Here is a 115,343-nt window from a genome sequence, read left to right on the forward strand (position 1 = left end):
AGGAAGACATTAATTTACTAACAGAGCATTTTATCCATAAGGTAAATATGAAGCTTAAAAAAAACATTATTGGTATAGATAAAGACTGTATTGAATTCTTCCATAGCTACCATTGGCCTGGCAATATCCGTGAGCTTGAAAATATAATTGAAAGGGCTATAAACCTTTGTGATGGTCCAATGATTACAACAAAGGACTTGCCATTCTACATTACTAATATTTCTAGCAAGGAAGAGGGACTTATAAATTTAAGAAATGGTGACCTTTTACCTTTAGAGGAATATGAAAAAGAGTTGATAACAATTGCCATGAAGAAATATAAAAGCTACAACAAGGCTGGGAAAGCACTTGGTCTAACACATAGAACTGTTGCACTGAAATGTGAGAAGTATAATATTGAAGTAGAAGGTAAGAAGTAAAGACGGAATTTTTGCCTAAAGCAAAAATTCCGTCTTTTTTACTATTACCTATTACTTATTATCTATTTTTATCTTTCAATTGGCTTCTTTAAAGCTACTAATAATAGTGCAGAAACTACTGTTCCAACTACCATAGCTATTAGATATGGTAATAAGTTTCCTACTACATTAGGTATAAATAGTACCCATAGTCCACCGTGTGGAACTGCAAGAGTTGCTCCAAATAACATGGATAGTGCACCAGTTACTGCTGAACCAGCCATTATGGATGGTATTACTCTAAGTGGGTCTGCTGCTGCAAATGGTATTGCACCTTCAGTTATAAAGGATAATCCAAGTGCCCAAGCTGCTTTTCCTGCTTCTACTTCTGACTCTGTAAATTTATTCTTAGCCATAACTGTTGCAAGAGCTATTCCAAGAGGTGGAACCATACCAGCTGCCATAACTGCTGCCATTATTGCTGATGGTTGACCAGCTGCTATAGTTGCTGTACCAAATGCATAAGCTGCTTTATTTACTGGACCACCCATATCAAATGCCATCATAAGACCTAATACTATACCAAGTAATACTGCGCTGCTGCCTTGTAGTCCACCTAGCCAAGCTGCCATAGCATCATTAATAGCTTTTACTGGTCCGCCTAAAATAAGTGTCATAACTAATCCCATAACTAAAGTTGAAAGTACAGGAAGAACTAGAACTGGCATTAAACCTTCCATTGTCTTTGGAAGCTTAATATATTTCTTTAATAAAAGTGCTACATATCCACCAAGAATACCTGCTATAAGTGCTCCTAAGAATCCAGCTCCTAAATTGCTTGCAAGTGCTCCACCTACGAAACCTGGTACTAAACCTGGTCTATCAGCTATTGAGTAAGCTATATAACCAGCAAGTACTGGAAGCATTAACCCAAAGGCTGCTTTACCTGTTGTAAAAATTGTTTCAGCAATGGTTCCTGGAGTTTTATATACATAAATTCCGCCAAATGCAAAACCTAATGCTATAAGTATACCACCAGCTACAACGAAAGGTATCATAAAGGATACACCTGTCATAAAGTGTTTGTATATACCTTTTCTTGATTCTTTTTCTTCTGCCTTAATTTTGCTAACTTCTTCAGTCAATTTAGCCTTAGGCTTTTCAGCTGCTAGTGCTCTAGTTATAAGTCCTTTAGCATCTTTAATGGCATCCTTTACAGGAACCTCAATAAGTGGCATTCCTGCAAATCTACTCTTGTCAACATTAGTGTCAGCTGCAATAATAACCGCATCAGCATTTTTTAAATCCGCATCTGTAATAACATTTTCTGCTCCTACAGAACCCTGAGTTTCAACCTTTATGTCGTGCCCTAATTCCTTAGCTGCCATTTGTAGTGCTTCTGCCGCCATATAGGTATGTGCTATACCAGTTGGGCAAGATGTAACTGCTAATAACTTCATATATAATTCCCCCTCCAAATTATTTAAAATTTATTCGAATACTTTTATAAAATCTTCAAAGCTTTGTGCCTTGAATAACTGTTCCCTTATTTCAGCATGCATAAGCTTTCTTGATATTTCACTTAATGCTCTTAAATGAAGGTCACTTGACTCTTCAGGTACTGCTATTAAAAAGAATAAATGCGCTGGCATATCATCCATGGATTCGTAGTCAATTCCCTTATCGCTTCTTCCAAATACTATAGAAGCTTCTTTTACTGCTGAACTCTTGCCGTGAGGAATAGCTATTCCCATACCTATGCCTGTAGAAAACTCTTCTTCTCTTTTAAAAACTGCTTCTTTAAAAACCTCCTTATCAAGAACTTTTCCGTCCTTTACTAGAATGTCTATAAGTTCAGAGATCACTTCATCCTTAGTAGTTGATACTAGATTGAAACAAACTCTTTCTTTTGAAAACATGTCCTTAGTATTCATAGAAATTTCTCCTTTCACTCGAAACACTGTGTAGCTTAACCATGCTCGCTACCTCTCGCAAGTTACCCGTAAAAGGTCATTTAGACCTTTTACCTCCTTCTTGTTAACGGTCAATTAGGCCATTAACCTCCTTAATATGAACTTCAATTAACTCTAAAAGTGAGTTTACCTGTTCTAATGTACAGGCCTCTGTTCCTTCAATAGATACTGAAGCTGCACCACAAGCATTTGCAAATTTTAAAGTATCACCTTGGTGGAATTCTTTTATTATGCTATATACTAGTGCTGCTACCATGGAATCACCTGCACCTACTGTGCTTTTAACAGGCACCTTTAGCCCTTGACAGCTATATACAGCATCCTTGGTCACTAATAATGCCCCTTTGTCACCAAGCGAAATTAATACCTTTTCAATTCCTTGCTTAACTAATATCCTGCCTGCCTTAATTACCTCATATTCAGATTTATATCTCTCGCCCATAAGCTTTTCTAGTTCATGAATATTTGGCTTTATAACATTAGGCTTTTGTGCTATTCCTTCCTCAAGTAGAGGCCCTTCTGCATCAAGAATTGTAATTGCACCTTTTTCTTTTGCAATTTTTATAAGTGTTCCATAGATGTCTTTAGGAACCCCTGGACCTACTCCACCTGAGAGTACAACTATATCTCCTGCCTTGCACAGTTCCTTGAATGTTCCAATAAAGCTATCAAGCTCCTCTTTTGATACTTCAGGTCCTGCTTCATTTATATCTGTATATATCCTGTTTAGGTGGTCTACTATCTTAGTGTTAGTTCTTGTAGCCCCTTTGATGGATACAAAATCGGTTTTTATATTTCTATTTTTTAATTCTTCAAGGAAGTAGCTTTCCCATAGACCGCCTAAAAAACCTGTACATATTGAATCCACATCAAAGTTTCTTAAAACCTTAGAAACATTTATTCCCTTACCGCCTATATCATGTCTTACCTTAGAGGATCTATTTACTTTTCCTAGTGAAAAATTATCTATGCATAATGTCTTATCCATAGCAGGGTTTAGTGTTACAGTTATTACCATTTTGTCCTCCTTACTGTATTAAGAGATATTTTTGTTTAGGTAGTTCAAAACTTCCGTTAACAATTTATTATTTCTACGCCTACATCTTCATAAGACTTAACAATATTATTATCTAAATCACTGCTAGTAATTATTCCTGTAACTGCTCTTATTGGACAAATAACTGAAAAATTAACTTGATTAAACTTTCTGCTATCTGCAACTATATATACTTTGTTAGCCACATTCATCATAGCCTTCTTTGTCTGTGCTTCTACAAAATTTGGAGTTGTAACACCTTCTTCAATAGAAATACCATTAGCTCCTATGAAAGCTTTGTCAACTCTAAAATTCTTAAGTGACATTTCAGTAATATGTCCAACCATAGCTCTTGTAGTAAGTCTTAAGGTTCCACCTGTAACTATTAGCTCTATGTTTTCCTTTGTAGATAATTCTGCAGCGATATCTATAGAATTTGTTATAACTATTAATTTTTTATTGCCTAAATTTCTAGCAATCTCTAGTGTGGTAGTACCAGAGTCAAGAATTATTGTTTCTCCATCTTCAATCATATTTATAGCTGTTTTCGCTATTTTAAGCTTTTCCTCATGTTTTTCATCACTTTTCTCGTTAAAGGTTGGTTCGAAGCTTGTCTTTTCAGCTCCTACTGCACCACCATGAGTTCTTGTTAAAAGCCCCCTCTGTTCCATGTCTTGAAGATCTCTTCTAATGGTAGATTCTGAAACTTCAAATATATTTGCAAGTTCATTAACTTTTATACTGCTTTGATTTTTTAGCAGTTCTGCTATTTTAGATTGTCTTTCTTCTGCAAACATGCGTAATCACTCTCGCTTCTGTTTGTTTTTGATTATTTATGATTGTTTATGCTTATTGTAAACCATTTCTCACACTAAGTCAATACGGTTTATGAAATATTTTGCGCATTTTTGCAAATATTATGCTCACTTCTTTATAAATGAGCACTTTCGCTCATATTCATGCAAATTTCTTTAAAAATCAAAAAAACAAAAATGAGCAAACATGCTGGTAATCATGCTTACTCATTTATTTTAACTATTTTTACTGAGTACTATTTATTATTTAAGCAAATCATTAAATTCTTTACTTCCTCGTACATTATTAAAATCTTCTTCACCCTTTGCAGCATCCTTAACATCTTGTGCTGCTTTTGCATCTGCAGCTGCAGCAACCTCAATAGCCTTCTTTAGATTCTCTACAGTATTTTTTACATCACCTTTTCTGCCATAGATGCTAGCCTTTCCATAATAACTCCATACATAATTTTCTACTTCAAGCGCCTTGTCATATGCTGCCAAAGCCTCATCGTACTTTCCGTATAGTTCTAATGCTAAGGCTCTATTAAATCTAGCATAGCCATAGTCTGGTTTTAATTCCAATGCCTTATCTATAGACTTCATTCCTTCTGCATAGTTAGCAGCCCCTGCATAGCATAGAGCTATTCCTTTTATATTGTATGCTTTATAAAATTTTTCATCTTCTTTTATAATTTCATCAGCCACTTTTATTGAATCCCAATAGTTTTTACTGCTGAATTTTTTATAAGCCTCTTGATACTCGTCCTCTAATTTCTTCTGCTTATCCTTCTCCGCCTGCTCTGCAGCCTTCTTTTGATCTTCCCCAGCTTTTTTAATTTGAGCATCAGTAATTTCTTTTGCCTTTGCCTTTTCTGATTCTTCAGCTGTAACCTTTGTGTTATTACTTCTATTTCCTACAGCTTCCTTATATGCTATTGCAAAAACTATCACACATAAAATAAAAAAAATAATGATTTTTACCTTTACTGATAACTTTTTTAACATATGGCCCTCCTGCTATTCTCTACCGCGCACAATGATTATTAATCATTACGTCCCCTGTATTCCTTCCCCTTATTCCTTACAAACGATTAAATATATTATACTACAAAGAAATTTCATTGAATACTATTTTGTAATCATAAGAGAATCTAAAATATTTTCATGCAATCGGTTGCACAATTAAATATTTTGTTGTATAATTCTAGATAGAGTTAATAATAACATTGAATTTTTATTGAATATAAGGAGGATATTATGAATAACAAGAATCTCCCTAGAGTAGCATATTTTTGTATGGAATACGGATTAGATTCAGATTTTAAAACCTATGCAGGAGGACTTGGAATCCTTGCTGGTGATCACCTAAAAGGTGCTAAGGACTTAGAACTTCCCCTAGTAGGGATAGGTCTTAAATGGAAGCAAGGCTATACTGATCAAATAATAGGAAAAGACGGAAAGCCATATGATACTTATCACAACTATACTTACGATTTCTTAGAGGATACTGGTGTTAAGGTTTCAGTTAAAATAAGAAATGTTGATGTTATATGCAAGGTATGGAAAACTCAAAAGTTTGGAAACAATCCACTATATCTATTAGACACTGACCTTCCAGAAAACAGTGATGCATGGATTACAGGACAGCTTTATGGATGGTTTGGTGAAGAAAGAATAGCTCAGGAAATAGTACTAGGTATTGGAGGAGTTAAAGCACTTAGGGCACTTGAAATACCTGTAGATGTTTACCACTTCAATGAAGGTCACGCAGATTTAGCTGCACTTGAGCTTATAAGAGAAAAAATGTGCAGTGGCATGAACTTTGAAGATGCATGGAATGCTACAAGAGAAGAAGTTGTATTTACAACTCACACTCCAATAGTTCAAGGTAATGAATCTCACCCAATAGATAGATTAGATTATATGGGAGCTTTTAATGGTCTTACTAGAGAACAAATGATAAGACTTGGTGGAGATCCATTCAACATGACTGTTGCAGGCTTAAGATTATCAAGAAAAGCAAATGCTGTTGCTCAGCTTCATGCTGAAACTGCAAACAAGATGTGGATAGATGTAGCTGGAAGATCAGAAATTATAGGCATAACTAATGCTATTCATAAGAAAACTTGGGTAGATGAAAGAATAACTAAAGCATATGAAGAAAATGGTGATTTATTAGCTGCTCATCAGAAAGTTAAGGAAGACTTAGTATCTTTTGTAAAAGATAGAACTGGCATTCAATTAGATGCTGACAAACTTCTTATTGGCTTCTCAAGAAGAGCCGCTCCATATAAGAGAAGCGATTTAATATTCAGCAGACCTGAAATAATCGATCCTCTTCTAAATGAAGGAAAGCTACAAATAATTTTCTCGGGAAAGGCGCATCCACTAGACGATACTGGAAAAGCTATAGTTGCAAACCTTGTAGCTATGATGAAGAAATATCCAAATAGTGTAGTTTTCCTTGAGAATTATGATATGACTATAGGAAGAATGCTTACAAGAGGTTCTGATATTTGGCTTAACAACCCAATAAGACCACTAGAAGCTTCAGGAACTTCAGGAATGAAAGCTGCTATGAATGGTGTTCTTAACTGCTCAATTCTTGATGGATGGTGGCCAGAAGCTTGTATTGATGGAGTTAATGGCTGGCAGTTTGGTGATGGAAAAGAGCCTTCAGATGTAGAAGATATCAATAAGCATGACAGTGAAGCATTATATGATACACTATTAAACAGAGTAATTCCAACTTATTATGAAAATAAGACTAAATGGGAAGAAATGATGAGAGAAAGTATAAAAACTACTAAAGATTACTTCTCTACAGATAGAATGCTTACTGAATACTTCGAAAAAATGTATATAAAATAACTGTCCTTTCCTTAGTTAGCTTGAATCATTTATTACTCAAGCTAACTAAGTACATATATTTCATACTAATTTCCCAAAGAAAAAACCTTGGCTAATAACCAAGGTTTTTTCGCGTGCCACGGGGTGCCACTGGACGTGACCTCTGGCACTATGTGCCAAGCGAAACGTCCCCGTGGCACACAAACTCCTGATATTTATTATTTATATATTCAATCACTTCCTCAATGCTATGTTTTCTGGATCTTACACAGCATTGCGCAATGTCATTACATAAATAGCACTTTCTCATAGCATAGCCAAGTTCCCCTCTGCTTATGCCATTTCCTTCACTATCGTATACGTCTATATCCACAAGTCTGCCCAAAGGATGTTTTTCCTCTATTTTTATTGATGTCTCTTTTATATGAGTTGGTGTATCCTTAATAGCAGCAATATAAATTGGGCCTTCAGCTGTAAATATTAGCTGACTGTATATAATATTATTTGCAAAAGAAACACTTATTTCATCTTTTATATAATTTGCTATTCCTCTAGTAACATTATTGTCTCTATCAAGTCCTGGGTAGTTTACCCTTACTACTAAGATTGGCAAGCCAAATCTGGCAGAGATATAATTTTGGATTTCTACTCGCTTTTCTCTGGCCAATAGTATTTGCTCTGCATTTACTTTTATCATATCTAATGAGGAGAATTGCTGTGTTTTATTTTCTCCACAATTTCCCTCCCCATATCTGTTTTTAGAAATTCATAAGTTACCTCAGGAACTATTTCCTTAAGCTCTTCAATATTGCCGCTTTTAATAAGATTTCTAACTCTAGAGGCGCTTATTTCCTCTCCTTTGTAACTTTTTCTTTCAATAAGCTCAAGCTCTACCCCATATTGTTTTAATGTTTCATCTAAAGTTTCATTATAGGCATTTGTTACTTTGCAATAAGGCTCTGTACCAACATACCTTCTTTTTATATTAAGACTTTTGCAAAAGTATTTTCCAAATATAGCAGCATCCAGCTCAGTATAAGCCTTAAGCTTCTTGCTTTCCTCTCTTAAAAAATAAGAAGGAAAGGTTGCAGAAGATATAATGTATTCTCCACCTGGTATCACTGTAACATTCTTAAGATGAGAAACTCCCTTTTTTACAATTTCATACCTTGCTTTGAATGGAAATAAGGATCTGTCTTCCTCAACCATAAATATCAATACATGCTTTTCCTTTGCAGCAGCTTCTTCTATAAGATATTTATGCCCCAAAGTAAATGGATTGCAATTCATAACTATAGCTGCTTTTTCTTCATCCAAAAGCTTATACTTTTCTTTCATATTCTTAAGATATCTGTTTATATCCGTCATGCCGCTCTCAAGAAGCGCTACATCCTTAGCTGCATGGATGAGTTTAAAATTTAATGAAGAAAATATTTCTACTTTATCTGGCTTTGTAAATATAAAGCAATGATAAATTCCCTGTTCAAAGAGTATATCTACTAGTGCGGAAATAAGAGTGGCTGTTACTCCTTCTCCTCTCCATTCATCACTTACTGCAAAACATTTTAAAACATTTCTAGCCTTTGAGCAGGTAGCTTTTATTACATTATTTTCTCTCATAACTAATGTGTAATCCACATCTTTATCTAGTATTAAATCATAACCTCTTAAGAAGTCATCAACTTCTTTTCTTTCGGTTTCACTGTTTAAATTAACTTTTTCAACTTGAATACCAAACATAGACTTCCTCCTCTTAACTAGGAGCACGGAATAACCTATCGGTGCGCATTCCATCCACTGGTTACCCGAAAAAGGTCAATTAGACCTTTTATCTCCTTATGAATATAGGGCAACCCGTGATGATTTCTACCAGCAGGCTACCCCGATTAATTCAGATTTAATACTATTTTACTTTATTTTTTTAACTACGTCTATAATGGTTCCATCTCTATATTCAACAACGGCTACTATTTTATCATCAAGTTCAATAGGCTTTGGTACTCCAGTCATTTTTTCAGCCATGGTCTTAAGCTCATTAATAGTCATTACAGGAAGATTTGTAGCTTTTAGCTTTTCAATAAGGTCTTCTCTCTTTGGATTTACAGCTATTCCTCTTTCTGTTACTATTACATCTATGCTTTCTCCAGGAGTTGTAACTGTTGTAACGCTATCCTTTATTATTGGAAGTCTTGCTTTCATTAAGTTTGTTACAACTATAGCAAGCTTTGAGCCTGCAGCAGTGTCACTGTGTCCGCCTGAACCACCCATAATAACTCCGCTGGAGCTTGTAGTTACATTTACATTAAAGTTTACATCAATTTCAGTAGCTCCAAGTATCATTACATCAAGATTATTAACTACAGCACCCTTATTGTGTGGATTCCCGTACATAGATGCAGACATTGGCTGATGCTTAGGATTATCTCTATAGGATTCTACTGCTTTTAAGTCAAAGCATTGCACATCAAATATATTTCTAAAAAGCCCTTCTTCAAGCATTTCAACTATATAAGCTGTAGTTCCTCCAGCTGCAAAGCTTCCAACTACACCTTCATTTTTCATTATTTCCTTTAATTCAGCTGCCACAGCAAGAGCTGTTCCACCTGCTCCTGTTTGGAAGGACATGCCATCCTTAACCAGGCCGGATGCTTTTATAACTTCAGATGTCATTTTAGCTATCTTAAGTCCTACAGGATCTTTTGTTATCTTTGTAGTTCCAGATACTATTCCATTTGGATCACCTATTGATTCAACTACTAGAACATAGTCAACATATATTTGAGTTATTTCAATAGGACATGCTGGATATGGTACAAGATTATCTGTAATTGCTATTACTTTGTCTGCATATTCAGCATCTGGTACTGCATAACCTAGTGCACCGCAGGCTGATTTTCCCTGTACACCATTTATGTTTCCATAAGTATCAGCTGTCGGAGCTCCAATAAATGCTATATCTATATGTAACTCTCCGCTTTCTATTGCTCTTGGTCTTCCTCCATGGGTCTGCATTACAGCAACCTTTTTAAGTTCTCCTCTTGAAACTGCTTCTGCAACAGGTCCTGACATATAATTTGCATATATTCCTGTTACTACTCCATTTTTAATATGATCTACCATTGGAGCATGCACAGGGAATATTGAGCTTGCTGCAACAGTAATGTCTTTAATTCCTCTTTTAGCAATAGCATCTAGTACCATGTTTATTACATAATCACCATTTCTCAAATGATGGTGGAAGGAGATTGTCATTCCATCTTTTATTCCTGCTTTATCAAGTGCTTCATCTATAGAATTAAGTACCTTATTTTCTCCTGGTGAAACAGTACTTACCTTAACTCCCTTTTTCTCTTTAATTCCCATATTCGAAAAGGCTCCCTTAAAAGGAACAACCTCTCCAAAGCCCTCTATATACTCAGGAAGTTCTCTGCCTAGTATATTTTTCATTGCAATCCCTCGCTTTTCTAATTCCTTATTTTTTCGTGCCATGGTGTTGGTACAGGAACCGTCCTTGCACCCCCTGTGTGCCACGCGAAACGTCCCTGTGGCACACTATCTTATTAATCCAAGTAGCTTTGCTAATTCAACAGTTGTAATTGCTCTATTTATGATTGGTGCATCTACCATTTTCCCATCTAAGGAGAATACACCCTTTCCTTCTTTCTTTGCTTCTTCCATAGCATCTAATACTCTAAGCGCATGCTTTATTTCAGGTTCGGTTGGAGCAAATACTGAATGTATTGTATCAATTTGTCTTGGATTTATTGAAGACTTTCCTGTCATTCCAAGGCTCTTAGCCCTAGCTGTATCAGCCTTTAATCCCTCATAGTCATTTGTATCTGTAAATGGAGTGTCTATTGCATCAACCCTTAGCGCCTTACATGCAGTAGCAACCTTATTTCTTGCATAGAAAATTTCCTGACCTTCCTTAGTTCTCTTTATACCTAAGTCTGCAGTTAAATCTTCTCCTCCTAAAAGGATACCAACTACTCTTTTAGAAGCCTTTATAATATTATATACATTTTCTAATCCGTATGCAGTTTCTACTAGTGGTATTATTTTAATGGAGCCTGCTTCAAAGCCTTCTTCTTTTTCTATAGCATTTAGCATTTCATCAACTATTTTTATCTCTTCTTCGTCAGCCTTTGGTACCATTAATGTATCAGGTTTTACTCTTGAAATAACATTAACGTCCTCTTTTCCAAACTCGGTATCTAGAGGATTAACTCTTACTACTACCTCTACATTTGAATAGTCCACATTCTTTATAGCTTCTCTTACAAGTACTCTTGCGCTGTCCTTTTCTGTAAGGCTAACAGCATCTTCTAAGTCAAGTATTATAGAATCCGCTCCAAGTATAGCTGCATTTTGAAGCATACCTGGATTGTTTCCTGGCATAAAAAGCATTGTTCTTCTCAATTTTTTCATGGTTTACTTCACCTCAATCTATAAAGCTTATAAACAATCCACAATTACAGCTTTTTTGTGCACATGCTGCACACTAATAAAACTCAAGCTGTGAATTATTTAATTATTTTTTATATTAAAGAGCTCTTTTTATAGCAGTTTCTACTCTAGCTCCTATGGTATAATCTAAAGCACCTTTATCTTGCGCCTTAATTACTATATCTTCAATACCCATTTCCCTAACTTTATCATTTATAACTTTTTCAATTTGGTCTCCAAATTGTTTCATAACTATGCTTTCAAGCTGAAGCTCTATTCCACTGTTTTCGTTTGGCATAACCATAACTAGTATGTCGTTGGATTCTAATGTACCAGCTTTAGCAACCTTAGTTATTTTCATAAACACATCCTCCTTATTAACAGCATTCAAGCAGCCTGAAAAATTTTCAGGCTGCCGACTATTATTTTTATTTATTTAAACTATCTAAATATTCTCTTTGACCTATTTCATAAAGATTGTTTCCTTCACTGTCTATTACAACAACTACAGGAAGGTCCTTTACTTCAAGCTTTCTAATTGCTTCTGCACCTAAATCTTCATATGCAACTAAATCAGCCTTTTGTACTGATTTTCCTATTAGTGCCGCAGCACCACCAATAGCAGCAAAATAAATTGCCTTATTCTTTACTATAGAATCAACAACTTCTTTTGATCTAAGTCCTTTTCCTATCATGCCCCTTAAACCAATATCAAGAAGTCTAGGTGAATAAGCATCCATTCTATAGCTTGTAGTTGGTCCTGCTGAACCTATAGCCATGCCTGGTTTTGCAGGTGTTGGTCCAACAAAATATATTATTGAATCTTTAACATCTATAGGAAGTTCTTCTCCCTTATCTAAAAGCTCAACTAATCTCTTATGAGCTGCATCTCTTGCAGTGTAAATTGTTCCTGTAATAAGTACAGTGTCTCCAGCCTTTAAATCTTTAACCTTATCCTCAGTTAATGGAGTAGTTATTTTCTTTTCCATAATTACAGCCTCCTTGTATTCCTCTTTCTATATTTCAGCTTCAGCATGTCTTGTAGCATGGCAGCTTATATTTACCGCTACTGGAAGACCTGCTATATGTGTAGGATAGCTTTCTATATTAACAGAAAGTGCTGTTGTTCTTCCTCCGAAGCCTTGAGGTCCGATTCCTAGACTGTTTATCTTTTCTAATAGTTCCTTTTCAAGCTCTGCATACATTGGGTTAGAATTATGTTTATCCACTGGTCTTAATAAGGACTTTTTAGCTAAGAAAGTTGCTTTTTCAAAAGTACCGCCAACGCCAACTCCAACTATTATTGGTGGACATGGATTTGGTCCTGCTTCTTTTACAGTTTGAAGTATAAATTCCTTAACACCCTCTACTCCATCTGAAGGTTTAAGCATTTTAAGCTTACTCATATTTTCTGATCCAAAGCCCTTAGGAGCTACAGTTATTTTAACCTTATCACCAGGAACTATATTATAATGAATAACAGCTGGTGTATTATCTTTTGTATTAACTCTATCAAGAGGATCTTTAACTACAGATTTTCTTAAATAACCTTCTGTATAACCTCTTCTAACTCCTTCATTAATAGCATCTTCAATGTTTCCGTTAGTTAAATGTACATCCTGACCTAGCTCTACAAACACTACTGTAAAACCTGTATCCTGGCACATAGGCATATTTTCTCTTTTTGCTATTCCTGCATTTTCAAGAATCTTTCCTATGATGTCCTTTCCTATTGCCCAGCTTTCACTTTCATAAGCTGCTTCAAGGCTCTTTTTTATATCCTCAGAAAGATAGTAATTTGCTTCTATACAAAGTCTTGCAACTTCTTTAGTAATTTCTTGAACATTTATTTCTCTCATTGTGTATCCCTCCTGTATTTCTTAAAAATTTTTGAAATTAATATAGCAAAAGGCAGTTTATATAAACCGCCTTCCACCACATTTATTAGAAGAAACTTTGAGTTAAAGTTTAGAAACTTACCTTATTTATTCTTTCTTCTATTTACTAATGCTACTACTCTATTCATTTCATTGTTAACTATCATATATCCTTCATCAACACCCATACCTGGCTTAGCAAGACATTGGTCTGCTCCACAAGCTACAGCTATATTTGTTGTAACTTCTGCAGATCTGTTTGTTTCGTTACAAGTTCCTCCGCAGTATGCTCCAACACCCATCTTCTTGCAGTATAGGATTGATTCTATTATATTGTTTACTCCACCAAGGTCTGGAGTCTTTATTTGAAGCATGTGTCCTGATTTATTATCAGCAAAGAATTTAACATCTTCGTAAGTGTTGCACCATTCATCAGCAACTAGCTCAACATTTATTCCTCTGTTATCAAGCTCAGCTGTTAAGTCTCTAAGTGCTTCCATTTGTCTTTCTCTGTGTTCAACATCCATTGGTCCTTCGATTCTTAGGTGGAATGGCTTAGCTGCATCTTCAAGAGTCTTAAGGTAATCAGCCATTGCCTTTATATCATTGTTGAATGCAACTCCGATTGTTCCATATACGTCAATGTGGAATACTGGATTATACTCTTCACTAGTTCTTAGCTTTAACACTCTATCTCTTAACCACTGAACATAAGCAAGAAGTTTTTCTCCCTTAGAGCCTAGTTTATCTTCTACATGGTTAATTAATGCGTGTGGCATTACATCAGCATTCTTAATTATCATCTTGTCAGCATTGTCATATCTATCATCACCTGATTGAGTGAATATTGGAATCCTCTTTATATCTACTCCAGTATTGTACTCATCTCTTACTACTTCTGCCATAGTAACTTTTTTAGCTTTTGCTACTGCATCAAGTATTGCTTGAGTTATTCCATATCTAATAGCTGTATGAAGTCTCTTTCCATTAATAGTCATGTGATCAAATTCTTCAGCTAATTCTTTGAAGCTAGTAAGTTCTCTTCCTATTAGCTTTGGAGCTATTTCTTCTTCTATAACTGGTATGAAGTCTCCTGCTAGGAAAAGTGGGTCTCTTCCGCCTGCTCCTGAATATTGAACTGCTGCGCAATCTCCAAAAGCTACTTGACCATCTTCAAGTATAAGCATAACAGATATGGATTCTCCAGCTACTCTTACAGCCTTAAAACCTTCTGTTACTGGCTCTCCAACATAAGTAAAGCCATCATGCTTAGCTCCTTTTTTAATTGCTCTTTGATCGTCAAAGTAGAAACCTGTTCTTCCACCTGAACATACAACATCAACTATTTTCATAATACTCAATCCTTCTTTCGATTATTTATTTCTCTGGTCTTCCTATTAATACACCCTTACCAACGGCAAAGATATCATCAATTGACATTTGGAAGCTTACACTTCTTCCTTCAAATCTAGCTCTTTCTTCTAGCTTTCTCATATTGTAATCTTTTAATTCTTTTGTGAAAGGAATGTTTCCAAGTGCTAGGTATCTTACAGCACCATTGTTATCTCTTGCTGGGAACATTTTACCTGCATTGTATTTGCTTGGTGCAAATGGTATATCTATAACACCTGCTGCAAAAGCTTTAACAGTTCCTACAGCTAGGTCTCCATTACCTAATTCATAAACCTTATCAAGCATGCACTTTGTTTCTGCTTTTATAACAGCTATTTCTGTTTCTAATTCCTTTGACATTGGAAGTCTTTGTCCTTGAAGAAGGTTTAATGTCATCTTTGTAGCCTTTATACCTTGAGCATTAGCTTCTTTTGTTGGTATACCTATAGCTTCGTGAGGAGTTTTTACTATAACCTTTGTAGCTCCTGCTAGTGCTGCAGTTGCCGCTCCTGTTGATATAACTCCAAATGCCTTAGCTTCATCTTGTGGGAATCCTCCCATCCATTGATGGAATACTGTAGTAAGGAATACATTATAGCCTCTGCTCTTTAAATATTCATTACATTGCTCTTCAAGTGCTCTTATAGCAGCTACGTCTTGAATTATGTTACCACATTGTCCATAACCTACTGTTATATTCTTAACTCCTTGTTCAGCAGCTAGTAGTGATTCTATTATAGCAACTGCATTTGAAGTACTTGGAGGTACTAAAGTTCCAGTTAATGGACCAAATGGTTCTCTATTTATTGAAATACCTTGCTCTTCATAAAAACCAACAAGTCTATCACAATATTGCCAATCTAATAAAGTCTTTTCAATACTTACGCTTTTTGCATAAGGAATGTTGTAGGAAATTCCTCCTCCTTCATTAGAAGTCCATCCGGAAGCATGAATTATTTCAGATAATAGTCTAGCGTCTGGTGTACCATGTCTTGCCTGAAGTGGAAGTTCAACTGCTTCAAAGACTCTTTTACAACCTGCTACACCGTGATTTACTCCTGGGAATCCATTTAATAATGAACGTCCTGCTGATATACTTTCTTTTATACCAACTTCACATTCATCGTATCTATTTTGTCTTGTATAACTATCTATTGTAGAAGGAAGTAAATCTGCTCCTCCCACATCTTGAAGAAATGTTAATAATTCTATATGTTCATCAATTAGAGCAACTCCTGCTCTTGGTTGTGCTAAAGTTATTCCTGCTTCTTTAGCTTTTTTAAGCTTTAATGGAAAGCTCTTATGTTCTGGAACTTTCTTTAAATAATCTATAGCTTTATCTAGATCTACATCTTTCCCTGTTGGCCATTGTCTTAAAACTTGCTCCCTAGTATTGAAAAACTCATCATTGGTCCATTTTTTATTTTTTAAATCCACTTTTTGACCCTCCTGTATTCCTTATATAATTAACTCAATTTTACTAAATATCTTTTCATAATTCTTACTGCCATATCTGGAAGCTCTTCTGCTAGAAGTCCCATTGCAGATAGAATATACGTTTTATCTAAAAGATATTCTGGATGCTGCGGCTTTAAGTAGGTTGGATTATTCATATCGAAGGTTCCAGCCTTCAGTATTTCCTTTGGATTTTTACTGTGAACTAAAACTCCGCCAGTTCCTATTAAATACTTTAGCTCCATTAAATCCTTACCAGTTTGAGTATAAACGTTTCCCATTGGGGTATACACTGTTTCTACAATTCCTACATGTCTCTCCATAGCCATATCAGTGGCAACCTTAGCCATAGCTTCATCGAACTTTATTTCCTCTTCAGTTTGAGGCACCATTCTAATATTTTCAGATCTATATTTACAATTTTCTTCTACATTAAAGCTTTTATCTTGAAGGTATTTTTGAACTTTTCTAGTTCCAGCAGCTTCCCAAAGTGAAAGCGCTGAATATCTCATTCCTAAATCTCCTTCAACGGTTCTCTTGGCAAATGGTTCTTCAAGTCCTCTTAAGTCAACTCCTACTTTTGTAGGTTCACCGTCAGCTAGAGAGTGAATATCAGTGGTAGCTCCACCAATATCTACAACTACTAAATCTCCAATGCCTTCTTCTTTATCACTGCCTTCACTTAGCACCCTTGCAGCTTTAAGCACTGCAGCAGGTGTAGGCATCAATATTCCACTTATGAAGCTTTCAGCACTCTTCATGCCTTTTGCTTCAACAATTTTATTCATGAATATTTTTCTAATTTCTTCTCTTGCAGGTTCTACATTTAGATGATTTAATCTTGGCATTACATTTTCAGTTACTCTATAGTACATACCAGCTTCATCAAATATCCTTATGATTTCATCTTCTGCAACCTTATTACCTGCAACTACTATAGGAAGTTTTACTCCTGCTCTTGCAAGCATGTTAGCATTGTGAATTATGCAATCTTTATTGCCTCCATCTGTACCACCAGCAAGAAGTATTATATCTAAATTTGAATTTTTAATTTCTTCGATTTCTTTTAAGGTAAGTTCAAAGCTATATACTTTAAGTACCCTAGCACCTGCTCCTAATGCTGCTCTCTTTGCTGCTTCAGCAGTAAGTTCCGGTACAAGTCCTACAGCTATCATTTTTAGTCCACCAGCTGCTGATGAACAAGCAAGCTTATTTACAAACTCAACATCCTTACCATTAAGCTGTTCCAATAATTTCTCATAGGCTTTATTAAAACCTACCATAATATCACTATCTACAGTTGTAATATCCTTTGCAGTAGCAAGTATTTCTTCATTTTCAATATCAACTGCAGTAAGTTTAGTATAGGTACTGCCAAAGTCTATAAGCAAATATGCTTTCACATCTATCACTCCTAGCATATCCTATATATTTGGTATATTAGGATTACTGTCCTATATCTTCTCTTAAATCTCTTATAGCAATTTCAGTTGATGTTCCTGGTCCATATACTCTGTCAAAACCCATTTCTATAAATCTCTTATGAACATCTTCCCAATTTTGCTTTCCAACAACGATGTTTCCACCTACATATAGTTTGATTCCCTTTAATCCTGCTTCATCACATTTTTCTCTTAGACCTCTGCAGTCGATTTCGCCATGGCCATAAAGTGAAGATACTAATATTGCATCAGCACTAGTTTCAACCGCTGCATTTATAAAGTCTTCTTGTGGTGATAAAACTCCAATATTTACCACATTGTAGCCAGCTTCAGTTAATGCATAATCAAGTATTTTGTTTCCAACAGCGTGGCAATCTGCTCCAATTACTCCAAGGACTATAGTTTTCATTATTTACCCTCCTTCGTACCAACTTTTAATTGATACGTTATACATTTCATTTATTTTATACATTAAAATTATATTTTAATTCAACTAATCTGGATTTTAACACTTTTACTGAACCTTCATCCAAGCTATATAAGAATCTTATAATCTGCTTATTTTCGGTATTCAAATGTGCTACATCATTATATCTTCCTGGAGATACTATAAGTACTTCCGCGTCATCAACAATTCTCTGCATTTCAGCTTTGTCTTTAGTATTTGAATACTCAATATCAATATTTCCAAGTCCAGCCTCTTCAAGTGCAGCTCTAATTCTAAATTTGAATTCTTCTGATATACATAAGAAACCAAATTTTGTTCCTTCAGGATATCTTGCAATTTTAACTATTGGTTCTAAATCTGGATTTATTGCAACTCCTAGTATTTCTTTATTAAAACCTTCAGTTAATTCGGTAACTTCATTTACATGATTAAAAGTAGCTATTATAACTTGAGACTTTTCTATTATTTCCTTTGTATCCTTGTCCATAGTTTGTAAATCCGATACTGTTAAAGGAATAACGTTCATATTCGTACTTTGACTAAGCTGATTACTAAACATTTTAGCTTGCTCAGAGTTGCATTCTACATATACTGCTACCATTTTTCTCATCAATTCTTTTTTCTCATTTACTCTGTCCATAACAACTTCTAAAAATTCATCTGTTGTCATGCCAGTTTCTATAGCTTCCTCGAGGCCCAAGTCAACAAACTTTACTATTTTTTCTTTTATGTTTTGTGCCTTCCACGGCTTTGCCTCTTCTGCTACAAAGGTGCCTCTTCCTTGATAGGATTTTAACACTCCTTCTTGCTCCAATTCCTTGTAAGCTGTACTTACGGTGTTTCTACTTACCTTTAGCTTCTCAGACAAATCTCTTTCGGTAGGCATTTTTGATCCAACTTTAAGGGAGCCATTTCTAATAGAGTCCATAATTTGCTTTTTTACCTGAATATATAATGGCACTCTACTTACTTTATCTAATATAATATCCATTTATCTCCCCCCAAAAGTATATTGGACTAATGGACTAATCCATTTGTCATTTATATAATACCATATTGGCACCATACCTTCAATAGATTTATGTGAAAAATGCAGAAAAAGTTGCAAATTTATTATTTTATCCTTCAAAATGAATTTTATACACCTTGCGACATATTCCCCGGGCAATATGTCGCAAGGTGAACTATTATTTCCTTTCCCAAGGTAATAAGTATTTTTTCATAACTTTAAATGTGCTATTATCTCCATCATTTCTATAATCATCACCATATTCATCAAAATACTGCTTTATAGAACGTGCTAGTGAATCTGCAAGTTTCTGCTGGTATTCATTTTTTGCAAGTTTCTCTGCTTCCTGGGGATTTGAAAGAAAGCCACATTCCACTAATATACCTGGTCTTTTTGGCTCACATCTTAGTATTCTATAGTCATCTCTAGCTGGTTTTTCTATTCTATTATTATTATCTGATAGGTCCATTTTCAAATTTTCTTGGACCATATGAGCCAATTTTTTACTATATGCATTATCCGTATACCATACTTGTGCTCCATAGTATTTGCTTTCTGGAAACATATTTTGATGTATGCTTATGAACAAATCACAATTAGTATCTTTCTTTAACTTGCATCTGTTTGCTAAATCTTCTTTCTTTTTGTTTTTAGCTGTGTCTGAATATAAGCCTTTATCACAATCTCTTGTCATAATTACTTCACAGCCCATTTCCTTAAGTTTTTCTCTAAGTTTTAGGCTTATTTCTAGATTAACTTCCTTCTCTACAATGCCGCTTTTAGAACTCCCTCCTCCATCTCTACCACCATGACCAGGGTCTATCAATATAATTTTTTTTGCTGCTTTTTTGGTATCTTCTCTATCTAATTCATTACCATAAGCAGTATTAAACAAGATAGCCGCCATAACAACTATTGCAATAAATATTTTAAAATTATAATTTTTAAATTTAATGCACTTATTTTTTCTTTGCCTCAATATTATCACTCCTTACAAATAGTCATTATTTAGTCTGTTCTTTTATCGAAAAAATAAATTATTTAAATTATGGAAAAAACTTTTGAAAAATAAAAATGAAGAGAGGAAATTTTTCCTCTCTTCAAGTCCCATTGTATCTCTATATAGAATTTTATTCATCAATAAATATGGTATCCACTGACACAGTTTTCTCCTTAATTGTATATAGGAGATAAGCACCGCATGCAGCCATACTAAATCTTATACTAGCGATCCACCACCATCTACAATTACAAACTGACCTTGTACATAACTAGAGGCATCACTTGAAAAATACAGTACAGTACCATTTAGTTCGCCCCTACTTCCTGGACGTCCTGCTGGATTCATGGCATTATATGCATTAAGGAACTGTTCAGATTTGAATAGTGTTCCAGCTGTCATTTCGCTTTCAAAAAGTGCAGGTCCGATTGCATTAACAGTAATACCATATCTTGCATAGGAGCAGGCCATTCCTTTTGTTAAGCCAAGAACTGCTGATTTAGAAGCATTGTAGGAATGTCTAATAAACATATCATTTTTGTCTGCGATTACTGCATTAACTGAAGCAATATTTACAATTTTGCCATAGCTTCTTTCTTTCATGTGTGGAATTACATATTTGCAGGCAAAGAAGATTCCTTTTACGTTGGTATCAAAGGACTTATCCCATTCTTCTTCAGTCATGTTGTCTACGCCACCGCGTACTGCTACACCTGCATTATTTAGCAAAATGTCAATATGCCCAAATGTATCAATAACTTTCTGCATTGCTTCCTTTACACTTTCTTCTTTAGTTACATCACAACCTACAGCAATAACTTTATGGCCAGTTTTTTCAATCTCAGCTTTTACTTCGTTTAATTTTTCAACACGTCTTGCAAGTAGCGCAACGTCTGCACCTGCCTTTGCATATGCAAGAGCAGCATCTGCTCCAAGGCCTGAACTAGCTCCAGTTACTACAGCAACTTTTCCTGTTAAGTCAAACATATTCTCCATTCTTATACACCCTTTCTTTATATATTAGATGAGAGATACCTCCCATAGATAATACGTTTAAATTCTGCCTGTTTCCATAAATGCTGTACGGTCATAACGTGCTGTAAGCAAATATGGAATTACCTCCTCAGCTTCTACTTTTTCTATATAGCTTAGTTTATGAACTAGCAGACTATTTTTAGAATAAGCGCCTCCTATAATTGTATTGATTGGCAGCTCAGCCCATGGATCATCTACACTTGATTTTAAATTCAATGACACAAATCCTGGTTCCCATGATTTATAGTTATATTCACACTGATTAGCAAGCAATGCCCCACTTTTAAAATGGGATACACCAGTTTCATCTGGCTCACGATGAAAGTGGAAATAAAAGCCTCCTCCAAACACCTGCTTTCCTGGTGCTGGAGACTGATAAAGTGCAGCAGTTAAGGGACTGTTATATTCCCCTAATTTCATGGTTGCTTCAACAAGCTGTGTGCCCCTTCTAGTTACTCCTGCAGTTACAGTATCCCCATTTCTTCTAATTACAAACTCTGCTCCAAGCTTTTTAGGAATACTTCCATTATCACGTCCACATTGTACTGCCATTTCAGCTCCTGGTCCTCCAAGTACAAGACCTACAGGATATAAGCCTAGTGTTTTACCATAAGTTGCGTATATACCTAGAATAGCTTCATAGTAATCATCTGAAAAGGATGGATTATTAACATGGCAGATAGACAAAGTAACTACCGGCATAGAAAATGGTTTTAGTGGTGGAGGAAGTATCCGTGCAATTGCTTCAGGATCAGTAAGGTAACTTATATATAACCCTTCTTGATTATCCATTAAAGAAACCTTACCGAAGTTTGAAATCTCATCTTTGGAAATTCTAAAGCTTGGTTCTTTGTATTTTTCTATAAATAGTTCACGTGCAGCTTCATATCCTGTGCGAACTGCTGGAGCTATAGTTCCCTCTTTTATTGCATCTCCTATTAATCTTACATCCATTCCCTTTGCTTTTAGTTCAGAGAGTAAAGATTGATCTGGTCTATTTCCAAGAGAAAGTACTACTGTATCCACGGATACATTTACTTCCTGGTGATTTTCTAGCTTTTCAAGTATAATACCATCTTCTTTAATTTCTTTTAATGAATGTCCTAGCAAATAGTTTGCGCCATACTTAGCTAAACGTCCACAGACATCAGCTACATTTGTATGGTTTGCATTTGGGGCTACTTCATTTAACATATCAACGATTATAACTTTATTTTGTTCTGTACATAGATATTCTGCTGTTTCAAGACCAGTAAGCCCGGCACCAACCACAGCTACATTTTTTCCCTTAAGTGCAGCTTTACCTGAAAGTACAGCTTCTACGGTATATACATTATTACCATGAACTCCTGGTATTCTTCCTGGGATTATTGATGAAGCACCTGTGGCAAGAATTACAGCATCAGGATTATAGGACATAATCATATCTACAGTAGCCTCAGTATTTAGCTTCACATCTACTCCAAGTCGTTGAAATTCTTCATTATAGTAGTCTGCAACCCACTGCATACGCTCTTTTAATGGCGGTTTCTTTCCAATATTCACAGTTCCACCTAATTCACTTTGGCGATCAATAAGGGTTACCTTTACTCCACGAAGAGCAAGAGTCTGTGCCGCACACATTCCACCCGGGCCACCACCAACTACTACTGCAGTATGTCCCTTAGTATCGTGAACAAGATTACCATACTTACGTTCTCTAGCAAGTCTTGGATTTAATGCACATTCTAGTGGCAACCCAGCAGCATTATATTCATTCAAACTTTCAAAACAGCGCAAACAATTTATACATTTACGTAGTTCCTTTTCTCTTCCTTCTTGGACTTTTCTTCCCCACTCTTCATCTGCAAGCCATGAACGCCCCATTGATACGAAGTCTTCTACGCCTTCTTCCAAGAATTTTTCAGCAACTGCAGGCTCTCTTATTACAGATACCCCAATTACAGGAATCTTTACATGGCTTTTTACTGCTAGAATCAGATCGTGTCTCCATCCTTGAGGAAATGAAATTGGCTCTACACAGGTTGTTCCAGTTTCATATAACCCGCAGCTTACATCAATAAAATCAATACCCAATTTTTCAAGATACATAGCAATTTTTACGCCATCTTGAATATGAATGTAGTCTTCAGTTACACCTGTTTTGTCAAGGAATTCTTCAACACTAAGTCTCACGCCAATTGGAAAATCCGGGCCACATTTTCTGCGAATTCCTTCTATGATCTCGGTAACAATTCTAAGGCGATTTTCAAAACTTCCACCGTATTCATCTTCTCTTTTATTAGTATATGGAGATAAAAACTGCTGCAATAGATATCCATGTGCTGCATGCAATTCAACTCCATCACAGCCTGCCTTTTGTACTCTTACTGCACCATCAATAAACTGCTGAATTAATTGTTTAACTTCATCTGTGCTAAGTGCCCTTGTTTCCTGTTTCACAAGTTTACAAGGTATAGGAGATGGAGCAACTACTGGCTGTCCACCAAGAAGGGCAGAGACTGTTTCACGTCCTGGATGGTGCAGCTGAATAAAGACTTTACTTCCGTGCTTATGTATTGCTTCTGCAAGTTTTGAAAGTCCTTCAATATGTCTATCCTTTGTGACAGATAACTGCCTCATAAGTCCTGGTCCATGTACATCATTTACACGAGTAATTTCTGGTATAATGAGTCCTGCACCACCAATAGCTCTAGCCTCATAATAGGCTATCATATCTTCTGAAGGTGTTCCATCAAGGTTAGCAAGTCCACACCCCATTGGAGCCATAACCAGACGATTTTTAATGGTTACCTTTCCTATGTTTCCTGGCTCAAATAATTTCTTGTACATTTTTTACCTCCCATTCTAACTTAAAAGCTAATTACTTTAATGTCATAAGAATATAGGAAAATTAATAATTTCACAATGTGTATGATGAATGATAAAAAATTGACAATTTGTGCATGGTGCACTATAGTAAAGTTATCGATTACAATTTGATTTAAGAAGTGGGGGAAATACTATGATATTTTCGAAGTTAGTGGAGAAAATGTCGAAAGAATATTCAATTGATATTTTATCATTGAGTGAGGATTTAGAAATACAGGATGTAGCTTTAATTGATAATAAGCATGAAAATACTATTAAGAATACACTTTATTTCGGTTATGATAAACAATTAAAAAACGGGACTTCTGCTCCAGCTCAGTGTATTCTTGCACACACTGAAAATTCATCCATATCTCTTCCAAATGTAGGCAACCTTGCTTTGGTAGATGAAGCTTCATTATTTACTATATTTAATGAGGCAAAAACTTTGATTGAAACAACTCGGAGTAAGGGAATTTTTGAAGAATTAACTGCTCTTGCAGATGAAACCCACAGTATTGAGGCAGTTTTAGATGCTGCATCTGTAAGACTTGGTAACTCTTTGCTCTTTTGTGATATGAACTTTAAAATTGTTGCCAGTTCAATGTCCATCCCTGTTCCTGATCCTCTTTGGAAGGATAATATAAAACAGGGATACTGCAGCTATGAGTTTATTAATGGAGTAATGGAACTAGAATCTATAAGAAATGCTTCTCAGACAACAACTGCTGTAGAAGTTACTTGTGACCAGTCTCCTTATCGTAAGTTAAGTAGCAAGGTTTTTCACAATAGGGCTCAGGTTGGCTTTATATTAATGATAGAAGGCGATAGCAAATTACTTCCTTCTCATTATGAAATGCTTAGTACAGTGAGCAGCATTATTAGCTATACTATTGATTACTATGCTCCTGATTTGTTTGAAGGGATAAGTCTCTATCAGCAACTACTATATGATCTTCTAATAGGCGCACCCTCTAAGGATATAATACCTAGACTTTCTGAGCTTCACTTTCCATCTAATATGCTAACATTATTTATTTGTCCTACAAGATATCTAGGACGTGAGCACCTTAAAAAGCATACTAGTAAAAATTTGAAAAGGCTTATTCCAGGAACCCATGTTACCTATCACAAAAATGGAATTGTTGCTATTATTCCTCTAAAAAATAATGCTGAAATAGATAATGAACAGTTAGAACTTTTAAATGAATTTTCAAGAACTGAGCACGTACGAATTGGAATCAGTAATTCTTTTTCTAGTATTGAGAATTTTGTAAGCCATTACGAACAAGCCTATGCGGCATTAGAGCTTGGGCAAAAATTGAATCCTAATGAATTGATATGCCGTTATTTAAACTATCAAGTATTTGATTTGTTTTCAGAAGTGAAGAACCCGGACATATTAGGAAGGTTTTGTCATCCTGCCCTAGCAGTTCTAAGGCAATATGACCATAATAATAATACGCATCTGTATGAAACTCTGTGTATATTCTTAGATAATGGATGTAATATCAAATTGACTTCTCAACATCTTTATATCCATAGAAATTCGCTGGTTTATCGCTTAAATCGAATTACAGAAATATGCCACATTGATCTTGAGGACATCAACACTACATTTTTACTACGTCTTTCTTTCCTCATAGATTCATATAACAGACTTAATACGGTTAATACTTGGAGATAGACTATATCTTTTTTGTAATATAACTGCATAGCCTTATGATGCTTTTATTCTCCATAAAAAAAGCCCGCAAATAATACTTTGCGGGCTTTTGTAAGCTCTGAAATTATCTCTTTGAGAATTGTGGAGCTCTTCTTGCCTTTTTAAGACCGTATTTCTTTCTTTCCTTCATTCTTGGGTCTCTTGTTAAGAAACCAGCTTTTTTAAGCTCTGGTCTTAATGACTCATCAGCTTTTAAAAGAGCTCTGGAAATTCCGTGTCTTATAGCTCCTGCTTGACCTGTAAGTCCTCCACCGTGTACGTTTATAAGTACATCAAATTTATCCTTAGTTTCAGTTAAAACTAATGGTTGGTTAACTATAACCTTTAATGTATCTAATCCAAAGAAATTATCTATGTCTCTGTTATTTATTGTTACCTTACCTTCGCCAGGTACTAATCTTACTCTAGCGATTGCTTTTTTTCTTCTACCAGTTCCGTAATATTGAACTTTAGCCATTTTATTTCCTCCTCCCAGCTTCCAATTAGTACTTTAATTCTAATACTTCTGGTTTTTGAGCTTCGTGATTGTGCTCAGTACCTCTGTAAACTTTTAACTTCTTAAGCATTTTTCTGCCTAATGGTCCTCCTGGAAGCATTCTTCTTACTGCTTCTTCAAAAGCAAATTCTGGCTTCTTGTCAAGAACTACTCTATATGGAGTTTCCTTTAATCCACCTGGATATAAGGAGTGGTGTCTCATCATTTTTTGATCTAATTTCTTACCAGTTAATACAACTTTTTCAGCATTTATTACTATAACAAAGTCACCTGTATCAACGTTTGGTGTGTAGATTGGCTTGTGCTTTCCTCTTAATATTGAAGCAACTTGGCTAGCTACTCTTCCTAGTGGCTTTCCAGCAGCGTCAACGATATACCATTTTCTTTCAACTTCTTGTGTTTTTGCAAGATATGATTTCATCATTTTCCCTCCCTGAACTCAACTAATAAACTTAGTTTCAGTAATTCTTTTGCTGCAGTACAAACACTGCATTGGTCGTTTGCACTGCTATTAATGGAATATGTATCCATCAAATAGTTTAGTTACGAACATTTATGTCAAGATCCGGGGCTAGTGGATCTTATACACATTTATAATACAAACATAATATATTATAATACATTCTACCGGGTGTGTCAATAAACTTCCTCTTAAAAATACCAAATATCTATGTATTATAGTAGACTTTTTCTAAGCATAGACCGCTAGCCGGGGCTGACTTACCAGCCTTAGTTCGATCCCTTGATAAAAGTATATATTCTATATGCTCGGGTTTAATTTTTCCTATACCAACTTCAATTAAAGTGCCTATCATAATTCTTACCATGTTGTAGAGAAAACCATCGCCTGTAATATAATATTTTATATAGTCAGAACTTTTTATCACCTCTACAGCACTAATAGTCCTTACTGTACTCTTAACGGAGCTACCGGTGTTCTTAAAGGCTGCAAAGTCATGTGTGCCAATAAAATAATTACATGCCTCTCTAATAGCTTTAATATCTAATTCTCCTCTATAATGATACACATAATTTCTATCTATAGCTGAAGGCTGAAACCTATTTAGTATAGTATAACTATAAGTCTTTCCACTGCTTGAATATCTAGCATGAAATTCATCAGGTACTAGACTTGATTCTAGGATAACAATATCCTCAGGAAGCTTGCTGTTTAGTGCAGCACTAAATTTGGTCTCAGGTATGCTACTATTTGTTTTAAAATTTGCCACAAAACCTCTTGCATGTACCCCAGCATCAGTTCTGCTAGAACCTATAACTTGAAGTCTTTCACCAGTAATGCTATAAATGGATTCTTCAAGCATTTGCTGAATGGTATTAGCATTTTTTTGCCTCTGCCATCCTGCATATTTTGTACCATCATATTCTAAAACTAGTTTAATATTTTTCACTATTAATACCTCTTTTTCTACCACCATCTACTTACTATGCAAATTACAGTAAATAGTACGGTGACTGAAGATGCTATAAAGTCACGATTAGTAAGTACTAATTGCTTCATTCTTGTTCTACCATTTCCACCACGATAACACCTAGCTTCCATAGCCATAGCAAGTTCATCCGCTCTTCTAAATGAGCTTATAAAAAGTGGAACTAACAGCGGTATAAGGTTCTTTGCCCTTTTTAGAATATTACCAGACTCAAAATCCGCCCCTCTTGCCATCTGAGCTTTCATTATTTTATCTGTCTCATCCATAAGTGTTGGAATAAATCTTAATGCAATTGTCATCATCATTGCTAATTCATGTGCTGGCACACCTATTTTTCTAAATGGACTTAAAAGTTTTTCAATTCCATCAGTAAGTTCAATAGGAGAAGTTGTCAATGTAAGCAGTGATGTTCCAATTATGAGGAAGGTAAGTCTTAATATCATGAATATGGCCATGATTACCCCCTCTTTATAGATATGAATAATTCCATAACTAAAAAGAAGTACCTTACCATCAGTCATAAGTACATTTAGTAGTGCAGTAATTACTAAAAGTACAAATATTGGCTTTAAGCCTTTGTATATATATCTAAATGGTACTTTGGATATGGCTATAGAGCTTAATGTAAATAATAAAATAAATATGTACCCTTTGAAATTATTAACCAAGAATAAATCAACAATGAATACAATGGATATTAATATCTTAACTCTTGGGTCCAATTTATGAACAAAGGAATCCCCTGGTACATACTGTCCAATGGTTATGTCTTTAATCATTTGACTTACTCCTTAAAAATTTAATTATTTCATCCTTAGCCTGCTCTACTGTGAATGCTTCATCAGAAATATCAAAGCCTTTATTCTTTAGACTTTTCATTAAATAGGTTACTTGCGGTACAGCAAGACCTACACTTTCTAAAGTATCTATTTCTTTAAATATCTTACTTGGCATTCCATCCAAAATACATTTTCCTTTATGCATAACAAGTATTCTGTCAGCTACCTTAGCAACGTCCTCCATACTATGAGATACTAAGATAATTGTCATATTGTATGCTTTATGAAGAGTTTTTATTTGTCTTAGAATATCATCTCTTCCTTTAGGATCAAGTCCTGCAGTTGGTTCATCTAAAATTAATATCTTAGGTTCCATAGCAACTACACCTGCTATAGCAACCCTTCTCTTTTGACCGCCACTTAAATCAAAGGGAGATTTGCTTTTATAGGTCTCATAATCTAATCCTACTAGATTCATAGCCCTTTTAACTCTTTCCTGCACTTCCACTTCACCCAGTCCCAAATTCTTAGGACCAAAAGCTATATCTTTCTCAATTGTTTCCTCAAACAACTGATACTCAGAGTATTGGAATACAAGGCCAACTTTTTTTCTTATAGCATTTAATTTTACGTCTTTTGCAGTGATATCCACATCGTCTACTACTATTCTACCTGATTCAGGCTTTAAAAGGCCATTTATATGCTGTATCAAAGTGGACTTTCCAGAACCTGTATGCCCAATAAGAGCAACAAATTCTCCATCATTTATAGTTAAACTCACATCATCTAGGGCTTTTTTCTCAAAAGGAGATCTTTTCATGTATACATGAGTTAGGTTCTCTATTTTAATTGACATAATGCATTCACCATCTCATCTATCGTTAGTATATCCGTAGTGACATTAATACCACTATTAGAGAGTTCATAAGCAAGTTCTGTTACTTGGGGTACATCGAGTCCTATAGTTTTCATTTTAGCAACTTGACTAAATATTTCTCTTGGAACACCTTCCATTACAGGTTTACCAGAATCCATAACAATAATCCTATCTGCTTGTGCTGCTTCCTCCATAAAGTGAGTAATTAACACAATAGTTATTCCAAGTCTTTTATTTAGATCCTTGATTGTATCAATTACCTCTTTTCTTCCAGATGGATCAAGCATTGCTGTTGGCTCATCAAACACTATGCATGAAGGTCTCATAGCTAGAATTCCTGCTATAGCAATCCTTTGCTTTTGTCCGCCTGAAAGTAGATGTGGAGCATGCCTTCTGTACTCATACATATCCACTCTCTTTAAAGATTCATCAACTCTAGACCTAATCTCTTTTGGTGGTATACCTAAGTTTTCAGGTCCAAAGGCAACATCCTCTTCTACTATAGTTGCAACAATCTGATTATCAGGATTTTGAAATACCATTCCAGCCGTATTTCTTATGTTCCATGTATTTTCAACATCTGATGTATCTAATCCATTCACATACATTTTGCCACCACTAGGTAATAATAGTGCATTTATATGCTTTGCAAAAGTTGACTTTCCAGAACCATTGCGACCTAATATAACTAAGAACTCTCCCTTTTTTACATCTATACTTACCCCGTCTAATGCTAGCTTAGGCTCTTCTCCTTCGGCCCCTCCATATTGATACATCAAATCTTTGCTCTCTATCATATTCTCCATTTAAAAACACTCCTTAAGCAAAAAGGGACTAAGCTAGTTTAACTTAATCCCATAATGCTTTCATTATACTAACTCTAGTATAACCATTTCTGCTCCGTCGCCTCTTCTTGGACCTACTTTGTACATTCTAGTATATCCACCGTTTCTTTCAGCATACTTTGGAGCTATATTTTCAAATAAGTTTGTTACAACATCTTCTTCAGTTACAAATGCAAGCACTTGTCTCCTTGCATGTAGATCTCCTCTTTTAGCAAGAGTTATCATTTTTTCTGCTATACTCTTAGTTTCTTTAGCTCTTGTTTCAGTTGTTGATATCTTTCCAGTCTTTAAGAAACTAGTAACAAGATTTCTAAGCATTGCTTTTCTTTGGTCAGTTGGACGACCTAACTTACGATGACTTGCCATGAATTTACCTCCTTACCCTTTGCTAAGTCTCAAACTAAATTGTATGAAAAATATCTATTAAAAATAGTTTTATTCTTCACTTGACTTTAAGTTTAATCCTAAAGCTTTAAGTTTTTGCTCAACTTCTTCAAGAGACTTCTTACCTAGGTTTCTGACTTTCATCATATCTTCCATAGATCTTTCAGTAAGCTCTTGAACTGTATTAATTCCTGCTCTCTTTAAGCAGTTGTAACTTCTAACAGATAGGTCAAGTTCTTCAATAGTCATTTCTAGAACTTTTTCCTTCTTGTCTTCTTCTTTTTCAACCATGATTTCAACATTGTTGGCATGGTCAGTTAATGTCATGAACAACTTAAAGTGTTCAATTAATATCTTAGATGATAAGCTTATAGCTTCATCTGGCCTAATGGTTCCATTAGTCCATATTTCTATTGATAATTTGTCGTAGTCAGTAATCTGACCTACCCTCGTACTATCTACTGTAAAGTTAACTCTCTTTACTGGAGTATATATAGAATCAACTGCTATTGAAGATATAGGTAAATCTTCTCTCTTGTTTCTATTTTGAGAAACATACCCTCTACCTCTATCAACATTAATTTCCATATACAACTTTCCATCATCATCAAGAGTTGCAATATGTAAATCACTATTGATTATCTCTATATCACCATCAGTTTTGATATCAGCTGCTGTAACTTCTCCAGGACCCTTTGCATCAATATACACAGTTCTAGGACCATCACCTGACATCTTAAGAGCTAATTCTTTTATGTTAAGTATAAGTTGAGTAACATCTTCCTTAACACCTTGTACTGTAGAAAACTCGTGTAACACATTATCTATTTTTATGCTGTTAGCAGCAACACCAGGTAATGAGGAAAGAAGAATTCTTCTTAACGCATTACCCAAAGTTATGCCGTAACCTCTTTCTAGTGGTTCAACTACGAATTTTCCGTAGGACCCATCCTCATTTAGTTCTACACATTCTATTTTAGGCTTTTCTATTTCTAACATTCATATAACCCTCCTTTTTATTAAGATTAATTTATTCTGAGGGCAACTGATTCTATTTAATATTATCTGCTGTATAACTCTACGATTAATGTTTCATTTACTGGAACATCTATATCTTCTCTTGCAGGCTCAGAAATAACTTTAGCTTCAAAATTTTCTACATTACCAGATAACCATTTTGGTAGAGCTTTTGGATTTGCTGCAAATACTTTAAATCTTTCACTTGCTCTACTCTTTTCTGACACTGTTATAACATCTCCTACTGATAACTTATAGGAAGCGATGTCAACTCTGTGTCCGTTTACTAGGAAATGACCATGATTAACTAATTGTCTAGCTTCTCTTCTGGAAGCACCATATCCTAGCTTGAATACTACGTTGTCTAGTCTCATTTCAAGAAGTTTTAATAGGTTTTCACCTGTTATACCTCTCATAGTTTCAGCCTTTTCATAGTATCTTCTGAATTGGCCTTCTAGTACTCCGTATATTCTCTTAGCCTTTTGTTTTTCTCTTAATTGAATTCCGTAGTTTGAAAGCTTCTTCTTACTTTGTCCGTGTTGTCCAGGTGCGTATCCTCTTCTAGCGAACGCGCACTTGTCTGTATAACATCTATCCCCTTTAAGGAATAATTTCATACCTTCTCTTCTGCATTGTCTGCAATGAGCTCCTGTATATCTTGCCATCTATCTACACCTCCTGCCCTATTAGACTCTTCTTCTCTTTGGTGGTCTACAACCGTTATGTGGTATTGGAGTTACGTCTTTTATTAAAGTAACTTCCAATCCAGCAGCTTGTAATGATCTTATAGCTGCTTCTCTACCTGCTCCAGGTCCCTTTACATATACTTCAACACTCTTTAATCCATGTTCCATTGCTGCTTTAGCTGCTGTTTCAGCTGCCATTTGTGAAGCAAATGGTGTGCTCTTTCTTGAACCTCTAAATCCTAATCCACCTGCACTAGACCATGATAGAGCATTACCAGCTCTGTCTGTGATGGTAACTATAGAGTTATTGAAAGTGGACTTAATATGTGCAGCACCATGCTCAACATTTTTTCTTTCTCTTCTTCTTCTAGTCTTTTTAACCTTTTGAGCTGCCATCTTCGTACCTCCTTACTATTTCTTTTTCTTAGCTCCAATTGCTCTCTTTGGACCTTTTCTTGTTCTTGCGTTAGTTTTTGTTCTTTGTCCTCTAACTGGAAGATTTCTTCTATGTCTGATTCCTCTGTAACATCCGATTTCAACTAGTCTCTTTATGTTAAGAGCTATGTCTCTTCTTAAGTCACCTTCAACTTTGAAATTCTTATTTATATAATCTCTTAAAGCATTAACTTCTTCTTCAGTTAAGTCTTTAACTCTTGTATCAGCATTGATACCAGTAGCTTTAAGTATTTCATGTGAACTTGGTAATCCAATACCATAAATATATGTTAGACCTATCTCAACTCTTTTTTCTTTTGGTAGGTCAACACCAGATATTCTTGCCATTAAATATTACACCTCCTGATGTGTTAGTTACATTAGTATATTATTTATATGTTAAGTCTTAGGTCAATAGAAAAATAACTTATCTATTGTCAGCCGCTCCTAAAACATACAGGCTATTAACCTTGTTTTTGTTTGTGCTTAGGATTTTCACAGATAACCATTACTCTTCCTTTTCTTTTTATTATCTTACATTTTTCGCATATAGGTTTAACTGATGGTCTTACTTTCATGGCTAACCCTCCTTACTACTTTGCTCTCCAGGTAATTCTACCACGAGTTAAATCGTAAGGTGAAAGTTCTACTGTAACTTTATCACCTGGTAGAATTCTTATGAAGTTCATTCTTAATTTACCTGAAATGTGCGCAAGTATTACATGACCACTTTCCAATTCGACTTGAAACATTGCATTTGGTAGAGCTTCTAAAACTTTACCCTGCATTTCTATTACATCATCTTTTGACATAAGGTAATCAAACCTCCTTATAAATGTCTACAGACTGCAAAAATTCTCGTATAACTGAATTACTAACTTTTTCTCCAGCAAGTATTAACTCTTTTAAACTATCTATAACTTTGTTTGAAATTGAAAGATGCTTAATCTTCTTCTTCTTAGGTTTTTCAACTTTTCTTAAATCACCATCTGCGATAAGGACATAATTTTCATTAATTGTATCAACAATTATGAACTTTCTTCCCATATCCCTTCCGGTTTTTGAAAATACTACTCTACCCAAGTAGTTGTTTTCATTCAAGTTAATCACCTCACTAGACAAGAGTTAGTATTTCTGGTCCATTATTTAGAATGGCAACAGTGTTTTCATAATGAGCAGAAAGACTTCCATCCTCAGTTACCACTGTCCATCCATTTGGTTTAACTCTTACATAATACTTACCAATATTAACCATTGGCTCTATTGCAAGTACCATACCATGTGAGAGTTTAGGACCTCTACCAGGCCTTCCGAAGTTAGGCACTTCAGGATCTTCGTGCATGTCGCGACCGATACCGTGACCAACAAAATCCCTCACTACAGAGTATCCAAAGCTTTCAACATAAACTTGAACTGCTGAGGATATATCTGTAAGCCTGTTACCAACCTTTGCATGTTCAACACCTTTGAAAAAACTTCCTTTTGTAACATCAATTAACTTTTGAGCATCATCAGAAACTTTTCCAACAGCAATTGTTCTAGCTGCATCGCCTTGATAACCATTCAGAATAGCTCCACAATCAACACTAATTATGTCTCCCTCTTGTAAAACTCTGTTGGATGGAAATCCATGAACAACTTCTTCATTTACTGAGGCACATATGGAAGCAGGAAATCCTTGATAACCCTTAAAAGATGGCTTAGCGTTATTCTTTAAAATAAACTCTTCTGCTATTCTATCAATTTCTGCAGTGGTTATACCAGGTTTAACTACCTCTTCAAGTCTTGCAAGGGTTTCCCCAACAAGTTTACCTGCACGTCTCATATATTCAATTTCCATATCGGTTTTTATAATTATCATTTATTTATCGCGCTCCCTAGGATTTCACAGATATTAATGAAAACATCATTTATAGCTTTTGTTCCATCTACTACTGAAAGTAGATCTTTACTTTTATAATACTCGATTAGTGGCTGTGTCTGTCTATCGTAAATTTCCAATCTCTCACGAACAGTAGCTTCCTCATCATCTTTACGCTGCATGATTTCACTACCGCATACATCGCATTTTCCTTCAAACATTGGAGGATTAAATTTGATGTGATAACTAGCTCCACATGATAGACAAACTCTTCTTCCACTCATTCGCTCTATTATAAACTCTTTTGGAACTTCAATAAGCAGAGCTGTGTCTAGCTTTTGATCTTTCTTGTTCAGAAATTCTTCTAGTGCTTCTGCTTGAATCACAGTTCTAGGGAATCCATCAAGTAAAAATCCATTATAGCAATCATCCTGTTTCAGCCTTTCTTCTGCTATTTGAATAGCAGCTTCGTCTGAAACAAATTGACCACTATCAATTTTCTTTTTTGCTTCAATTCCAAGCGGAGTCTTTTCTGCAATATGTTTTCTCAAAATGTCACCAGTTGATATATGTGGTATTGAAAACTTATTGCATATTGACTTTGCTTGGGTTCCCTTTCCAGCTCCTGGAGGACCGAACAATACAATTTTCAAAAGCACCATCTCCAATTAATTATTTTAAGAAACCTTGGTAATGACGCATTACAAGTTGTGATTCCATTTGTCTTAAAGTATCAAGTGCAACCCCAACAACAATTAGTAAACTTGTTCCTCCAAACTGTAAACCACCAAAATTTGTATATCCCTTGATGATTATAGGGAACACTGCAATAACTCCTGCAAATACACCACCTATGAAGGATACTTTTGTAAGTACTTTTTCAATATACTTAGCAGTATAATCCCCAGGTCTTATTCCTGGTATAAACCCTGATGATTTATGCATGTTTTCTGACATTTCATCTGGCTTAAATGTAATCTGAGTATAGAACCAAGTAAAGAATAATATTAGTAAAAAGTATATTAGTGAATACTGAATACTACTTTCTTTAAATGGGCTAAACTTTCCTTGAGTAATAGCTATGGCTACTTTAGATGTAGGCCAAAACTGAGCTAGTGTCGCAGGGAATTGCATTACGGACATAGCAAAGATTATTGCTATAACCCCTGAATTATTTAAATTTATTGGAATATGAGTTGTTTGTCCTCTGAAGGATTTATTTCCAACAGTTTTTCCTGCATATTGAACAGGAATTCTTCTTTCAGCCAAACTCATAATAATAACTGCAACAAGTAGTACTAATACAACTGCTATAAATATTACAACCTCTACTATGTTAACTGCTTCTGTAGTTTGAAGTGTTGCAATCTGACTAAATTGAAATGGAATTCTTGAAATAATATTTATAAATACTAATAAGGATATACCATTTCCAATACCTTTAGCCGTTATCTGATCGCCTAACCACATTAGGAAAATAGATCCCGTAGTTACTGTTATCATGATTAAGAATACTGTAAGCTTATCGCTTGGATTTGTTAAAGCTCTAGCATTATATATTATTACATAACTACTGAAAGCTTGAAGCAAACCAAATGCAACAGCTGCGTATCTTGTATAATTTTGTATCTTCTTTCTTCCATCTTCTCCCTCTTTAGAAAGTTGCTCTAATTGGGGAATTGCAATTGTTAACAACTGCATTACGATAGAAGCATTAATATATGGGATAACTCCCATAGCGAAGATACTAAATTTACTAAATGCACCACCGGATATTAAATCATAAAATCCGAATAGTGTACCTGAACTAGTAAAGTTCTTTAATGCTGCTGTGTCAATACCAGGTACAAGAATATTATTTCCTAACCTGAATATTGCCACCATAAGAAAAGTAAATAATAATCTTTTTCTAAGATCGGGAACTTTCCAAGCATTACGTAGGGTTGATAACATCTATATCACCTCAACTTTTCCTCCAGCGGCTTCAATCTTTTCAGCTGCTGTTTTAGAGAACTTAGTAGCTTTAACAGTTAAGTTCTTAGTTAATTCTCCGTTTCCAAGAATTTTAACACCATCTTTAATTTTGCTTATTACTCTTGTTTCAAGAAGTAATTCTGGTGTAACTTCTGTTCCATTTTCAAAAACATTTAATCTATCAACATTTATAGATACATATTGCTTTGCAAATATGTTTGTAAATCCTCTTTTTGGTAGTCTTCTGAAAAGTGGCATTTGACCACCTTCAAATCCTGGTCTTACTCCGCCTCCAGATCTGGACCATTGTCCTTTTTCACCTTTACCAGAGTTTCTTCCTAAACCGGAACCAGTACCTCTACCTACTCTTTTAGGACTCTTTTTTGCACCCTCAGCAGGTCTTAACTCATGAAGTTTCATCTTTACACCTCCTCTGAATTACATTTGTTCAACTTCTACAAGATAACTTATTTGATTTATCATACCTTTTATTTGAGGAGTATCCTCGTGCTCTACAGTTTTTCCTATTTTTCTTAATCCAAGAGCTTTAGCTGTAGCTATATGACTGTCTTTTCTTCCTATTAAGCTCTTCTTTAAAGTTATTTTTAGCTTAGCCAAGGTCATTCCCTCCTAACCTAAAATCTCTTCAACAGTTTTGCCTCTAAGCTTAGCTATATCTTCAGCTGTTCTTAGGTTTGCTAATCCGTTGATAGTTGCATTTATCATATTTTTTGGATTGTTTGAACCTAGAGACTTAGCTCTAACGTCCTTTAATCCTGCTAGTTCAAGTACTGCTCTCGCAGGACCTCCAGCGATAACTCCTGTACCTTCTGCAGCCTTCATGATAAGTACTTTTCCTGTACCGAACTCTCCTACTATATCATGAGGAACTGATGTTCCAACTATTGAAACATTAACAAGATGTTTCTTAGCATCTTCTATTCCTTTTCTTATTGCTTCAGGTATTTCAACTGATTTTCCCATTCCAACGCCTACGTGTCCGTTCTCGTCTCCAACAACAACTAGTGCGCTGAATCTGAAGTTTCTACCACCTTTAACAACCTTAGCAACTCTATTTATGAACACAACTTTTTCTTTAAGATCTAATGTGCTAGGATCTATTCTCATCAATTTCCCTCCTTCTTTTAGAATTGAAGTCCAGCTTCTCTAGCTCCGTCAGCTAGTTCTTGTATTCTTCCGTGATATATAAATCCACCTCTATCGAATACAACTTCTTTTATTCCCTTTTCAATAGCCTTTTCAGCTATCATTTTTCCAACTATTTTAGCTGCTTCTTTATTGCTTCCAAGACCGTTAAATTCTTTTTCTACGCTTGAAGCAGAAACTAAAGTTTTTTGAGCAACATCATCTATTATTTGAGCATATATGTGCTTTTCGCTTCTATATACTGCAAGTCTTGGTCTCTCAGCAGTTCCTTCAACTTTCTTACGAACTCTTAGATGACGTCTAACTCTTGATTGTTGTCTATCCTCTTTACTAAACATGAAGTTCACTCCTTTCTTCCGTTATGGCGACTATTACTTCTTACCAGTCTTACCTTCTTTACGTCTGATTACTTCGTTATCATACTTGATACCTTTTCCTTTGTAAGGTTCAGGTCTTCTCCAAGTTCTGATATCAGCAGCAACAGCTCCAACTCTTTCCTTATCAATACCTTTAACAATTACTTTAGTAGGAGCTGGTGTTTCAAACTCAATGCCATCAACAGCTTCTATTTCAACTGGATGTGAATATCCAAGGTTCATTACTAACTTCTTACCTTGTAGTGCAGCTCTGTAACCTACACCTACTAACTCAAGAGTCTTTTGATATCCTTGAGTTACTCCTGTTACCATATTATTTAATAGGGCTCTTGTTAATCCATGAAGAGCTCTTTCTTCTTTATCGTCACTATTTCTTGTAACAACTATTTGATTATCTTCAACAGCTATATTTATTTTATTGTGCATAGCTTTCACTAGCTGACCTTTTGGTCCTTTTACTGTAACAACGTTGTCTGGTGTTACTGTAATAGTTACGCCACTTGGTATAGCTATTGGAAGTCTTCCTACTCTTGACATTTATTGCACCTCCTCAATTACCAGATATAGCAGATAACTTCTCCACCTAATCCTAGTTTTCTAGCATCTCTATCAGTTACAATTCCCTTAGAAGTAGATATTACTGCAACTCCTAATCCGTTAAGTACGTTTGGAATTTCTTCCTTTCTGCAGTACACTCTTAATCCTGGTTTTGATATTCTTCTAAGACCAGTTATAACTCTTTCTTTATTTGAACCGTACTTTAATGCTAATCTTAGCATTGGAACAGCTCCATCATTATATTCCTCAATGTTCTTTATATATCCTTCTTGAAGCATTATATTTGCTATAGCTTTCTTTATATTTGAAGAAGGTATTTCTACTATTTCATGTCTAACTACGTTAGCGTTTCTTATACGTGTTAGCAAATCTGCGATAGGATCAGTCATAACCATTATTTGTGCCTCCTTTCATTCAATAAGGTATTACCAGCTTGCTTTTCTGCAGCCTGGGATTTCTCCTTTATATGCAAGTTCTCTAAAGCATATACGGCATATACCGAACTTACTTAAAACAGAATGTGGTCTTCCACATAATCTGCATCTAGTATAAGCTCTAGTTGAAAACTTAGGTTCTTTTTTCCACTTCTCTATTAAAGCTTTACGTGCCACGTTTTTCCCTCCTTAACTACTGTGCGAAAGGCATGCCGAGGAATCTTAATAATTCTCTAGCTTCTTCGTCTGTCTTAGCAGTAGTAACAAATACTATATCCATACCTCTTACTTTGTCTATTTTATCGTACTCTATTTCTGGGAATATCAATTGCTCTCTAATTCCTAGTGAGTAGTTTCCTCTTCCATCAAAGGACTTATCGGATACTCCTCTAAAGTCTCTTACTCTTGGTAAAGCAATGTTGATTAACTTATCTGCAAATTCATACATTTTAGCCTTTCTTAATGTAACTTTGCAGCCTATTGGCATGTTTTCTCTTATTTTAAAGTTAGCTATTGACTTTTTAGCTCTTGTAATTACTGGCTTTTGTCCAGTGATTATTTGCATATCTGACACAGCAGATTCTAGCACCTTAGCATTATCTTTAGCTTCTCCAACACCCATGTTTAAAACTATTTTCTCAAGTTTTGGAACTTCCATTATGTTATTATAACTAAACTTTTCCATTAAAGCTGGAATTACTTCTTTTTCATATCTTTCCTTAAGTCTTGGATCCATAAGTTAAACCTCCTTTCAGAACTTAGAATGTTTCTCCACACTTCTTGCAAACTCTTACTTTTGTTCCGTCTTCTAATATTTTATGATTAATTCTTGTAACATTTTTGCAGTTATTACAGTAAAGCATAACTTTTGAACTGTATATAGCACCTTCTTGATGTACTATTCCACCTTGCATATTTGTTCTGCTTGGTTTTTGGTGCTTTGTAACTACGTTAACTCCCTTTACAAGAACTTTTCCATTCTTAGGAAATACTGCAAGTACTTCTCCTATTTTACCCTTGTCTTTTCCGGAGATAACCATTACAGTATCTTTTTTTCTAACGTGTATTTTATTTAAAGCCATCATAGCCACCTCCTATTATAGAACTTCTGGTGCAAGTGATAAAATCTTTGTGAACTCTTTGTCTCTTAGCTCTCTTGCAACAGGCCCAAAGATACGAGTTCCTTTTGGTTGTTTATCTTCTTTTATAACAACAGCAGCATTCTCATCAAATCTGATGTAAGAACCATCAGCTCTTCTTAAACCTTTAACAGATCTAACTATAACTGCCTTTACAACGTCACCTTTTTTAACAACACCGCCTGGTGTTGCACTTTTAACGCTAGCAACTATTATATCTCCAATGTTTCCATACTTTCTCTTGGATCCACCTAACACTCTTATGCACATTATTTCTTTTGCACCAGTGTTATCAGCTACTTTTAATATTGTTTGTTGCTGAATCATGTGATTTCCTCCTTTCAGCCTAAAGCTTATTTAGCCTTTTCAACTATGTTAACTAATCTCCATCTCTTATCCTTTGATAATGGTCTAGTTTCCATAATTAAAACTCTATCATTAATTTTTGCTTCATTATTTTCATCATGAGCTTTAAACTTTGTAGTTCTGTTAACTGTCTTTCCATATAATGGGTGACGTACCTTAGTCTCAACAGCAACAACTATTGTCTTATCCATTTTATCAGAAACAACTCTACCTATTCTTGTTTTCTTATTTGCTCTTTCCACAGGACGTACCTCCTTTCAGCTTACTGCTTAATTCCCCTTAGTTCTTCTTCCCTAAGGATGGTTTTAATCTGGGCTATAGATTTCTTTACTTCTCTAATTCTCATTGGATTTTCAAGTTGACCTGTAGCTAGCTGGAATCTTAAATTGAACAACTCAGACTTTAGACCATTTAATTTTTCAGTTAGCTCTTGTGGTGTATTTTCTCTTAAATCACTTAAGTCTCTAGCCTTCATTTACTTCACCACCCACTTCTTCAAAATCTCTTCTAGTAACAAACTTTGTTGATACTGGAAGCTTGTGTGATGCAAGTCTCATTGCTTCTCTTGCAACTTCTTCATTAACCCCTGATAATTCAAATAACACTCTTCCTGGTTTAACGACTGCTACCCAAAATTCTGGTGCTCCTTTACCGGAACCCATACGAGTTTCAGCAGGTTTCTTTGAAACTGGTTTATCTGGGAAAACCTTTATCCAAAGCTTTCCTCCTCTTTTTATATATCTATTTATTGCAATTCTCGCAGCTTCTATTTGATTGCTAGTAATCCAGCCTGGCTCAGTAGCTTGAAGAGCAAAGTCTCCGTAAGCTATAAAGTTACCTCTGGTAGCTTTACCTCTCATTCTGCCGCGTTGAGTCTTTCTATGTTTAACTCTTTTAGGCATTAACATAGTCTGTTTCCTCCTTCCTTATGCGTTTGCTTCTTCCTTTTTAACTACTTTCTTAGTTGGAAGAACTTCTCCTCTATATAACCAAACCTTTACTCCGATCTTTCCGTAAGTTGTATCTGCTTCAGCAAATCCATAATCGATATCAGCTCTTAAAGTTTGTAGTGGAATTGTTCCTTCGTGATATCTTTCAGATCTTGCTATTTCAGCTCCACCTAATCTTCCTGAACATTCAGTCTTAACACCCTTAGCGCCAGACTTCATAGCTCTTTGGATTGTCTGCTTCATAGCTCTTCTGAAGGAAATTCTCTTTTCAAGCTGTTGAGCAATGTTCTCAGCCATTAATTGTGCATTAGCTTCAACATTTTTAACTTCAACTATGTTTATTAGGATGTTTTTATCTCCTACTAAATTTATAAGTTCTTTCTTAAGAGTCTCTATTCCTGAACCACCTTTACCAATAACCATACCTGGTTTAGCAGTAAATATGTTTAATTTTATTCTCTTAGCTGCTCTTTCGATTTCTACCTTAGCAATTCCGGAAGTGAATAATCTCTTCTTCACATATTCTCTTATCATGTTATCTTCAACTAAATAGTCAGCGAAGTTCTTATTGTCAGCAAACCATTTAGCATCCCAATCTTTAATTACGCCAACTCTTAGACCGTGTGGATGTACTTTTTGTCCCACTATATATCCCTCCTTTTATGCTCTTTCCTTTACAACTAGAGTAATGTGGCTAGTTCTCTTCTTTATATGGAATGCTCTACCTTGAGCATGTGGTCTGTATCTCTTTAATGTTGGTCCTTGACCCACATGTGCTTCACTTACATACAATCTCGCTACATCTAAATTCAAGTTATTTTCAGCATTAGCAACTGCTGACTTTAAAACTTTATATACAACTTGAGCCGCATCTTTTGGAGTGTATTGTAATATAGCAAAAGCCTCATTTACATTCTTATCTCTTATTAAATCAAGAACTATCCCAACTTTCATTGGTGACATTCTTATATATCTTGCTATAGCCTTAGCTTCCATTGTCAGTAACCTCCTTCCTAAGTCTATCTTAATCCTGATTTCTTTTCAGTTCTGTCAACGTGACCCTTAAATGTTCTTGTAAGAACAAATTCACCTAGTTTGTGTCCAACCATATCTTCACTAACATATACTGGAACGTGCTTTCTTCCATCATGAACAGCGATTGTATGACCGATCATTTGTGGGAAAATAGTTGAGCTTCTTGACCAAGTCTTAACAACTTTCTTCTCACCAGCTTTATTCATTTCGTTGATTTTCTTAAGTAATGCTTCTTGAACAAAAGGTCCTTTTTTTATTGATCTACTCACCTTGTCGTCCTCCCTTCACTTAACTTGAATAATAGTTTAGGAAGAGAATTTAAAATTCTCTTCTAACTATTTTGCGTTTCTCTTCTTAACGATTAATCTATCGGAGTACTTCTTATGCTTTCTTGTCTTATAGCCAAGAGCTGGTTTACCCCATGGAGTAAGTGGTCCTGGATGTCCGATAGGAGATTTACCTTCTCCACCTCCGTGTGGGTGGTCATTAGGATTCATTACAGATCCTCTTACAGTTGGTCTCCATCCCATGTTTCTCTTTCTTCCAGCCTTACCTAAGTTAACTATTTCATGAGTTAAGTTTGAAACAGTTCCTATTGTAGCTCTACACTCGATTCTTACCATTCTCATTTCACCACTTGGTAATCTTAGTGTAGCATAATCGCCTTCCTTAGCCATTAATTGAGCAGAAGCACCAGCACTTCTTACTAATTGGCCTCCCTTACCTGCTGTAAGTTCTACGTTGTGAATAACTGTACCTACAGGTATATTCTTAATTGGAAGAGCATTTCCTACTTTTATATCAGCATCTGGTCCAGATACAACTACGTCTCCAACTTTTAATCCAACTGGAGCTAATACATATCTCTTTTCTCCATCTGCATATACAACAAGAGCAATATAAGCTGATCTGTTTGGATCATACTCGATAGTTGCAACTTTAGCTGCGATACCATCCTTATTTCTCTTAAAGTCTATTATTCTATATTTTTGTTTTGCACCACCACCGTGATGTCTAACAGTTATTTTACCTTGATTGTTTCTACCACCTGACTTCTTCAAGTCAACAAGAAGAGACTTCTCTGGTTCATTTGTAGTTACTTCTTCAAATGTTGGCATAGTCATATTTCTTCTTGAAGGAGTGGTAGGATTGAACTTCTTAACTGCCATCTAAATTCCCTCCTTTTTTTAGCTTCTCTGGCCCACAAGCCAATACCGCTTTATTGCTTTATATTACATTCCTTCGAAGAATTCTATTGTCTTACTATCTTCAGTTAGTTTAACAACAGCCTTCTTGTAATCAGGTCTCTTACCTACGTGTACGCCCACTCTTTTAGTCTTTCCTATAACTCTCATAGTTTTTACATCATCAACTTTAACTCCGAAAACTTCTTCTACAGCTTTCTTTACTTGAGTTTTATTAACATGAATATCAACTATGAAGGTGTATTTCTTTTCTGCCATGGAAGCCATACTTTTTTCAGTTATAACAGGTCTTCTGATTATATCAAAGTTAGTTAGCTTCATTATGCATACACCTCCTCAATTTTAGATACAGCATCTTTAGTTACGATGAACTTTTCATACTTTAATATGTCGTAAACATTTAGGTTGTTTACTGGAAGTACAGTTACTCCCTCTATGTTTCTTGCTGATTTAAATACATTTTCATTTGATTCAGCAGTAACAATTAATGTTTTCTTTGCTTCAAAAGCATTTAACATTGCAACTATTTCCTTAGTCTTTGGAGCACTTAATTCTAAGCTCTCAACTACTATTACATTGTTATCTGCAACTTTTGATGAAAGAGCTGATTTCATTGCAACTCTTCTCATAGTCTTAGGAATTGATTGTCTATAGTCTCTTGGCTTTGGTGCAAATACTATACCACCGTGAATCCATTGTGGGGATCTAGTTGAACCTTGTCTTGCTCTTCCTGTTCCCTTTTGTCTCCATGGCTTTATTCCACCACCAGAAACTTCTGCTCTAGTTTTAGCAGATTGAGTTCCTTGTCTCTTATTTGCTAGTAATGCAACAACTACTTGGTGCATTGCATCTGTATTTATTGGAGCTGCAAATACGCTTTCAGCTAATTGAACATCTCCAACTTTTTGACCTTCTTTATTAAATAATCCTACTGTAGGCATTCTGTATCCTCCTTTCCTTCAGAACTTAAGCTTTAACAGTGTTTCTTATTACAACGAAACCTTTGTTTGGCCCTGGTACTCCGCCTTTTATTAATATTATGTTCTTTTCAGGCATTACCTTAACAACTTGAAGATTTAATACTGTTGTATTAACATTTCCCATATGTCCTGGTAACTTCTTGTTTTTAAATGTTCTTGATGGGTCAGATGATCCTCCCATTGAACCAACTGCTCTATGGAACTTGGAACCGTGAGTTTCAGGTCCTCTGTGAGCGTTCCATCTCTTTATTGTTCCTTGGAATCCCTTACCTTTGGATATTCCGGAAACGTCAACTTTTTCACCTGCAGCGAAAACGTCAGCTTTTATTTCTTGACCAACTTGAAATTCACTTGCATTTTCTAGTCTAAATTCTCTTACGAATCTCTTAAGAGAAACACCAGCTTTAGCAAATTGTCCTTTCATTGGCTTATTAACTAACTTTTCTCTTATATCTCCGAATCCAACTTGGATTGCGTCATAACCATCTTTCTCTGTAGTTTTCTTTTGAACAACTACACATGGTCCAGCTTCAACTACAGTAACTGGAACTATCTTTCCGTTTTCGTCAAATATTTGAGTCATACCTAGCTTTTTGCCTAGTATAGCTTTTTTCATATTGGTTACACCTCCTCAACGTATTAGCGGATCGCGCAAGCGATCATAATAGTTCGTAATAGTTATCTATTACTATTATAGTTTTATTTCGATGTCAACACCTGCTGGCAGGTCTAGTCTCATTAGAGCATCAACAGTTTTTGGTGATGGGCTAATGATATCAATTAGTCTCTTGTGAGTTCTTATTTCGAACTGCTCTCTTGAATCTTTGTACTTATGTGGAGCTCTTAGAATTGTTATAACATCCTTCTCAGTTGGTAGTGGCACTGGACCAGCAACCTTTGCTCCTGTACTCTTAGCAGTTTCAACAATCTTCTCAGCAGATTGATCAAGTATGTTGTGATCAAATGCCTTTAATCTGATTCTAATTTTTTGTTTTGCCATTTACTTTCCCTCCTTTTCATCGCACGCTTTACTTCTCACGCACAACAGCGGACATTCTGTAAACTGTTCCGGGTGTTGCATATTTTAAAACGCAACAACGGACATACATAATCCCCGTCGCCTGGTTCACGACCATAGCTTACTCAGCAAAGAATTCCCCGGAAGTCCGGCCACCTCTTGCCTCATCGCTGTTATAACTTCACAACTATTTTAGTATACACTAATTTTTATATTTTGACAAGTATTTTTTTATGTACGACTATATTCTTGACCTATCTTCTTTTAATTAATCATAACGACTTTTTTAAAATTAATCATTACTATCTTATAGGATTTTAATATTAAGTAATGACAATGTCAAGTTATATTTTCAAGGTGGTATTTATAATACTTTTCAATACATAAAAGAAGTAGGGCGTCCCCTACTTCTTCATTATACATACATTTAGTTTGCGGTTAATTTACTTACTATAAATTATTCTATTATAGAAGTAACAACTCCTGAACCAACTGTTCTTCCGCCTTCTCTTATAGCGAATCTTAGTCCTTCATCCATAGCTACTTGAGTTATTAACTCAACGTTCATATCGATGTGGTCTCCAGGCATTACCATTTCCATTCCATCTGGTAGTTTGATTGATCCTGTAACGTCTGTTGTTCTGAAATAGAATTGTGGTCTGTATCCATCGAAGAATGGTGTATGTCTTCCGCCTTCTTCTTTCTTAAGTACGTATACTTGACCTACGAACTTCTTGTGTGGATGTACTGATCCTGGTTTTGATAGTACTTGACCTCTTTCGATTTCTGTTCTTTGGATTCCTCTTAATAGAGCTCCTATGTTATCTCCTGCTTGTGCTTCGTCAAGTAGCTTTCTGAACATTTCTACTCCAGTTACTACTGTCTTCTTCTTTTCTTCACTTAGTCCTACTACTTCTACTTCGTCTCCTACGTGAAGTATTCCTCTTTCAACTCTTCCTGTTGCAACTGTTCCTCTTCCAGTAATTGTGAATACATCTTCTACTGGCATTAGGAATGGCTTATCTGTTGCTCTTTCTGGAGTTGGTATATAGCTATCTACTGCATCCATTAATTCAGCTATGCACTTTGTTGCTTCTGCATCTTCTGGATTTTCTAATGCTTTTAGTGCTGATCCTGTTATTATTGGAATATCATCTCCTGGGAAGTTGTACTCGCTTAATAGCTCTCTTACTTCCATTTCAACTAATTCTAGTAATTCTGGATCGTCTACCATATCTGCCTTATTTAAGAATACTACTATATAGTCAACACCAACTCTTGATGCTAGTAGTATGTGCTCTCTTGTTTGTGGCATTGGACCATCTGCTGCTGATACAACTAGTATAGCTCCATCCATTTGTGCTGCTCCTGTTATCATGTTCTTAACATAGTCAGCGTGTCCTGGACAGTCAACGTGTGCATAGTGTCTGTTATCTGTTTGATATTCAACGTGTGCTGTGTTGATTGTGATTCCTCTTTCTCTTTCCTCTGGTGCCTTATCTATTTCCGCATAGTTTGTTGCTTGTGCATATCCCTTCTTGGATAATACTGTTGTTATTGCTGCTGTTAATGTTGTCTTACCGTGGTCTACGTGTCCTATTGTTCCAATATTTACGTGAGGCTTATTTCTTTCAAATTTTGCCTTTGCCATTTTTCTTTTCCTCCTTACTATTAAACCCGTAATATAAATTTATAATAAATAAATTTTAATCTATATTTTTGAATTTTAAATTAAGCATCTTTTCTGCTTGTAACTATTTGTTCTTGGATACTCTTTGGAACTTCTTCATAGTGATCAAAAGTCATGGAGTAAACTCCTCTACCTTGAGTTCTTGATCTAAGAGTAGTAGCGTATCCAAACATTTCTGAAAGTGGAACAAAAGATCTGATGATTTGAGCACCATGTCTTGCTTCCATACCTTCAATTCTTCCTCTTCTGGAGTTTATGTCACCCATAACGTCTCCCATGTATTCTTCTGGTACAGTAACTTCAACCTTCATCATTGGTTCTAGAAGTACTGGATCAGCTTTAGCCATTGCATTTTTGAATGCCATAGAACCAGCTATCTTGAAGGCCATTTCTGATGAGTCAACATCATGGTATGAACCATCAACTAGTTTAACTTTGAAGTTAATAACTGGATATCCACCAAGTATACCACTTTGTGAAGCTTCTTGAATACCATTGTCGATTGGGGATATATATTCTTTTGGAATAGCTCCTCCAACTATAGCATTTTCAAATTCATATTCACCTTCTGTTGGCATCATTTCTATCCAGCAGTGACCGTATTGTCCACGTCCACCAGACTGTCTAACAAATTTACCTTCAGCTTTAATAGGCTTTCTAATTGTTTCTTTGTAAGCAACTTGTGGCTTACCAACATTACACTCAACCTTAAACTCTCTTGTAAGTCTGTCAACTATTATTTCAAGGTGAAGCTCACCCATACCAGAAATAATTGTTTGACCAGTTTCTTGATCAGTGTGAGTTCTAAAAGTTGGATCTTCTTCTGCAAGTTTAGCAAGTGCTATACCCATCTTTTCTTGACCAGCTTTAGTCTTAGGCTCAATAGCTACGTCTATAACTGGATCTGGGAATTCCATTTTTTCAAGTATAACTGGGCTATTTTCTGCACAAAGAGTATCTCCAGTTGTTGTTTCTTTAAGTCCAACTATGGCTCCTAAATCTCCTGCACGCAATTCTTCAACGTCTTCTCTGTGGTTAGCATGCATTCTAACAAGCCTTCCTATTCTTTCCTTCTTGCCCTTTGTGGAGTTAAGTACATAAGTACCACTTACCATTATACCTGAGTAAACTCTTGTAAATGCAAGTCTTCCAACGAATGGGTCAGTAGCTATTTTAAATGCTAATGCCGCCATTGGTGCATTGTCATCTGCAGGTCTAGTAACTTCTTCTCCGCTATCAGGAACAGTTCCTGTAACAGCTGCTATATCGAGTGGTGATGGCATGTATTCAACAACTGCATCAAGCATTTCTTGAACACCTTTGTTCTTGTATGAAGAACCACAAATAACTGGAACCATTTGATTTGCTATAGTAGCATTTCTAATAGCTCTGTGAATTTCTTCTTCAGTAACTTCTTCACCCTCAAGATACTTCATTGTTATTTCTTCATCTAAATCAGCAAGTGCTTCAATTAATGCTGTTCTGAATTCTTCAGCTTTATCTTTAAGTTCAGCTGGGATTTCAGTAATCTCTATTTCTGTACCAAGGTCATTCTTATGTAGTATAGCTACCATCTTAATTAAATCAACCATACCAACAAATTCTGCTTCTTGACCAATTGGTATTTGTATTGGAACTGCATTAGCCTTTAATCTTTCTCTAAGTGTGTTTACACAGTGATAAAAGTCAGCACCTGTAGCGTCCATCTTGTTTACATATACCATTCTTGGTACTCCATATTTGTCTGCCTGTCTCCAAACAGTTTCAGTTTGAGGCTCAACACCACTCTTAGCATCAAGTACTGTAACAGCACCGTCAAGTACTCTTAATGATCTTTCAACTTCAACTGTGAAGTCTACGTGTCCAGGTGTGTCAATGATATTTACTGCATAACCCTTCCATTGAGCAGTTGTAGCAGCAGAAGTAATTGTTATACCTCTTTCTTGTTCTTGAACCATCCAGTCCATAGTTGCTGCGCCTTCATGAACTTCTCCAATTTTATGAGTTTTTCCTGTATAGAATAATATACGTTCCGTAGTTGTAGTTTTTCCAGCATCTATGTGTGCCATTATTCCTATATTACGGAACTTTTCTAATGGAAATTGTCTAGCCATGTTTTTCCTCCTCTCAACAATCAAATTTCAAATTTGACAAAACTGTTTTGGCAAAGCCAAAACAGTTTTTATATTAATATCTGTAATGAGCAAAAGCCTTATTAGCTTCAGCCATCTTATGAGTATCTTCTCTCTTCTTAACAGCTGCTCCAGTATTGTTTGCAGCATCCATTAGCTCTCCAGCAAGTTGAAGCTTCATGTACTTTTCGCCTCTTTTTTTAGTTGCATCTAAAAGCCATCTTATTCCTAAGGTCTGTCTTCTTTCTGCTCTAACTTCCATAGGCACTTGGTAAGTAGCTCCACCTATTCTTCTTGCTTTTACTTCTAATAATGGCATTATGTTGTTCATAGCTGCTTCAAAAACTTCCATAGCGTCTTTTCCAGTTCTTTCAGCAATTATTTCGAAGGCATCGTATGCAACCTTTTGAGCTACACCCTTCTTACCATCTTCCATAATGTTGTTTATCAATTTAGTTACCACCTTACTTCCATAAACTGGATCTGGTAGTACATCTCTTTTTGCTATATATCCTTTTCTTGGCACTTTTCTTCCCTCCTTAACATTCATATTTAAGTTCATAGGTACTCGGTAATTAATACCGCAAAGCGCTCAGTACTTCACCAAATTTTATAATAGAAAAAATATAATCTATATAAATGCTGAAGACATCGCACCGATCACAAAACTATTTTTGTTTTGGTTTCTTAGCACCGTATTTTGACCTACTTTGTAATCTGTTAGCTACTCCAGCTGAGTCTAATGCTCCTCTAACTATATGGTATCTAACACCTGGAAGGTCTTTTACTCTTCCACCTCTTATTAGAACAACACTGTGCTCTTGTAAGTTGTGGCCTACACCTGGAATGTATGCAGTAACTTCTATTCCGTTTGTAAGTCTAACTCTGGCAATTTTTCTAAGCGCTGAGTTTGGCTTCTTAGGAGTAGTTGTTTTAACTACAGTACAAACACCTCTCTTTTGTGGGCACTCTTTAAGTGCTGGTGCAGTAGATTTGCTTACAGCTGTCTTTCTTCCTTTTCTTACTAATTGGCTAATAGTTGGCATATTTACACCTCCTCTTTATTTTTGCTGTATATGAATTAAATAATTCCTCGATTAATCATTTAGGACTACCGCTGTTGCAGCCCCAACTTCAATGCCGCAAAGCTTTCCTAGTTCTTTCATTGTATTAACATATACAATTTCCAAGGAATTTTCTTCAGCTAGCTGCTTTACAGGGTCAACCAACTTTGAATCGGCATCTTTAGCAATATACGCAGTTTTGCCTTCTCCGCTTTTAATGGCCTTGGCACTTTGCTTTACGCCTACTACCTTTTTGCCAGCGAGTCTGTCAACCATAACATAGCCTCCTTGAAACGTGACATTCACAGAGACAATACTAAAAAGCATTGTCTCTATAAAATCACACAAGTTGTATTTTATCATTTATGTTGTAGTATGTCAATAAATTAAATTCTATGCTTGAACTTCACTTGCAGCTTCTACTTCTTCTTTATCTGCTTCTGTACTAATCTTTATTGATCTGTATCTTGTCATACCAGTACCAGCTGGAATTAACTTACCGATAAGTACATTTTCCTTTAATCCAACAAGAGGATCTATCTTACCCTTAATTGCTGCATCAGTTAATACTCTTGTTGTTTCTTGGAATGAGGCTGCTGACAAGAAGGAGTCAGTTGCTAAGGCAGCTTTGGTTATTCCTAAAAGGGCTACTTTACCTTCAGCTGGCTTACCACCTTCAGCTTCAACTCTTTCATTTTCTTCATTGTAATCAAAGATGTCAACTAGTGTACCTGGAAGCATATCTGTATCTCCAGATTCCTCTATCTTAATCTTTCTTGTCATCTGCCTTACTACAACCTCTAAGTGCTTATCATTTATATCAACACCTTGTAGTCTGTAAACTTTCTGAACTTCTGAAAGAAGATAGTTCTTAACACCATTTACTCCCTTGATTCTTAATATATCATGAGGATTTACTGAACCTTCAGTAATCTCATCTCCTGCTCCTATTACATCGCCTGAGCTTACTTTTAATCTTGAACCAAATGGAATATCATAGCTATTTTCTTCGCCAGATTCAGTAGTAATAAATACTATTCTCTTCTTCTTAGTCTCTTCAACTCTTACAGTTCCTGGAACTTCAGTAACAATTGCAAGTCCTTTTGGCTTTCTAGCTTCAAATAATTCCTCAACTCTTGGAAGACCTTGTGTTATATCGGCTCCAGCAACTCCTCCTGTGTGGAATGTTCTCATAGTAAGCTGAGTACCAGGTTCACCAATTGATTGTGCTGCAACAATTCCAACTGCTTCTCCGATATTAATTTTCTTTGCAGTAGCCATATTCATACCATAGCACTTTGCACAAACACCAAATTTTGCTTTACAAGTAAATACGGATCTAATATTAACCTTCTTTACTCCAGCCTTTTCTACAGCTTCGGCCATAATAGCATCAATGTAGGTATCTCTTGGTACTATTATCTCACCAGTTGAAGGATCTTTTATATCCTCTGCAGGATACCTTCCAGTAAGTCTCTCTCTAAGAGTTTCAATAACTTCATTTCCCTCTTTTATTTCACTTACTGTATAACCTTCTGTAGCTCCACAATCTTCTGATCTTACTATAACGTCCTGACTTACGTCAACAAGTCTTCTAGTAAGATATCCTGAGTCAGCAGTCTTAAGTGCAGTATCCGCATTACCCTTTCTAGCACCATGTGTAGAAATAAAATATTGTAATACGTCAAGACCTTCTTTAAAGGATGCTGTTATAGGAAGCTCTATAATCTTACCTGAAGGATTTGCCATAAGTCCTCTCATACCAGCAAGCTGTTTAATCTGTGATTTTGAACCTCTGGCTCCAGAGTCAGCCATCATGAATATTGGGTTAAATTTGTCCAAGCTATCCATAAGAGCATCAGCTACATCCTCTGTAGTCTTAGTCCATTTATCAATAACTCTTTCATATCTTTCTTCTTCTGAAATAAATCCTCTTCTGAACATTTTCTCTATTTTATCTACAGCTGCATCTGTTTCTGCAAGAAGAGTTTTCTTAGCTTCCGGCACTACCATATCTGAAGTAGCAACAGTAATAGCTCCTACAGAGGAATAATGGTATCCTTTAGCCTTAATATTATCAAGCATTATTGAAGTTTCACTAGTTCCATACTTCATATAGCACTTATCTATTATCTTTCCAAGGTTTTTCTTACTTACAAGGAAATCTATCTCAAGCTTGAATTCATTTTCTGGTATGCTCCTATCAACAAATCCCAAATCTTGAGGAATAGATTCATTGAATATAACCTTACCAATTGTTGTGTCTATTATTCCACTTCTCTTTTCACCATTTACTTCCTTGGTCATCTTAATCTTAACCTTGGAATGAAGGTCGATTTCACCTGTTTGATAAGCTAATAAAGCTTCATCTGGTGAAGAGAAGGCTCTACCTTCGCCCTTTGCACCATCTTTATCAATAGTTAAGTAATATGAACCTAAAACCATATCCTGTGTAGGTACACAAACTGGTTTACCATCAGATGGCTTTAGTATATTATTTGCTGCAAGCATTAAAAATCTAGCTTCAGCTTGAGCTTCTACAGACAATGGTACGTGAACAGCCATTTGGTCACCATCAAAGTCAGCATTATATGCAGTACATACTAGTGGATGAAGTTTTATTGCTCTTCCTTCAACAAGTACTGGCTGGAATGCCTGAATACCTAATCTGTGTAGAGTAGGAGCACGATTTAATAATACTGGATGATGTTGAATTACTTCTTCAAGTACATCCCATACTTCAGTCTGAACTCTTTCTACCATTCTCTTAGCACTTTTTATATTATGAGCTATTCCTGTTTCTACAAGTCTCTTCATTACAAAAGGCTTAAATAGCTCTAGTGCCATTTCTCTTGGAAGACCACATTGATACATCTTTAATTCAGGTCCTACAACGATAACTGAACGTCCTGAGTAGTCAACACGTTTTCCAAGAAGGTTTTGTCTAAATCTTCCTTGCTTTCCTTTAAGCATATCTGATAAAGACTTAAGAGGTCTGTTTCCAGGACCAGTAACTGGTCTTCCTCTTCTTCCATTATCTATAAGTGCATCTACGGCTTCTTGAAGCATTCTCTTTTCATTTCTAACAATTATGTCTGGTGCACCTAAATCCAATAATTTTTTCAATCTATTGTTTCTGTTTATAACTCTTCTGTAAAGATCATTTAAATCAGATGTGGCAAATCTGCCTCCATCAAGTTGAACCATTGGTCTTAAATCTGGAGGGATTACTGGAATAACATCTATTACCATCCATTCAGGTTTATTACCTGATTTTCTAAATGATTCAATTACTTCAAGTCTTCTAATTATTCGTATTCTCTTTTGTCCACTGCTAGTTTTCAATTCAGACTTTAAATCAACTGAAGATTGCTCTAAATCAATTTCATGAAGAAGTTTCTTTATAGCTTCTGCTCCCATGCTTGCTGCAAAGCTTTCTTCACCATATTTATCAACAGCTTCTCTATATTCTTTCTCGTTTAAAAGCTGCTTCTTTAATAATGGTGTTTCTTTTGGATCTAGAACTACATAGGATGCAAAATATAGTATTTTTTCTAGAGCCCTTGGAGACATATCAAGTATTAATCCCATACGTGATGGAATTCCCTTGAAGTACCAAATATGAGATACAGGGGCAGCAAGTTCAATATGCCCCATTCTCTCACGTCTAACCTTAGACTTTGTAACTTCTACTCCGCATCTGTCGCAGACTATACCTTTATATCTTACTCTCTTATACTTACCGCAGTGACATTCCCAGTCTTTTATAGGTCCAAATATTCTTTCACAGAATAGACCATCTCTTTCTGGTTTTAAAGTTCTATAGTTTATTGTTTCTGGTTTCTTAACTTCACCTCTTGACCATTCTCTTATCTGTTCTGGAGAAGCTAATCCTATCTGTATGGCATCAAAATTATCTAATTCAAACAAGGGTACATCCTCCCTTCATATTAGTGCTCATCGTTAAAATCATCTAGTTCTAAATCTTCATTGAAATCTTCTAGAGGGAGTTCATCATAATCTAATTCTACTTCCTCTTCCAATTCCTCTTCTACTTCTGGATAATCTTCACTCGGAGCTGGTGGTACGAAATCTTCTGTACCTTCAATGTTAACATCTAATTCTTCAAGCTCTTCTTCTACTGACTCTTTAAGTTTAACTTCTTGATTATTATCATTAAGTACCTTAACGTCTAGACATAGAGCTTGTAATTCTTTAATAAGAACCTTGAATGATTCTGGTACTCCAGGTTCTGGTATATTTTCACCCTTAACGATAGCTTCGTAGGTTTTAACTCTACCAACTACGTCGTCTGATTTAACAGTTAGTATTTCTTGTAGAGTGTACGCTGAGCCGTATGCTTCTAGGGCCCAAACTTCCATCTCTCCAAATCTTTGACCACCAAATTGTGCCTTACCACCTAGTGGCTGTTGAGTAACTAATGAATATGGTCCAGTTGAACGAGCGTGTATCTTGTCATCTACCAAGTGGGCAAGTTTCAAGATATACATATATCCAACAGTAACTCTGTTTTCAAATGGTTCACCAGTTCTTCCGTCATAAAGCCATGTTTTACCATCACCATTATAGCCTGCTTTTTCAAGGTAGTCTTTTATATCATCATCTGAAGCTCCTTCGAAAACAGGTGTAGCTACATGCCATCCCATATTGCTTGCTGCCCATCCAAGATGAACTTCTAGAACCTGACCAATATTCATACGAGAAGGAACTCCTAGAGGATTTAAGCATATTTGAAGTGGTCTACCATCTGGTAAGAATGGCATATCTTCTTCAGGCAGTATTCTTGAGATAACACCTTTGTTACCGTGTCTTCCTGCCATCTTGTCTCCAACGGATATCTTTCTCTTTTGAGCTATATAACATCTTACTAATTTATTTACTCCTGGAGGAAGCTCATCACCATTTTCTCTTGTAAATACCTTTACGTCTACGATGATACCTGCTTCACCATGAGGAACCCTCAGTGATGTATCTCTAACTTCTCTAGCTTTTTCGCCAAATATTGCTCTAAGTAATCTTTCTTCTGCAGTTAGCTCAGTTTCTCCTTTAGGAGTTACCTTTCCTACAAGTATATCCCCTGAACGAACTTCAGCACCGATTCTTATAATTCCTCTTTCATCTATATCTTTAAGTGCATCTTCTCCGACATTTGGTATATCTCTAGTAATCTCTTCTGGTCCAAGCTTAGTATCTCTTGCTTCTGCTTCATATTCTTCAATGTGAATAGAAGTAAACACGTCATTAGCTACTAGCTTTTCTGAGATTAGCATAGCATCTTCGTAGTTATATCCTTCCCAAGTAATAAATCCTATAAGTATGTTCTTACCTAATGCAATTTCTCCAAGATCAGTTGATGGTCCATCTGCTAGAACAGTACCAATTTCAACTATTTCACCTTTAGAAACTATTGGTTTTTGATTTATACATGTACCTTGGTTGGATCTCTTAAACTTAAGAAGCTTGTAGCTATCTGTGCCACCGTCAGAATCTCTTCTAACTCTTATTTCATTTGCACTAACATAGCTTACAACACCTGCATTTTTAGCCTTTGGAAGTACTCCTGAATCAACAGCTGCTTTATATTCTATACCTGTACCTACTACTGGAGCCTCCGCCTTTAAAAGTGGAACAGCTTGACGTTGCATGTTTGATCCCATAAGTGCACGAGATGCGTCGTCATTTTCTAGGAATGGTATCATAGCTGTTGCAACAGAAACTAATTGTCTTGGAGATATATCCATTAAATCAACATCTTCTCTAGGAACAATTAATACATCTTCCTTTGACCTTACATTTATCTTCTTGTCAATGAATCTACCTTCTTCATCAAGAGGCTCAGTAGCCTGACATACAAGGAATTCATCTTCTTCATTTGCAGTAAGATATACTATTTCATTAGTAACCTTTCCAGCCTTTTTATCAACCACTCTATATGGGCTTTCTATGAATCCATATTCGTTAACCCTTGCATATGTAGCTAAAGAGTTTATAAGACCTATGTTCGGACCTTCTGGTGTTTCTATAGGACACATTCTTCCAAAGTGGGAGTGGTGAACGTCTCTAACCTCAAAGCCAGCTCTTTCTCTTGACAAACCTCCAGGTCCTAAAGCTGATAGTCTTCTCTTATGTGTTAATTCTGAAAGTGGATTTGTCTGGTCCATGAACTGAGAAAGCTGTGAGCTTCCAAAGAATTCTTTTATAGCTGCTGCTACAGGTCTTATATTTATAAGTGCCTGTGGTGTTATTACTTCTTGGTCCTGAATAGTCATTCTTTCCTTGACTACTCTTTCCATTCTGGATAGTCCTATTCTAAATTGATTTTGTAATAATTCACCTACAGATCTAAGCCTTCTGTTACCTAAGTGGTCAATATCATCAACATGACCAACCGCATAAGTTAAGCCTAACTCATAGCTTATTGTAGCGTAAATGTCGTCTCTGATTATGTGTTTTGGTATCAATCTATGAATATTCTTCTTTATTTCTTCTTTAATTGTCTTTTCATCACTGTAGTTGTCAAGGATTTCTCTTAATGTTGGATAATGAACAAGTTCTCTTATGTTTAAATCATCTACATTAAAGTCTACAACTTTGTTTAATTTAACAAAGTGATTTCCTATTACTCTTACTACTTTATCCTCAACTTGGATATCTACAGCATTTATACCGGCATCCTGAATTTCGTATGCCTTTTCTCTATCAATCTTTTCACCCTTTTGTACTAGAATTTCACCAGTCATTGGGTGAACCAAATCCATTGCAGCAATTTGGTTAGTAATTCTTAAGTTAAGTGCCAACTTCTTGTTGAATTTATATCTACCAACTCTTGATAAGTCGTATCTCTTAGCGTCAAAGAATAATGAGTCGATTAGTGATATGGCACTATCTACAGTTGGAGGTTCTCCTGGTCTTAGTCTCTTGTATATTTCAAGAAGACCCTCTTCCCTAGTTTTAGTGTTGTCCTTCTCAATTGTAGCTTTTAATCTTTCGTCTTCTCCAAAGAAGTTAACTATTTCGGTGTCACTGCCATAGCCCATTGCTCTTGCTAATATAGTTATTGGCAGTTTTCTAGTCTTATCAATTCTTACATATATTACATCGTTAGAATCTGTTTCATATTCTAACCATGCACCTCTGTTTGGTATTACAGTCGATGAGTAAAGCTTCTTACCTGTTTTGTCTACTGTATAACTGTAGTATACTCCAGGTGATCTAACCAACTGACTTACGATAACTCTTTCTGCACCATTAATAACAAAGGTACCTTGTTCTGTCATAAGCGGGAAGTCTCCCATAAATACTTCTTGTTCCTTGACTTCTCCTGTTTCCTTGTTTAGCAGCCTTACTTTAACCTTCAGTGGTGCTGCATATGTGGCGTCTCTTTCTTTGCACTCTTCTACAGAGTACTTGATGTTATCCATATCAAGTTTATATCCAACAAACTCTAGAACAAGATTGCCAGTATAGTCAGCTATTGGATTGATGTCGTCAAAAACTTCTTGCAGTCCTTCATCCAAAAACCATTGATAGGAATCTAATTGAACCTCAATTAGGTTTGGCATATCTGCCACTTCTTTGATCTTGGAAAAGCTCATTCTTGTTCTTTTACCAACTTGGACAGGATGTACCATATACTATCACCCCTTGTATAAACTAAAAATAACCAAAAACACACACTATCCCCTAGGACTTTGTGTTTCTGGATTTCACACACGTTATCATCATATTAGTATAACCTATTTTGTAAAAATAATTCAAATTTATAAAATTATTCATCTAAATTCTGGTTATACACTTAGTAATCAATGCAATTAATTATGTTATCATAATTTGATCAATAAGTCAATATAAATATAATTAAGGATAAAATTTGTAATAAAATTTTAAAGGAGGCACTCAATAAAGTGCCTCCTTTATGCTCTTAAAATAAATTTACTTTATTTCTACAGTAGCTCCAACTTCAGCAAGTTTAGCTTTTATGTTTTCAGCATCTTCTTTGCTTACGCCTTCTTTTAATGTCTTAGGAGCTCCGTCAACTACTTCTTTAGCTTCCTTTAAGCCAAGACCAGTTAACTCTCTAACAACTTTTATAACCTTTATCTTTTCAGCGCCTGCAGCAGTTAATACTACATCGAATTCAGTCTTTTCTTCAGCAGCTGGAGCAGCAGCTACAGCACCTGCAGCAGCAACTGGAGCAGCAGCACTAACTCCGAATTCTTCTTCGCAAGCCTTTACTAAATCATTTAATTCTAATACAGTCATTTCTTTTATAGCTTGAATAATTTCTTCTCTTGTCATTTTAAAAAGCACCTCCGCAAATTATTATTTATTAAGCCTGTTCAGCTGATTCTTTCTTTTCTTTGATTGCATTTAATAAGTATGCAAGATTTGATAATGGAGCTTTGAAGCTTCCAAGAAGTTGAGCAATAAGAACTTCTCTTGAAGGTATGCTCGCAAGTTTTGCAACTTCTTCTGAGTTATATATAGTTCCATCAACAATACCAGCCTTTAACTCTAATTTCTTATGAGTTTTAGCAAAGTCATTAAGTACTCTTGCTGGAGCAGTTGCATCTTCATATCCGAATGCTACAGAAACTGGTCCTTCTAAGTATGATACTACTCCGTCTAGACCTAGCTCTTTTGCCGCAAGTGTAGTTAAAGTATTTTTGTAAACTTTATATTCTACTCCTGCTTCTCTAAGCTTCTTTCTTAATTCTGTATCTTCTTCAACTGTTAAGCCTTGATATTGTGAAAAAACAACACCTTGAGCTTTTTCTAGCTTTTCTCTTATTTCTGCTACTTTTGCTTCCTTAAGTTGTCTATTCTTGTTTATCACTTTGTGTCCACCTCCTCACAGATTAAATCTGCTGTATAAAAACTAAAGGCCTCTCCTGTAGACGCGGAGAGACCTAGATATCATTATCTATTGGAACCCTCGGTAGGTTGGTTAACCGTTATGCTTTTGCACCTACTGTCTACGGAGTATTTACTTATCAACCTTTTAAATTTTATCAGAATTAAATCTGTCTGTCAATATTAATCTAACACTTTAGCTGGATTAATTTTTATACCAGGTCCCATTGTGCTGGATATTGACACAGACTTAATATATTGTCCCTTAGCAGCTGCTGGTTTAGCCTTTACTATAGCTTCCATCATACTCTTATAGTTATCAGCTAACTTTTCAGCTCCAAAGGATTTCTTTCCTAGTGGAACGTGAACTATAGCAGTTTTGTCAACTCTATATTCAACTTTACCTGCTTTAATTTCAGCAATTGCTCTAGTAACATCAAATGTTACTGTTCCTGATTTTGGGTTTGGCATTAATCCCTTAGGTCCAAGTACTCTACCTAATCTACCAACAACACCCATCATATCTGGAGTTGCAACAACTACATCAAAATCGAACCAGTTTTCACCTTGGATTTTGCTAACTAATTCTTCTGCTCCAACATATTCTGCTCCTGCAGCTTCTGCTTCTTTAGCCTTTTCGCCTTTTGCGAAAACTAAAACTTTAACAGACTTACCAGTACCATGAGGAAGAACTACAGCTCCTCTTACTTGTTGGTCTGCGTGTCTTGGGTCAACACCAAGTCTTACAGCTAATTCGATTGTTTCATCAAACTTAGCTTTTGAAGTCTTTACAGAAAGCTCCATAGCTTCAGCAACTGTATATAAAGCGCTTTTATCAACAAGCTTTGCACTTTCTAGGTAATTTTTTCCCTGTTTTGCCATTTTGCTAATCCTCCTTTGTGGTAATAACGGTTTTTACCTCCCACCGATTTCAATTAGTCTTCTACTACTATACCCATGCTTCTTGCAGTTCCAGCAACCATGCTCATTGCAGCTTCTACTGATCCTGCATTTAAATCTGGCATCTTCAATTCTGCGATTTCTCTAACCTTAGCCTTTGAAACCTTAGCAACTTTAGTCTTATTAGGTACACCTGATCCACTTTCAATTCCACAAGCCTTCTTTAATAATACTGCAGCTGGTGGAGTCTTTAGTATGAAACTAAAGGATCTATCTTGGTATACTGTAATAACTACTGGGATTATAAGACCTGCTTGATTTGCTGTCTTTGCATTAAATTCCTTACAAAATCCCATGATGTTAACACCGTGTTGTCCTAGTGCTGGTCCAACTGGTGGTGCTGGAGTTGCTTTTCCTGCAGGAAGTTGAAGTTTAATCATTCCTACTACTTTCTTTGCCATGAGTTTACACCTCCTATATTGTGGTAATGCGGACTTATCGTCCTCCCACTTATGAAGACTTACGTCTTATAAGCAATTAATCTAGTTTTTCTATTTGGTTAAAATCAAGTTCAACAGGAGTTTCCCTGCCAAACATGTTAACTAAAGCTTTAAGTTTGTGTTTCTCAGTATTAATTTCTTGAATTAGAGCCACAAAGTTTTCTAATGGTCCTGATACAACCTTAACGCTTTCGCCTACCTCAAGGTCTATTTCTACAGGCTTATCTTGTATACCCATATTATTAACCTCATCATCGGTAAGTGCTACAGGTTTTGATCCAGGTCCAACGAAGCCAGTTACGCCTCTTGTGTTTCTAACCACATACCAAGAATCATCATTCATTATCATTTTTACTAATACATATCCTGGGAAAATCTTTTTCAAAGTAACTTTTTTCTTTCCATCTTTTATTTCCACTTGTTCTTCCATAGGAACTTGAACATCATGAATTAGATGGTGAAGATTTCTATTATCAATAGTCTTCTCCAAGTTAGCTTTTACTTTATTTTCATAACCCGAGTATGTATGTACCACATACCATCTAGCTCTCTCTGCCATACATCTAAGGGACGGACTTAACCGTGACCCCTACCTCCTTTTTCACCTCTACTTAAAGATCAATTTATTAAAGAGGTTATTGAAACCATAGTCAAATACTCCAACTAATACAATATAAATAACACAGAAAGTTACTACAGCTGCTATCGCTTTTTTTACATCATTCTTGGATGCCCAAGTCATCCTTTTTAATTCTGCTTTAATTTCCCTAAAGAATTTAACTATAGCGTTAGTTTTTCCGGCAGGTTGTTTTACCTCATTTACGTTGCCGTTAACAGCCATTTTATTCACATCCTTAAAAATATTTAATGTGTCTCTATGTTATTTTGTTTCTCTATGAGTTGTATGTTTGTGGCAGAACTTGCAATATTTCTTCATTTCTAATCTATCTGGGTCATTCTTCTTGTTCTTCATAGTGTTGTAGTTTCTTTGTTTACAATCTGTGCATGCTAAAATAACCTTAACTCTCACAATCTACACCTCCCGGCTTTAGCTTAACATAACAAATATAAGATCGCCTTCGCGTATTCTTATTCTTCTTAAATCACCTAAATAATTTATCACAACTTGACAGTTCTGTCAACAAAATTAACCTTTTCGGTTAGCTGTAATTTCTACCAAAGGCAATTTTTTTATCAAAAGACTTTTAAAAGGACTAGGTCTAGAAACCCAGTCCCATTTATAAATTATTCTATTATAGAAGTAACAACTCCTGAACCAACTGTTCTTCCGCCTTCTCTTATAGCGAATCTTAGTCCTTCATCCATAGCTACTTGAGTTATTAACTCAACGTTCATATCGATGTGGTCTCCAGGCATTACCATTTCCATTCCATCTGGTAGTTTGATTGATCCTGTAACGTCTGTTGTTCTGAAATAGAATTGTGGTCTGTATCCATCGAAGAATGGTGTATGTCTTCCGCCTTCTTCTTTCTTAAGTACGTATACTTGACCTACGAACTTCTTGTGTGGATGTACTGATCCTGGTTTTGATAGTACTTGACCTCTTTCGATTTCTGTTCTTTGGATTCCTCTTAATAGAGCTCCTATGTTATCTCCTGCTTGTGCTTCGTCAAGTAGCTTTCTGAACATTTCTACTCCAGTTACTACTGTCTTCTTCTTTTCTTCACTTAGTCCTACTACTTCTACTTCGTCTCCTACGTGAAGTATTCCTCTTTCAACTCTTCCTGTTGCAACTGTTCCTCTTCCAGTAATTGTGAATACATCTTCTACTGGCATTAGGAATGGCTTATCTGTTGCTCTTTCTGGAGTTGGTATATAGCTATCTACTGCATCCATTAATTCAGCTATGCACTTTGTTGCTTCTGCATCTTCTGGATTTTCTAATGCTTTTAGTGCTGATCCTGTTATTATTGGAATATCATCTCCTGGGAAGTTGTACTCGCTTAATAGCTCTCTTACTTCCATTTCAACTAATTCTAGTAATTCTGGATCGTCTACCATATCTGCCTTATTTAAGAATACTACTATATAGTCAACACCAACTCTTGATGCTAGTAGTATGTGCTCTCTTGTTTGTGGCATTGGACCATCTGCTGCTGATACAACTAGTATAGCTCCATCCATTTGTGCTGCTCCTGTTATCATGTTCTTAACATAGTCAGCGTGTCCTGGACAGTCAACGTGTGCATAGTGTCTGTTATCTGTTTGATATTCAACGTGTGCTGTGTTGATTGTGATTCCTCTTTCTCTTTCCTCTGGTGCCTTATCTATTTCTGCATAGTTTGTTGCTTGTGCATATCCCTTCTTGGATAATACTGTTGTTATTGCTGCTGTTAATGTTGTCTTACCGTGGTCTACGTGTCCTATTGTTCCAATATTTACGTGAGGCTTATTTCTTTCAAATTTTGCCTTTGCCATTTTTCTTTTCCTCCTTTTGAGTATGAATTTATGTATTTTTTTCAAATACACTTACCCTGGTGTGTTGTATTTATTATGTATAAAATGGAGCCCATAACCAGGATTGAACTGGTGACCTCCACCTTACCAAGGTGACGCTCTACCGACTGAGCTATATGGGCAATTTTTACTTTGGAGCGGGTGAAGGGAATCGAACCCTCGTAACTAGCTTGGGAAGCTAGCACTCTGCCATTGAGTTACACCCGCAACGTAATCTAGGGAATTCGTATCGATTATTAATTTTACTCTAAGCATATATTTTTGTCAATATGTATTTACTTGGAACTCAAACTTTTTTCTAATTTTCTTTTTACCCTTTGAAGCGCATTATCAATGGATTTAGCATGTCTATTTAAGTCACAAGCTATCTCTTGATATGATTTGCCATCCAAGTAAGAAGATAGCACTTCTAGTTCCAGGTCTGACAAGATTTCCCCAATTTCACTTTCAATATGACTTAGTTCTTCTCTACTTATAACCAATTCCTCTGGGTCAGATACTTTTGCTTCAGATAATATATCAATAAGCGTTCTATCAGATTCTTCATCATAAATTGGCTTATTAAGTGATATATAAGTGTTTAATGGAATATGTTTTTGGCGTGTAGCTGTCTTAATAGCTGTAATAATTTGTCTTGTAACACATAATTCTGCAAAAGCTTTAAATGAGGCTAACTTATCTGGCTTAAAATCTCTAATAGCCTTGTAAAGCCCTATCATACCCTCTTGGTAAATATCTTCTTTATCTGCGCCTATAAGAAAGTAAGATTTAGCCTTTGCTTTAACAAAATTTTGGTATTTATTAATTAAATACTCCTGAGCTCTAACATTTCCTTTTTTTGCTTCGATAACGATTTCTTCATCTAGTTTATATTCAAATTCGTAACTTTTTTTAACAGAACTTGCACATTTTTCCAAAATATCCCCTCCACAGCAAATATCCGCCACACATCTGATTATACATTATAAGTAAATTTTAAGTCAAGGCATTTCAACGACTTCTACGTATTTCTTCTAGCTTTTCCAAAACTTCTCTTTCAATTCTATCCTCTAATGCATGTCTTTTTTCAGAATATTTCTTCCGAGTATTGACCCTTATTCTTTGTTCTGCATCTTTTACCTCATGATAAAATTCTAGCGAAGACATTCTTATAGCACCTCTTTGAAATGCCAATTGCTGTTCTAGAGAGTCTGAAGTAACAACACATACTTCTATTTTTCTTCCCACATTATTTACTGCTTTTTCGATAAAACTATCTGCGGTTGCACCCTCTTTAGTGAAAACTACCATAACATTTTCACTGATGCGTTCTTTTTTTTCTATACTGCCAGGAACTAAGTGGGCATCAAATACTACAAACACTTTATACCCTTTAAAAGCTGCATAATTTTGCAGACTTTCAATTAATGCCTGCCTGGCAGAGTCAAGATTGTAATTTTTAATTTTCTTGAGCTCCGGCCAGCTGTTTATTACATTGTATCCATCAACAAAAACGTTTCTCACTTTATCCTCGTTTTATCCTCTGTTTTAAAATCTCATACATCATTATACCACCTGCTACTGAAGCATTTAAAGAGGTTATATTGCCCACCATTGGAATTTTTATAAGTACATCACATTTTTCTTTTGTGAGTCTGGAAATTCCCCTTCCTTCACTACCAACAACTATAGCTGCTGCCCCATCAAAGTTTACATCAAAACAGTAATTTTCTCCTTCCATATCTGCTCCATAGATCCAAACACCCTTTTCTTTAAGTCCATCAATGGTATTATTTAAATTTGTAACCTTTGCTATTCTCATATGTTCTACAGCTCCTGCAGAAGATTTATAAACAGTTGGAGTAACTCCAACATTTCTTCTCTTTGGAATTATGATTCCATGAGCGCCGCAAACTTCTGCTGTCCTTATTATGGAACCAAAGTTATGTGGATCTTCAATTTCATCTAAAATTATAATAAATGGCTTTTCACCCTTACTTTCTGCATAATCAAGAATATTTTCTACAGAAAAGTATTTATATGGTGTTACTATAGCAATAACGCCTTGATGAGATCCGGTTTCAGACATTTGATCAAGTTTCTTTCTATCTACTTCTTTAACTACTATTCCATTATCCTTTGCTAGCCCAAGAACTACATTAATAGAGCCCTCAACATCTCCTTTTGCAACAAATATCTGCTCTATAGTTCTATCTGACTTTAGCGCTTCTATAACTGCATTCCTACCTTCAATTAAGTCTTCCCTCATTGGCTTTTGGGCAGCATCATCAATTGGAGCAATCTTTTGCACTCTCGTATTTTCAAATCTATTTGGTTTTGTTCCTCTATTATCTTTAGTGTTTCTGCTTTCTTTAAAATCTCTATTTACTCTTCTATCCTTTGAATTGTTTGATTTGGCATCTCTATTTCTACTTGCTTTAACCATTATATTACCTCGCTTTTATTTTCATTTTAAATACTATTTTGTTGAATATTTTGCCCTAACTTCCTCAATTTTACCACAGGTCATTTTTCCTTCTGGGCAAGGTCCTTTTACGCATCCAGGACCACAGTATCTGAAAAGTGATGGTGCCACATTTTTAACCTGTACCAACATTTCCTCTGCAAGAGTCCTTATTTCCCATTGTGCACGGTTGCAGCATCTATGCCTAAAAAAGTTCATAAGACTTCTAGCATTCATAGTAACAACAATTTTAGTTTCACAAGCATTAGGAAATACATATCTTGCATCTTCAATAGCCTTTTTTTCTGCACCTATAGAATTTAACCCTTGAGATAAATATTTATTTTTTAAAATCCCTACTAAATTATCATAGGACTTTTGACATTGTTCCATAGCTTCTATAAATGTTTGCTTTGCCTCTTCATCTTTCTCAATTTCTGGTGGTATTATGTATTCAAATTGTGCAAGCTTAACATATCTCTGGCTCTGCTGTGAGTAAGAAGCTATTCTATGTCTAACCAATTGATGAGTGAGGCTTCTTGATACTCCCTCAATTGCAAATGTAAAACTTACATGCTCTACAGGTGATTCATGACCATAAGACATAAGCATATTTAAAAATTTTTCAGTATTTTCCTCTGTTAAATCATCTAGTATCTGATCAACACCTACGGCACTATAGCACAGCTTAGCTGCGGAGGCTATAACCCTTTCAGGATTAGGTGTATGTTCTATTAATCTTACCTTTAGTTCCATATTAAATCTCCTTTTTCATAAAACATAATTATATTTTAAAACCCCTTCTTTAAGGGGTTTTAAAACATCTTTACTTTATACTATTTTTTAGTTCAACAACTAAATTTAGTATTTCATTTAATCTATCCTGTTGTTCAGTGAGATATAAATAACCCAGCAGCGACTCAAAGCCTGTTGCTGCTCTATATTCCTGCACATCAGCATTTTTAGGTACTGTTCCGGACTTAGAATTTCTACCGCGCTTATATACTTGTATTTCATCTTCCGTAAGCTTATCTTCTAATAGCTTTACAAATTCACTTTGAGCATGTGCCTTAACAAAGGCTATGGCTTCTACATGCAGCTTATGAACCGACATATCTCTATTTTTATCTACCAAATATGTTCTAACAAAAACCTCATATATGGCATCTCCAACAAAAGCCAAAACCAACGGGTTTAATGCTTTAACATCTTTTGTTGTAAACTTACCCTTTAAAACATCAAATTCCATATTCTGATCTCCTAAGCTTTTTTCCACCTAACTCCTTGTGGTGTATCTTCAAGTATAATTCCCCTAGCTTTTAGATCGTCTCTTATTTTATCTGAAAGAGCCCAATTCTTATCTTTTCTAGCTTGCTGTCTTTCAGCGATAAGAGCTTCAATCTCCTCTTCTAAGCTTCCTTTTGTTGACTTCTGAAGAATTCCAAGAGGTGTTCCAAGCTCTCTTATAATATTAAGAGCATATTCTACAAGCTCCCTTGAGGAATCGGAATTAATGTTTGTATTTACTTCTCTTACCAAGTCAAAAATTACAGATATACCATCAGCAGAATTGAAGTCGTCATCCATTTTTTCTATATATCTGTCTCTGTATCCATCCAATACTTTTTTATATTCAATCTCACTACCAGTAAGTTTCTCTATTTTAACTTCTCCAAGAAGGTTTTCAAGGTTACTTACTGCATTATACATTCTTTCCAATGCAGATTTAGCTGAATCAAGCAAATCCACACTAAAGTTAAGCTGAGTTCTGTAATGACCTGAAAGCATAAACAATCTAACTACTTCTGCATCATAAGTTTCAAGAATTTCTCTAGCTGTAAAGAAATTATTAAGTGACTTTGACATCTTTTGATTATTTACATTTATGAAAGCAGAATGCATCCAATAGTTTGCAAAAGTTTTTCCAGACCTTGATTCACTTTGAGCTATTTCATTCTCATGGTGTGGAAAAGCCAAATCCTCTCCACCAGCATGGATATCTATAGTTTCACCTAGAAGATTGTAAGCCATGCAGGAGCACTCAATGTGCCAACCTGGTCTTCCCATTCCCCATGGACTTTCCCAAGCAGGTTCTCCTGGTTTTTGAGCCTTCCAAAGTGCAAAATCCATTGGGTCCTTCTTTCTTTCATCTACACTTATCCTAGCCCCAGCTTGAAGCGATTCCAAATCCTGGCCAGAAAGCTTACCATAGCCATGAAATTTCTTTGTGCTAAAGTAAACATCTCCATCTACCTCATAAGCATAGCCCTTATCCACAAGAGCTTTTACAAACTCAACTATTTCTCCTATAAATTCTGTTGCCCTCGGATTAATAGTAGCCCTCTTAATCTTTAGAGCATCAGCATCCTTATAATATTCACTTATATATTTATCACCAAGCTCTTTAACTGTGGAGTTTTCTTCATTTGCTCTCTTTATCATTTTATCATCAATATCAGTAAAATTTTGAACAAACTTTACGTTATAACCTCTATATTCAAGATACCTTCTAAAAGCATCAAATACTACGAAGGTTCTCGCATTTCCTATATGAAAAAAGTTATACACTGTAGGTCCGCAGACATACATACTCACTTCTCCCGGCCTAATTGTTTTAAATTCTTCTTTCTGATTTGTTAGTGTATTGTAAATCTTCATTCTTTTGCCTCCTTCTCTAAATCTTATAGAGCATTCATATTCATTTTATAACTTTAATTCGTTATTTTCAAACTCTTTCTTAATTCTTTCGACAACTGATGCTATTTCTATAACTTCAGTTTCCGAACTACTTCTTAGTTTAAATTCAACTTTTCCTTCATTTATTTTCTTACCAACGGTAACTCTCATTGGTATTCCTATTAAGTCAGCATCTTTAAATTTAACTCCTGCTCGCTCATCTCTATCATCCATAAGGACTTCGACTCCTATAGACTTTAGCTCATTATAAAGCTGCTCAGCTACCTTCATTTGTTCCTCATCTTTTACAGCAACTGGTACAACTATTACTTGATATGGAGCCACAGCTAAAGGCCATACTATTCCATTATCATCATGATGCTGCTCAATTATAGCTGCCATGGTTCTATTTATTCCAATTCCATAGCATCCCATAACTAAAGGCTTTTGTGAACCATTTTCATCAATGAAATTTGCCCCCATGGCTATGGAATATTTGGTTCCAAGCTTAAATATATGTCCTACTTCTATTCCTCTAGCTACAGTAAGGCTTCCTCCACATTTAGGACATTTGTCACCTTCTACTACTTTTCTAAAGTCTCCAACTACTCCCTCAAAATCCCTTCCATAATTTAAATTATCATAATGAAAGTCTGTTTCATTAGCACCAGCAATAAGATTTGTCATAGAAGCCACTTCGTTATCTACTAAAAGCATATCAGCTTTTAAATTCACTGGGCCCGCAAAGCCTATCTCTGCAGAAGTTGCCCTTTTTACTGTTTCTCCATCGGCCATTTCAAAACTTAATACCCCGCCTATGGTATTTATAACCTTAGTTTCATTAACTTCTCTATCGCCTCTTACCATTACTGCTATAACTTTATCATCAGCCTTATAGATTAATGTCTTTGCAAATTTAGAAGCAGTAGTATTAAAGAATGCAACTAATTCCTCAATTGTTTTTGCATGAGGTGTCTTTACTTTTGCTATTTCCTTTAACTCTTCTGATTTTTCTTTCTGTGCAATTGCAGGAGCCTTCTCCATATTTGCAGCATACTTACAGTTATTACAGTATACTACCTCGTCTTCACCAACTTCAGACTTAATCATAAATTCAGCTGAGCCAGCACCTCCCATAGCACCTGAATCTGCTTCTACACATTTACTATTAAGTCCGCACCTTTTAAAGATGTTAACATAGGCTTCATTCATTTTATTATAAGAAATATCAAGGCCATCAAAATCCCTATCAAAACTATAAGCATCCTTCATGATAAATTCTCTAGATCTCATCACACCAAATCTTGGTCTTCTCTCATCTCTATACTTTGTTTGAATCTGGAACAAATTTAACGGAAGCTGTCTATAAGACTTTATTTCATTTCTAGCTATATCAGTAAATACTTCTTCATGGGTAGGGCCTAGACAAAATTCTCTTTCATTTCTATCTTTAAGTTTGAACATCTCAGGTCCAAAAACTTCCCATCTTCCTGATTCTTGCCATAATTCAGCAGGTAATATAGCTGAAGCTAAAAATTCTTGAGATCCTGCTGCTTCCATTTCATCTCTTACTATATTTTCTATTTTCTTTATTACTCTTATTCCTAAAGGCATAAAATTATATATGCCTGAAGCCATTTTTCTCATCATACCTGATCTTAGCATAAGCTTGTGGCTTACAATCTCAGCTTCTGCTGGAACTTCTCTTAATGTTGATATAAGCATTTTAGAAAGTTTCATAGTTTTTTTCTCCTTTCAGTCGAAAACACGGGGTAGCCTACCCTTGCCGTTTTCCAACGGCAGGCTACCCGAAAAAGGTCATTTAGACCTTTTTCCTCCTTATCACTCGGAACACTGGGTTACTCATTCTTGCCGGTTCCCACCGGCGAGTTACCCGTAAAAGTCCATTTAGGACTTTTACCTCCTTATCACTCGGAACACTGGCTTACAAATTAAAAACTCGCCCTAAGTTTAGGACGAGTTACTAAATGCTATTCAAATTATACATTCTGTTCTATATTCTGTCAATATTAGCACTTGGCAGTTTCAATATTCTTTCTGCTAATATCAAATCCTCTGGGGTTGTAATTTTTATGTTGTTATAGCTTCCTTCATACAGGTAAACCTGATGTCCATAATTTTCTACAACCATTGTGTCATCAGTAACACTAATATTCTCAGAAGATAATTTATTATGACAGCTATATATAATTTCATATTTAAAGCACTGTGGAGTTTGTACCGCTACAAGACTACTTCTCTCTAAGGTTTCTTTTGAAAAATGATCCTGGTTTTTAATTTTAATGGTATCCTTAGGCATTACTCCACATGCACAGGCACCGTAAAGCCTGGCATACTTTATACCTGAATTTATTATTTCGCCTGATATAAATGGCCTTGCTCCATCATGAATAAGTACAATATCACAGTTTTTCACTGCCTTTAAACCATTTAGAACTGATTCTTGTCTTTCATTTCCACCATTAGTAATGGAAGTCACCTTATTCAATTGATATTTTTCAACTATATCTCTTCTGCAATAATCCATCTCTTCTTCAGCAGTTACTAACACAATTTCATCAATATTAGTATTATCACAAAAAGCCTTTAAGGAATAATATAAAATAGGCTTATCATTAAGGTTTAAAAACTGCTTTTTAACCTTTCCTCCCATTCTACTTCCTTTTCCAGCTGCTAGAACTATTGCACATACTTTACACATGAATCTAACTCCTCTATATTTGCTGCCTATGAGTTATGCTTTGCAAAATTACTAGTTTTCCATTAATTCTTTTTGTTTTGCAAAAATCATTCTACCAGCTGCAGTTTGAAGTACTGAAGTAACAACTACATCTTTAGTCTCACCGATGTGTCTCCTTCCACCTTCAACAACTATCATAGTACCATCGTCAAGATACGCAATACCTTGTCCGGATTCTTTTCCATCCTTTATTATTTGGATTCTCATTTCTTCTCCTGGAAGCACTACAGGCTTTACTGCATTAGCTAATTCATTTATGTTTAATACTGGAACTCCCTGAAATTCTGCAACCTTATTCAAATTATAATCATTTGTAATAACTTTTCCATTTAGCACCTGTGCAAGCTTTAAGAGCTTACTATCAACTTCTGCAATATCAGGAAAGTCCTTTTCATATATTTGAACATCGATACTTAATTCCTTTTGTATTTTATTTAAAATATCTAACCCTCTTCTTCCTCTGTTCCTTTTTAAGCCATCAGAAGAATCTGCTATATGTCTTAACTCTTCTAATACAAAGTTAGGAATAACTAGAGTTCCTTCAACAAATCCAGTTTGGCATATATCAAAAATACGGCCATCTATTATTACGGATGTATCCAAGACTTTGGGATCCCCCTTTGATACTGCCTTACTTTTTTTATCCTTTGAACCACTAGACTTTCTCATAGATGAAAAAATATTAATTAATTCTTCTCTTTTTCTAACAGCTATGTCAGCGCCTAAACTTGCCATAATAACTGATAAAATAACTGCTATAATAGTTCCTATTATGGATATATGAGAGAATTGAACACCTACAAGAGAAGCTATCAATAATCCTGTTATTGCGCCTATAGTACCAAATAAAATTTCATTTGCTGGTATCCTTTGAACACTCTTTTCTGTATACTCTATAGACCTAATAATAAGAGAAGTAATCCATGGAGACAGTAAAAATAATATAAATCCAAATAATATAGTTGAAACTGTTAAGAATACAATTTTTAAACCGAGGTTGCTGTTAAAATAGTTCAAAACGTTAAAATTATTTGACTTTAGCAGCACCTCACCAATAAAAAAGCCGACAAGAGCACCAATTGTAGTAAAAAGTCCTCTCAAAATCTTTCTTAACAAAAAATCACCTCCCTTTAAATTATTAACAGATTTTGCATATTTAAATCCTAATATTAAATATATATTAATAATAGACTTAATGCAATAATAGATGACCTGATTTAATAAATTATTAAATAATTCATCTTGCAAAATTTTCAATTTTTCTGCAAGCATCACTAATAGTTATGTCAAATATTAGTGATATTTCACTTGCAACTAAATGAAGAACCTTATTGAAAATTTTATATTCTCCAGGCGGAATCCCCCCCTTTTTCTTTAAAAAATATAAATCTCTCAGTACCTCACACTCCTTTTCAAGATTACCTTCTGTAATTTTTTCATTGCTTTGCCTGTACCTTTTGCTCCACTTCTTTTCAATGATAGTTGGTTCTGTTGCTATTATTTTTAGACATTTTTCTGCTTTTTCTATTGTTTCCACATTTCTCAATTTATAATCCTTGACTTTATTTATTGGTATTATAAGGCTCATGTTTCCTAGCAAAAGCTTAATTCCAATAAAAACTGAGTCTTTATCTGCTATTATTTTATTTTCAACTATATATACAATACCGGCTCCAAAAATCGGTATGAACACTTTATCTCCAACATTTAACATAATTATCCCCCTATCAATAAAAGTACTCTTGATTTATTATATAGGTGTAGTCAAAATTTTGTACTATACTTTTATTGACAAAGTAAATAAAAAAAACTTATAATTAATTTTGAGAAGATTCTAAAAAATGTAGTAAGGAGTGGGGACCTATGAAGGATGTTATTTTTGACGATTTTCAGAACTCTGTGAATGAATCTCTCTTAAGACATCGAAGTATCCTTGATATTATGACTAAGCTTCAGGAGTCAGAGAGTAGAATTAACCGAGCAGTGGCAAAATCCGTTACTTATTGTGGCTGCGTACAAATAGAGGCTAAAAAGCAGAATGCCGCAGATAATTGCAATGATATGGATGTGGAGGAATTAGAGCACTGTCTTCAAACCCATATAAAAGGCTCCCCTTGTGAAAACTGTAGGGATGTTATTGAAAGGGAAATAGGAAACAACCTCTTTTACTTGGCATCTTTATGCAATTTGCTAGACCTAAATCTTTATGATATACTTCTTAAAGAATATGACAATATAAACACCCTTGGAAAATATACTTTGAGATAAAAAAAGCACAAAGTAGCTGACTACTTTGTGCTTTTTATTATAGAACCTTATCTATCATAATCTGTTCTCTTAATCTTCTTAGCCCATTCTTAATGGCTCTTGCTCTTGCATCCCCTATACCTTCAACCTTGTCTAACTGTTCATAGGATGCCTCCATTACTGCCTTTAGCTCTTTAAAATTCTTAACTAAATTTTCAATAACACTAGATGGTATTCGAGGTATCTTATTAAGCATTCGATAGCCTCTGGGTGAAATAAGTGTATCTACTAAAGGAACTCCAGGATAGCCCAAGAGCTTTGAAAGGGTTTCTAGGTCAAGCAGTTGTTCTGAGTCTAAATTCTGGATTTGTTTATATATTTCATTATAATCTAGATTATGCTGGCAGTAATCCCTTATAAGGAATATTTCATCCTGCTCAACAAACTTCACTAGTTCATTTAGCTGCATAGAAATAAGCCTTCCCTCATTTCCAAGCTCATATATATACCTTTCAATTTCCGCAACAATCCTCATAACCATTTCTGTTCTCTGTATTGCAGTTAGCACATCAAATAGTGCAGCTATGTCCTGAAATTCAAGCATATTAAGGTTACTTACAACCCTATCCAATACTACAACATATTTTTCAAGAGTTTGAAGAGCTTGATTAGCTTTGCCTAGAATTACACTGCTATCCTTTAAAATATATTTTGTGCTCCCTTTATATATTGTAATAATATTTCTTCTTTGTGATATTGCAACAACAATTGATCCTGTTTGTTTAGCAACCCTATCCGCAGTCCTATGACGTGTACCTGTTTCAAAGGTTGGAATGCTGGAGTCAGGAACAAGCTGAGTATTTGCAAATAAAATTCTTTTAAAATCGCTGCTTATAACTATTGCTCCATCCATTTTAGCTAGTTCATATATATAAGAAGGACTATACTCAGAATTTATAGCAAACCCTCCATCTACTAGTTTAAGAATTTGCTCACTATCTCCCAGTACTATAAGACCTCCAGTTTTTGCCCTAAGTACATTTTCAAGGCCTTCTCTTAATGGAGTGCCTGGAGCCATAATTTTTAGTATTCCTATAAGTTCTTTATCCTTTTCTAACCTCACAATTATCACCCTATACTAAAAAACTTTATTAATTGCCTCCCTTAAGGAAGATACAAGAACAACATTACAATCTTTTGACTGAATTTTTTCTTTATTTCTATATGGTATAACTACATTTTTAAAGCCCATTTTGTTTCCTTCATTCACTAACCTGTCACAATAAGATATAGGCCTCACTTCTCCAGTTAACCCTACTTCTCCTATAATAAGAGCCTTTTCAAGATTTATCTCTTTGCCCTTAACACTTGAAACAAGCGCCAAAGCTAATCCTAAATCTGCATAGGTTCCATCTATATTAAGGCCTCCTACTACATTTACATATACATCACAATTATAAAAAGGAATTCTAAGCTTCTTTTCTAAAACCGCTAAAATTAGATTTAATCTTGAAGAATCTACCCCAACTGCAGTCCTTCTAGGCATTACAGCCTTAGTTTCACTAACTAAAGCCTGGATTTCAACCAATATTGGCCTAGTTCCCTCCATAATACCTATTACAGCAGCCCCCTCCTGCTTGAAGCTTGTTTCTTCAAGGAATACTCTCGAGGGGTCAGAAATCTCTACAAGTCCTTGCTGCTGCATTTCAAAAACTCCTATTTCACTAGTAGTTCCAAAACGATTTTTTACAGTTCTTAGCACCCTAAAATCCTGAGTTCTTTCTCCCTCAAAATGGAGCACAGTATCCACCATATGCTCAAGCACCCTTGGACCCGCTAGTTCCCCCTGTTTCGTCACATGCGCCACAATAAAAAATGGAACATTTCTTGTCTTTGACATTCTCATAAGATCATTAGAGCATTCTCTTACCTGTGAGACGCTTCCTGGTGCTGATGTTATGGAGGATTTATACAATGTCTGTATAGAATCCACTATTACAAATATAGGTTCTATATCGTTAATATGCTTTTCTATAAGTTCTACATTAGTTTCAGAAACAATATAGAGTTCAGGAGAAACAGCTTCTAGTCTATCTCCTCTCATCTTAATCTGTTCTTCTGATTCTTCTCCAGAAACATACAAAACTTTTCCAAACTTATTAGCAATATTATTTGCAGTCTGAAGCAGCAGAGTAGACTTTCCTATACCTGGGTCCCCAGAAATTAATGTAAGTGAACCCCTTACAAGTCCTCCACCTAATACTCTATTTAATTCAGCTATACCTGTATCTAATCTTTCATATTCACCGGATTTTATGTTAACTATGCTTCTCGGAGTATTACCTGCACTTATTGTAACAGCCCTCTTAAAGGTCTCAACCTTTTCTTCCTCCACCATACTATTCCAAGTGCCGCATCCGGGACACTTACCAAGCCACTTTGGGCTTTCATAGCCACACTCCTGACACGAAAAAAAAGTCTTACTTTTCCCCATGGTCAATCACCCTTACTTTATTAATCTTGACTTACCATTATACCTATATAACCTAAAATTATCAATGTTTTTGTACATAATTATATATTTTCCTATTAATTGTACTATTAATCAGCTTTAAAATAAAAACCTACAGTATTTTCAAATACTGTAGGCATCTATTATAAGCTAATTGACTCTATGTTTCTAATTGAATTTTTTTTTAAAAGGGATGCTGCTGCTTCATTAACTATTACTACTACATCTGAATGAACCTGTAATATGGAAGCAGGTATTTTTGTACTTATCTTTCCTTCAACAAGTTTTGCAATTATTGGTGCCTTTTTTTCTCCACTAGCTAAAAGTAATATTCTCTTTGCCTTCATTATTCCACCAAGGCCCATAGTAATAGCTTGAGTTGGTACTTCGTCTTTAGAATCAAAAAATCTTGAGTTTGCATTTATTGTATCTTCAGTAAGGTCTGTTAGATGAGTTCCCATGTATAAGAAGTCAGAAGGCTCGTTAAATCCAATATGACCATTATTGCCTATGCCCAATACCTGAAGATCAATACCTCCAGCTGCAGTTATTCTTTCATCATATGCTAAACATTCTTCTTCAATATTTTCTGCAGTCCCATTTGGTACATAAGTATTAGCTTTATCAATATTTATATGATCAAATAATTTTGTATTCATAAAATATCTGTAGCTTTGTGGATGCTCACCCTTTAAACCTTTATATTCATCTAAATTAAAAGATTTAGTCTTTGAAAAGTCCACTTTATTTTCATTATATAACTCCACTAGTCTCTTATACATTCCTTCAGGTGTGCTTCCAGTAGCCAATCCAAGTATTGCTTGTGGCTTTTCACTAACAAGCTCTACTATTTGTTTAGCAGCTATATCACTTAATTCTTCATAATTTTTTGCAACTATTACCTTCATCTTATTTTTCCCTCTCTCCTATATATATTTACTTCTAAAACATATTTATCTGATCTATAAATTGATTCTTCAATAAATAGCAGTTTTCCATCAGAAGTAAGATTCTTACTATAGCTTTTAATTAAAGGTACAGCTTCATTTACATTAAATAGCTTTTTATAACTATCATCCATTATAATTGCTTGAAGAGCTGCCTCAGAATGATCTATTACATAACCAAAGGTCTTAAGTAATTCATAAAAAGATCCCTTTAAAAGTTCCATATCCATATATCCGCAATAGTCACAAGGTATATGTATTATTTCATTAGCAATTACTTCCCCTTCAACTATTCTTAATCTATTTATTTTATATACCTCATCAAAAGGAAGTAATTCCTGCATGGACTCTGGAGTATGAATTCTTTCAAATTCCAATATACTCGTCTCAGATTCCCTACCGCTTTTCTTCACTATTTCTGAAAAGCTCATTATATCCCTTTGCTTTACCTTAGGCTCACATACAAAGGTTCCCTTACCCTTTTCTCTTACAAGTATTCCTTCTTGCACTAGTTCTCCCAAGGCCTGTCTTACAGTCATCCTGCTTACACCATAATTTTCGGAAAGCTCTCTTTCGCTATCTATACACTGTCCTACCTTCCATACTCCTATATTAATTTTATTTTTTATATCTTCTTTTAATTGATAATAAACTGGAATAGGGCTATTTTTATCAATAGTCATTATAAATCCACCTCAAATACATAAAAGTTAATTAACTTTTCTTAAACATATTATAACCTATATACCTATAGATGTCTATACCAGTTTAAATTTATTTTTAATTTTCTTATATTAACTCTTGATCTAAAAAAAAGCGGCGCTTCATACTTAAAGCGACGCTTTCATAATATTTATTTCAAAAACTGCTGCATTACAGCTTGAACCTTAGGAACTGCATAATGGCTTCCACCTTTGTTCTTAACATCTTCTATCATCATTAATACAACTAGATGTGGATTATTAACATCAAAAGCAACGAACCAACCATTTTCCTTTCCATTGGTATCATCTTGACTTTGCTTAATTTCAGCGGTACCAGTTTTTCCTGCAATGGTTTTTCCTGGTATTTGAGCTTGATGCCCAGTACCACTTGGGTTTTCTATAACCTGTACTAAATCTTTTACTATGATATCAGAATTTTCTTTAGAAATTACTTTATCTTTCCATATGGTTGGATTTTGTGCCTTATCTTTCATGTCCAATATTGGTGAAGGTACATACCCTCCATTAACAAGGGAACCATAGATTAGTGCTAGCTGTAATGGATTCATAGATACTTGAGCTTGCCCATACCCGCTATCTGCTAGTTGTATATCCTTATCTAAGGAAGTTCCTGAAGTCAGTTGTGAGGCTTTTAATGGATAAACAAAAGGTATCTTTTCACCAATTCCAAAATCAGCTGCACCTTTTGCAAAATCCTCCTTACCTATAGCTAAAGCCGCCTGGGCAAAATATATATTGTCGGAGTGTATTAAAGCAGTACTTAAATCTACATTTGATACACTTTCGTCAACTCTAGTAACTGAATATTTTCCCCAAGAGGAATCCTTTTGCCAGCTCTTTCCCGTAATATTAACAGCCTTATTTGGATCTAGCTTTGAAGTTTTAAGGCCAATTGCTGCTGTAACTGGTTTAAAGGTGGAACCGGGAGCAAAGCTAGCCTCAAATCTGTTAGTCAGCGGCTTCTTAGGATTATTGTTTAAATCTCCCCACTGCTTATCAGTAAGTCCCATTAAAAATAGATTTGGATTATATGCTGGACTGCTTACCATTGCAAGTACTTCACCAGTAACAGGATGTACTGATACTGCAGTACCTGGTTCTCCATTTAATTGAGTATACAGTGCTTGCTGCATATCTATATCTATAGTTAAAGTAATATCTTCACCGTTCTTTGGCAACTTTTGAGCTAGTGTTTGTTTTTTATTTCCCTTACTGTCAGTAGTATAGACTATAGCTCCATTTTCGCCTTTTAACTTTTTTTCAAATACTTTTTCTAAACCATTCTTTCCAATTAAATCATCTTTTGTATATCCTTGATCCTTTACTTTTTCTAATTCTTCAGGAGTTATTGAGCCTACATAACCTATAAGATGAGCTGCTGCTTCATTATACGGATACGCCCTTTGACCCTTTTCTTGTGTAGTTACCCCTTTTATAGCTATTAATTTATTAAGTCTGTCTATATCATTCTTTGAAATAGCTGCTATAGGCACAAATACACCTGGTTTTGCCCAGCTTACTGATATTTGTTTATGTATCTGGTCAGGAACTGCTCCTAATATATCCGCTACTTGCTTTTCAAATGCGGTTTTATCTCCTTGAATTTTTCCAGTATCAACTCCAATTGTCATTCCATTCACTGCAAGTCCTTTTCCATTTCTGTCTTTAATTTCTCCTCTCTTAGCTTTAAAGTTATCTTTTTCATATTTAACTTTATCTCCAGCTTCTAACTGAGGAAATATCATTTTTTCATTCCAAATTATATTCCACTTTTTGGTCTTACCTTCCTTTTCCTGTACAAGAGTAACTTCACTGGTAAACTGTATAGGTCCTGCTATTGAATCCATTGTAACAGCAAAAGGAAAATGAACTTTATTATCTTTGTCTGCACTAAATTTTTCAGGATAGGTTGGCTTTACGGAAAGCTTGTTTACATTTATGCCCTCATATATATTTTTATATCTATCCACAAAATCTTTTTCAGAAATATTCTTTTTTGATTCCGCTGATAATCTTTTATACATTGCTGTAAAATCATTCTTCTGCCATTCAGCAATATATCCATCAAAGCTAACCTTAGGTGTCTCCGCCTTTTTGCAGGCTGCCAATGACAATGCCATAATTATAATAATTATATAAAGTATATACTTTTTTGTTTTCATTAAATCACCCCATTCTTATCTTACTATAAAGAGTTTATCACAGATAAACAGAAATGTTAACATAAGGAAGGAAAAATCACCTTTCTTTTCTGAAAGGTGATTTAATATAGCTTATATAAGGATATTACCTTTTATTAAATTGAAGTTCGCCTTCATTTGCAGTAACCTTTACAGAGTCCCCTCTTTTGATATTACCTTTTAATATTTCTTCAGACAATCTATCCTCAACAACCTTAGTTATTGCCCTTCTTAGAGGTCTTGCCCCATAGGTAATATCATAGCCCTCTTTAGTAAGTATTTCTTCTGCTGCATCATCAAATTCCAGCTTAATATCCTGTTCCTTTACCCTATTAGTTACAGTTCTTAACATAAGCTTTATGATTTTCTTTAAGTCCTGCTCTTCTAACTGATGGAATACTATAATGTCATCTATTCTATTAAGGAACTCAGGCCTAAAGGTATGCTTAAGTTCGTCCATTACATTTTCTTTCATTTTTTCATATTCATTTTCAGCTTCTTTTGCATTTGCAGAAGCAAAGCCTAAAGATTTTTGTTTCTTAATTGTATGCGCACCTACGTTTGATGTCATTATAATTATAGTATTCTTAAAATCTACAGTCTTTCCTTTACTGTCAGTAAGCCTTCCATCCTCAAGTATTTGAAGCAATATATTGAATACATCTGGATGAGCCTTTTCTACCTCATCAAAGAGCACTACTGAATAAGGATTTCTTCTAACTTTTTCAGTTAATTGTCCTCCTTCATCATGGCCTACATATCCTGGAGGAGAACCAATAAGTCTTGATACTGTATGTTTCTCCATATATTCTGACATATCAATCCTTATCATATTATTCTCGTCACCGAACATAGCTTCAGCTAGAGCCTTTGATAATTCTGTCTTTCCTACTCCAGTAGGACCAAGGAATATAAAGGAACCTATTGGCCTCTTTGGATCTTTAAGGCCAACCCTAGAACGCCTTACAGCCCTTGATATAGATTTTACAGCTTCCTGTTGACCTATAACTCTATGATGAAGTACTTCTTCAAGTTTTAATAATCTTTCAGATTCTTTTTCAGTAAGCTTTTCAACTGGCACATTGGTCCATCTTGCAACAACTGCTGCTATCTCATGCTCTGAAACTATTTGATGAGTAGAACCTTCACTTTGCGTCTTCCAATTATTCTTTTGACCATCTAACTTATCCTTTAGTGTCTTTTCTCTGTCCCTTAGCTGTGCAGCTCTCTCAAAGTTTTGTACTCTTATTGCATCTTCTTTTTCCTTAGTAACCTTTTCAATATCCTCTTCCAGTTGTTTTAAATCTGGTGGAGCAGTAAGATTTTGAATTCTTACCTTTGCTGCTGCTTCATCTATAAGATCAATTGCCTTATCAGGGAGATACCTATCTGTAATATATCTATCTGAAAGATTTACTGCGGCATCAATTGCATCATCTGTTATTTTTACTCTATGATGTGCCTCATACTTATCCCTTAAGCCTTTTAAAATAAGTACAGCCTCTTCTTTTGATGGTTCTCCAACAGTTATAGGCTGGAATCTTCTTTCTAGTGCAGAGTCTTTTTCTATGTGTTTTCTATATTCATCTATAGTTGTAGCTCCAATACACTGTATTTCTCCTCTTGCTAATGCTGGTTTTAAAATGTTTGAAGCATCTATTGCCCCTTCTGCTCCTCCAGCTCCTATTATGGTATGAATCTCATCAATAAATAAAATAACATTTGCTGCATTCCTTATTTCATCCATTACCTTTTTTAATCTATCCTCAAATTCCCCACGATATTTTGAACCAGCTACCATAGATGAAAGATCTAGAGTTACTACTCTTTTATTTTTAAGCAGCTCAGGAATATTTCCTTCTACAATCTTTTGAGCCAATCCTTCTACAACTGCAGTTTTACCTACTCCAGGATCACCTATTAAACATGGGTTATTTTTAATTCTTCTAGATAGTATTTCTAGTAATCTTTGAGTTTCTTTTTCTCTTCCTATAACTGGGTCAAGCTTTCCTTCAGCTGCCATGGCTGTTAAGTCTCTTCCAAATTGATCTAGTGTAGGAGTTGCTGCACCATCTTGTCTCCTAGCAGCAGTATTTCCCGTACCCACTTGAGGTTCCCCAGAACTACCTGCAGAAAGACTTGCAAATAAATCGTTTCGAATTTTTTCAAAATTAGCACCAAGATTACTTAATATAGTATAAGCAACCCCCTCTGATTCTGTAATTAGAGCAAGTAATATATGCTCTGGGCTAATATAGTTATGAGCTAAGTTTCTTGCCTCAAGTAAACTCATTTCAAGGAGTCTTTTAGTTCTAGGAGTAAGTGGAATTTCATTTTTATTTAAAGCCATATCTCCACTTCCTACATACTCGTCTATAAGCTCTCTAACATCTTCTACTGTAATTCCTGAATTATTTAATATCTGTCTAGCCAAACCTTCTTCTCTTAAAATTCCAAGTAAAATATGTTCTGTACCTACATATCCATGTTGAAAACTTTGAGCCTCTTCCTGTGCGTACATTATTACCTTTTGGGCTCTTTCTGTAAATCTTCCAAACATCATACTAAACCACCACCTCTAATTTATTTTTCTAATCTTTCTCGTACAAGCAAAGCTCTTTGATAATCTCTTTCTCTGTCAGAAAGTCTACCATTAGCCTTTAGCTGCAAGGTTGCACTTTGAATTTCTACCAAAAGTGAATTTAACTTTTCACTATCAACATCATTAATTATTCCCATTTCTACTCCCATTCTTACATTCGAGAGCAGATTTAAACATTCTTTTGAATTTAAAAGCACTGCTGACTTTAAGATTCCAAGTGATCTAAACATTTTATCTTCTAATTCATATTTGTGAGTATTTAATAAGCGCTCCCTAGTATAGATTTCCTGATTGATGATTTCATTTACTACTGACTTTAAATTACTTAATATTTCTTCTTCACTTAATCCTAAAGTAATTTGGTTTGACAGCTGATATAGATTGCCTTCTGCCTTTGACCCTTCTCCATAAAGGCCTCTTACAGTCATTCCTATTTGAGTAACAGCATTTAAAATTTTATTCATATCATTATTGAAGGATAGTGCTGGCAAATGCAGCATAACAGATGCTCTAAGCCCAGTACCAATATTTGTAGGACATGCTGCCAGGTATCCAAGTTTTTCATCAAAGGCATAATCTAAATTCTCCTCCAAAAGATTGTCAAGCTTATTTGCCATATCATAAGTTTCTTCTAAATTTAAACCTGCCGCTATGCATTGAAGTCTAATATGATCTTCTTCATTAAGCATAATACTTACGGTCTCATCCTTATCTACTATAAATGCTGATTTAGAACTATTATTTAGTAGCTTTGCACTTATTAAATGTCTTTCAAAGTAGGATAGATTAACCATATCCCCAGTTTCCCATAAATATTTTGTATTAAAGGTTTTTTCTGTATGAGCTGAGGTGTAAAAGGCTTTTTCTATCTGCTTTACTACATCTCTACCTTTTTCATTATCTAACCTATCAGGGAAAGGAATACTATCCAAATTTCTAGCAAGTCTTATTCTGCTGCTTAAAACTATATTATTTTCTTTACTACTCGATCTCATCCAATTTTCCACAGCTAATCCTCCTTATCCCTGTTCTCCACTTTGAAGTGACTTTATGGCATCTCTTATTTGAGCTGCCTTTTCATACTCTTCTGCTGCTATAGCCTTTTGTAAATCCTCTTTTAGTTTTAGCAGCCTCTTTCTTTCTATAATATCTTTTCCCATCTTCTGTGGAAGCTTACCTGTGTGCTCAATATGTCCCTGTACCCTCTTTATTACAGGCTCCAAAGTATTTCCAAAGGTTTTATAGCATTCACTGCAGCCTAAAAGTCCTGTTCTTTTAAAATCACTATAATTGGTACCGCAATTTTTGCATATTACCTCTGTTGGTTTCACCACACCAGTTGGATAGTTCATATAATCCATTATTCCACTAAGCAAATTTTGAAAAGAAAAAGGTGTCCCAAAAGAAAATTCACTATTTATTCCTTCAGTTTCTTTTGCACACTTATCACAAATATTAAGTTCTTGTCTTACCCCATTTACTATCTTTGTAAAACGCACTGTTGCTTCGTTTTTCTTACAAATATCGCAAATCATAAATAAACCTCCCTTTTATGACACAACTGCTAAAATCATAGATTTAAGTATGTCTGCTCTGACTTTATTTCTATTTTCTACTGCTATCAAAGTTCTATCATTTACTGCCAGCTTCATTATCAGAGCTTCTCTTTCAGTTATAAAATCACTTTCAAATAATCTATCTATTATTTGAGATGCTCCATCATAGGTTATATTATCTTTTATCTTGTCATTCAAAGCATCCAATAGCGACTTATGATGTTCATACTCTATCCTTCTTATTAGAATGCACCCACCCCCACCTCTTCTGCTTTCAATGTAATAGCCTTTATCCGTAGTAAATCTAGTTGTCAAAACGTAATTAATTTGAGAAGGAGCACAGCTAAAATAATTTGCTAGTTCATTTCTCTGTATTTGAAGTTCACTTTCCCCTTTGTTCTCTAACATTTCCTTTATAAATTGTTCTATTAAATCTGAAAGTCTTGCCATACAAATGCTCCCTTCTTACTTTGACTTTCTTTGACCTTAACTTAATAATATTATGTATTTTTTTTCAATTCAAGTCAGATATTTTTCAATATTAAACGAATAATTTATATTAGTTATTTTTATCTATGAATAGCTTGAAGTTTTTCAAATTATTATGGTTTTACACCAAGGGGCATTAAAGCCCCTCTAATAATGTACTCTAATAAGCCAAAACTTAATTTTTTTATCGCTCCAACCTAAATCCCATGGCACTCTATTTCTATCTGTATTATGGCAGGTAACAAGTGCATATCCTTTTGAATCAGCATCAGTAACTACTGATATATGTGTAATATCACCCTTTTTTTCATACGCTATGAAATCCCCTGGTAATAGCTTGTAAGAAGCTTTATATACCTTTTCATAATTCCCATAAGCTATTACTGAAGCTCTTCCGCTGTTAACCATGTAATTTTTAAATTTATCTGCATTGAGCCAAGCTCCTGTAGCATCCTTATCATTGTAATTCCATGCAGTATTTTTTCTAAACTTTCCCCCTTCAAAAAGGATTTGTGAAGCAAAATTGGCACAGTCCCCTCCCTCCGGATTATAATCCCTGTATTTTCTATTGTATTTGTATCCATATTGCTCTTCACTGGCTGCACCGCAGTATCTATCAGCATACTCAACTGCCTTTATTCTTCTCTCATTTATGTTAGAAAAATCCCTTTCATCTTGAGAAGCTATATATTGGCTTATGGCATCAGCCTTAATGTTATCCATATTCAGTGAATCTGCAAAGGGATCATTGTACCATTCTTTTGTTATTATCCACACTCCATCTCTATTAGACAGATTTATAGTATGATAAGTTCCTATTCTTGAACAATTAACTTCTTCTATATCACCTTGGTATACATATTTATATTCAGTATTACAAACAAGATAAGCTGAAAAACTCTTTCCACCGCCTTTGATACTTTTTATCATTACCTTTGGACCAATTTCTACAAATTTTATACCTTGTTTTTGAGCCCAATTTCGAATATATTTAACTTTTCTTTCTTCATATTCATAGGCCCATGTACCATACTGTGTATTTTTATCATATAAAGATTCTATAAATTCAAGATCACCATTTAAGATAGCCTTACCTTTATTTTCAAAAATCTCATTAATAGCCTTTGAAACGTCCTCCTTAGAAATTGGCTTTGGTTCTTCAGCTTTAGCTATAGTATTCAATTGAAGCAATGACAAAAAAAGAATAAAAGCTACAAGTCTTAAGATAATAATTTTCATGGTTTTACAAAACTTTATCATACGCAAAACTCCTTTGTTTTGTGAAGTTATCTACTAAAGCTCTATTACGGTATTACACTATTAATTCTATCAATATAATCTTTTACTGGAGACTCCTCATAAGGCAGTCCTTCATACCATTTTTTTTCACTGCTGCATTTTTCACTAAAATACCTAGCCTTTAGAACAATTTCAGGTCTATATTCAAAATGTAAAATGTCAAAATGGCTCCATTTTCCGCCCCATACAAAGTTATGTTTTTCAAAAACTTCAACCAGTTCATTAGGATAAGCTTGTAATCTTTTTTCTCCTTCTGTCCTTGAAGCCCACTGCCAATAATCTCTTTTATCCCTAGCTAAATCGATAGCAGTGCCAAAGGAGTGAGGACTAAGCCTGTTAGTATCTGCAATATGTCTATAATTAAAAGTTCCGTTTGCAGGAAACAAAGCTGTATTTATCTTTGGGCTGCTTTGACATATAGGCATAAGATCTTTCATAACAGCCTGCAGAGAATCTGCTGCATTATTATTTTTGTTAAACTGATATCTATGATATCCTACATTAACTATTTTTAAATTAGCTTCAACCTTTGCTTTTGAATCTCCATACACTTCCTGAAGTAATGGATATGATCTGCACCTTCCTGGATCAAAATTTTTTTCCATTAGTTTATCCGGCATGTTAAGCGGATAAATTTGTTCCATCATATCCTGCAAATCTGTATTTGCAAGTTTTTCCTCAAAGCTTTTAGTCTTTTTATCATCATAAAGAATTTTTCTACCTGACTTCATTATTACATATACCTTATCATCTTCAGTACGTACAATATCTTTTATATATTCAGGATAAGCCATCATTAAACATATCAAATCACGTTTCATAGTATTTGTGTATTCATCTTTATCAATGTACTCCAAATTTGAAGCTTTAACTACAATATTTATGTTTAATACTATAAAAGCCGTAGTTAAAAAGCTAATGATTTTTTTCACTGGTATTTCACCTCCAAAAAACTTAAAGGGCTTAATATAATATTTTCTAATATTTTAATGCTTATTTCATAGCTTTACCCCGGCGAGTTTATTGTATGTATGTAAAAATTTGCATAAAAAATAAGCTGCTGAAATATATATTTCAACAGCCATATCTATTACTTATTATCTATTATTCATAAAAGCTTCTATATCTTCAATTGATTTGATTATATCTTTTGAAAGATTTTCATTTCCATCTTCGGTAACAAGAACATTATCTTCAATTCTTATACCTATCTTCTCTTCTGCTATATATAAACCTGGTTCTACCGTAAGTATCATTCCTGGTTTAAGCTCTATTTCACGACTTCCAACATCATGTGTATCTAAACCAAGATAATGAGTTACATTGTGATAATAGTATTTGGACAACTCAGTAGATTCTTTAATTATACCAAGTTCTTTCAAACCTTCAGCTAGTACCTCTTTAGTTATTTCATTTAATCTTGTATAAGGTACTCCTGGTTTAATAGCTTTTATTGTTTCTAATTGAGCTTTTAGTACTAAATTATATATCTGCTTTTGTCTTTCAGTAAACTTGCCGTTTAGTGGGAAAGTACGGCTTATATCACCGTTATAGTAATTCCATTGAGCTCCTAAATCAAATAATATTAAATCGCCATCTTGAGTTTTTGAATTGTTATCTGAATAATGAAGTACTGTTCCATTTACACCTGAAGCAGCTATAGTTTTAAATGCATAATCAGTAACTCCTGCACACTTAAGAACGAAGTCAAAATATGCTTCTATTTGATATTCCATCATTCCAGGTTTTGCATTCTTCATAAGATTTTCTATACCATCTTTAGTTATTGATATAGCCTTTCTTATCTCCGCAACTTCTTCTTCAGTTTTTATTAATCTCAGATTTTCTAGTACATGGTATATATTTTTTATCTTAAGCTGAGGATATCTCTCAGAAACAAGCTTTGCAAACATAGTCGCTCTTGTTGGTAATGAGTCAAACTCTCTTCTTTCAAGATCAAGGTATAGATTTTCCACTTCGTAGGTAAGTATTAATCTATTTATACTTGCTTCAAAGTCTTCTAAATATTGTATGTCCTGTATACCTGATATTTCTGAAGCTTCGCTGCTGCTCATTCTTTCTCCTACCCATTTTGCAAGTACTGGGTCAGATTTTTCTATGAATAGTGTCTGTGATATTTTGTTGTTTATGTTAGAAATCATAAGTATCATTTTTTCTCTATTACTGCCTGTTAGATAGTAGAAGTTTCTATTAGGAGTAAATGCATAAGCTTCATCTGCTGACTTCTGTGGTGCCTCTCCTGCAAAGATAACAAGTATGGAATTATCCTTCATCTCTTTTATCACGTTTTCTCTGTTAGTTATAAAGAATTCCTTTTTCATTTTATCCTCCTTATTTGCCTTAGCATATAACACTTTTATTGATATATGTCATATAAATTTTGCTTATACCAATAATCATTTTTAACCTTTATGCTTTTGCACAAGATTAACACAATAATAATTCTATAGGATTTGAAAAACTCCTTCTTATTTTATTTGATAATATGAAAGTAGAGCTGCATTTTTCAAAATATATAGTATTTTATATTATAAGTTAGTTTATTTTATACCTCAAGCTCATATCCCATTGATTTTTTATGCCTTTTAAAGATACTAATATCACAAGTAGGCACTAACATAGCAAATATCCAACATGTTATGAAGGCATATCTTGGCTGCATCTCTGTAATTAAATATAGCAGTGCAAATCCACAGAAAAGAATATAAAATAAATTAACGTTTTTATTTTCAAGATATTCCCTTGAATTAAATAATCCTAAATAAACTTGTAAAATCATTGCAATATAAAATAGCTGGGAATAAACAGAGGTAGCCTTTGCGAAATCTGCTATAATCTTATGCCCTTCTACCTTTTCTGTAGCCCATCCTACACCATAAAAATCACCTATTGACCATTGTCCAATAAATTTAGATATATAAAACAATGTAAGTTTATATTTTGGTGTTGTAGCTAATCTTTTTTTTATAATGTTCTTAGATGCCTTTTCTACCCTGTTATAATCATAATCATATAATGAAGGTATATCGCTATCCTCTTTATTCCACATGCCATGTGATTTTATATTTGTCCCTCTAAGAACAGAGGTAATAGGCGGTTCACTGCCTCTCCAAAGCTTATGTTCAGTAATCTCACTTTTCATGAGCACATCACTAGCAGAATAAAATGTAAACAAAAATGCTAGCAGTATTATAGTAGAATTCTTTATTGCTGTTTTCACTTCAGAGTAAATTATTAGATATAAAATAAATGCTGCGACAAATATATATCCAACCATTCTAAATAAATTACCTGCTGCTAATAAAAAACCACACAAAATTAAATACGGCACATTTAAATTCTTCTTTACAATAAACAAAAATAAATATATAGCTGCTAGAAAAAAAGACATTGCTATATTTTCTGAGCAAACAACAGATGTATACACAATAAGTGGAGGAAATAAACTTATTGCCATAAGTGATAATACTTGTTTTCTTTTATCTTTATATACCTCACAGGTAATTAGATATGCTAAATAAATATTTAATGTAGATAAAATTACGTTTATTATTTTAATTGGCACTAGAGTATCTCCAAATACTTTTCTTAGTAAACCTAAATAGATTACAAAAGTGGTTAAGTGAGGAAATCTTCCTATATAGCTTGCACCTTTAAACATATGATAGTTTCCTTCAGAAAAGTCTTTGCCAAAATTATAAATTAGCTCAAAATCTGATGTAGGCTGAGTATTTACCAAGCATGTCCATAAAAGCCTTAGTATAAACCCTGAGATTATAATACCTGCTACAGCTTTTTTATTCCATTTATTTTTGTTACCATATTTATATAGTAAAAATACAATAACTATATTAAATATAGTGACTATAATTCCTTTTAAAAATACATGTTCTACTTCTCTATATTGTATTTTTGGATATAAATACAGCATAGCAAAGCTACCTATTACTATAAGTAAAAATAATACTCTTAAGCAATAGTTAATAAATCTATTGAACCCTTTTACCATATAACCCCTTCTCTTTATCTCATACAATCTTATTATATAAATGTTTCTTTAACCCTATTGAAATAATACACTATATTGCCACAATTTTCTACACCCTTTAAATTTTTATTTTAGCTCCAAAAATTTATTTTTAAAACAAAAATAAAAGACCAAGCATTTAACTCGGTCTTATTCCATAAACTCTCCCATATTTCTAAATTTATTATATCTATCTTCCAAAAGCTCTTCTGGAGTTTTATTTTCCAATTTCAAAAAGGTTTCCTCTATTGCATCTTTAATATTAGCTGAAGCTTCAGCCACATTCTTGTGAGCACCACCTAAAGGCTCTTTTATTACTCTATCTATTATTCCAAAATTTTTTAAGTCTTCTGCAGTAATTTTCATTATAGCTGCAGCTTCCTTTGCCCTGCTGCTGTCCTTCCACAATATGCTAGCATAACCTTCGGGAGAAAGAATTGAGTATATAGAATTTTCAAGCATGCATACTTCATCAGCAACTGCTAATGCCAATGCTCCGCCACTACCGCCTTCTCCTATAACTATAGATATTACAGGTACTTTAAGTTTAACCATTTCCATAAGGTTTCTCGCAATAGCTTCTCCTTGACCTCTTTCTTCTGCACCTACTCCACAAAATGCACCAGGAGTATCTATAAAGCATACTATTGGTCTTTTAAACTTCTCAGCTGCCTTCATAAATCTAAGAGCTTTTCTATAGCCTTCTGGATGAGGCATTCCAAAATTTCTTTTTATATTTTCTTTAGTATTCCTGCCCTTTTGCTGCCCAATTATAGTAACAGCCTTACCATTGAATTTTCCAATACCTGCAATAATGGCTTGATCATCTGAAAAGCTTCTATCTCCATGAAGTTCAATAAAATCTTCAAAGATTTCTCCTATATAATCTAGAGCTGTTGGCCTTTCAACCATTCTGGCAATAGACAGCTTCTCCCAAGGAGATAAATGATTGTAAACATCACTTTTCATTGTTTCAAGCTTAATTTCCATTTTTTCTATCTCTGCAGTTAAATCCATGTCCTGATCTTTAGAAAACTTTTTTAATTCATCTATTTTAACTGTTAATTCCTGAATCTTTTTTTCAAATTCTAACACAGCCATAAAGTCACCTCTCTCTTAATGGGACATTTGAAGATTTTTAGGCTTGATGATACTCTAAAAGTAGGCCTAGAGTATCCTTTAAATTCTCCCTTGGAACTACCTTATCTATAAAGCCATGATTTAATAAAAATTCAGCCGTCTGAAATCCCTCTGGCAGGCTTTGCTTTATAGTTTGCTCAATAACCCTTTTGCCAGCAAATCCGATAAGTGCCCCTGGCTCTGCTAATATTACATCTCCCAGCATTGCAAAGCTTGCTGTAACTCCACCAGTGGTTGGATCCGTAAGTACCGCTGTGTAGAACAGCCCGGCTTCATTATGCCTTGAAATTGCTGCACTTACCTTTGCCATTTGCATAAGTGAAAACATGCCTTCTTGCATTCTTGCTCCGCCTGAAGCTGTAAATATAACAACTGGAAGTCTATTTTTAGTAGCAAGTTCAACTGCTCTTGTAAGCTTTTCGCCAACAACTGAACCCATACTAGCCATCATAAATCTACTATCCATCACACCAATCACTATATCATGTCCATTTATCTTTCCTGTTCCAGTGATAACTGCCTCTTTCAAGTTAGAGTCTTTTCTAGCCCTTTCTATTTTTTGCTCATATCCTTCTATATCTAAAGGGTTTACACTACTCATATTTCTATCCAGTTGTCTAAAAGTACCTTCATCTATTATAGAATAAATTCTTTCCTGAGCTGTCATTCTAAAATGAGAGTTACAGCTAGGACAAACCATTGAGTGCTTTTCTAAATCTTTTTTATATAATGCCTTACCACAATTATCACATTTAATCCACATACCATTTGGTATGTTTGGTTTTTGCTCAGGTGCTTTATCTTCATCTTTTTCCTCATAATCAGGCTTTGAAGTTGAACTGTTAACAGTTAAATACTTAGTCTTTTTAAATAGTCCGTTAAACATATTAAATATCACCACACTTCCTGCAAACTAAATTCATATCTACAGATTAAATTCCTTGCCTATAAAGCCAGTGTCAAAATTACCTTCCACAAAAGACTTATTGTTTATAATTTTAAACTGGAATTCTATATTAGTATCCACACCTTCTATTACAAACTCTCCTAAAGCTCTTCTCATCTTACTTATAGCTTCTTCTCTATCTCTTCCATAAACTATAAGCTTTGCTACCATTGAGTCATAAGTAGGTGGTATAGTGTATCCTTGGTATACCGCACTATCTAATCTTACACCCAGGCCTCCAGGTACATGGAGTCTTTCAATTTTTCCTGGCGAAGGTCTAAAGCCCTTTTCTGGGTTCTCTGCATTTATTCTACATTCAATTGCATGACCTTTAACTTGAACACTTTCCTGAGCTATTGAAAGAGTTCTTCCTGCAGCTATATTTATCTGCTCTTTAATAAGGTCTACTCCTGTTACCATTTCAGTGATAGGATGCTCTACTTGAATTCTTGTATTCATTTCCATGAAATAATAATTTCCATGCTTGTCAACCAAAAATTCTATAGTACCTGCATTTGTATAATTAACAGCTTTAGCAGCCCTTACAGCTACTTCACCCATTTCTTTTCTTAATTCTTCTGTCATTAGCGGTGATGGTGCTTCCTCTAAAACCTTTTGATTTCTTCTTTGTATAGAACAATCCCTCTCACCTAAGTATATTGCATTACCATAACCATCAGCCAAAATTTGAAACTCTATGTGCCTTGGGTTTTCAACAAACTTTTCAACATACATAGTGTCATCGCCAAAAGCACCCTGAGCTTCTGACCTTGCAGTTTCAAAAGCCTTCGCAAACTCATCAGAACTTCTAACTATACGAATTCCTCTTCCGCCGCCTCCAGCTGAAGCCTTGATCATAACAGGATATCCTATTTGTTCAGCTAAAATTAATCCTTCATCTACGCTGGGTACAGCACCCTGAGATCCTGGAACAACAGGTACTCCTGCTTCTGTCATAATCTCTCTTGCACGGGACTTATTTCCCATCTTTTCAATGCTTTCAGCATCAGGACCTATAAAGGTTATATTGCAGTCCCTGCACATTTCAGCAAACTCACTATTTTCAGATAAAAATCCAAAACCTGGATGAATCGCTTCCGCACCAGATAATACTGTTGCACTTATAATATTTTGCATATTAAGATAGCTGTCACGAGCTCTTGCTGGCCCAATACATACAGCCTCATCAGCCATTTGAGTATGTAGAGCTTCTCTGTCTGTCTCGGAGTATACTGCCACAGTTTCAATTCCCATCTCACGACAGGCCCTTATTATTCTAACTGCTATTTCTCCTCTATTTGCAATAAGTATTTTCTTAAACATTACTTACCATCCTCCCTTTGGAGTACTAAGAAATAAAAAAGGATAACTCTGCCTCTGCAGCCTTTTGCCCATCTACATAAGCAATGGCTTTTCCAATTCCAATAGGACCTCTTCTCTTTATTATTTCAACTTCTAGTTTAAGTGTATCGCCTGGAAAGACCTTTTTTCTAAATTTAGCCTTATCAATTCCTGTAAAGTATCCTATTTTTCCTTTATGCTCCTCTAGTGACAACATAGAAGCTGCCCCTAGCTGTGCTAATGCTTCAATTATAAGCACTCCAGGCATTACTGGCTCCCCTGGGAAATGGCCTTGAAAGAAGTATTCATTCATAGTCACATTTTTATAACCAACTGCTCTAACTCCAGGTTCAAGAGTTTCTATTTTATCCACTAATAAGAAAGGATACCTATGAGGTATCAATTCCATTATTTCTTTTACACCTAACATAATTTTTCTCCTATCTAATTCTGAATAATGGCTGTCCGTACTCTACCATTTGTTCATTATTAACCAATATTTCAACTACTTCTCCATCAACTTCAGCTTCGATTTCATTCATAAGCTTCATAGCTTCGATAATGCATAGTGTATCTCCCTTTTTAACCTTAGAGCCCACCTTTACATATTGCTCCGCCTCTGGGCTTGGAGAAAGATAAAAAGTTCCTACTATTGGTGAAGTAATTAATATACCTTCTACTTTTTCATTATTAGTTTCTAGAGCAGCTTCTTCATTTATGAATTGCTCTTTAGAAGCTTTTACTTCCTGTTTTTGTACAGGTGCTGGAGCTTCAACAGCTTGAGCAGAAACTAATTGAGGCAATTTCTCAATTAGCACCTGTTCACACTTCTTTTCTAGCTTTATTTTTACTCCTTCAGATTCAACTTCTAATAAAGTTAAATTTGAATCACTCATTGTTTTAATAAGTTCTTGAATAGATTTATAATCCATATTTTTCACCTACTCATTCCACTTTTTAAGTATTATAGTTGCGTTATGTCCACCAAAGCCCAAAGAATTTGACAATGCATATTGAAGCTCTGCCTTCCTGGCTTTATTTGGCACACAATCTAAATCACAGTCTGGATCTGGATTTAAATAGCCTATTGTTGGAGGAATAATTCCTTCTCCTAAAGCCTTAGCGCAAGCTATAGCTTCTATAGCACCAGCAGCCCCTAGCAAGTGTCCAGTCATTGACTTTGTAGAACTTACAGGCACCTTATACGCCTGCTCTCCAAATACTGCTTTTATAGCAGCTGTTTCAAATTTATCATTTAATGGTGTACTAGTTCCATGGGCATTTATATAGGATATATCACTCTTGTCTATTCCTGCATCTTCTATAGCTAGCTGCATAGCTCTAGCTCCACCTTCTCCATCTGGAGCTGGTGATGTCATATGATATGCATCTCCGGTTGCACCATATCCTACTACCTCAGCATATATTTTTGCTCCTCTATTTAAAGCATGTTCTAAGGATTCAAGGATAACAATTCCTGCTCCTTCTCCCATAACAAACCCGCTTCTTTCCTTGTCAAAAGGTGTAGAAGCTCTATCTGGATCATTACTATTGCTTAAAGCTGTGAGATTAGTAAAACCAGCAAGGGCAAGTTCAGTTATAGAACCTTCAGCTCCTCCGGTAATCATTACATCAGAAACTCCATTTCTTATTAAATGAAAAGCATCGCCTATAGCATTAGTTCCTGAAGCACAGGCTGTAACAACACAGCTGCATATTCCCTTTGCTCCATATTTAATAGCTACATTTCCTGCTGCCATATTTGAGATTGCCATTGGAATAAATAATGGTGATACTCTATTTGGGCCTTTTTCTACAAGGGTTTTAACTTCCTTTTCTATAGTTGCAAGTCCGCCTATACCTGAGCCTATTAAAACACCCATTCTATATCTATTTTCATTTTCTAAATCTAATCCTGAATTTTCTATTGCTTCTTTTGCTGCTGCCATTGCAAATTGACAGTATCTATCCATTCTCTTTGCTTCTTTTCTATCCATATAATTTTCTGGAATAAAATTCTTAACCTCAGCAGCAAGTTTTACTTTGAATTTTTCAGTATCAAAATGAGTTATAAAGTCTATTCCATTTTTTCCTTCTATTAAACCATCCCAGTAAGAAGCTACATCATTTCCTATTGGAGTAATAGCCCCCATCCCAGTGATTACAACTCTATTATTCATGTTTTTCACCTTTCTCAATTAGTGTTGCTATAAAGCATAATATCTATAATTACATTACCATTCCGCCATCAACATTTAACACTTGACCAGTAATATATGAAGCTTCCTCAGAAGCTAGAAAAGCTACTAAATTTGCCACATCCTCTGGCTCACCTAATCTTTTTAGTGGAATACTATCAAGCATTGAATCTTTAACCTTATCAGATAATACATCTGTCATATCTGTTTTTATAAATCCAGGAGCTACAGCATTAACTGTGATACCTCTGCTTCCAAGCTCCTTTGCAACTGATTTTGTGATTCCAATTATGCCAGCCTTAGCAGCAGCATAATTCGCTTGACCTGCATTACCTATAAGTCCAATAACAGAAGCTATGTTTACTATTCTGCCTCTCTTTTGCTTTAACATAATTGAGCTTGCATGCTTTATGCAGTTAAAGCATCCTTTTAAATTAACCTCTATAACACTATCAAAATCTTCTTCCTTCATTCTAAGAAGCAAAGTATCTCTAGTTATTCCTGCATTATTAACAAGTATATCTAGTGAACCGAATTCTGCTACTGCAGCCTTCATTATTACTTCTGCCTCTTCAAACTTGCTTACATCTGCTTTAACAGCTAATGCTTTAATACCCTTTGTCTTAAGCTCTTCTATAATGCTTTCTGCTTCTTTTTCACTACTTCTATAATTAATTACAATGTTAGCACCTAAATCAGCGAGCTTTAAGGCAATTGCTTTTCCTATGCCTTTTGCTCCACCTGTTACTACAGCTGTTTTTCCTTTTAACATTTTATCCTCTCCTCAAGTATTGACCAAATTTATGCTCCTAATACTTCCAGCGCCTTTTCAAAGGACTTAATGTCTTCAACATTTACTACTACCGCTTTTCTGTTTATCTTCTTTACAAATCCACTAAGTGCCTTTCCTGGTCCTATTTCAACAAAAGTATCTACTCCATCCTCAAGCATTTTGCAAATGATATTCTCAAAAAGAACTGAACTCATAACTTGATTTCTAAGTAAATCCTTAATATTATCCACGTTGTCAACATATGTTCCAGTTACATTTGTCATAATTGGAACATTAATTGAGTTAAGCTCTATATTTTTTAATTCCTCTTCTAACTTGTCTGCTGCAGGCCTCAGCATAGAAGTATGAAACGGAGCACTAACAGAAAGAGGAATAGCTCTTCCCCCAATTTCTTTTGCCTTTTCTGAGGCAAAATTCACGGCCTCTATTTCGCCGCCAATAACTATTTGGCCAGGGCAGTTAAAATTAGCAGGCTCTACTATACCCTTTTCTGAAGCTAAGCTGCATATTTCTCTAACCTTTTCTCCATCAAGACCTAGTATTGCAGCCATAGTTCCAATTCCTTCTGGAACTGCTTCTTGCATGTATCTTCCTCTCTTCTTTACTAGCTTTACGGCAGTTTTAAAATCCAAAGCTCCGCTGCAAACCAGAGCTGAATATTCTCCAAGACTAAGTCCAGCTGTAACAGCAGGCTTTATTCCTTTTTCCTCTAAAGCTTTCATGGCAGCTATACTCATAGTAAGAATTGCAGGCTGAGTATTTTCAGTCTTATCTAATTCTTCCTTTGGTCCTTCAAAGCATAAATTAGCCATATCAAACCCAAGAGCTTCACTGGCTTCTTCAAAAACTTTTTTACTAGCCTCAATGTTCTCTGCCAATTCTTTGCCCATACCAATATATTGAGCTCCTTGGCCAGCAAAAATAAATGCTACTTTTCCCATAACCTTCTCCTCTATTGCTCAGAAACAATTATATTTTTACAGGCACTTTTCATTATATCTTCAGCTTCAGTAAACATTTCTTCAATTATTTCCTTACAGCTTTGTTTCTTATTTATAAGTCCTGCAATTTGACCTGCCATAACAGAACCATTCTCTACATCTCCATCTCTTGCAGCCTTAGGAAGACTTCCTCTTCCCAATTCCTCCAAGTCCTCCAATGAGGCATTTTCCTTCTCAAGCAATTGATATTGTCTTGAAAGCTTATTTCTTAGTACTCTTACTGGATGTCCTGTAGGTCTTCCAGTAACAGCTGAATCTATATCTTTTGCTCCAATTACTTTATCCTTATAATTTTCGTGTACTGTGCATTCATCAGCTACAAGGAATCTTGTTCCAACTTGAATTCCTGATGCTCCAAGCATAAAAGCAGCTGCAACGCCTCTTCCATCACCAATTCCTCCTGCTGCTATAACAGGTATGTTAACTGCATCAACTATTTGAGGAACACTAACCATAGTTGTAAGTTCTCCAATATGTCCTCCAGCTTCACAACCTTCCATAACTACTGCATCGGCTCCTGCTCTTTCCATTCTCTTAGCTAAAGCTACAGATGCAACAACAGGAATAACCTTTATTCCATGTGCCTTCCACATTTCTATATACTTTCCTGGGTTTCCAGCACCAGTAGTTACTACTTTAACTCCTTCTTCACAAACAAGCTTTGCTAAATCATCCGCATTAGGACTCAAAAGCATTATATTTACTCCAAAAGGTTTATCAGTAAGGGCCTTAGCCTTTCTAATTTCATCCCTAACTACTTCCACTGGAGCATTGGCTCCAGCAATAAGGCCTAAGCCTCCAGCATTAGAAACTCCAGCTGCCAAAGAGCTATCAGCTATCCAGGCCATTCCACCTTGAATAATTGGATACTTTATTCCAATCATGTCACAAAATACGGACTTTATCATAGTTTGCCTCCTTTGCTTGGTACACCTCTAGTAATCTATTTCTCGCCAGTTTTTTCTTCAACGTATTTAACTGCATCTTCAACGGTTTTTATACTTTCAGCATCTTCAATTTGAATTGAAAACTCTTCTTCTAGCTCTATTATTATTTGGAATAAATCAAGTGAATCTACTCCTAAATCTTCAAAGCTTGTTGTTAATTCTACTTCTGACTCCTCTACTCCTAATTGATCAACTATTACCTTTTTTATTTTTTCAAATACCATTTTAAAATTCCTCCATTATAAATTATTTTTCTTTTTTCGACTTATTTTGATTATCAAAGTATTAAATATTCCATTCCACTAGACATGCAGACCAGGTAAATCCTGCTCCGAAGGCAACTAATATTAATTTATCGCCTTTTTTTATAAGTCCTTTTTCATTCATTTCAGCTAAGGCTATAGGGATGCTGGCTGCTGAAGTGTTTCCATACTTATCAAGATTAATATAAAACTTTCCTTCAGGTGCTTTAAGTTTTTTTACAGCATACTCTATAATTCTTACATTAGCTTGGTGAGGTATAACGTATTTTATATCATCCATAGTTAAGCCACTATCCTTTAGTACCTTATCTATAGCTTCAATAACTATACTGCTGGCAAATCTAAACACTTCTTTGCCATCCATATGAAGCTTAATATTCTCAATTTCTTCTGGTTTTACAAGAGGGTTCTTTACAGGCACGCAGGTAATACCTAAGTATCCTGCTTTATTTCCTTGTGCTCCTGTGAATATTGAACTTACTCCTTTTTCATCACTTTCAGCAAGTACTGCAGCACCAGCTCCATCTCCAAATAAAACACAGGTACTCCTATCAGTCCAATCAGTTATCTTAGAAAGTACTTCAGCACCTATCACAAGTACTTTTTTGCACTCTCCTGTTTTTATAAACTGGGCTCCTATTCTTAAAGCATATACAAATCCTGAACAAGCAGCAGAAATATCAAAGCAGGATGCATTTACAGCACCAATTTTATCTTGAACAAAACATGCTGTTGAAGGACTCAATGCATCTGGAGAAGAAGTTGATAAAATAATCATATCTATCTCTTCAGGTTTAGTATCTGACATTTTAAGAGCCTTCATAACTGCCTTAGCAGCCAAATCTGAAGTATTTTCTCCTTTTGAAATTCTTCTTTCCTTTATACCAGTTCTTGTGGTTATCCACTCATCACTGGTATCCACAATTTTAGATAAATCATCGTTAGTCATTATATTATCAGGAATACCGCTTCCTATTCCTATGATTTTAACTTCTTTCATCTTTTTCTCCTTTTTAGACTTTATTCTCCTTCTTACCTTGAGGTAAATGATATTTTTCTTTAAAAAAGTTATTGAGCTTTTCAAGTGCTTTTACAAGCACCTGCTCTTCTTCCTCTGTAATATCCTCAATTGTAGCCTTTATCATATCCATATGAAACTTGTTATGAATTCTATAAGCAAGCTTTCCTCTTTTGTTAAGCTGAATTAGAACTACTCTTCTGTCTTCTTCAGCTCTTCTTCTTTCAACATAACCCTTCTTTACAAGATTATTAATTGCTATAGTGAGAGTACCTACTGTTATATCTAAATCTGCGGCAACCTCAGACATAGTTCTTGCTGAGTACATGCCAATGGCTTCAATTGTATGTATTTCGGTAATTGATAAATCACTAAATTCTCCTTCACTTAAAGCCTTTTGTTCAATTGATATTAGATCATTAAAATTTTCTACTAATAGTTCATTTAGAATATTAAAAGTTTTATCCATACGTATTGTATAAACCTCCTCTCACTATGTAATAATATATTTGTGGAAAACAATTAACTATTTTTGACCATCAAATATTTTGATAATCAAAGTATATAAAAAAAATAAACCGCTGTCAATATACTTTCCATAAATTTCATAATTGTATATTGTTACACAGCGATTCATAATTAAAGCATATAAATAATTTAAAGCTTGCTAATTTCTCTTCTAATCCAGTCCAATACAGTTACAACTGTTCTATTTCTTACCTTTTGTCTATCTCCACTAAGATTTAACTTTTTAACTTCCACTTTTCCTCTAATATAAAGTCCAACATAAACTAAACCTACAGGCTTATCTTCTGTTCCTCCTCCTGGTCCAGCTATTCCAGTTACAGAAACACCTATGTCCGTCCCTGCGGCTTTTGCTATGCCTTCTGCCATTTCTCTTGCTGTTTCCTCACTCACTGCACCAAAGCTATCCAGAGTTTCTTCTTTTACGCCTAGGTATTTCATTTTAGCTTCATTGCTGTAGGTTACAACACCTTCAAGATAGGATGCAGATATTCCAGGATAATTAATAAGCCTACCAGATAGCATCCCTCCCGTACAGGATTCTGCAGTAGAAATTGTAAGTTTTTTATTCACTAAAAGTTCGCCTACTACATCTTCAAGTGTAGTTTCACCTACTGCATATATATCCTCACCCAATATATTTCTTATTTCTCTTTCCATAGGTTCAATAAGCCTTTTTGCTTCTACCATATTTTCAGCCTTAGCAGTAATTCTTAAAGTAACCTCGCCTTCTTTAGCATAAGGAGCTACAGTAGGATTACTTTGATTATCAATTATATGGGCAATTTTTTCTACCATGTGCCCTTCACCAATACCACATATCCTTAACACTTTAGATACTAGAATACTATCTTGGTATTTTTCAAGATAGGGTACTACATAATTTTCGAACATAGGCTTCATTTCTCTTGGTGGTCCAGGTAAAAGCACTAAAATCTTATCGCCTTCCTTAAGAATACATCCTGGTGCAGTACCATTTGGGTTAGGTAAAACAACCGAACCTTCTGGCATATAAGCTTGTTTTTTATTATTTTCACTAACTTCTCTGCCTTGTTTTTCAAAATACTGTGTTAACATAAGATATGATTCTTCGTGTAAAATAAGTTTTCGATTAAAATACGCCGCAGCTGTTTCCTTTGTAAGGTCATCCTTTGTAGGCCCAAGTCCTCCAGTTGCTATAATAAGTTCCACCCTGCTAAATCCAAGTGCAAGGGAATCTTTAAGTCTGGCTGAATTGTCCCCTACTGCGGAATGATAATAAACACCAATTCCTAAATCTGCTAGCCTTCTTGCTATGTACTGAGCATTGGTATTTACAATATCGCCCATTAATACTTCTGTCCCTACTGCCATTATTTCAGCTTTCATTAGTATCACTCTCCAATTATTTAAAAATCTGCTACTCTTATTTTATCACTAATTTAGATTGTTATCTCTTCTCTGCCTTAATATGATTATTATATGCATCAATATGGGTCAGCTTAATAGTACCATCCTGTTTAAAATCAAGGATTACAGTTTCATCTACAAATTTAGTTCTAAATTTTATTTTATCCATGGCTACGTCTGTAGCTACCATTTCGTATTTATAAAGAACATCATACCTTTTAGGTATAGTTAGATAAATCTTACCTTCTTCTATGGATAAACTTAATTGAACATCACTGCATGAATTAAAATCTCCAGTTATAACATTTTTAAGGCTAGTTGGTACTTCCTTCGCTTCATATCTCTTAGAATTATCTACCTTCTCCCCAAAAACAATCTTAGCTATATCATCGCTAATTTTTTCTATAGGCGTCAAGTTAAAATTACTAAGCACAATGATTGCCAGGTCATCCTCCACATATCTGCTAAAAAAACTTACATAACCATTTACATCACCAAAATGATACATTTTTTTCTTTTGTATACTATTAAAACATTGCAGCTCACAGAACCAGTCAAAACCACAAGCTCCATTACATATATTAAACATCTTGTCCAATTGTTTTTTACTGACTAACTTTTCTGTATACAGGGCTTTATGCCAAATATACAAATCTTCCACAGTAGAATACAACCCATAGGTACCTTTTGCTATGCTCATATCAATAAAATCAGCATGCTTAAGATTTTTCCATATAGTGTAACCTTCAGCATAATTTTTAATTATTGCTTTTCCATCATCGCACCCAGTATTCTCCATGCCTAAGGGTTCAAAAATATTATGCTTTAAGAATTCTTCATAGGAAGTAATGCTTACCTTTTCAATTAAGTATGCTAAAATAGTATAATTTGAGTTTGAGTATTCGAATTTTGTGCCTGGCTCAAAATTTAAAGGTAGATTCTTAAATAAATTTATAGTTGATTCAAGAGTTGTAGGAAGTCTCATTGTCTTAGTCCAATATTGAGGATCACAAACAAAATCCTTAATCCCACTTGTATGGTTTAATAACTGTTGTATAGTTATTTTGCTGCCACTAGGAAAGTCCACTATATATTTACTTAATGAATCAGTTAAAGATATCTTGCCCTGCTCCTCTAATTGCAGCACAGCCATGGCAGTAAATGCTTTTGTTAAAGATCCAATTTTAAATTTAGTGCATCTGGTGTTTTTCACGTCATACTGATGACAAGCATACCCATAGCCCTGATTTATTAACTTTTCACCTTTATAACCCACCAATATTGAGCCACTAAAATATCCATTTACAGCTAGTTCATCCATGTATGTACTTACCAAGTCTTTAAGTTTACAGCAATTGTAAACTGAATCCCCCATTTTAATTACCTCACTTTTTTCCATACCTAATAAACAACTACGAGTCCCATAAGCTTTGCCAAAGAAGCTGCTTGAAAAGCTGATACTACTGCTCCATTCAAATCCTCAATTCTTACGCCCATTCCTTCTATATCGCAAGTAGTAAAATCCATTCCACCAAGCTTAGTTCCTGACATTTGCCCTTGAATCAAGCTGCACTTATCAAAGTTGACTTTTATAAAATTACATTTTTGAAAGTCTGAACCTTTAAGCTCACATTCCTCAAAACTTACCTGTTTGCAATCAGAAAATCTAAAAAATGAAAACTGTCCATTACATTCTTTAAAACTAACATTTCTAAGTGTGGTCTCACTCATATTTATACCTACAAGTTTGCAGTTTACAAACTCTGCCCTATGAATAACAGCTTCACTGAGACAAGCGTTTGATAAATCACAGTTTTCAAATCTAACATCAGTGATTTCTATCTTATTAAATTCAGAATCTCTTAACACAGCATTTCTAAAAAGCATTTGATTAATACTTAAATTATCCACTTCAGCATTATTATGACAAAAATCTCTCACAATGCCTTGCGATATCTCCCCCTCTTCGTTTTTATATATATTTAATAGATCTATTTCTTTTAAATCATAAGGTAATTTAGGTTTTTCAACTTTAATTTTATTTATAGTATCTTTCATCCATTCATCCCTCGTTTAATAATACATTTTATTTATAACATTAATTCTATCACAAAACTTTTATTTTATGTCAACATTTTGTAAATATTTAACAATTTGTTTCTATACTGCTGTTTTTTGCTTAAAAATTAATATAGTAAAAGTTATTATTGAATTTATAAAATGTATACTATTTCAATTGGTAATAGATAATATTACCAGCATATTAAAAACTAAAATGGTTAACATAATATCAGAGAACAGATAAAGATTAAGCCAAAGCTTGTATGTATTCTTGTTGAATATATATGGGTGGGTCTAGATTGTATGTACCTTAGTAATAATTTATATACAATCAGATAGATTCTATATAGTTAGGAAAAGTGTTATTATGGTCGGATTTGAAAATCTTATCATAATAATACTCCAACTTATTATATAGGGTTCAGCTAACATCATATAAGGTGTTGTAGTGATGTTATATAGCCGTGAGGTTATATAGGGTTGTGTAAATATTTTATATGGTGGAACGAACCATTATTATAAGTAATGATTTGTTTATATATAGTCGAAAGATTATATATATATGATAAATTATTTATAATAGTGCTAGTTATATCTTTTATCTGTTCTTTTATATTTTTCTCATGGCTGCTCTTTACTGCCAGCATCAATATCCATTTAATACACTTGACATTTTAAACATATTTCTTTAAAATTTTGATTATCAAACTATTTGATTTTCAAATAAATATTAAAGAAAGCAGGCGAAAATATTGAAGTTACCTGAATTAACTATTGGTAATATAAAAGCATTAGTTCCAATTATCCAAGGCGGAATGGGTATTGGGGTTTCACTCCATAAGTTAGCTGCTGCTGTAGCTGCTGAAGGAGGTATAGGTATAATATCTGGTGCTCAACCTGGGTTTGCTGAACCTGATTTTATAAAAAATACTTTAGGAGCTAATCTCAGAGCATTAAAAAATGAAATAAGATTGGCAAAAGAAAAATGTAAAAATGGTATAATCGGAGTTAACCTTATGGTTGCTACAAATGGTTATGCAGAGTATGTTAAAGCCGCTATAGAAGCAAAAGCTGATTTAATAATATCCGGGGCTGGACTTCCTTTAGAGCTTCCAAAATTAACTCAAGGAAGTGATATAAAAATAGCACCTATAGTATCCTCTGCAAAAGCAATTTCAGTAATTTGCAAGATGTGGGAAAAAAGGTACAATGCTACTCCAGACATGGTTATTGTAGAAGGCCCAGAAGCTGGTGGACACTTAGGCTTTTCTAAAAATGATGAGCTGCTTAATAAACCTTCTGCTCTAGAACAAATTGTAGTTGAGGTAAAACAGGCGCTTAATACCTTCGAAAATAAATATAATAAAAGTATACCAGTAATTGCTGCAGGAGGCATTTTTGACGGAAAAGATATTGCAAAGTTTTTAAGTCTTGGTGCAAGTGGTGTGCAAATGGCTACGAGATTTGTTGCTACTGAAGAATGTGATGCTGATGAAAATTATAAAAAAGCTTATGTAGAAGCTAAAAAAGAAGATATTCAGATTGTAGTAAGCCCTGTAGGAATGCCTGGAAGAGCTATTAGAAATAAATTTATAGAAAAAGTAGAGGGTGGCTCTCAAAAAGTAAAGTGTCTTTATAACTGCTTAAAGCCTTGTGACCCTAAGAGTACACCTTATTGCATCTCCGAAGCTTTAATTAATGCTAGGGAAGGTAATGTAGATGATGGATTAATCTTCTGTGGAAGTAACGTGTACAGAATTGATAAAATAGTTCCAGTTAAGGAATTAATTCATGAACTAGTTACTGAAGCTGAATTAAACTATAGAGGAATTGATAGTATATCAATATAATTATTTCTAAAAGAGAGGTTTCATATAAATGTAACCTCTCTTTTAATTTGCCTTGAGTTCACGAATTTTTTACAAGTAAATACACAGTTTTACATTTAATATGTTGAATTCCATTTTTTATATGATATAATTATAATTGTATTTAATTAAACGACAATTATAACCAGAATATCCATAACTTAATAAAGGCAAACTTGTCTAAAGGCAAGGACGCAAAGCCATGGATCTAAAGGATTTACTCCCATGATTGCCAGGTTGCTAAGTTAGTGCTGCTATAATAGATAGCCTTTCTTAGGCTGTCTATTTTTTTATTTATGACGGCTTTAATAGACAGGAGGAAACGTAATGTATAAAAATGTACATATCATTGGGGTGGGAACTTATCATCCCAAAAGACAGTTAGATAATGAGTATTTTATTGAACACTTTAAAGAATATAAGCTTGAAAGTCATGCTGAAGCTCTTATGGACAAGCTAGGAAGAGAAACACGAACTCTTGCAGAAGAAGGTGAAACCAGTGTCACAATGGCTGTAGAGGCTGCAAAAACGGCACTTACTAATTCAAATATCTCTTCCTCTGAGATAGATATGATCATCTCAGTATCAGATACTCCAGAATATCTGTCACCATGCTGTGCACTGTTAATTAAAAATAAGCTTATGGCTTATAATGCCTCTTCAGTATTCGATGTAAACTGTAATTGCATTGGTATGATAACAGGCATGGATATCGCCGCAAGATATTTGAAAACAGACATGAAGTATAATAAAGTGCTGGTAGTAGGCTCACTTCTTATAAGCCCTTTGGCTAGAAAAGATGATATGGTGGCCTATGGCTGCTCCGCTGATGGCGCTGCAGCAGTTATCTTAGAAAGAAGAGAAGAATCTGAGGAAAGAGGAGTGCTTGGCTCCAGAATGTATACCGATGATTCCTATCACTGGTCTATAACAATGCCTGCTTGTGGAATGTCGAATATACCTGATGACAGTATAGATCCAGAAGATAAAAAAATGCTTTGGAAGCCCTTTGATTTTAGCTTTCTTTCTGAAAAATGGACTGAGACTATAACAAAGCTTTTAGCTGAACATAATTATAAGCCTAAAGATGTATGTCATTATCTTATGTCTCAATTTTCAAGAGCTGATTTAGAGCTGACTGTTTCAAGACTTGGTGCCGATATGGATAAAGCTATTTTTGTAGGCACAAAATATGGCTATACAGGTTGTACAAGCCCTATAATGGCACTAGATGACAGGCTTAAACAAGAAAAATTCAATAAAGATGACTTAGTCATATTTTGTTCCGTTGCTTCAGGATACACTATAGGAGCATTACTTTACAAATGGTAATTATTTCAGAGAGGTGAAAACTATCATGGAACTTAATACAAGTACTATAACCAAATATCAAAAAAATACTTTAAAGTTTGTATTAATAGTCTATTCTATTAGCGCGTTTCTTGCAGCTTTTATGTTTATAGGAATGAAGTTTCTTGGCTTCTATCCTGAAGTGAACATAGCTTTATTAGGTATGCTTTGCATTTTAATAATATTGGAGTTGACTACCTTTAAAATTATGTATGGAAAAGCTGTAAAAAATGGATCACTAAATAATAAAGCCTTAAAAGCACTAAAAAATATCATACTTGCATTTTCTTATATAAATTATATTTATATATGTTTAGTAATTCCCTCAAAAGAATTATGGATAAGCGTTTTTTATTTTATAATACTTGGGGCTCTATTTTTAGATAACAAAATGAATATTTTTTCAATAATTCTAAGCATAATTTCTCAAGTAATAGTATTTACATTAAATCCGCAAACACTTCCTGGCGAATTTTTCTTAAGAGAATTAATAGTTAGAATCGTTGTAATTGGCTTAGCCTCATTTGGTATAATAATTTTCACATCCTTTGCATCAAAGCTGCTTAATAGCATTGAAAAGAATGAAAATGAACTAAAGAAAAGTAATGATAATATAAACAATATGTTTAAGAAAACCTCTGAATTTTCCGTATCACTACTTAGTTCAAGTGAGGCCTTAGCAGCAATATCAGAAGAAGAAAGCTCTTCTTTAGAAGAAATAGCAAATGCAAGCCATGTAGTTGCTCAAGATGCAGATAGAATGCTTGAGGATACTACTAAAAATAGTGAAATTCTTAGTGAACTTTTAAATAAAAATGAAGCTATTTCCGCTAAAATTAAGTCTACTGAAGATAAATCTATTGATTTAATAGGCATATCAAACCAGAACGAAGAGGCTCTTAACGAAACTTTAAATATAATTAGCGGCATAAAAAGCAGTATAGAAACTACCTTTGATGCCACAAAAGTTCTTGAAGAAAAATCCCGTCAAATTGACGAAATACTTCTTATTATAAGACAAATATCAGAGCAAACAAATCTCCTTGCATTAAACGCTTCTATTGAAGCTGCCAGGGCTGGTGAATTTGGAAAGGGCTTTGCTGTAGTTGCAGAAGAAATTCGAAAGTTAGCTGAAAATACAAGTAAATCTCTTAATGAAGTTTCTTCAATTACTAATGAGTTTAAAGTAAGAGTAAACGAAGTAGAAGATTTAATGGTTCAAAATACTGAAAAAATTAACTATGGTGATAATATACTAAATGATGCTGTTAATAATGTTAAAGATATGATAGATGGTCTTAAAAATTCAGGTAACAGCATTAAAGAAATAAATGACTTAATTCATTCTCTATTAGACAAAACACAAAACGTTGTTTCCTTCAACTCCAACATTTCTGAAACAACTAAAAATACTATTACTAATTTTAATATGGTTTTTGAATCTATACATCAAAATGCAGCTATGAGTGAGGAATTGACCAGCAGTGCTGAAAATCTGAAAGCTATAGCTGTAGAAATGAACAAACTAATTCACAATTAATTTGCTATATACAATTTTCCCCCTTTAAGCCCATCTCGTATAATATATTGATATATGAGATGAGCTTTTTTTATATTCTATACCTCTAAGGACTGAACATATTCATCAATAGCTTGAGCTACTATTTTTGACACTCTTACAGCTTCTACAACTGTCCTTGCCCCAGTTACTACATCTCCAGAAGCAAAAACTCCTTCTCTAGTAGTTCCACCAACTTCATTTGTCTCAATTAGTCCTTTTTCAGTTACCTCTATACCTTTTGTATTTGATACTATGTTTGCTCTAGGGCCTTGTCCAATTGCTAATATAACTGAATCTACTTTAAAGATTTCTTCAGTACCTTCTAAGACTTTTATTTTTCTTGTACCCTGTTGTTCTTCTACCTCTGTCTTAATATACTTTACGCCTTCATCAACAAACTCAATTGGTGCTTTATAAAATTCAAATCTTACTCCATCAGCTTTTGCATATTCTACTTCAACAGGTTCTGCTTCAATGCCCTCTGGGCCTCCTCTGTACATTATAAAAACCTCTCTTGAACCATTTCTTAGTGCTGTTCTTGCAACATCCATGGCTACATTTCCCGCTCCAATAATGCACACTCTTCTTCCCAAATTATAAGATTTTGGATTTTTTAGATAGTCGATTGCATAATGAACATGTCCAAAGGTTTCTCCTTTTATTCCTATGGCTGTTGCCTTCCATACCCCTGTGCCTATAAAGATAGCTTTATACCCGTCTCTAAAAATATCATCCACAGTAATAGATGAACCTATTAGTGTGTTAGGCCTAATTTTGATACCCATACTAATTAGCTTTTCCTTAAGCTTTTCTAGAACACTTTTAGGAAGCCTAAACTCAGGTATTCCATATCTTAAAACACCGCCTATATTATCATGAGCTTCAAAAATTGTAATATTATAGCCTTTAGCTGCTAGTATAAATGCTATGCATATTCCTGCTGGTCCTGATCCTATTATAGCTATTTTCTTACCATTACGACTTATGACTTCTGTATTTATAAAATTTAAGTAATAGTCGGAAATATAATTCTCTATTGCGCTTATTTGAACAGGATTATTCTTTTTACCTAAAACACAATGCCCCTCACATTGTTTTTCGTGTGGACATACTAAAGAGCATACCACTGATAGTGGATTATTATTAAAAAGCTTTTCCCCCGCTTCTAATATTTCACCTTGTAAAAACATTTCAATGACTTCATTAATAGGAGTATTTACTGGACATCCACTTTTACAATTTGGCTTTTTACAATTTAAACATCTTTTAGCTTCTTTAATGACAAATTCACCCATGCTATGTTTCCTCCTATCCCTAAAATAAAAAAGCTGCAGGTGGATTACTGCTAGTTAAATCCATCTACAGCTTGTTCACAGCTATAATTTTATACTCTTTATAGCAGTCAATCATTTATTATAATTATTTGTCTATTTCTCGGGAAATAATTTTATTAATGCCTTAATTGCAAGAAATATAATAAGTAATACTACAAAAATTCCGCCCATTCCCGCAAATAGTACTTTTAACGCTTCATTAAAATTTGATAATGCTGCACCGTTCATCTATGCCACCTACCTTATATACCTAAAATTTGATTAGGTTTAATATTAATCCACCAGCAATAACTGATGCTATTTGTCCTGCTACATTGGCTCCAACTGCATGCATTAATATAAAGTTTTGATTGTCTTCCTTTTGAGCCATTTTTTGAATTACTCTAGCTGACATAGGGAATGCTGATATTCCAGCAGCACCTACCATTGGATTAACCTTATGCTTAAGGAATAAATTAAGGAATTTTGCAAAAAGAACTCCTCCAATAGTGTCGAAAATAAATGCACATAATCCAAGCGCAATTACTATGCCAGTTTTAACAGTAACGAAGTTTTCTGCTGTCATAGAAGCTGCAATTGTTATTCCAAGTAATAGTGTAATAATGTTTACAAGTTCGTTTTGTGCAGTTTTTGATAACTTTTCTAATACTCCACATTCTCTTATTAGGTTTCCAAACATTAAAAATCCTACTAGAGATACTGAAGTCGGAGCTATAAGTCCTGCAATTACAGTAACTACTATTGGAAATAATATTTTTGTTCTCTTAGAAATATTTTCAGCCTTATAAGGCATTCTTATCATTCTTTCCTTCTTAGTTGTAACTAGTTTTATAGCAAAAGGCTGTATAACTGGTACTAATGACATATAAGAATATGCTGCTACAGTAATTGGTGCTATAAGACTACTTTTAAAGTAGTTAGCTACAAATATTGAAGTAGGTCCATCTGCTGCTCCTATAATACCTATTGATGCTGCATCCTTTAAATCAAATCCTAAAAGTGCTGCTACGCATATAGTAAAGAATATTCCAAATTGAGCAGCTGCTCCAAATAGAAGCATAAAAGGATTAGAAAGAAGTGGTCCGAAGTCTATCATAGCTCCTATTCCTATAAATAGAAGGAGTGGAAACATTTCTGTTGATATTCCACCTTTAAATAGGAAATCCAAAATACCCTCTACTGGTGTTCCATTTAAAGATTGTGTTATAGCTCCTGACATTGGTATATTTACAAGAATCGCACCAAATCCCATAGGCAATAATAGTGCAGGTTCAAAATCCTTAGCTATTGCTAAGTATATTAGTACTGCTCCAATACACCACATTACTATTTGCTTTATGGTAATTGAAGTAATACCAGCTAATAAAAAACTCATTATTGTAATCCTCCCTTGTATTCATCATATTGCTTAGTAATAGCACTCTTATGTTTTCCGCTTTAATTAACAGTCCCTGATATAATCAAATAATTAAGCTATTTGAACAAGAGCATCTCCAGCGTTTACAGAATCGCCTTTAGCTACTGATACTGCAGTAACAGTTCCATCTACTGGTGATACTATTTCATTTTCCATCTTCATAGCTTCAAGTACTACTAATAATTGTCCTTTTTTAATTACATCTCCAGGCTTAACAGCAACATTTACAATATTACCAGGCATTGGAGCATCTATTTTTTGTCCCCCTGCATTTTGTACTGGAGCACTAGTACGTACTGGAGCTTCTTTTTCTACCACAGAAGTAGCTGCTTCTCCTGTTACCTCTTCTATTTCTACTTCATAAGCTTTTCCGTTTAACTTTATAACATACTTTTTCATATCTTTTAAACACCCTCCTGTAATTCTATATTATTTAATTCTAGTAATCCTTGAAATATGAAAATGTGAATCTGGCTTATCTTCACCAGCCATAGCAGCTGCTGCTAAAGCTACAACAATTCTATCCTCTTCATCAATCTCTAGGCTTACTCTATTTTCGTCACTGCTTTGAGCTGCCTGCTTTACTACCTCTTCTGATTTTTCTTCATTACCAAAAAGTCTCTTAAAAAAATCTGATATTGCCACTGTTTTCACCACCTTATATACATTACATAGTTACAGTAATATAATGTATTTTTTCTGAGCTGTCACCTGAAGCTTCATTAGTCTTTGGGTTTAGCCTATCTTCAAAGAATTTCCTAGCAACCTGAGGAAATAATATATAGGATAATAAATCTTCTGTAGAAGTAGCTAAATCACCAATTTCAGCTCTGTACTTTTCTATTTCTGGCTCTAATAAATCTGCTGGCCTAACAGTGATTATCTCCTCATCACCAATAATCTTTTGTTTAACTTCTTCATTAATTGGTGCTGGTGATCTTCCATATAGTCCTCTAACATATTCCTTTATTTCTTTTGGTACCATCTTATATCTTTCACCAGCTAATATATTAAACACTGCTTGTGTTCCAACCATTTGGCTAAGTGGAGTAACAAGTGGTGGAAAACCTAAGTCTTCTCTTACTCTTGGAATTTCTCTAAGTACAGCCTCGTATTTATCCTCTGCACGTTGAGCCTTTAGCTGTGATAAAAGGTTTGAAAGCATTCCTCCTGGAACTTGATAGGATATAGTCTTTGGTTCAACATCCATAACCTTAGGATTTAGTATGCCATTTTCTCTGTACTTTTCTTTTATAGGTTTAAAATAATCAGCAATTTCTCCTAATAGGTTAGTATCAAGTTTAGGGTCTCTATCACTTTCCTTTAGGGTAAGTACTAGTGATTCTGTAGCTGGCTGTGAAGTACCTTCAGCAAAAGGTGAAATTGCAGTATCAATTATGTCAATCCCTGCTTCTACAGCCTTTAGATAGGTCATTGATGCAATTCCACTTGTACTATGAGTGTGCAACTCTAAAGGAATACTTACAGTTTCCTTTAATCTCTTAACAAGCTCATAAGCGGAAAATGGTGTAAGTATGCCGGCCATATCCTTTATACAAATTGAATCTGCGCCAAGGCTTTCCATCTTCTTTGACAGCTCTACATAGTAATCTATAGTATGAATCTTACTAGTAGTGTAGCTAATTGCACATTGGCAATGCGCTCCAGCCTTTTTAATTGCCTTGATTGAAGTTTCTAGATTTCTTGTATCATTTAATGCATCAAAAACTCTAATTATGTCTATTCCATTTTCAACGGATTTCTTTATAAATTCCTCAACTACATCATCTGCATAATGCTTATATCCTAAAAGATTTTGTCCCCTTAAAAGCATTTGAAGTTTGGTATTCTTAGCAACTTTTCTTATTGCTCTAAGCCTTTCCCATGGATCTTCATTAAGAAAACGCAAACAAGCATCAAAGGTTGCTCCTCCCCATACTTCTAATGCATTATATCCAACTCTGTCCATTTTCTCTAGTATAGGCAATATTTCATCAGTTCTTAATCTTGTAGCTATTAGAGACTGATGTCCATCTCTTAATGATGTCTCTGTTATTTTAACTGGATTCACTATCTTTACCTCCTCATAACCTTATAAAGATTACAAATCTTTATAGTACTATTATTCCTTAAGTTCCTCATAATTCCACTAAAGCTATACTATCTATGTTAACGCATCAACTGGAAATAATCAATTGCCATGGATTCAATCTTATCAATTAGCTCATTAACCCCATGTGCCCTTGATCTCCCACATGCAAATGCATTATTATCACATAATAAGCATTTTCTTGGGCTTATTCCTAAGTCCTCCCTAGAAATTTGCCTTCCCTTAGCATCCAAAACATCAAAATCATACAATCTTCCTAAAGGATGATTTTCCTCAATTGAGGTTGTTAACTCCTTTATCAAAGCTGCTGATATATCAAACACAGCTAAATACTCTGGGCCACTATTTTTAATAAATTCCTTTTCATACAGCATATGAATTGGATATTCATTTATTTTTTGCTTAAAAACAAGCAAACCTTCATCATATATCTGTTTTACAAGGGAGTTATACTTTACGGGTCCAGGTATATTTAGTTTATAAGATACAACTGTGCTACCATACTTGTCTAGCAAATAGTGCTGATTATTAACTCTTATTTCTCTTGCTCTTAAAATGTCATCTAAAGTTTGTTCTTCACCTTTAAAGTATAAGCTCACCTTATAACCCTCCTAAATTTCATAGGATTTATAGCAAATTTGTATGTTATAAATCCTATTTCAGTTAAATAGCTTATATGCTTCTTATTTTACTTTTCTTACAACATCAATGATGCTTCCGTCTCTATATTCAACTACTGCGATTACTTGATTTTCATACTGAATTTTGTCCGGAGTTCCTACTATTTTATAAGCTTTTTCCTTTAGTTCTTCAATAGTATAAACAGGAACACTTAGGTTCTTAAAGTTTTCAATTAAGTCTGTTCTTCTTGGGTTAATTGCAATACCTATTTCTGTAACAAGTACATCAATACTTTCACCTGGTGTAATAACTGTATTTACAGAATCAACAACACAAGGTATTCTTCCACGAATTAATGGAGAAACAATCACAGTTAGCTTTGCACAAGCTGCAGTGTCACAGTGTCCACCAGAAGCTCCTCTTAAAACGCCATCAGATCCTGTCATAACATTTACATTAAAATTTGTGTCTATTTCTAAGGCTGATAGCACAACAACATCTAACTTATTTGCAATGCAGCCTTTGTTATGTGGATTAGCATAGAAAGAAGCATCTATTTCATGATGCATTGGATTCTTGCCAATTGAAGCTACTGCACTTAAATCAAAGCCTTGTACATCAAAGATATTTTTAATTAGTCCTTCTTCATGCATCTCTACCATAGGCTTAGTTATTCCACCAAGGGCAAAGCTAGCTTTGATATCTCTTTTTATCATTTCTTCTCTAATAAATCTGCTTACAGCAAGTGATGAGCCACCAGTTCCTGTTTGGAAGGAAAAGCCATCCTTAAAATATCCAGATTCAATTATAACTTTGCTTGCATATTCTGCAATTAATAATTCCTTTGGATTTTTAGTATATCTTGTAGCACCAGAAGCTATTCCCGCAGGATCACCTATTTTGTCTATCTTAACCACATAATCAACATTTGTTTGTGGGATACTTGCAGGCATATTTGGAAAATCAACTAAGCAATCTGTTATTATAATTACTTTGTCTGCATATTGGGCATCTACCTTTGCATAACCTAATGAGCCGCAGTTTGCATTTCCTCCTGTACCACTTGCATTACCGTATTCATCACAGGATGGAGCTCCTAAAAAGGCAACATCTACTTTTATCTCGCCAGCTTCTACTGCCCTAGCTCTTCCACCATGGGATCTTATTATTACTGGCTCTTTCATTAGCCCATTTGATATTTCTTCAGCAAGTGCGCCTCTTAGTCCACTTGTTGTGATGCTTGTAATTACACCATTCTTAATGTGTTCAATTAATGGCTTATGTATACCAGCTAGAGAACTAGATGCAAGCTTTATATCCTTAATTCCAAGCTTTGCAATAGTATCCACAACCATATTTAATATATAATCACCTTCTCTAAAGTGATGGTGAAAAGAAATAGTCATTCCATCTTTTAATCCACTTTTTACTATAGCTTCTTCTATACTTTCAAGCAGTTTGCTTTCTCCAGGAATAACTGGTTTAACTTTAGGAGTTGTTTTTGTTATTTCTTCGTCCATAGAAAATGGCTTTTCATAAAGCTTTCTTGATTTTATAATTTCTTCTGGAATT

At 34.8% G+C, this 115,343-nt stretch carries 126 protein-coding genes, 2 tRNA genes, 1 riboswitch and 1 other annotated feature (2 of these 130 cut by a window edge); of the genes, 7 read left to right on the forward strand and 121 right to left on the reverse strand.

Annotated features, from left to right (window positions below; translation table 11 throughout):
* Nucleotides 1–419, forward strand: the end of a protein-coding gene (locus tag bsdE14_RS05945; RefSeq protein ID WP_264849040.1) for a sigma 54-interacting transcriptional regulator. Its footprint begins 1,255 nt before the window's first position; the window shows 419 of its 1,674 coding nt (coding positions 1,256–1,674); its start codon lies off the left edge, out of view; its stop codon occupies nucleotides 417–419.
* Between the two features lie 68 nt (nucleotides 420–487).
* Here the strand turns inward: bsdE14_RS05945 and bsdE14_RS05950 are convergent, their stop codons facing one another.
* The 5 genes from bsdE14_RS05950 to bsdE14_RS05970 form a co-directional block, all read right to left on the reverse strand.
* A complete protein-coding gene (locus bsdE14_RS05950; RefSeq protein ID WP_264849041.1) occupies nucleotides 488–1,858 on the reverse strand; it encodes a PTS fructose transporter subunit IIC in 1,371 nt (456 codons plus the stop codon).
* A 30-nt stretch (nucleotides 1,859–1,888) separates the two neighbouring features.
* The gene (locus tag bsdE14_RS05955) at nucleotides 1,889–2,332 is read right to left on the reverse strand and encodes a PTS sugar transporter subunit IIA (RefSeq protein ID WP_264849042.1); all 444 of its coding nucleotides are present in this window, start codon (nucleotides 2,330–2,332) and stop codon (nucleotides 1,889–1,891) included.
* 103 nt (nucleotides 2,333–2,435) lie between these two features.
* Nucleotides 2,436–3,389, reverse strand: coding sequence for a 1-phosphofructokinase (gene pfkB, locus bsdE14_RS05960; protein ID WP_264849043.1), 954 nt, complete (start codon nucleotides 3,387–3,389; stop codon nucleotides 2,436–2,438).
* Between the two features lie 56 nt (nucleotides 3,390–3,445).
* A complete protein-coding gene (locus bsdE14_RS05965; RefSeq protein WP_264849044.1) occupies nucleotides 3,446–4,204 on the reverse strand; it encodes a DeoR/GlpR family DNA-binding transcription regulator in 759 nt (252 codons plus the stop codon).
* A 261-nt stretch (nucleotides 4,205–4,465) separates the two neighbouring features.
* On the reverse strand, nucleotides 4,466–5,209 hold the full coding sequence (locus bsdE14_RS05970) for a tetratricopeptide repeat protein (protein WP_264849045.1): 744 nt from the start codon (nucleotides 5,207–5,209) through the stop codon (nucleotides 4,466–4,468).
* A gap of 252 nt (nucleotides 5,210–5,461) precedes the next feature.
* On the opposite strand from bsdE14_RS05970, the gene glgP reads away from it, so the two are divergent.
* The gene (glgP, locus tag bsdE14_RS05975; RefSeq protein ID WP_264849046.1) at nucleotides 5,462–7,075 is read left to right on the forward strand and encodes an alpha-glucan family phosphorylase; all 1,614 of its coding nucleotides are present in this window, start codon (nucleotides 5,462–5,464) and stop codon (nucleotides 7,073–7,075) included.
* A gap of 148 nt (nucleotides 7,076–7,223) precedes the next feature.
* Here glgP and citX (bsdE14_RS05980) read toward each other — a convergent pair whose 3' ends face one another.
* The 15 genes from citX (bsdE14_RS05980) to bsdE14_RS06050 all read right to left on the reverse strand — a co-directional run bounded on the left by citX (bsdE14_RS05980) (nucleotide 7,224) and on the right by bsdE14_RS06050 (nucleotide 23,990).
* Entirely contained in the window at nucleotides 7,224–7,751 is a 528-nt protein-coding gene (gene citX, locus bsdE14_RS05980; protein WP_264849047.1) for a citrate lyase holo-[acyl-carrier protein] synthase, read from the reverse strand.
* Between the two features lie 2 nt (nucleotides 7,752–7,753).
* Complete coding sequence (citC, locus tag bsdE14_RS05985; RefSeq protein ID WP_264849048.1) at nucleotides 7,754–8,794, reverse strand: [citrate (pro-3S)-lyase] ligase; 1,041 nt, start codon at nucleotides 8,792–8,794, stop codon at nucleotides 7,754–7,756.
* Nucleotides 8,795–8,962: 168 nt separating this feature from the next.
* A complete protein-coding gene (citF, locus tag bsdE14_RS05990) occupies nucleotides 8,963–10,501 on the reverse strand; it encodes a citrate lyase subunit alpha (RefSeq protein WP_264849049.1) in 1,539 nt (512 codons plus the stop codon).
* 105 nt (nucleotides 10,502–10,606) lie between these two features.
* Nucleotides 10,607–11,482 carry an HpcH/HpaI aldolase/citrate lyase family protein gene (locus bsdE14_RS05995; RefSeq protein ID WP_264849050.1) on the reverse strand — a complete coding sequence of 292 codons (876 nt, stop codon included), beginning with the start codon at nucleotides 11,480–11,482 and terminating at the stop codon, nucleotides 10,607–10,609.
* Between the two features lie 115 nt (nucleotides 11,483–11,597).
* Nucleotides 11,598–11,861: a citrate lyase acyl carrier protein gene (gene citD / locus bsdE14_RS06000; protein ID WP_264849051.1), complete on the reverse strand. Its 264-nt coding sequence runs from the start codon at nucleotides 11,859–11,861 to the stop codon at nucleotides 11,598–11,600.
* 67 nt (nucleotides 11,862–11,928) lie between these two features.
* Nucleotides 11,929–12,489 (reverse strand): Fe-S-containing hydro-lyase, encoded by a 561-nt coding sequence (locus bsdE14_RS06005; RefSeq protein ID WP_264849052.1) that lies wholly within the window; start codon nucleotides 12,487–12,489, stop codon nucleotides 11,929–11,931.
* 27 nt (nucleotides 12,490–12,516) lie between these two features.
* A complete protein-coding gene (locus tag bsdE14_RS06010; RefSeq protein ID WP_264849053.1) occupies nucleotides 12,517–13,359 on the reverse strand; it encodes a fumarate hydratase in 843 nt (280 codons plus the stop codon).
* 122 nt (nucleotides 13,360–13,481) lie between these two features.
* Nucleotides 13,482–14,729, reverse strand: a complete 1,248-nt coding sequence (locus bsdE14_RS06015) for a methylaspartate ammonia-lyase (RefSeq protein ID WP_264849054.1) — start codon at nucleotides 14,727–14,729, stop codon at nucleotides 13,482–13,484.
* Between the two features lie 25 nt (nucleotides 14,730–14,754).
* Entirely contained in the window at nucleotides 14,755–16,206 is a 1,452-nt protein-coding gene (locus tag bsdE14_RS06020; protein ID WP_264849055.1) for a methylaspartate mutase subunit E, read from the reverse strand.
* A 29-nt stretch (nucleotides 16,207–16,235) separates the two neighbouring features.
* The gene (glmL, locus tag bsdE14_RS06025) at nucleotides 16,236–17,627 is read right to left on the reverse strand and encodes a methylaspartate mutase accessory protein GlmL (RefSeq protein WP_264849056.1); all 1,392 of its coding nucleotides are present in this window, start codon (nucleotides 17,625–17,627) and stop codon (nucleotides 16,236–16,238) included.
* A gap of 43 nt (nucleotides 17,628–17,670) precedes the next feature.
* Complete coding sequence (gene glmS / locus bsdE14_RS06030) at nucleotides 17,671–18,075, reverse strand: methylaspartate mutase subunit S (protein ID WP_264849057.1); 405 nt, start codon at nucleotides 18,073–18,075, stop codon at nucleotides 17,671–17,673.
* A gap of 55 nt (nucleotides 18,076–18,130) precedes the next feature.
* Entirely contained in the window at nucleotides 18,131–19,105 is a 975-nt protein-coding gene (locus tag bsdE14_RS06035; protein ID WP_264849058.1) for a GntR family transcriptional regulator, read from the reverse strand.
* Nucleotides 19,106–19,301: 196 nt separating this feature from the next.
* Complete coding sequence (gene cwlD / locus bsdE14_RS06040) at nucleotides 19,302–20,030, reverse strand: N-acetylmuramoyl-L-alanine amidase CwlD (protein ID WP_435382601.1); 729 nt, start codon at nucleotides 20,028–20,030, stop codon at nucleotides 19,302–19,304.
* A gap of 312 nt (nucleotides 20,031–20,342) precedes the next feature.
* The gene (locus bsdE14_RS06045; protein WP_350339563.1) at nucleotides 20,343–21,110 is read right to left on the reverse strand and encodes an SDR family NAD(P)-dependent oxidoreductase; all 768 of its coding nucleotides are present in this window, start codon (nucleotides 21,108–21,110) and stop codon (nucleotides 20,343–20,345) included.
* A 66-nt stretch (nucleotides 21,111–21,176) separates the two neighbouring features.
* Complete coding sequence (locus tag bsdE14_RS06050) at nucleotides 21,177–23,990, reverse strand: oxidoreductase (RefSeq protein ID WP_264849061.1); 2,814 nt, start codon at nucleotides 23,988–23,990, stop codon at nucleotides 21,177–21,179.
* Nucleotides 23,991–24,162: 172 nt separating this feature from the next.
* On the opposite strand from bsdE14_RS06050, the gene bsdE14_RS06055 reads away from it, so the two are divergent.
* The gene (locus tag bsdE14_RS06055) at nucleotides 24,163–25,695 is read left to right on the forward strand and encodes a PucR family transcriptional regulator (protein WP_264849062.1); all 1,533 of its coding nucleotides are present in this window, start codon (nucleotides 24,163–24,165) and stop codon (nucleotides 25,693–25,695) included.
* 103 nt (nucleotides 25,696–25,798) lie between these two features.
* Here the strand turns inward: bsdE14_RS06055 and rpsI are convergent, their stop codons facing one another.
* From rpsI to bsdE14_RS06380, 65 genes are all read right to left on the reverse strand, one after another.
* Nucleotides 25,799–26,191 carry a 30S ribosomal protein S9 gene (rpsI, locus tag bsdE14_RS06060; protein WP_264849063.1) on the reverse strand — a complete coding sequence of 131 codons (393 nt, stop codon included), beginning with the start codon at nucleotides 26,189–26,191 and terminating at the stop codon, nucleotides 25,799–25,801.
* Between the two features lie 25 nt (nucleotides 26,192–26,216).
* Nucleotides 26,217–26,651 (reverse strand): 50S ribosomal protein L13, encoded by a 435-nt coding sequence (rplM, locus tag bsdE14_RS06065; RefSeq protein ID WP_264852229.1) that lies wholly within the window; start codon nucleotides 26,649–26,651, stop codon nucleotides 26,217–26,219.
* Nucleotides 26,652–26,898: 247 nt separating this feature from the next.
* Nucleotides 26,899–27,639: a tRNA pseudouridine(38-40) synthase TruA gene (gene truA / locus bsdE14_RS06070; RefSeq protein WP_264849064.1), complete on the reverse strand. Its 741-nt coding sequence runs from the start codon at nucleotides 27,637–27,639 to the stop codon at nucleotides 26,899–26,901.
* Nucleotides 27,640–27,656: 17 nt separating this feature from the next.
* A complete protein-coding gene (locus tag bsdE14_RS06075; RefSeq protein ID WP_264849065.1) occupies nucleotides 27,657–28,457 on the reverse strand; it encodes an energy-coupling factor transporter transmembrane component T family protein in 801 nt (266 codons plus the stop codon).
* Entirely contained in the window at nucleotides 28,450–29,313 is an 864-nt protein-coding gene (locus bsdE14_RS06080) for an energy-coupling factor transporter ATPase (protein WP_264849066.1), read from the reverse strand. Before bsdE14_RS06080 ends, bsdE14_RS06075 begins: the two co-directional genes overlap by 8 nt.
* The gene (locus bsdE14_RS06085) at nucleotides 29,298–30,140 is read right to left on the reverse strand and encodes an energy-coupling factor transporter ATPase (protein ID WP_264849067.1); all 843 of its coding nucleotides are present in this window, start codon (nucleotides 30,138–30,140) and stop codon (nucleotides 29,298–29,300) included. Before bsdE14_RS06085 ends, bsdE14_RS06080 begins: the two co-directional genes overlap by 16 nt.
* A 63-nt stretch (nucleotides 30,141–30,203) precedes the next feature.
* Entirely contained in the window at nucleotides 30,204–30,545 is a 342-nt protein-coding gene (gene rplQ / locus bsdE14_RS06090) for a 50S ribosomal protein L17 (protein WP_264849068.1), read from the reverse strand.
* Between the two features lie 69 nt (nucleotides 30,546–30,614).
* Nucleotides 30,615–31,562 carry a DNA-directed RNA polymerase subunit alpha gene (locus tag bsdE14_RS06095; protein WP_264849069.1) on the reverse strand — a complete coding sequence of 316 codons (948 nt, stop codon included), beginning with the start codon at nucleotides 31,560–31,562 and terminating at the stop codon, nucleotides 30,615–30,617.
* A 62-nt stretch (nucleotides 31,563–31,624) separates the two neighbouring features.
* Nucleotides 31,625–32,245: a 30S ribosomal protein S4 gene (rpsD, locus tag bsdE14_RS06100; RefSeq protein ID WP_264849070.1), complete on the reverse strand. Its 621-nt coding sequence runs from the start codon at nucleotides 32,243–32,245 to the stop codon at nucleotides 31,625–31,627.
* Nucleotides 32,246–32,266: 21 nt separating this feature from the next.
* Nucleotides 32,267–32,662, reverse strand: coding sequence for a 30S ribosomal protein S11 (gene rpsK, locus bsdE14_RS06105; RefSeq protein WP_264849071.1), 396 nt, complete (start codon nucleotides 32,660–32,662; stop codon nucleotides 32,267–32,269).
* A 15-nt stretch (nucleotides 32,663–32,677) separates the two neighbouring features.
* Complete coding sequence (gene rpsM / locus bsdE14_RS06110; RefSeq protein ID WP_264849072.1) at nucleotides 32,678–33,049, reverse strand: 30S ribosomal protein S13; 372 nt, start codon at nucleotides 33,047–33,049, stop codon at nucleotides 32,678–32,680.
* Nucleotides 33,050–33,165: 116 nt separating this feature from the next.
* Nucleotides 33,166–33,279 carry a 50S ribosomal protein L36 gene (gene rpmJ / locus bsdE14_RS06115; protein WP_025434559.1) on the reverse strand — a complete coding sequence of 38 codons (114 nt, stop codon included), beginning with the start codon at nucleotides 33,277–33,279 and terminating at the stop codon, nucleotides 33,166–33,168.
* Nucleotides 33,280–33,294: 15 nt separating this feature from the next.
* The gene (gene infA / locus bsdE14_RS06120) at nucleotides 33,295–33,513 is read right to left on the reverse strand and encodes a translation initiation factor IF-1 (RefSeq protein ID WP_264849073.1); all 219 of its coding nucleotides are present in this window, start codon (nucleotides 33,511–33,513) and stop codon (nucleotides 33,295–33,297) included.
* Nucleotides 33,514–33,520: 7 nt separating this feature from the next.
* Complete coding sequence (locus tag bsdE14_RS06125; RefSeq protein ID WP_264849074.1) at nucleotides 33,521–33,802, reverse strand: KOW domain-containing RNA-binding protein; 282 nt, start codon at nucleotides 33,800–33,802, stop codon at nucleotides 33,521–33,523.
* 13 nt (nucleotides 33,803–33,815) lie between these two features.
* Nucleotides 33,816–34,562 carry a type I methionyl aminopeptidase gene (gene map, locus bsdE14_RS06130; RefSeq protein ID WP_264849075.1) on the reverse strand — a complete coding sequence of 249 codons (747 nt, stop codon included), beginning with the start codon at nucleotides 34,560–34,562 and terminating at the stop codon, nucleotides 33,816–33,818.
* Nucleotides 34,559–35,215: an adenylate kinase gene (locus bsdE14_RS06135; RefSeq protein WP_264849076.1), complete on the reverse strand. Its 657-nt coding sequence runs from the start codon at nucleotides 35,213–35,215 to the stop codon at nucleotides 34,559–34,561. The genes map and bsdE14_RS06135 overlap by 4 nt, the downstream gene beginning before the upstream one ends.
* 19 nt (nucleotides 35,216–35,234) lie before the next feature.
* The gene (gene secY, locus bsdE14_RS06140; protein ID WP_264849077.1) at nucleotides 35,235–36,515 is read right to left on the reverse strand and encodes a preprotein translocase subunit SecY; all 1,281 of its coding nucleotides are present in this window, start codon (nucleotides 36,513–36,515) and stop codon (nucleotides 35,235–35,237) included.
* Nucleotides 36,516–36,956, reverse strand: coding sequence for a 50S ribosomal protein L15 (gene rplO, locus bsdE14_RS06145; RefSeq protein ID WP_264849078.1), 441 nt, complete (start codon nucleotides 36,954–36,956; stop codon nucleotides 36,516–36,518).
* An 18-nt stretch (nucleotides 36,957–36,974) separates the two neighbouring features.
* Nucleotides 36,975–37,154: a 50S ribosomal protein L30 gene (gene rpmD / locus bsdE14_RS06150; RefSeq protein ID WP_264849079.1), complete on the reverse strand. Its 180-nt coding sequence runs from the start codon at nucleotides 37,152–37,154 to the stop codon at nucleotides 36,975–36,977.
* Nucleotides 37,155–37,166: 12 nt separating this feature from the next.
* Nucleotides 37,167–37,664, reverse strand: coding sequence for a 30S ribosomal protein S5 (gene rpsE, locus bsdE14_RS06155; protein WP_264849080.1), 498 nt, complete (start codon nucleotides 37,662–37,664; stop codon nucleotides 37,167–37,169).
* A 17-nt stretch (nucleotides 37,665–37,681) separates the two neighbouring features.
* Nucleotides 37,682–38,041 carry a 50S ribosomal protein L18 gene (gene rplR / locus bsdE14_RS06160; protein ID WP_264849081.1) on the reverse strand — a complete coding sequence of 120 codons (360 nt, stop codon included), beginning with the start codon at nucleotides 38,039–38,041 and terminating at the stop codon, nucleotides 37,682–37,684.
* Nucleotides 38,042–38,074: 33 nt separating this feature from the next.
* Complete coding sequence (rplF, locus tag bsdE14_RS06165; RefSeq protein WP_264849082.1) at nucleotides 38,075–38,617, reverse strand: 50S ribosomal protein L6; 543 nt, start codon at nucleotides 38,615–38,617, stop codon at nucleotides 38,075–38,077.
* Between the two features lie 17 nt (nucleotides 38,618–38,634).
* Nucleotides 38,635–39,033 (reverse strand): 30S ribosomal protein S8, encoded by a 399-nt coding sequence (gene rpsH / locus bsdE14_RS06170; protein WP_264849083.1) that lies wholly within the window; start codon nucleotides 39,031–39,033, stop codon nucleotides 38,635–38,637.
* 30 nt (nucleotides 39,034–39,063) lie between these two features.
* A complete protein-coding gene (locus bsdE14_RS06175) occupies nucleotides 39,064–39,249 on the reverse strand; it encodes a type Z 30S ribosomal protein S14 (RefSeq protein WP_264849084.1) in 186 nt (61 codons plus the stop codon).
* A 16-nt stretch (nucleotides 39,250–39,265) separates the two neighbouring features.
* Complete coding sequence (gene rplE, locus bsdE14_RS06180) at nucleotides 39,266–39,808, reverse strand: 50S ribosomal protein L5 (protein WP_264849085.1); 543 nt, start codon at nucleotides 39,806–39,808, stop codon at nucleotides 39,266–39,268.
* 22 nt (nucleotides 39,809–39,830) lie between these two features.
* Entirely contained in the window at nucleotides 39,831–40,154 is a 324-nt protein-coding gene (gene rplX / locus bsdE14_RS06185; RefSeq protein ID WP_264852230.1) for a 50S ribosomal protein L24, read from the reverse strand.
* Between the two features lie 15 nt (nucleotides 40,155–40,169).
* Nucleotides 40,170–40,538 (reverse strand): 50S ribosomal protein L14, encoded by a 369-nt coding sequence (rplN, locus tag bsdE14_RS06190; protein ID WP_264849086.1) that lies wholly within the window; start codon nucleotides 40,536–40,538, stop codon nucleotides 40,170–40,172.
* A gap of 26 nt (nucleotides 40,539–40,564) precedes the next feature.
* Nucleotides 40,565–40,819: a 30S ribosomal protein S17 gene (gene rpsQ / locus bsdE14_RS06195; RefSeq protein WP_264849087.1), complete on the reverse strand. Its 255-nt coding sequence runs from the start codon at nucleotides 40,817–40,819 to the stop codon at nucleotides 40,565–40,567.
* Between the two features lie 20 nt (nucleotides 40,820–40,839).
* Nucleotides 40,840–41,052: a 50S ribosomal protein L29 gene (gene rpmC, locus bsdE14_RS06200; protein ID WP_264849088.1), complete on the reverse strand. Its 213-nt coding sequence runs from the start codon at nucleotides 41,050–41,052 to the stop codon at nucleotides 40,840–40,842.
* Nucleotides 41,042–41,485: a 50S ribosomal protein L16 gene (gene rplP, locus bsdE14_RS06205; protein ID WP_264849089.1), complete on the reverse strand. Its 444-nt coding sequence runs from the start codon at nucleotides 41,483–41,485 to the stop codon at nucleotides 41,042–41,044. The genes rpmC and rplP overlap by 11 nt, the downstream gene beginning before the upstream one ends.
* A gap of 18 nt (nucleotides 41,486–41,503) precedes the next feature.
* Nucleotides 41,504–42,172: a 30S ribosomal protein S3 gene (gene rpsC / locus bsdE14_RS06210; protein WP_264849090.1), complete on the reverse strand. Its 669-nt coding sequence runs from the start codon at nucleotides 42,170–42,172 to the stop codon at nucleotides 41,504–41,506.
* 15 nt (nucleotides 42,173–42,187) lie between these two features.
* Nucleotides 42,188–42,523 carry a 50S ribosomal protein L22 gene (gene rplV / locus bsdE14_RS06215; RefSeq protein WP_264849091.1) on the reverse strand — a complete coding sequence of 112 codons (336 nt, stop codon included), beginning with the start codon at nucleotides 42,521–42,523 and terminating at the stop codon, nucleotides 42,188–42,190.
* Between the two features lie 23 nt (nucleotides 42,524–42,546).
* Complete coding sequence (rpsS, locus tag bsdE14_RS06220; protein ID WP_264849092.1) at nucleotides 42,547–42,831, reverse strand: 30S ribosomal protein S19; 285 nt, start codon at nucleotides 42,829–42,831, stop codon at nucleotides 42,547–42,549.
* A gap of 66 nt (nucleotides 42,832–42,897) precedes the next feature.
* On the reverse strand, nucleotides 42,898–43,731 hold the full coding sequence (gene rplB / locus bsdE14_RS06225; protein ID WP_264849093.1) for a 50S ribosomal protein L2: 834 nt from the start codon (nucleotides 43,729–43,731) through the stop codon (nucleotides 42,898–42,900).
* 63 nt (nucleotides 43,732–43,794) lie between these two features.
* Complete coding sequence (gene rplW / locus bsdE14_RS06230) at nucleotides 43,795–44,088, reverse strand: 50S ribosomal protein L23 (RefSeq protein WP_264849094.1); 294 nt, start codon at nucleotides 44,086–44,088, stop codon at nucleotides 43,795–43,797.
* A complete protein-coding gene (rplD, locus tag bsdE14_RS06235; RefSeq protein WP_264849095.1) occupies nucleotides 44,088–44,708 on the reverse strand; it encodes a 50S ribosomal protein L4 in 621 nt (206 codons plus the stop codon). The genes rplW and rplD overlap by 1 nt, the downstream gene beginning before the upstream one ends.
* 25 nt (nucleotides 44,709–44,733) lie before the next feature.
* Nucleotides 44,734–45,363: a 50S ribosomal protein L3 gene (rplC, locus tag bsdE14_RS06240; protein ID WP_264849096.1), complete on the reverse strand. Its 630-nt coding sequence runs from the start codon at nucleotides 45,361–45,363 to the stop codon at nucleotides 44,734–44,736.
* A 75-nt stretch (nucleotides 45,364–45,438) separates the two neighbouring features.
* Nucleotides 45,439–45,747, reverse strand: a complete 309-nt coding sequence (rpsJ, locus tag bsdE14_RS06245) for a 30S ribosomal protein S10 (RefSeq protein WP_252131656.1) — start codon at nucleotides 45,745–45,747, stop codon at nucleotides 45,439–45,441.
* Nucleotides 45,748–46,222: 475 nt separating this feature from the next.
* Nucleotides 46,223–47,416: an elongation factor Tu gene (tuf, locus tag bsdE14_RS06250; RefSeq protein WP_264849097.1), complete on the reverse strand. Its 1,194-nt coding sequence runs from the start codon at nucleotides 47,414–47,416 to the stop codon at nucleotides 46,223–46,225.
* Nucleotides 47,417–47,496: 80 nt separating this feature from the next.
* Nucleotides 47,497–49,569 (reverse strand): elongation factor G, encoded by a 2,073-nt coding sequence (fusA, locus tag bsdE14_RS06255; protein ID WP_264849098.1) that lies wholly within the window; start codon nucleotides 49,567–49,569, stop codon nucleotides 47,497–47,499.
* A 73-nt stretch (nucleotides 49,570–49,642) separates the two neighbouring features.
* Entirely contained in the window at nucleotides 49,643–50,113 is a 471-nt protein-coding gene (rpsG, locus tag bsdE14_RS06260) for a 30S ribosomal protein S7 (protein ID WP_264849099.1), read from the reverse strand.
* 142 nt (nucleotides 50,114–50,255) lie between these two features.
* Nucleotides 50,256–50,633 (reverse strand): 30S ribosomal protein S12, encoded by a 378-nt coding sequence (gene rpsL, locus bsdE14_RS06265; RefSeq protein ID WP_264849100.1) that lies wholly within the window; start codon nucleotides 50,631–50,633, stop codon nucleotides 50,256–50,258.
* 51 nt (nucleotides 50,634–50,684) lie between these two features.
* Complete coding sequence (locus bsdE14_RS06270; protein ID WP_264849101.1) at nucleotides 50,685–50,927, reverse strand: ribosomal L7Ae/L30e/S12e/Gadd45 family protein; 243 nt, start codon at nucleotides 50,925–50,927, stop codon at nucleotides 50,685–50,687.
* A gap of 117 nt (nucleotides 50,928–51,044) precedes the next feature.
* The gene (gene rpoC / locus bsdE14_RS06275) at nucleotides 51,045–54,581 is read right to left on the reverse strand and encodes a DNA-directed RNA polymerase subunit beta' (protein WP_264849102.1); all 3,537 of its coding nucleotides are present in this window, start codon (nucleotides 54,579–54,581) and stop codon (nucleotides 51,045–51,047) included.
* A 20-nt stretch (nucleotides 54,582–54,601) separates the two neighbouring features.
* Complete coding sequence (gene rpoB, locus bsdE14_RS06280) at nucleotides 54,602–58,303, reverse strand: DNA-directed RNA polymerase subunit beta (protein WP_264849103.1); 3,702 nt, start codon at nucleotides 58,301–58,303, stop codon at nucleotides 54,602–54,604.
* A gap of 301 nt (nucleotides 58,304–58,604) precedes the next feature.
* On the reverse strand, nucleotides 58,605–58,970 hold the full coding sequence (rplL, locus tag bsdE14_RS06285; RefSeq protein WP_264849104.1) for a 50S ribosomal protein L7/L12: 366 nt from the start codon (nucleotides 58,968–58,970) through the stop codon (nucleotides 58,605–58,607).
* A gap of 31 nt (nucleotides 58,971–59,001) precedes the next feature.
* On the reverse strand, nucleotides 59,002–59,505 hold the full coding sequence (rplJ, locus tag bsdE14_RS06290; RefSeq protein ID WP_264852231.1) for a 50S ribosomal protein L10: 504 nt from the start codon (nucleotides 59,503–59,505) through the stop codon (nucleotides 59,002–59,004).
* A gap of 35 nt (nucleotides 59,506–59,540) precedes the next feature.
* Nucleotides 59,541–59,671: a sequence feature (ribosomal protein L10 leader region), on the reverse strand.
* A gap of 37 nt (nucleotides 59,672–59,708) precedes the next feature.
* Nucleotides 59,709–60,407, reverse strand: coding sequence for a 50S ribosomal protein L1 (gene rplA / locus bsdE14_RS06295; protein ID WP_264849105.1), 699 nt, complete (start codon nucleotides 60,405–60,407; stop codon nucleotides 59,709–59,711).
* Nucleotides 60,408–60,460: 53 nt separating this feature from the next.
* Nucleotides 60,461–60,886, reverse strand: coding sequence for a 50S ribosomal protein L11 (gene rplK / locus bsdE14_RS06300; RefSeq protein WP_264849106.1), 426 nt, complete (start codon nucleotides 60,884–60,886; stop codon nucleotides 60,461–60,463).
* A 76-nt stretch (nucleotides 60,887–60,962) separates the two neighbouring features.
* On the reverse strand, nucleotides 60,963–61,484 hold the full coding sequence (nusG, locus tag bsdE14_RS06305; RefSeq protein ID WP_264849107.1) for a transcription termination/antitermination protein NusG: 522 nt from the start codon (nucleotides 61,482–61,484) through the stop codon (nucleotides 60,963–60,965).
* A 48-nt stretch (nucleotides 61,485–61,532) separates the two neighbouring features.
* The gene (gene secE / locus bsdE14_RS06310; protein WP_264849108.1) at nucleotides 61,533–61,766 is read right to left on the reverse strand and encodes a preprotein translocase subunit SecE; all 234 of its coding nucleotides are present in this window, start codon (nucleotides 61,764–61,766) and stop codon (nucleotides 61,533–61,535) included.
* A 39-nt stretch (nucleotides 61,767–61,805) separates the two neighbouring features.
* Complete coding sequence (gene rpmG / locus bsdE14_RS06315) at nucleotides 61,806–61,955, reverse strand: 50S ribosomal protein L33 (protein WP_264849109.1); 150 nt, start codon at nucleotides 61,953–61,955, stop codon at nucleotides 61,806–61,808.
* A 215-nt stretch (nucleotides 61,956–62,170) separates the two neighbouring features.
* Entirely contained in the window at nucleotides 62,171–63,364 is a 1,194-nt protein-coding gene (tuf, locus tag bsdE14_RS06320) for an elongation factor Tu (RefSeq protein ID WP_264849097.1), read from the reverse strand.
* Between the two features lie 85 nt (nucleotides 63,365–63,449).
* Nucleotides 63,450–63,525 (reverse strand) — tRNA-Thr (locus bsdE14_RS06325).
* Nucleotides 63,526–63,536: 11 nt separating this feature from the next.
* Nucleotides 63,537–63,610, reverse strand: a tRNA-Gly gene (locus bsdE14_RS06330).
* A gap of 68 nt (nucleotides 63,611–63,678) precedes the next feature.
* Entirely contained in the window at nucleotides 63,679–64,320 is a 642-nt protein-coding gene (gene sigH, locus bsdE14_RS06335; protein ID WP_264849110.1) for an RNA polymerase sporulation sigma factor SigH, read from the reverse strand.
* Nucleotides 64,321–64,393: 73 nt separating this feature from the next.
* A complete protein-coding gene (locus tag bsdE14_RS06340) occupies nucleotides 64,394–64,906 on the reverse strand; it encodes an NYN domain-containing protein (RefSeq protein WP_264849111.1) in 513 nt (170 codons plus the stop codon).
* 1 nt (nucleotide 64,907) lies between these two features.
* Nucleotides 64,908–65,651: a 23S rRNA (guanosine(2251)-2'-O)-methyltransferase RlmB gene (gene rlmB / locus bsdE14_RS06345; protein ID WP_264852232.1), complete on the reverse strand. Its 744-nt coding sequence runs from the start codon at nucleotides 65,649–65,651 to the stop codon at nucleotides 64,908–64,910.
* Between the two features lie 210 nt (nucleotides 65,652–65,861).
* Nucleotides 65,862–66,602 (reverse strand): FAD-dependent thymidylate synthase, encoded by a 741-nt coding sequence (thyX, locus tag bsdE14_RS06350; protein ID WP_264849112.1) that lies wholly within the window; start codon nucleotides 66,600–66,602, stop codon nucleotides 65,862–65,864.
* Between the two features lie 70 nt (nucleotides 66,603–66,672).
* The gene (locus bsdE14_RS06355; RefSeq protein WP_264849113.1) at nucleotides 66,673–67,095 is read right to left on the reverse strand and encodes a Mini-ribonuclease 3; all 423 of its coding nucleotides are present in this window, start codon (nucleotides 67,093–67,095) and stop codon (nucleotides 66,673–66,675) included.
* 11 nt (nucleotides 67,096–67,106) lie between these two features.
* Nucleotides 67,107–68,504: a cysteine--tRNA ligase gene (gene cysS, locus bsdE14_RS06360; RefSeq protein WP_264849114.1), complete on the reverse strand. Its 1,398-nt coding sequence runs from the start codon at nucleotides 68,502–68,504 to the stop codon at nucleotides 67,107–67,109.
* 45 nt (nucleotides 68,505–68,549) lie between these two features.
* Nucleotides 68,550–70,262, reverse strand: a complete 1,713-nt coding sequence (locus tag bsdE14_RS06365) for a proline--tRNA ligase (RefSeq protein ID WP_264849115.1) — start codon at nucleotides 70,260–70,262, stop codon at nucleotides 68,550–68,552.
* A 274-nt stretch (nucleotides 70,263–70,536) separates the two neighbouring features.
* A complete protein-coding gene (gene ispD, locus bsdE14_RS06370) occupies nucleotides 70,537–71,244 on the reverse strand; it encodes a 2-C-methyl-D-erythritol 4-phosphate cytidylyltransferase (protein WP_264849116.1) in 708 nt (235 codons plus the stop codon).
* A gap of 51 nt (nucleotides 71,245–71,295) precedes the next feature.
* Nucleotides 71,296–72,399, reverse strand: a complete 1,104-nt coding sequence (locus tag bsdE14_RS06375; protein ID WP_264849117.1) for a PIN/TRAM domain-containing protein — start codon at nucleotides 72,397–72,399, stop codon at nucleotides 71,296–71,298.
* 121 nt (nucleotides 72,400–72,520) lie between these two features.
* Nucleotides 72,521–72,997 carry a CarD family transcriptional regulator gene (locus tag bsdE14_RS06380; RefSeq protein ID WP_264849118.1) on the reverse strand — a complete coding sequence of 159 codons (477 nt, stop codon included), beginning with the start codon at nucleotides 72,995–72,997 and terminating at the stop codon, nucleotides 72,521–72,523.
* A 149-nt stretch (nucleotides 72,998–73,146) separates the two neighbouring features.
* Between bsdE14_RS06380 and bsdE14_RS06385 the strand changes: the two genes are divergently transcribed.
* Nucleotides 73,147–73,551, forward strand: coding sequence for a nucleoside triphosphate pyrophosphohydrolase family protein (locus tag bsdE14_RS06385; RefSeq protein ID WP_264849119.1), 405 nt, complete (start codon nucleotides 73,147–73,149; stop codon nucleotides 73,549–73,551).
* 37 nt (nucleotides 73,552–73,588) lie between these two features.
* On the opposite strand, the gene disA is transcribed toward bsdE14_RS06385, so the two are convergent.
* The 28 genes from disA to bsdE14_RS06525 all read right to left on the reverse strand — a co-directional run bounded on the left by disA (nucleotide 73,589) and on the right by bsdE14_RS06525 (nucleotide 103,507).
* Nucleotides 73,589–74,653, reverse strand: coding sequence for a DNA integrity scanning diadenylate cyclase DisA (gene disA, locus bsdE14_RS06390; protein WP_264849120.1), 1,065 nt, complete (start codon nucleotides 74,651–74,653; stop codon nucleotides 73,589–73,591).
* Nucleotides 74,654–74,668: 15 nt separating this feature from the next.
* Nucleotides 74,669–76,024, reverse strand: a complete 1,356-nt coding sequence (radA, locus tag bsdE14_RS06395) for a DNA repair protein RadA (protein WP_264849121.1) — start codon at nucleotides 76,022–76,024, stop codon at nucleotides 74,669–74,671.
* Between the two features lie 161 nt (nucleotides 76,025–76,185).
* Nucleotides 76,186–76,950, reverse strand: a complete 765-nt coding sequence (nagB, locus tag bsdE14_RS06400) for a glucosamine-6-phosphate deaminase (protein WP_264849122.1) — start codon at nucleotides 76,948–76,950, stop codon at nucleotides 76,186–76,188.
* The gene (locus bsdE14_RS06405) at nucleotides 76,947–77,672 is read right to left on the reverse strand and encodes a GntR family transcriptional regulator (RefSeq protein WP_264849123.1); all 726 of its coding nucleotides are present in this window, start codon (nucleotides 77,670–77,672) and stop codon (nucleotides 76,947–76,949) included. Before bsdE14_RS06405 ends, nagB begins: the two co-directional genes overlap by 4 nt.
* Nucleotides 77,673–77,842: 170 nt before the next feature.
* Nucleotides 77,843–79,876, reverse strand: coding sequence for a penicillin-binding transpeptidase domain-containing protein (locus bsdE14_RS06410; protein ID WP_264849124.1), 2,034 nt, complete (start codon nucleotides 79,874–79,876; stop codon nucleotides 77,843–77,845).
* Nucleotides 79,877–80,000: 124 nt separating this feature from the next.
* Nucleotides 80,001–82,457: an ATP-dependent Clp protease ATP-binding subunit gene (locus tag bsdE14_RS06415; protein WP_264849125.1), complete on the reverse strand. Its 2,457-nt coding sequence runs from the start codon at nucleotides 82,455–82,457 to the stop codon at nucleotides 80,001–80,003.
* 20 nt (nucleotides 82,458–82,477) lie between these two features.
* Entirely contained in the window at nucleotides 82,478–83,503 is a 1,026-nt protein-coding gene (locus bsdE14_RS06420; RefSeq protein ID WP_264849126.1) for a protein arginine kinase, read from the reverse strand.
* Nucleotides 83,504–83,515: 12 nt separating this feature from the next.
* Nucleotides 83,516–84,031 (reverse strand): UvrB/UvrC motif-containing protein, encoded by a 516-nt coding sequence (locus bsdE14_RS06425; RefSeq protein WP_264849127.1) that lies wholly within the window; start codon nucleotides 84,029–84,031, stop codon nucleotides 83,516–83,518.
* 15 nt (nucleotides 84,032–84,046) lie between these two features.
* A complete protein-coding gene (locus bsdE14_RS06430) occupies nucleotides 84,047–84,502 on the reverse strand; it encodes a CtsR family transcriptional regulator (RefSeq protein ID WP_264849128.1) in 456 nt (151 codons plus the stop codon).
* 186 nt (nucleotides 84,503–84,688) lie between these two features.
* Nucleotides 84,689–85,801: an amidase domain-containing protein gene (locus bsdE14_RS06435; RefSeq protein ID WP_264849129.1), complete on the reverse strand. Its 1,113-nt coding sequence runs from the start codon at nucleotides 85,799–85,801 to the stop codon at nucleotides 84,689–84,691.
* A 44-nt stretch (nucleotides 85,802–85,845) separates the two neighbouring features.
* On the reverse strand, nucleotides 85,846–86,772 hold the full coding sequence (locus bsdE14_RS06440; protein WP_264849130.1) for a M15 family metallopeptidase: 927 nt from the start codon (nucleotides 86,770–86,772) through the stop codon (nucleotides 85,846–85,848).
* A gap of 165 nt (nucleotides 86,773–86,937) precedes the next feature.
* Complete coding sequence (locus bsdE14_RS06445) at nucleotides 86,938–88,182, reverse strand: aminopeptidase P family protein (protein ID WP_264849131.1); 1,245 nt, start codon at nucleotides 88,180–88,182, stop codon at nucleotides 86,938–86,940.
* A 224-nt stretch (nucleotides 88,183–88,406) separates the two neighbouring features.
* A complete protein-coding gene (locus bsdE14_RS06450) occupies nucleotides 88,407–89,870 on the reverse strand; it encodes a glycosyltransferase family 39 protein (protein ID WP_264849132.1) in 1,464 nt (487 codons plus the stop codon).
* A gap of 168 nt (nucleotides 89,871–90,038) precedes the next feature.
* A complete protein-coding gene (locus bsdE14_RS06455) occupies nucleotides 90,039–90,983 on the reverse strand; it encodes an acetyl-CoA carboxylase carboxyltransferase subunit alpha (protein WP_264852233.1) in 945 nt (314 codons plus the stop codon).
* A 43-nt stretch (nucleotides 90,984–91,026) separates the two neighbouring features.
* The gene (accD, locus tag bsdE14_RS06460) at nucleotides 91,027–91,914 is read right to left on the reverse strand and encodes an acetyl-CoA carboxylase, carboxyltransferase subunit beta (protein WP_264849133.1); all 888 of its coding nucleotides are present in this window, start codon (nucleotides 91,912–91,914) and stop codon (nucleotides 91,027–91,029) included.
* A 39-nt stretch (nucleotides 91,915–91,953) separates the two neighbouring features.
* Nucleotides 91,954–93,297, reverse strand: a complete 1,344-nt coding sequence (locus bsdE14_RS06465) for an acetyl-CoA carboxylase biotin carboxylase subunit (RefSeq protein ID WP_264849134.1) — start codon at nucleotides 93,295–93,297, stop codon at nucleotides 91,954–91,956.
* 25 nt (nucleotides 93,298–93,322) lie between these two features.
* A complete protein-coding gene (fabZ, locus tag bsdE14_RS06470; RefSeq protein ID WP_435382425.1) occupies nucleotides 93,323–93,745 on the reverse strand; it encodes a 3-hydroxyacyl-ACP dehydratase FabZ in 423 nt (140 codons plus the stop codon).
* A gap of 10 nt (nucleotides 93,746–93,755) precedes the next feature.
* Complete coding sequence (accB, locus tag bsdE14_RS06475; protein WP_264849135.1) at nucleotides 93,756–94,247, reverse strand: acetyl-CoA carboxylase biotin carboxyl carrier protein; 492 nt, start codon at nucleotides 94,245–94,247, stop codon at nucleotides 93,756–93,758.
* A 9-nt stretch (nucleotides 94,248–94,256) separates the two neighbouring features.
* On the reverse strand, nucleotides 94,257–95,495 hold the full coding sequence (fabF, locus tag bsdE14_RS06480) for a beta-ketoacyl-ACP synthase II (RefSeq protein ID WP_264849136.1): 1,239 nt from the start codon (nucleotides 95,493–95,495) through the stop codon (nucleotides 94,257–94,259).
* 49 nt (nucleotides 95,496–95,544) lie between these two features.
* Nucleotides 95,545–96,285, reverse strand: a complete 741-nt coding sequence (gene fabG, locus bsdE14_RS06485) for a 3-oxoacyl-[acyl-carrier-protein] reductase (RefSeq protein WP_264849137.1) — start codon at nucleotides 96,283–96,285, stop codon at nucleotides 95,545–95,547.
* A 29-nt stretch (nucleotides 96,286–96,314) separates the two neighbouring features.
* Entirely contained in the window at nucleotides 96,315–97,247 is a 933-nt protein-coding gene (gene fabD / locus bsdE14_RS06490; RefSeq protein WP_264849138.1) for an ACP S-malonyltransferase, read from the reverse strand.
* Nucleotides 97,248–97,258: 11 nt separating this feature from the next.
* On the reverse strand, nucleotides 97,259–98,215 hold the full coding sequence (gene fabK / locus bsdE14_RS06495; protein WP_264849139.1) for an enoyl-[acyl-carrier-protein] reductase FabK: 957 nt from the start codon (nucleotides 98,213–98,215) through the stop codon (nucleotides 97,259–97,261).
* Between the two features lie 35 nt (nucleotides 98,216–98,250).
* The gene (acpP, locus tag bsdE14_RS06500) at nucleotides 98,251–98,478 is read right to left on the reverse strand and encodes an acyl carrier protein (protein ID WP_264849140.1); all 228 of its coding nucleotides are present in this window, start codon (nucleotides 98,476–98,478) and stop codon (nucleotides 98,251–98,253) included.
* A gap of 61 nt (nucleotides 98,479–98,539) precedes the next feature.
* Nucleotides 98,540–99,517, reverse strand: a complete 978-nt coding sequence (locus tag bsdE14_RS06505; RefSeq protein WP_264849141.1) for a beta-ketoacyl-ACP synthase III — start codon at nucleotides 99,515–99,517, stop codon at nucleotides 98,540–98,542.
* Nucleotides 99,518–99,530: 13 nt separating this feature from the next.
* Nucleotides 99,531–100,004, reverse strand: coding sequence for a MarR family winged helix-turn-helix transcriptional regulator (locus bsdE14_RS06510; RefSeq protein ID WP_264849142.1), 474 nt, complete (start codon nucleotides 100,002–100,004; stop codon nucleotides 99,531–99,533).
* Between the two features lie 188 nt (nucleotides 100,005–100,192).
* Complete coding sequence (locus bsdE14_RS06515) at nucleotides 100,193–101,428, reverse strand: competence/damage-inducible protein A (protein WP_264849143.1); 1,236 nt, start codon at nucleotides 101,426–101,428, stop codon at nucleotides 100,193–100,195.
* Nucleotides 101,429–101,489: 61 nt separating this feature from the next.
* Entirely contained in the window at nucleotides 101,490–102,824 is a 1,335-nt protein-coding gene (locus bsdE14_RS06520) for a serine hydrolase domain-containing protein (protein WP_264849144.1), read from the reverse strand.
* A 26-nt stretch (nucleotides 102,825–102,850) separates the two neighbouring features.
* Entirely contained in the window at nucleotides 102,851–103,507 is a 657-nt protein-coding gene (locus bsdE14_RS06525) for a pentapeptide repeat-containing protein (RefSeq protein ID WP_264849145.1), read from the reverse strand.
* A 755-nt stretch (nucleotides 103,508–104,262) separates the two neighbouring features.
* Here bsdE14_RS06525 and bsdE14_RS06530 point away from each other — a divergent pair.
* From bsdE14_RS06530 to bsdE14_RS06540, 3 genes are all read left to right on the forward strand, one after another.
* Nucleotides 104,263–105,360, forward strand: a complete 1,098-nt coding sequence (locus bsdE14_RS06530; RefSeq protein ID WP_264849146.1) for an NAD(P)H-dependent flavin oxidoreductase — start codon at nucleotides 104,263–104,265, stop codon at nucleotides 105,358–105,360.
* A 177-nt stretch (nucleotides 105,361–105,537) separates the two neighbouring features.
* Nucleotides 105,538–105,623, forward strand: a riboswitch (cyclic di-GMP riboswitch).
* 82 nt (nucleotides 105,624–105,705) lie between these two features.
* Nucleotides 105,706–106,710 carry a ketoacyl-ACP synthase III gene (locus tag bsdE14_RS06535; RefSeq protein WP_264849147.1) on the forward strand — a complete coding sequence of 335 codons (1,005 nt, stop codon included), beginning with the start codon at nucleotides 105,706–105,708 and terminating at the stop codon, nucleotides 106,708–106,710.
* Nucleotides 106,711–106,735: 25 nt separating this feature from the next.
* Complete coding sequence (locus tag bsdE14_RS06540; protein ID WP_264849148.1) at nucleotides 106,736–108,268, forward strand: methyl-accepting chemotaxis protein; 1,533 nt, start codon at nucleotides 106,736–106,738, stop codon at nucleotides 108,266–108,268.
* A gap of 77 nt (nucleotides 108,269–108,345) precedes the next feature.
* Here bsdE14_RS06540 and bsdE14_RS06545 read toward each other — a convergent pair whose 3' ends face one another.
* The 8 genes from bsdE14_RS06545 to citF (bsdE14_RS06580) form a co-directional block, all read right to left on the reverse strand.
* Nucleotides 108,346–109,623 (reverse strand): NAD(P)-dependent oxidoreductase, encoded by a 1,278-nt coding sequence (locus bsdE14_RS06545; protein WP_435382602.1) that lies wholly within the window; start codon nucleotides 109,621–109,623, stop codon nucleotides 108,346–108,348.
* 93 nt (nucleotides 109,624–109,716) lie between these two features.
* On the reverse strand, nucleotides 109,717–109,851 hold the full coding sequence (locus tag bsdE14_RS06550; protein ID WP_264849150.1) for an OadG-related small transporter subunit: 135 nt from the start codon (nucleotides 109,849–109,851) through the stop codon (nucleotides 109,717–109,719).
* Nucleotides 109,852–109,873: 22 nt separating this feature from the next.
* Nucleotides 109,874–110,998 (reverse strand): sodium ion-translocating decarboxylase subunit beta, encoded by a 1,125-nt coding sequence (locus bsdE14_RS06555; protein WP_264849151.1) that lies wholly within the window; start codon nucleotides 110,996–110,998, stop codon nucleotides 109,874–109,876.
* Nucleotides 110,999–111,091: 93 nt separating this feature from the next.
* Entirely contained in the window at nucleotides 111,092–111,439 is a 348-nt protein-coding gene (locus tag bsdE14_RS06560) for a biotin/lipoyl-containing protein (protein WP_264849152.1), read from the reverse strand.
* A gap of 30 nt (nucleotides 111,440–111,469) precedes the next feature.
* A complete protein-coding gene (locus tag bsdE14_RS06565) occupies nucleotides 111,470–111,685 on the reverse strand; it encodes a hypothetical protein (protein ID WP_264849153.1) in 216 nt (71 codons plus the stop codon).
* Nucleotides 111,686–111,707: 22 nt separating this feature from the next.
* A complete protein-coding gene (locus bsdE14_RS06570; RefSeq protein WP_264849154.1) occupies nucleotides 111,708–113,111 on the reverse strand; it encodes an oxaloacetate decarboxylase subunit alpha in 1,404 nt (467 codons plus the stop codon).
* A 98-nt stretch (nucleotides 113,112–113,209) separates the two neighbouring features.
* Nucleotides 113,210–113,749: a citrate lyase holo-[acyl-carrier protein] synthase gene (gene citX / locus bsdE14_RS06575; RefSeq protein ID WP_264849155.1), complete on the reverse strand. Its 540-nt coding sequence runs from the start codon at nucleotides 113,747–113,749 to the stop codon at nucleotides 113,210–113,212.
* Nucleotides 113,750–113,833: 84 nt separating this feature from the next.
* Nucleotides 113,834–115,343 carry the 3' portion of a citrate lyase subunit alpha gene (citF, locus tag bsdE14_RS06580; protein ID WP_264849156.1) on the reverse strand. The gene runs 23 nt beyond the window's last position, so the window shows 1,510 of its 1,533 coding nt (coding positions 24–1,533); its start codon lies off the right edge, out of view; it ends in the stop codon at nucleotides 113,834–113,836.

Origin of the sequence: Clostridium omnivorum, assembly GCF_026012015.1 — a bacterium.
In the GTDB taxonomy this organism is placed as follows: Bacteria; Bacillota; Clostridia; order Clostridiales; family Clostridiaceae; genus Clostridium_AX; species Clostridium_AX omnivorum.

Coding starts and splice junctions, on each gene's coding strand:
- bsdE14_RS05950 (WP_264849041.1), bottom strand. CDS start 1,858: ATGAAGTTATTAGCAGTTACATCTTGCCCAACTGGTATAGCACATACC.
- bsdE14_RS05955 (WP_264849042.1), bottom strand. CDS start 2,332: ATGAATACTAAGGACATGTTTTCAAAAGAAAGAGTTTGTTTCAATCTA.
- pfkB (WP_264849043.1), bottom strand. CDS start 3,389: ATGGTAATAACTGTAACACTAAACCCTGCTATGGATAAGACATTATGC.
- bsdE14_RS05965 (WP_264849044.1), bottom strand. CDS start 4,204: ATGTTTGCAGAAGAAAGACAATCTAAAATAGCAGAACTGCTAAAAAAT.
- bsdE14_RS05970 (WP_264849045.1), bottom strand. CDS start 5,209: ATGTTAAAAAAGTTATCAGTAAAGGTAAAAATCATTATTTTTTTTATT.
- glgP (WP_264849046.1), top strand. CDS start 5,462: ATGAATAACAAGAATCTCCCTAGAGTAGCATATTTTTGTATGGAATAC.
- citX (WP_264849047.1), bottom strand. CDS start 7,751: ATGATAAAAGTAAATGCAGAGCAAATACTATTGGCCAGAGAAAAGCGA.
- citC (WP_264849048.1), bottom strand. CDS start 8,794: ATGTTTGGTATTCAAGTTGAAAAAGTTAATTTAAACAGTGAAACCGAA.
- citF (WP_264849049.1), bottom strand. CDS start 10,501: ATGAAAAATATACTAGGCAGAGAACTTCCTGAGTATATAGAGGGCTTT.
- bsdE14_RS05995 (WP_264849050.1), bottom strand. CDS start 11,482: ATGAAAAAATTGAGAAGAACAATGCTTTTTATGCCAGGAAACAATCCA.
- citD (WP_264849051.1), bottom strand. CDS start 11,861: ATGAAAATAACTAAGGTTGCTAAAGCTGGTACATTAGAATCCAACGAC.
- bsdE14_RS06005 (WP_264849052.1), bottom strand. CDS start 12,489: ATGGAAAAGAAAATAACTACTCCATTAACTGAGGATAAGGTTAAAGAT.
- bsdE14_RS06010 (WP_264849053.1), bottom strand. CDS start 13,359: ATGAGAGAAATAAATGTTCAAGAAATTACTAAAGAAGTTGCAAGACTT.
- bsdE14_RS06015 (WP_264849054.1), bottom strand. CDS start 14,729: ATGAAAATAGTTGATGTTGTATGTTCAGGTGGAAGAACAGGTTTCTAC.
- glmS (WP_264849057.1), bottom strand. CDS start 18,075: ATGAAAACTATAGTCCTTGGAGTAATTGGAGCAGATTGCCACGCTGTT.
- bsdE14_RS06035 (WP_264849058.1), bottom strand. CDS start 19,105: ATGGATATTATATTAGATAAAGTAAGTAGAGTGCCATTATATATTCAG.
- cwlD (WP_435382601.1), bottom strand. CDS start 20,030: ATGGCGGCTATCTTGTTTAATACTGCTTATGGTAATGAATTAGATAGA.
- bsdE14_RS06045 (WP_350339563.1), bottom strand. CDS start 21,110: ATGTTTGACTTAACAGGAAAAGTTGCTGTAGTAACTGGAGCTAGTTCA.
- bsdE14_RS06050 (WP_264849061.1), bottom strand. CDS start 23,990: ATGTACAAGAAATTATTTGAGCCAGGAAACATAGGAAAGGTAACCATT.
- bsdE14_RS06055 (WP_264849062.1), top strand. CDS start 24,163: ATGATATTTTCGAAGTTAGTGGAGAAAATGTCGAAAGAATATTCAATT.
- rpsI (WP_264849063.1), bottom strand. CDS start 26,191: ATGGCTAAAGTTCAATATTACGGAACTGGTAGAAGAAAAAAAGCAATC.
- rplM (WP_264852229.1), bottom strand. CDS start 26,651: ATGAAATCATATCTTGCAAAAACACAAGAAGTTGAAAGAAAATGGTAT.
- bsdE14_RS06075 (WP_264849065.1), bottom strand. CDS start 28,457: ATGATTAAAGACATAACCATTGGACAGTATGTACCAGGGGATTCCTTT.
- bsdE14_RS06080 (WP_264849066.1), bottom strand. CDS start 29,313: ATGTCAATTAAAATAGAGAACCTAACTCATGTATACATGAAAAGATCT.
- bsdE14_RS06085 (WP_264849067.1), bottom strand. CDS start 30,140: ATGGAGAATATGATAGAGAGCAAAGATTTGATGTATCAATATGGAGGG.
- rplQ (WP_264849068.1), bottom strand. CDS start 30,545: ATGGCAAGTCATCGTAAGTTAGGTCGTCCAACTGACCAAAGAAAAGCA.
- bsdE14_RS06095 (WP_264849069.1), bottom strand. CDS start 31,562: ATGTTAGAAATAGAAAAGCCTAAAATAGAATGTGTAGAACTAAATGAG.
- rpsD (WP_264849070.1), bottom strand. CDS start 32,245: ATGGCAAGATATACAGGAGCTCATTGCAGACAATGCAGAAGAGAAGGT.
- rpsK (WP_264849071.1), bottom strand. CDS start 32,662: ATGGCAGCTCAAAAGGTTAAAAAGACTAGAAGAAGAAGAGAAAGAAAA.
- rpsM (WP_264849072.1), bottom strand. CDS start 33,049: ATGGCAAGAATATCTGGTGTTGACCTACCAAAAGAAAAAAGAGTTGAG.
- rpmJ (WP_025434559.1), bottom strand. CDS start 33,279: ATGAAAGTAAGACCATCAGTTAAACCTATATGCGAAAAATGTAAGATA.
- infA (WP_264849073.1), bottom strand. CDS start 33,513: ATGTCAAAAGATGATGTAATAGAAATGCAGGGTAAAGTTTTAGAAGCT.
- map (WP_264849075.1), bottom strand. CDS start 34,562: ATGATAATTATAAAAACCGATATGGAAATTGAATATATGAGACGTGCA.
- secY (WP_264849077.1), bottom strand. CDS start 36,515: ATGTTATCAACCCTACGTAATGCTTGGAAAGTTCCCGATCTTAGAAAA.
- rplO (WP_264849078.1), bottom strand. CDS start 36,956: ATGAAACTTCATGAGTTAAGACCTGCTGAGGGTGCAAAAAAGAGTCCT.
- rpsE (WP_264849080.1), bottom strand. CDS start 37,664: ATGAGAATAGATCCTAGCACATTAGATCTTAAAGAAAAAGTTGTGTTC.
- rplR (WP_264849081.1), bottom strand. CDS start 38,041: ATGTTTAGTAAAGAGGATAGACAACAATCAAGAGTTAGACGTCATCTA.
- rplF (WP_264849082.1), bottom strand. CDS start 38,617: ATGTCAAGAGTAGGAAGACTTCCAATAGCTATACCAAGTGGCGTAACT.
- rpsH (WP_264849083.1), bottom strand. CDS start 39,033: ATGGTTATGACTGATCCTATCGCAGATTTGCTAACACGTATAAGAAAC.
- rplE (WP_264849085.1), bottom strand. CDS start 39,808: ATGGATCCAAGACTTAAGGAAAGATATGAAAAAGAAGTAATTCCAGCT.
- rplX (WP_264852230.1), bottom strand. CDS start 40,154: ATGGCTTTAAATAAAATACACGTTAGAAAAAAAGATACTGTAATGGTT.
- rplN (WP_264849086.1), bottom strand. CDS start 40,538: ATGATTCAGCAACAAACAATATTAAAAGTAGCTGATAACACTGGTGCA.
- rpmC (WP_264849088.1), bottom strand. CDS start 41,052: ATGAAGGCTAGAGACTTAAGTGATTTAAGAGAAAATACACCACAAGAG.
- rplP (WP_264849089.1), bottom strand. CDS start 41,485: ATGTTAATGCCTAAAAGAGTTAAACATAGAAAGACTCAACGCGGCAGA.
- rplV (WP_264849091.1), bottom strand. CDS start 42,523: ATGGAAGCTAAGGCTATAGCAAGATATATAAGAATGTCACCAATGAAA.
- rplB (WP_264849093.1), bottom strand. CDS start 43,731: ATGGCAGTTAAGAAGTTCAATCCTACCACTCCTTCAAGAAGAAATATG.
- rplW (WP_264849094.1), bottom strand. CDS start 44,088: ATGAAGCTAACTAACTTTGATATAATCAGAAGACCTGTTATAACTGAA.
- rplD (WP_264849095.1), bottom strand. CDS start 44,708: ATGCCTACAGTAGGATTATTTAATAAAGAAGGTCAAAAAGTTGGAGAT.
- rplC (WP_264849096.1), bottom strand. CDS start 45,363: ATGAAAAAAGCTATACTAGGCAAAAAGCTAGGTATGACTCAAATATTT.
- rpsJ (WP_252131656.1), bottom strand. CDS start 45,747: ATGGCAAAACAAAAAATTAGAATCAGATTAAAGGCATTTGATCACAAC.
- tuf (WP_264849097.1), bottom strand. CDS start 47,416: ATGGCAAAGGCAAAATTTGAAAGAAATAAGCCTCACGTAAATATTGGA.
- fusA (WP_264849098.1), bottom strand. CDS start 49,569: ATGGCTAGACAATTTCCATTAGAAAAGTTCCGTAATATAGGAATAATG.
- rpsL (WP_264849100.1), bottom strand. CDS start 50,633: ATGCCAACTATTAGCCAATTAGTAAGAAAAGGAAGAAAGACAGCTGTA.
- bsdE14_RS06270 (WP_264849101.1), bottom strand. CDS start 50,927: ATGGTTGACAGACTCGCTGGCAAAAAGGTAGTAGGCGTAAAGCAAAGT.
- rpoB (WP_264849103.1), bottom strand. CDS start 58,303: ATGGTACATCCTGTCCAAGTTGGTAAAAGAACAAGAATGAGCTTTTCC.
- rplL (WP_264849104.1), bottom strand. CDS start 58,970: ATGACAAGAGAAGAAATTATTCAAGCTATAAAAGAAATGACTGTATTA.
- rplA (WP_264849105.1), bottom strand. CDS start 60,407: ATGGCAAAACAGGGAAAAAATTACCTAGAAAGTGCAAAGCTTGTTGAT.
- rplK (WP_264849106.1), bottom strand. CDS start 60,886: ATGGCAAAGAAAGTAGTAGGAATGATTAAACTTCAACTTCCTGCAGGA.
- nusG (WP_264849107.1), bottom strand. CDS start 61,484: ATGGCAGAGAGAGCTAGATGGTATGTGGTACATACATACTCGGGTTAT.
- secE (WP_264849108.1), bottom strand. CDS start 61,766: ATGGCTGTTAACGGCAACGTAAATGAGGTAAAACAACCTGCCGGAAAA.
- tuf (WP_264849097.1), bottom strand. CDS start 63,364: ATGGCAAAGGCAAAATTTGAAAGAAATAAGCCTCACGTAAATATTGGA.
- rlmB (WP_264852232.1), bottom strand. CDS start 65,651: ATGAGGGAAGACTTAATTGAAGGTAGGAATGCAGTTATAGAAGCGCTA.
- thyX (WP_264849112.1), bottom strand. CDS start 66,602: ATGGAACTAAAGGTAAGATTAATAGAACATACACCTAATCCTGAAAGG.
- bsdE14_RS06355 (WP_264849113.1), bottom strand. CDS start 67,095: ATGGAATTTGATGTTTTAAAGGGTAAGTTTACAACAAAAGATGTTAAA.
- cysS (WP_264849114.1), bottom strand. CDS start 68,504: ATGAAGATTTACAATACACTAACAAATCAGAAAGAAGAATTTAAAACA.
- bsdE14_RS06365 (WP_264849115.1), bottom strand. CDS start 70,262: ATGAAACTTTCTAAAATGCTTATATCAACATTAAGAGAAGTTCCAGCA.
- ispD (WP_264849116.1), bottom strand. CDS start 71,244: ATGTGTAAAGTATGTGCAATAGTTCTAGCAGCTGGAAAAGGAAGTAGA.
- bsdE14_RS06380 (WP_264849118.1), bottom strand. CDS start 72,997: ATGTTAAATGTTGGAGATAAAGTGTTCATACCGATTTTTGGAGCCGGT.
- bsdE14_RS06385 (WP_264849119.1), top strand. CDS start 73,147: ATGAAGGATGTTATTTTTGACGATTTTCAGAACTCTGTGAATGAATCT.
- radA (WP_264849121.1), bottom strand. CDS start 76,024: ATGGGGAAAAGTAAGACTTTTTTTTCGTGTCAGGAGTGTGGCTATGAA.
- nagB (WP_264849122.1), bottom strand. CDS start 76,950: ATGAAGGTAATAGTTGCAAAAAATTATGAAGAATTAAGTGATATAGCT.
- bsdE14_RS06405 (WP_264849123.1), bottom strand. CDS start 77,672: ATGACTATTGATAAAAATAGCCCTATTCCAGTTTATTATCAATTAAAA.
- bsdE14_RS06410 (WP_264849124.1), bottom strand. CDS start 79,876: ATGAAAACAAAAAAGTATATACTTTATATAATTATTATAATTATGGCA.
- bsdE14_RS06415 (WP_264849125.1), bottom strand. CDS start 82,457: ATGATGTTTGGAAGATTTACAGAAAGAGCCCAAAAGGTAATAATGTAC.
- bsdE14_RS06425 (WP_264849127.1), bottom strand. CDS start 84,031: ATGATTTGCGATATTTGTAAGAAAAACGAAGCAACAGTGCGTTTTACA.
- bsdE14_RS06430 (WP_264849128.1), bottom strand. CDS start 84,502: ATGGCAAGACTTTCAGATTTAATAGAACAATTTATAAAGGAAATGTTA.
- bsdE14_RS06435 (WP_264849129.1), bottom strand. CDS start 85,801: ATGATAAAGTTTTGTAAAACCATGAAAATTATTATCTTAAGACTTGTA.
- bsdE14_RS06445 (WP_264849131.1), bottom strand. CDS start 88,182: ATGAAAAAGGAATTCTTTATAACTAACAGAGAAAACGTGATAAAAGAG.
- bsdE14_RS06450 (WP_264849132.1), bottom strand. CDS start 89,870: ATGGTAAAAGGGTTCAATAGATTTATTAACTATTGCTTAAGAGTATTA.
- accD (WP_264849133.1), bottom strand. CDS start 91,914: ATGTTTAACGGACTATTTAAAAAGACTAAGTATTTAACTGTTAACAGT.
- bsdE14_RS06465 (WP_264849134.1), bottom strand. CDS start 93,297: ATGTTTAAGAAAATACTTATTGCAAATAGAGGAGAAATAGCAGTTAGA.
- fabZ (WP_435382425.1), bottom strand. CDS start 93,745: ATGTTAGGTGTAAAAGAAATAATGGAATTGATACCTCATAGGTATCCT.
- accB (WP_264849135.1), bottom strand. CDS start 94,247: ATGGATTATAAATCTATTCAAGAACTTATTAAAACAATGAGTGATTCA.
- fabF (WP_264849136.1), bottom strand. CDS start 95,495: ATGAATAATAGAGTTGTAATCACTGGGATGGGGGCTATTACTCCAATA.
- fabG (WP_264849137.1), bottom strand. CDS start 96,285: ATGTTAAAAGGAAAAACAGCTGTAGTAACAGGTGGAGCAAAAGGCATA.
- fabD (WP_264849138.1), bottom strand. CDS start 97,247: ATGGGAAAAGTAGCATTTATTTTTGCTGGCCAAGGAGCTCAATATATT.
- fabK (WP_264849139.1), bottom strand. CDS start 98,215: ATGATAAAGTCCGTATTTTGTGACATGATTGGAATAAAGTATCCAATT.
- acpP (WP_264849140.1), bottom strand. CDS start 98,478: ATGGTATTTGAAAAAATAAAAAAGGTAATAGTTGATCAATTAGGAGTA.
- bsdE14_RS06505 (WP_264849141.1), bottom strand. CDS start 99,517: ATGAAAGAAGTTAAAATCATAGGAATAGGAAGCGGTATTCCTGATAAT.
- bsdE14_RS06510 (WP_264849142.1), bottom strand. CDS start 100,004: ATGGATAAAACTTTTAATATTCTAAATGAACTATTAGTAGAAAATTTT.
- bsdE14_RS06515 (WP_264849143.1), bottom strand. CDS start 101,428: ATGAAAGCTGAAATAATGGCAGTAGGGACAGAAGTATTAATGGGCGAT.
- bsdE14_RS06520 (WP_264849144.1), bottom strand. CDS start 102,824: ATGGGGGATTCAGTTTACAATTGCTGTAAACTTAAAGACTTGGTAAGT.
- bsdE14_RS06525 (WP_264849145.1), bottom strand. CDS start 103,507: ATGAAAGATACTATAAATAAAATTAAAGTTGAAAAACCTAAATTACCT.
- bsdE14_RS06535 (WP_264849147.1), top strand. CDS start 105,706: ATGTATAAAAATGTACATATCATTGGGGTGGGAACTTATCATCCCAAA.
- bsdE14_RS06540 (WP_264849148.1), top strand. CDS start 106,736: ATGGAACTTAATACAAGTACTATAACCAAATATCAAAAAAATACTTTA.
- bsdE14_RS06550 (WP_264849150.1), bottom strand. CDS start 109,851: ATGAACGGTGCAGCATTATCAAATTTTAATGAAGCGTTAAAAGTACTA.
- bsdE14_RS06555 (WP_264849151.1), bottom strand. CDS start 110,998: ATGAGTTTTTTATTAGCTGGTATTACTTCAATTACCATAAAGCAAATA.
- bsdE14_RS06560 (WP_264849152.1), bottom strand. CDS start 111,439: ATGAAAAAGTATGTTATAAAGTTAAACGGAAAAGCTTATGAAGTAGAA.